The sequence below is a fragment of the Blautia massiliensis (ex Durand et al. 2017) genome, assembly GCF_051861785.1.
Taxonomy (GTDB): Bacteria; Bacillota; Clostridia; order Lachnospirales; family Lachnospiraceae; genus Blautia_A; species Blautia_A luti_A.
Window position 1 is genome coordinate 2,499,041 of the sequence record NZ_CP146725.1, and the last position, 115,343, is coordinate 2,614,383.

The window sequence follows — 115,343 nt, forward strand, 5'->3', positions numbered from 1 at the left end:
AATTTAAAAAACTTGCAGCAGAGTATGGCTTGAAATAAACGATCATTACAAAGCAGTTGAATAAAAGATCCCCGGTACAGTCTGTTCATGCAGCCCTGTATCGGGGATCTTTTGCAAGAGGGAATAAGCAAATGAAACGTAGCCGGGAGTGAATAGACTCCCGACTGTGTTTCATTAAAAGGATGTTCCATATTTATTTGGCTTTTTTCTTTTCTTTATTTGGCATTTCTCCGTAATAAGCTTTCAGATAGATATCTTTCAGCTCGGATACAAGCGGATATCTCGGGTTGGCACCGGTACACTGGTCATTGAAGGCCTGCTCGGACATCTCATCCAGAGTTTCCAGGAAATACTTCTCATCTACGCCGTAATCACGGATCGTCGGCAGGATCTCGATAGTTCTCATAAGCTCATCCAGTTTAGCAAGAAGCTTTTCGAATACTTCTGCATCGTTCTTGCCTGTAAGGCCTACAGAACGTCCGATCTCAGCGTAGCGTGCAAGTGTCTTCGGATACTGATACTGTGGGAAAGTACCCATCTTAGTCGGAACCTCAGCACTGTTGTAACGCATAACATCCAGAAGAACAACTGCGTTTGCGATACCGTGTGGCAGGTGGTGGAAAGCACCGAGCTTGTGAGCGAGAGAGTGGTTAACGCCGAGGAATGCATTGGCGAATGCAAGACCTGCCATGCAGGAAGCGTTAGCCATATGATCTCTGGCCTCTACGTCATTGCCATCTTTATATGCACGCGGCAGATACTCAAATACAAGCTTGATCGCTTTCAGTGCAAGACCATCGGTGTAATCGGAAGCCATCATGGAAACATAAGCCTCAATGGCATGTGTCATAACATCGATACCGGAAGCACGGGTAAGTCCCTTCGGTGCGCTCATCATGTTATTGGTATCTACGATCGCCATATCCGGGAGAAGCTCGTAATCGGCCAGTGGCCATTTAACGCCGGTATCCTGATCTGTGATGATGGCGAAAGGAGTAACCTCGGAGCCTGTACCGGAAGAGGTCGGGATCGCTACGAAGTAAGCTTTTTTACCCATCTTCGGGAAGGTATAAACTCTCTTACGGATATCCATGAAGTCCATGGACATATCGGAGAAGTCAGCGTCCGGATTCTCATAAAGCATCCACATAACCTTGCCGGCATCCATTGCGGAACCGCCGCCAAGAGCGATGATGCAGTCTGGCTCAAAGGCTGTCATAGCCTTGGCACCGGCTTTGGCGGAAGCGAGAGACGGGTCAGGAGCTACATCAGAGAAGCATGTATGAACGATGCCCATCTGATCCAGTTTATCTTCGATCGGTTTGGTGTAGCCATTCTTGTAGAGGAAGGAGTCTGTTACGATGAAGCAGCGTTTCTTACCCATAACAGTACCGAGCTCATCAAGAGCAACCGGCATACAGCCCTTCTTAAAGTAAACTTTTTCCGGTGTTCTCATCCAGAGCATATTCTCTCTCCTTTCAGCAACAGTCTTGGTATTGAGAAGGTGTTTGACACCAACGTTCTCGGATACGGAGTTACCGCCCCAGGAACCGCAGCCAAGAGTAAGGGATGGAGCAAGCTTGAAGTTATAAAGGTCACCGATACCACCCTGGGAAGAAGGTGTATTGATAAGGATACGGCAGGTTTTCATAGCTGCTTCGAATTTATCCATCTTCTCTGTTTCATTTACGTTGATGTAGAGGGAAGAGGTATGACCATAGCCGCCGTCTGCAACGAGCTGCGCAGCCTTTGCAACCGCATCGTCAAAATTCTTGGCCTTGTACATGGCAAGTACAGGGGAAAGCTTCTCGTGTGCGAATTCCTCGCTGATATCAACGGACTCAACCTCGCCGATCAGGATCTTGGTCTCAGCCGGTACAGTAACGCCTGCCATCTCAGCGATAGTAGCAGCCTTCTGTCCTACGATCTTGGCATTCAGTGCGCCGTTGATAAGGATGGTCTTTCTGACCTTCTCGATCTCGTCTTTTTTAAGGAAGTAGCATCCTCTGTAAAGGAACTCTTCCTTCACTTCTTTATAAATGCTCTCCAGAACAGTTACGGACTGCTCGGAAGCACAGATCATACCATTGTCAAAGGTCTTGGAGTGGATGATGGAGTTAACTGCAAGACGGATATCTGCGCTGTCATCAATAATGGCAGGTGTATTTCCGGGTCCTACACCAACAGCCGGTTTACCGGAGGAGTAAGCTGCTTTGACCATTCCGGGACCACCGGTGGCAAGGATGATATCTGCGTTCTGCATTACCATGTTGGTAAGGTCAAGGCTTGGGATATCGATCCATCCGATGATTCCTTCCGGCGCACCTGCGGCAACAGCTGCTTCCAGAATAACTTTTGCAGCTTCAATAGTGGATTTCTTAGCACGCGGATGCGGGCTGATGATGATCGCATTACGGGTTTTCAGGGAAATAAGAGATTTATAGATTGCTGTGGAGGTCGGGTTGGTTGTAGGGATAACTGCAGCGATCAGTCCTACAGGTTCCAGGATCTTCTTGAGTCCGTATGCCTTGTCTTCTTCTACAACACCACATGTCTGCGTGTTCTTATATGCATTGTAAACATACTCTGCTGCGTAATGGTTCTTGATAACCTTGTCTTCCATGATACCCATGCCTGTTTCCTCAACAGCCATTTTGGCAAGTGGGATACGCATCTTGTCAGCAGCAGTAGCAGCTGCCTTAAAGATCTTGTCGACCTGCTCCTGTGTGTAGGTAGCAAAGATCTTCTGTGCCTCTTTCATTGCAGCCATTTTCGCGGTCAGGGCTTCTGGAGTGTCGATGATGGTAGGGATAGTTTCTTTCTTTGCCATGTGGAATCCTCCTGTTTTCATATGATAATGGTCTGTGGTCCTGCGGGCTTATCCTTTTTTCGCCGGCAGGTGCTGCAGAGTTTTTGTAAGTCCCCGTGCTGCGTTTCGTTGTTGATTCAATCTGATTGAACTTTCTGTTTCGATACTGATATAGTATCAAAATTCTGAAAAAAACGCAAATTCTGAATTTTACCGCTATGTGCAAAATGACGAACAGAAAATTAGGGGAAAATACTGTAAATTTTACTTTGCAGAACGCTGAATTATTGGAAAAATCTTAAAAAAATTTTTGAAATTCAGCACTGTGCACAAAAAACATGTTAAAAAATTGTCAGCGCTGACAAAAAACATGCACACATATGAAGGGTGGGCAAAAGATAAAACGCAACATGTGGTTAAAACATTAACGTTAAACTTTTGTCAAACGATCATGTACACATTATAATTTAACGGATTTCAGACGTCAATAGAGAATTCGATAAAAAATTCACAAAAATATTGTGGCAAAGTAAAGCGTGATAACATAAGAAACCAAAAAACTTGAAATTATTTAAATTTTCAGAATAATTAGGCGGAAATTATCGTGATTTTTTTCAGAAATGCAGAAAAACTGCCATACAGGAAATGCTTCCCATATGGCAGTTTATATAAATATAGGTCAGGCGGATAAAAGCATCCGCATTCACTATGCGGCTTTGCGCCGAATTACTGTAAAAGGTTTCTGCTCAACAGTAAATGATAGCCAGGTTCGATCAGCTCTTGCGGAATGCGGCACGTTTTCTGTCTCTGGAGTCCAGAATACGCTTACGGATACGAAGGCTTGTCGGTGTTACCTCAAGAAGCTCATCCTGGTCGATGAACTCAATGGCCTGCTCAAGACTTAAGATCTTTGGCGGAACAAGCTTCAGTGCATCGTCAGCGGAAGAGGAACGGGTATTGGTAAGGTGCTTGGTCTTGCAGACATTCAGTTCGATATCCTCGGCCTTTCCGTTCTGTCCGATGACCATACCGCCGTACACCTTCTCGCCTGGTCCGACAAAGAGAGTACCACGCTCCTGAGCAGAGAAAAGACCGTAGGTAACAGTTTCGCCTGACTCGAATGCGATGAGGGAACCCTGTTTACGGTACGGGAAGTCTCCCTTGTATGGTGCATATCCGTCAAACATGGTATTCAGGATACCGGTACCCTTGGTGGAGGTAAGGAATTCATTACGGAATCCGATCAGTCCACGGGAAGGGATGGAGAATTCGAGACGTACACTTCCGTCGCTTGCTGTGCTCATACCCTGAAGTTCTCCCTTACGCTCGCTGAGCTTCTGGATGATAGTACCGGAAAATTCCTCCGGAACGTCAACGTATGCGATCTCGATCGGCTCAAGCTTACGTCCGCGATCATCTGTGTGATAAAGTACCTCCGGTTTGCTGACTGCAAACTCATAGCCTTCACGGCGCATATTTTCGATAAGAACGGAGAGATGAAGCTCACCACGTCCGGAAACCTTGAAGCACTCGGTTGTGTCTGTGTCTTCCACACGAAGGCTGACATCGGTGTTCAGCTCACGGTAGAGACGGTCACGAAGGTGACGGGAAGTAATGTATTTACCTTCCTGTCCTGCAAGAGGACTGTCATTTACGAGGAAGTTCATGGAGAGTGTCGGCTCGGAGATCTTCTGGAACGGGATCGCTTCCGGATTGTCTCCTGCGCAGAGAGTATCACCGATGTGGATATCCGCAATACCTGAGATCGCAACGATAGCACCGATGGTAGCACTTTTAACCTCAACCTTGCTCAGACCATCAAACTCATACAGCTTGCTGATCTTCACACGCTCACGTTTGTCAGGGTCATGATGGTTCAGAAGCATCAGATCCTGGTTTACGGAAATAGTTCCGCGTTCGACCTTACCAATACCGATACGTCCCACGTACTCGTTGTAGTCAATGGTGCTGATAAGAACCTGTGTATCTCCGTCCGGATCTCCCTCCGGAGCAGGGATCGCATCAAGGATAGTCTCAAAAAGAGGAGCCATATTCTCAGGCTTATCATCGAGGTTACGAACTGCGTAGCCGGCCTTTGCGGAGGCATACAGGAACGGGCAGTCCAGCTGTTCGTCAGATGCGTCCAGATCCATGAGAAGCTCCAGAACCTCGTCGACAACCTCCTCCGGACGTGCTTCCGGACGGTCGATCTTATTGATGCAGACAATAACATGCAGGTTCAGTTCGAGAGCTTTACGAAGTACAAATTTAGTCTGAGGCATGGCACCCTCGAAGGCGTCCACAAGAAGAATAACGCCGTCTACCATCTTCAGCACACGCTCTACCTCGCCGCCGAAGTCCGCATGACCTGGAGTATCGATGATATTGATTTTTACATCCTTATAATGAACTGCGGTGTTTTTGGAGAGAATCGTAATGCCGCGCTCACGCTCAATATCGTTGGAGTCCATGACACGTTCCTGGACTTCCTGGTTCTCACGGAAAACACCGCTCTGTTTCAAAAGCTCGTCAACAAGTGTTGTTTTACCGTGATCGACATGGGCGATAATGGCCACGTTACGAACATCTTCACGCTTGGTCTTCATATAATCCAAATCCTTTCTTTCCATATATAAGTAATCTTTTTTGTTAAAAATGATGTCCAAATTTATAGTCTATCACATTTTTGTGAGATTACAAGACATAAAAAAATATTTTTGGTTTTTCATTTTTCAGGCATATTATACCGTAAATACACATAGATTGATATAGACGAAATACACGAAGAGGAAGGAGAGCTACTTATTATGGCAGATAAAATTATTGAAAACAATCAGGTATCCGTTATGGGACGGATCGCTACGGGGTTTACTTTCAGCCATCAGGTCTTTGGAGAAGGATTTTACATGATGGATATCCTGGTAAAACGTCTCAGCGATTCGGAGGACAGGATCCCGGTGATGGTGTCTGAGCGGCTGATCGATATCACACAGGATTATGTGGGAGAATATATCGAGATCCACGGACAGTTCCGATCCTATAACCGTCATGAAGAAAAGAGAAACCGGCTTGTGCTTTCAGTCTTTGCCCGGGAAGTGAAGTTTGTGGGGGAGGAAGAAGAAACTGTGCCGGTCAATCAGATCTTTCTGGACGGATATATCTGTAAACCGCCTGTATACAGAAAAACACCGTTGGGAAGAGAGATCGCAGATCTTCTGATGGCAGTCAATCGACCTTACGGAAAATCCGATTACATACCATGTATATGCTGGGGAAGAAATGCCAGATATGCTTCTGCTTTTGAAGTAGGCGGGCATGTACTGATCTGGGGCAGGATCCAGAGCAGGGAGTACATGAAACGGATTAGTGAAAACGAAACAGAAAAAAGGATTGCCTATGAAGTTTCGGTGAGTAAATTGGAATATGTTGAGTAACATTGGATATATTTTGGAATAGTGGTGAGAACATTAAGGTAACACTTGCATTTCCATCCAATCTGCGGTAATATTAAAAAAATCAGAAAAATGGGGAATTACCGGTTTCACTAACAGTAAGAGGAAAAATCATGGAAAGAGAAATAACAGAGGTTTATTGCGGGAACGGGAAAGGAAAGACAACTCTGGCTGTAGGCCGGGGGCTGCGCTTTGCTATACAGGGAAAAAGTGTGATCATCATACAGTTTCTCAAGGGCAGGGAACGCAGAGAACTGGATTTCCTTGAGGAACTGGATAATTTTGATTTCAAGATTTTCCGTTTCGAAAAAATGGACACCTGCTATAATGACCTGAGTGAGCAGGAAAAGGCAGAAGAGAGAACCAATATTCTCAATGGCCTTAATTTCGCACGGAAGGTAATTGCTACCAGAGAGTGTGATTTTCTGCTGCTGGATGAGATCCTCGGGCTTATGGATAAAGGAATCGCTCCAGTTGAGACGATCATCGATATGCTTAAGCAGAAGGATGAAAGTATGCATATAATTATGACCGGATGCTGGCTTCCGGATGCTTTGAAGCCCTATGTGGATAGTATTACCACGATAACAACAGAGCTGACTGACCAGGAACGGGAATAAGCAATATTTCACAGAAGAAAGAAGGAGGAAGACAAATGGCAATTTTTAAAGGAACAGGCGTTGCAATTGTAACACCTATGCATGAAGACGGTAAGGTGAATTTTGAGAAACTTGAGGAGATCCTTGAGGATCAGATCGCGAACAGCACAGACGCCATCGTTATTTGTGGAACAACAGGAGAATCTTCTACTCTGACACACGGAGAGCATCTTCAGACAATTAAGTTTACAATTGATAAAGTTAACAAACGTGTGCCTGTTATCGCAGGAACAGGTTCCAATTGTACAGAGACAGCAATCATGATGTCCAAGGAAGCAGCTTCCTATGGCGCAGACGCTCTTCTTATTGTAACACCTTACTATAACAAGGCTACACAGAAGGGTCTTATCGCTCATTACACAGCAATTGCCAATGCAGTTCCGGAAACTCCGCTCATCATGTACAACGTACCGAGCCGTACAGGCTGCAACATCCAGCCGGCTACAGCAGCTTACCTTGCAAAGAATGTAAAGAACATTGTCGGAATCAAGGAAGCAACAGGAGATCTTTCCCAGATCGCCAAGATGATGTCTCTGGCAGACGGACAGCTTGAGCTTTATTCCGGAAATGATGATCAGGTACTTCCGATTCTTTCTCTTGGCGGACTTGGAGTTATTTCCGTACTTTCCAACGTTGCACCGAAGTTTACACATGACATGGTCATGAAATATTTCGACGGCGACACCAAGGGAGCAACAGAGGATCAGCTGAAAGCTCTTCCGCTGATCAATGCGCTGTTCAGCGAAGTAAACCCGATTCCTGTTAAGACAGCTATGAACCTTATGGGAATGAACGTAGGGCCGCTTCGTATGCCGCTCTGCGAGATGGAAGAGGACACAAAGGCAGCTCTTGCAAAAGAGATCGAGAAATTCGGCCTTAAGCTTGCTAAATGATCTGACTGTAAGCGAAAGGTAAAGGAGAATATACTATGGTAAAAATCATCATGCACGGCTGCAACGGACATATGGGCCAGGTCATCAGCGACATTGTGGAGAAAGATCCGGATGCTGAGATCGTAGCAGGTATTGATATTGCAGATCAGGGAAAAAACAGCTATCCGGTATTCACCGATATTGACGCATGTCAGGTAGAGGCAGATGCGATCATTGATTTTTCTTCCGCAAAGGCAACAGACAAGCTTCTTGAGTACAGCGCGGCACGCCAGATCCCGGTTGTGCTGTGCAGTACCGGTTTAAGCCAGGAGCAGCTTGCAAAAGTTGAAGAAACATCCCGAAAGGTAGCAGTGCTGAAATCCGCAAACATGTCTCTTGGTATCAACACACTTCTGAAGCTGGTTCAGGACGCAGCCAGGGTTCTTGCAGCTGCAGGCTTTGATATGGAGATCGTAGAGAAGCATCACCGCCTGAAATTAGACGCACCAAGCGGTACTGCACTTGCGCTGGCAGACAGCATTAATGAAGCTATGGATAACCAGTATCATTATGTATATGACCGCAGCCAGAAACGTGAAAAACGCGATGATAAGGAGATTGGTATCTCCGCAGTTCGCGGCGGAACTATCGTAGGTGAGCATGAGATAATTTTTGCAGGTCAGGACGAAGTGATCGAGTTCAAGCATACTGCATATTCCAAGGCTATTTTTGGAAAAGGTGCTGTAGAAGCAGCCAAATTCCTTGCCGGCAAACCGGCAGGACGTTATGATATGAGTGACGTGATCGGCTGATTCTGACAGATTGAGCCGCAACAGAATAAAATTACAGGTAATACAGACGGGGTTCGTGTAAGATCGGACCCCGTTTTTTTGATGAAATTGCGGTTTTTGAAATTTTTCCCAGAATAGGATAGCGGAAAAAGTGCCATATTAGGAATACAGAATTTTTCAGAAAAAGGAGAAGATAATATGAAAAAATGGAAGGCGATTCTTTTTGGTACTTTGCTTACCCTGTCTCTGTGTACATTTACAGCCTGCGGCACAGAGGTAAACAATGCGGATGAAACAGTGGATGAAAAAGATAAAAACACGAAGGATAAGGAAAAAGATACAAACACAAATACTGCCGCAGAAGATGAAACTATGGAAGAAAAAGCAGACAATGACGGTGTGAAGGACAATGAAGAGAGCATTAAGGATTCCGGCACGGATAACAATGAGATGTCCGATGGAAATATTACCGTGACGCCTGCAGGAAATGGAAATGACGGGACAGCAGCACCCGGAGCTGCGGATGCTGACAGAAACGAAAATGACGGAACTGTATCCGGTGAGCTGGGTGACAGTGTAAAGGACCTTGGCGACGGTGTAGGTAATGCAGTGGATGATATCGGAAACGCAGTGGGAAATGCGGTAGAAGGAAGATAACAGATATTTTACCACAGCATTGCATAAAACTGTTTCAGATGCTATTATCAGTGCATGGGAAGAAAACGGAGGACAGGATTATGAAATTCAGACCATGCATTGATATACATAACGGAAAGGTAAAACAGATCGTAGGAGGAAGCCTGAAGGATCAGGGGGATCAGGCGGCAGAAAATTTTGTGTCAGAGCAGGATGCGGTATTCTATGCAGAGCTTTATAAGAAGGCAGGATTAAAGGGCGGTCATGTGATCCTTCTGAACGGAAAGGATTCCCCGAACTATGAAGCAACGAAAGCCCAGGCACTTCAGGCTCTGGGAAAATATCCCGGAGGGCTTCAGATCGGAGGCGGCATCTGCCCGGAGAATGCGGCAGAATATCTGGAGGCTGGCGCCAGCCACGTGATCGTAACCTCCTATGTGTTTAAAAACGGAGTGATCTCCTGGGAAAATCTGGAGAAGATCCGTGATGCCACAGGGAAAGAACATCTTGTACTTGACCTGAGCTGCCGCAAAAAAGATGGCAAATATTATATTGTCACAGACCGATGGCAGAAATTTACAGAAGAGATCGTGACACCGGAGCTGATGGAAAGGCTTGGAAGCTTCTGCGACGAATTTCTGGTCCATGCAGTGGATGTGGAAGGAAAGGCCCGAGGTGTGGAAACAGAGCTTGCAAAGCTTCTGGGACAGTATACAGCCCATCCGGTGACCTATGCAGGCGGTGTGGGTTCTATGGCAGATATTGAAAAGCTTCGAAAAGCAGGTCAGGGCAGACTGGATGTGACGGTTGGCAGTGCTTTGGATATTTTTGGCGGAAGTATACCCTTTGAAGCTCTGGCTAAAATGAAATAGTATATACAAATAGTGAAGCAGATGCTTTTGTCCCATCAATCTTCTGGCACTGGTATGCAGACATATATTTGTAATGAATTAATTAGATGAAATGCTCTAATAGTTGCGCATTCACGACAAAAAAAACATTTTGAAGGAATATATCGAATAAATTTGGAAAAAATTTATGAAATTTTTGAAAAGTGATGTTAAAATTCAATTTAATATGTTATAATAGCAACATAAAACAGCAAAGGGGATGGAAGTCATGAAATTTATTATTAGTGGAAAGAATATAGCAGTAACCGAAGGACTTAAAACAGCTGTTGAGGACAAGCTTGGTAAACTTGAAAGGTATTTCACTCCTGAAACTGAGATTTCAGTAACCTTAAGCGTTGAGAAGGATCGCCAGAAGATCGAGGTAACGATCCCTGTGAAAGGTAACATTATCCGTTCCGAGCAGGTGAGCAATGATATGTATGTATCCATCGATCTGGTTGAAGAGGTAATTGAGCGTCAGCTTCGTAAATACAAGAACAAGATCGTTGACAAGCAGCAGGAATCCACAAACTTCCAGAAGGCATACCTTGATAAGGATTATGAAGAGGATGAGGAAGTTAAGATCATCCGTACCAAGAAATTCGGGATCAAACCAATGTATCCGGAAGATGCATGCGTACAGATGGAGCTTCTCGGACATAATTTCTTTGTATTCTTTAATGCTGAGACAGAGCAGGTTAATGTAGTTTATAAACGTAAAGGAAATACTTACGGACTGATCGAACCAGAGTTCTGATAGGGAATTTTATTATCACAACTGAATATTGAATGGAAGGCTCCGGGAACCTGTGTGAGAAATCGGCAGGTTTCCGGAGCCTTTTATGTCACAGCAAAATCAGGCTTCTTTTCTGTTGCAAGCAATAGGGGAGAATTATATAATGAAGACACATGCGAGGAGGAAGGTAAATGAAGAAAAAAGTTCTGGCACTTTTTTTAAGTGCCGCGCTTTGTGTGACGTTGCTTCCGGCAACCGGTATGGCTGCAGAGTTTGGCAGCGGTGATGCAGAAATCACAGAAAATGCTGCGGACAGCCAGGAGATGTTTTCCGCAGAGGAAACTACAGAGCCTGTGGGAGAGACTGAGCAGCCTGCAGAAGACAGTGAGGATATTTCTGAGGAAATGGCGGATAACTCTTCCGATGCAACCATGGAAGATGTGGAAAATGCGGAAAATGCGGAGAACAGCGAGGATGATCCGGAAGTATTATTGACAGAACTGATACCTGAAGCAGCCGGAGACAGTATGGAAGAAGAAAACGCAGAAGCTATGTCAGCGTCAGCTCCGGAGCTGACAGTGCCACCGATAACGGATCCGGAACCGACAGTGCCACCGACAGCGGATCCGGAACCGACAGTGACACCAACACCGGTGCCAAAAATAGACGTAAAATGGACCGGAGAAAAATGGGTAAGCCGCAGTTCTGTAAATGTGACACTTAAAGTTGATGCAAACGGAGTCTGCTACTACAAAGCTGTAGCGAGAAAAAAGGACGGAACATCTGATGTTCCGAGGGTCGATACGGGAAACTCTCGTGTGGCGGTTACTGCAGACAGAAGCTTTGTGATATATCTTAAGAATCTGGATACAGAGAAAGAATTTGATCTGTATCTTAAGGTATTGGGTTCAGACGGAAGAACCAGCAACCTGAAAAAATTAAAGTTGAATTACAGGGGAGCCCGCCCGAAATATGATGTGACGCCGACACCAGCCTATACACCTTATATACCGGATGTTAAAGATAGTTTTGTAAGAGGTTTGGATTCTCCGCTGAAATTTACTCCGAATAAATATTATAATTTTACCGTGACCGGTGCGGGAACTACAAATTCAAATCCCGGGCCCGGAGATGTGAAGTGGGTGCCGGTTTACTGGAGTACTTCACCAAATCCAACCGATAACAGGAAGAATACTACCTGGCGGATCGGATCTGCCAAAGGAATAAACAAAGCCGCAACTTATAACATGTATATCTTTTTCCAGAAGTATGTTTATCAGAAATCTGAATGGAAAAAGACTGATGAAGTACAGTCAGCCGTATACCAGTTCCGGTCCGCGGCCTTAACAACTGTAAAGCTCACCACGCCCGGGTTATCCGGTACTTCCAACAGCCCTGCCGGCATCGTCTTCAAATGGAAAAAAGCTGCAAATGCTTCCGGCTATAAGATCTATCGAAGGACCGGAAACAGCAGCAAGTGGGTCAATATCGCTACCGTAAGCGGAAGCAATACGCTGGTCTACACAGACGGATCAGTAAAAGCAGGAACCATGTATACTTATACAGTCCGCGCATACAAGGGCTCTGCTTTAAGTGCTTATAACAAAAACGGCAGCCGGATCGTCCGCCTGACAGCTCCGGTGCAGTACAAACCGTCCAGCAAGGCTTCCGGGAAGCTGACTGTCCGCTGGAAAAAAGCAGCTGGCGCTTCCGGCTATCAGATCCAGTATGCGGCATCAAGGTCCATGAGAGGATCCAGGACAGTGTCCGCCAGTGCACTGACCCGAACACTTTCCGGTTTGAAAAAGGGAAGCACTTATTATGTTCGTATCCGTGCATACAAAAAAGTGAGCGGAAAGACATATTACAGTACCTGGAGCAGTGTAAAAAATGCAAAAGTAAGAAAATAAGATCTGTAATATCCCGCGGGATCCTCGAAAACAGGATCCTATGCGGGATATTTTCTGTTGTTCCTGACATGATTTGTTAAATAATTGTTCATTGTTTTTATAACAGGAAAGTGGTAGAATATATACCATATGTGATCCAGTATAACGGATATCAACAGAGAACTGGAATGATCCAAAATTGGACAAATCAGAGACAGCAGTCTTATTCGAATAAAATGATTGGAGCAGAAACATGAATGTTTTTTCAAAAGTATTTGGAACCCGCAGCCAGCGTGAGGTAAAACGTATCATGCCGCTGGTTGAAAAAACCGAAAGCTATCAGTCTCAGATGCAGCAGCTTACGGATGAGCAGTTACGAGACAAGACAAGAGAATATAAGAAACGTCTTGCAGAAGGTGCAACACTGGATGATCTTCTTCCGGAGGCATTTGCCACCGTACGTGAGGCAGCCAAGCGTGTACTTGGAATGGAGCATTACCGTGTACAGATCATCGGTGGTATCATCCTTCACCAGGGCCGTATCGCCGAGATGAAAACAGGTGAAGGTAAAACTCTTGTTTCCACACTTCCTGCATATCTGAATGCCCTTGAGGGAAAAGGTGTCCACATCGTAACCGTCAACGACTACCTGGCAAAACGAGATGCCGAGTGGATGGGTAAGGTTCACGAGTTCCTTGGCCTGACTGTAGGCGTGGTACTTAACGACATGAAGCCGGAAGAACGTCGTGCGGCATACGGATGTGACATCACATACGTAACAAACAACGAACTTGGATTTGATTATCTTCGTGACAATATGGTCATCTATAAAGAACAGCTTGTTCAGAGAGATCTTCACTACTGTATCATCGATGAGATCGACTCTGTCCTGATCGATGAGGCACGTACACCTCTGATCATTTCCGGACAGAGCGGCAAGTCCACCAAGCTTTATGAGGTGTGCGATATCCTTGCACAGCAGCTGGAGCGTGGTGAGGCCAGCCATGAGATGACCAAGATGGCAGCCATCATGGGTGAGGAGGTTATCGAGACCGGTGACTTCGTTGTAAATGAGAAAGATAAGATCGTCAACCTTACCGAGCAGGGTATCAAGAAGGTTGAGAAATTCTTTAATATCGAGAACCTGGCAGATCCGGAAAACCTGGAGATCCAGCACAACATCATCCTTGCACTTCGTGCACATAATCTGATGCACAAGGATCAGGATTATGTTGTAAAAGATGACGAGATCCTGATCGTTGATGAGTTTACCGGACGTATCATGCCGGGCCGTCGTTACTCCGATGGTCTTCATCAGGCGATCGAGGCGAAAGAGCATGTGAAGGTTAAGAGAGAGAGCAAGACTCTTGCAACCATTACCTTCCAGAACTTTTTCAACAAATATGATAAAAAAGGCGGTATGACAGGTACAGCCCTTACCGAGGAAAAAGAGTTCCGTGATATCTACGGCATGGACGTTGTAGAGATCCCGACCAACCGTGTAGTACAGCGTAAAGACCTTGATGATGCTGTTTACATGACAAAGAAAGAGAAATTCAACGCCGTTGTAGAGGCAGTTAAGGAAGCTCACGCAAAACATCAGCCGGTACTGGTTGGTACGATCACCATCGAGACTTCTGAGCTTCTCAGCAGAATGCTGAAGAGAGAGGGAATCCCCCACAATGTATTGAATGCCAAGTTCCATGAGCTTGAGGCTGAGATCGTAGCTCAGGCAGGACAGGCAGATGCCGTTACCATCGCGACCAACATGGCAGGCCGTGGTACCGATATCAAGCTTGACGATGTGGCAAGAGAGGCCGGCGGCCTGAAGATCATCGGTACCGAGCGTCATGAGTCAAGACGTATCGATAACCAGCTCCGTGGACGTTCCGGACGACAGGGAGATCCGGGTGAATCCCGTTTCTACATTTCTCTTGAGGATGACCTGATGCGTCTGTTCGGTTCCGAGAGACTGATGAAGGTGTTCACATCCCTTGGTGTTGAGGAGAATGAGCAGATCGAGCACAAGATGCTTTCCAATGCCATCGAGAAAGCCCAGGAGAAGATCGAGTTCAACAACTTCGGTATCCGTAAAAACCTTCTCGACTATGACCAGGTTAACAATGAGCAGAGAGAGATCATCTATGAGGAGCGCCGCCAGGTACTTGACGGTGAGAATATGCGTGATGCCATCTACAAGATGATCACAGATATCGTAGACAGCATGACAGACATGTGCTTTTCCGATGACATGGATTCTTCTGAGTGGGATCTTAATGAGTTCAACACTGCGATCACTCCGATCATCCCGATCCACCCGCTGACCGCAGAGAAGGTAAAAGGCCATAAGAAAGATGAGATCAAGCATATTGTGAAGGAAGAGGCTGTGAAGCTTTATGAAGCGAAGGAGGCTGAGTTCCCGGAACCGGAGCAGCTTCGTGAGCTTGAGCGGGTTGTCCTTCTGAAATGCATCGACAGCAAATGGATGGATCACATCGATGATATGGAAATGCTCCGCCAGGGTATCGGTCTGATGGCATACGGCCAGAGAGATCCGGTTGTTGAGTACAAGATGAACGCATTCGAGATGTTTAACAGCATGATCAGCTCCATTCAGGAAGACACTGTACGTATGCTGTATCATGTTCATGTGGAGCAGAAGATCGAGCGTGAGCAGGTTGCTAAGGTAACCAGCACAAACAAAGATGACAGCGCAGGCCCGAAGAAACCGGTTCAGCGAAAAGAAGATAAAGTATACCCGAATGATCCGTGCCCATGCGGAAGCGGCAAGAAATACAAACAGTGCTGCGGACGTAAGGCTGCCAGGATCTGAGAAGGAAGATAAAAATAGTCTCACCCGGATGATGCGGTGGGGCTATTTTTTCTGGGATTTCTGTTACACAGGAACAGAGTACAGCGAATATTAAATAACCGTCATATAGACTTGTCTGATTTTTCATATGCTGCGTTGTCGTCAATCGCCGTAGCCACCGATACGCTTCATTCTCTCACCCTGCATATGAGAAAGTCATCCTGCGTCAATATAACAGATACTTAATTTTCGCTGTAAGAGAAGGGGTATGATAATATGGCAATTATAAAAACTGCAATTCTTCAGACACATGTATATACGGATAAATTTCGCAATATCACCCAGGCAGCAGAACTTCTTGCCAGCCCGGAGCTTCAGGGGATCGATCTGGCAGTCCTGCCCGAAATGTTCTGCTGCCCCTACGAGAACAAATACTTTCCGGAATATGCGGAACCAGAGAGGGGAGATACCTGGGAAAAATGTTCCCGACTGGCAGCGGAATACGGAATTTATCTCGTAGCCGGAAGTATGCCGGAGAGAGATGAAGCCGGCAATATTTATAACACTTCTTATGTCTTTGACAGAAATGGTCATCAGAGCGGTAAGCACCGGAAGATGCATCTTTTTGACATTGATGTAAAAGGCGGCCAGTATTTTAAAGAATCCGATACCCTGACACCAGGAGACCAGGTGACGGTTTTTGATACAGAATTTGGAAAGATGGGCCTTTGCATCTGTTACGATTTCCGCTTCCCGGAGCTTGCCAGGCTGATGGTGGACGAAGGCGCCCAGGTAATCATCGTGCCGGCTGCTTTTAACATGACAACAGGGCCCCTCCACTGGGAGCTGATGTTCCGCCAGAGAGCCGTAGACAATCAGGTGTACACCATCGGAGCTGCACCCGCCAGAGACCTGAACGCCGGATATCAGTCCTGGGGCCATTCCATTGCCGCAGATCCCTGGGGAAAAGTCCTCATGGAGATGGAAGAGAAGCCGGATGTGAAGGTTGTGAAACTGGATCTGGATGAGGTAAAAAAAGTCCGGGAGCAGCTGCCGCTTCTGAAGCACAGGAGAGGGGATATTTACGCCCTGACCACGTTTTCGTTGTAATTTCCATGCCCATATGGTATTGTATAAGACAGGCAGGAAATCCTGTATCAATATATAGAAAGAAGGTGAAGCTGTGGTTGAGTTAGATCAGTTCAAGAGTATTCTTGCAACATACACAGAGCCATTAGTGGAAGTGAGGGATTCACTTTGACCTCGCTAACAAAGAGCAGAAGGTCGAAGAATTAGAGCGCGAGATGGAGGCGCCTGATTTCTGGGATAATGCGGAAGCATCCCAGATGAAGATGAAACAGTTAAAGAGTCTCAAGGACGATATTGAGACATACCATAATCTGGAAACGCAGATGGAAGATATGGAAACCATGATCGAGATGGGATATGAGGAGAATGATCCTGAGATCGTCCCTGAGATCCAGGAAATGCTGGACGAGTTCCAGGCAAGCTTTGACAGCATCCGTGTGAAGACACTTCTTTCCGGAGAGTACGACGAAGAGAATGCCATCATCAAGCTGAACGCAGGAGCCGGCGGTACAGAAGCCTGCGACTGGTGCGGAATGCTTTACCGTATGTACAGCAGATGGGCGGAGAAGAAAGGCTTTGCGCTGGAAGTTCTGGATTACCTTGACGGTGATGAGGCCGGTGTGAAATCTGTAACCTTCCAGGTAAACGGAGAGAACGCCTACGGTTATCTGAAATCCGAGAAGGGTGTTCATCGTCTTGTACGTATTTCTCCGTTTAATGCAGCAGGAAAGAGACAGACCTCTTTTGTATCCTGCGATGTTATGCCGGATATCAAGAAGGATCTGGATGTTGAGATCAATGATGACGATATCCGTATCGATACCTACCGAAGCAGTGGTGCCGGTGGACAGCATATCAACAAGACATCCTCTGCGATCCGTATCACCCATTTTCCAACGGGAATCGTGGTACAGTGCCAGAATGAACGTTCTCAGCACATGAACAAGGACAAGGCTATGCAGATGCTGAAGGCCAAGCTGTATCTGCTGAAACAGCAGGAAGCCGAGGAGAAGCTTTCCGGCATTCGAGGCGAAGTGACCGATATCGGCTGGGGAAACCAGATCCGTTCCTATGTCTTGCAGCCATACACCATGGTAAAAGACCATAGAACCAATGAAGAAACCGGTAATGTTGACGCAGTTCTGGACGGTGGTATTGACATTTTTATCAATGCATACCTGAAATGGATCGCACTGGCGAAAAAGAAAGAATAACATTACTGTCACGGAACCCCATAAAGACAGAGAAATGGACTCCGCAGGCAAAAAAGCGCTTGTGGAGTTTCTTTTATTATGATAATATATCTCTTGTACAAAAACAGTTGTCTTTATGAAACGGACAGGAGGCTGCTGGCAACAATGTGAACAGCAGTCAGAGAGGTTGCTATGCAGAAACAGGTTGAAAAGAAAAAATACTATGTAGTAAGAGAACGGGCAGTGCCGGAGGTACTTCTCAAGGTGGTTGAGGCCAAGAGACTGCTGGAATCCAACCGGGTGGCTACTGTTCAGGAAGCTGCTGAAAGGACCGGGATCAGCCGCAGTTCTTTTTACAAATATAAGGACGATATTTTTCCTTTCCACGAGGAGACCAAGGGAAAGACCATCACCTTTATCATTCAGATGGACGATGAGCCGGGGCTTTTATCAATGGTGCTGCAGACGATTGCCCGTTTTCACGGTAATATCCTGACCATACATCAGAGTATTCCCATTAACGGGGTCGCAACACTGACGTTGAGCGTTGACATCCTTCCGGGAGAAGGCGACGCAGAGGCTATGGTGGAGGATATTGAGCAGAGAGACGGCATACACTATTTGAAAATTTTAGGCAGGGAGTAAGCATATGATAAACATAGCAGTATTAGGCTACGGTACAGTAGGAAGCGGAGTTGTTGAAGTCATCAACACCAATCATGAGAGCATTAACAAGAGAGCCGGAGATGAGATTAACATCAAGTACGTTCTTGATTTAAGAGATTTTCCGGGAGATCCGGTTGAGAAAATTCTGGTTCATGATTATGAAGTGATCGTAAACGATCCGGAAGTAGATATTGTTGTTGAGGTTATGGGCGGGATAGAGCCGGCTTATACCTTTGTAAAAAGAGCGCTTCAGGCAGGAAAGAGCGTAAGCACATCCAATAAGGCTCTGGTAGCCAAGCATGGTTCCGAGCTCATGGAGATCGCAAAAGAAAAAAATATCAATTTCCTTTTTGAGGCAAGCTGCGGCGGCGGTATCCCGATCATCCGTGCACTGAATTCTTCACTGACAGCAGATGAGATCGATGAGATCACAGGAATCCTTAACGGAACCACCAACTACATGCTTTACAAGATGAGCACAGAGAACTGTGATTTTGATACGGTTCTGAAGGAAGCTCAGGCAAAGGGCTATGCAGAGGCAGATCCGACTGCAGACGTAGGAGGTGCTGACGCATGCCGTAAGATCGCCATCCTTTCTTCACTTGCATACGGAAAATTCCTGAATTACGAGGATATTTATACAGAAGGAATCACAAAGATCACACCGGCAGATATGGAATATGCAAAAGAGCTTGGCATGACTATCAAGCTTCTTGCCACAAGCCGTAGGATCGGAGATTCTTTCTATGCAATGGTAGCGCCGTTCCTGGTAGGCCAGAGTAGCCCGCTTTACAGTGTAAATGATGTGTTTAATGCAGTATTTGTGCACGGAAATGTTCTTGGAGATGCCATGTTCTACGGAAGCGGAGCAGGTAAGCTTCCGACTGCAAGTGCAGTAGTTGCAGATGTTGTGGATGAAGCAAAGCATCTCCACAGAAATATCATGACAAACTGGAGTAGCTATGCCCTGAAGCTTATGGATATGGATGAAGTTGAGGGACGTTTCTTCGTACGTGTGTCTGATACTACTATGGATGAAGTGGAAAAAGCTTTTGGTGATGTACAGACCATCGAGCCGGATGACCTTCCGGACGAATTCGGATTTATCACACCGGTGATGAAGCAGGCTGAATATTATGAGAAGATCAGCAAGCTCACCGGAAAAGTACTGGCAATGATCCGTGTAAAGGATTGATGCCGAAGGGAAGAAAAGAACATGTTGATTGTAAAAAAATTCGGCGGTACTTCTGTGGCAAACAAAGAGCGTATCTTTAATGTTGCCAGAAGATGTATCGAAGATTACAAAAAAGGAAACGACGTGGTGATCGTGCTTTCTGCAATGGGTAAGTATACCGATGAGCTGATCACCATGGCAAAGGATATCAATGACAAACCTCCGAAACGTGAGATGGATATGCTTTTTACCATCGGAGAGCAGATGTCAGTGGCACTGATGTCCATGGCTATGGACAGTCTGGGAGTACCGGCTGTTTCTCTGAACGCCTTTCAGGTAGCTATGCACACAACAAGTGCACATGGCAGCGCACGCCTGAAAAAGATCGATGCGGCACGTATCCGCAGAGAGCTGGATAACCGCAGGATCGTTGTGGTCACAGGCTTCCAGGGCATTGATAAATATAATGACTATACCACACTTGGACGTGGCGGTTCTGATACCACAGCCGTAGCTCTTGCGGCAGCGCTTCATGCAGATGCCTGTGAGATCTATACCGATGTGGACGGTGTTTATACCGCTGACCCGCGTAAGGTTCCGAATGCCCGCAAGCTCAAGGAGATCACTTACGATGAGATGCTGGATCTGGCAACTCTGGGTGCGGGAGTGCTTCATAACCGTTCTGTGGAGATGGCAAAGAAATACGGCGTGCCGCTGGTGGTACGTTCCAGTCTCAACAACAGCGAAGGAACTGTGGTAAAGGAGGAAGTAACAGTGGAGAGAATGCTGATCAGCGGTGTTGCTCTGGATACAGATGCAGTACGTATTGCTGTGATCGGACTTAAAGATTCACCAGGAGTGGCATTTAAGCTTTTTGATACCCTGGCTAAGAAAAATATCAATGTGGATATGATCCTTCAGTCTATCGGCCGTGCCGGAACCAAGGACATTTCCTTTACTGTTGATAAAAATGATCTGGACGATGCAATGGGTGTTCTGGAAGCTAACCAGGCACGCATCGTCTATTCTGAGCTTCATGCGGAGAAAAACATTGCCAAGCTTTCTATTGTAGGAGCAGGTATGATGAGCAATCCGGGTGTTGCTGCAAAAATGTTCGAGAGCCTTTACAATGAGGGTGTGAACATCAATATGATCGCAACATCTGAGATCCGTGTGACGGTTCTCATTAACGAGAAAGATGGCGTACGTGCCATGAATGCGGTACATGATGCGTTTAATCTTGCAGACTAAACAGATGTGAAATATGAGAATATGATATATCTGAAGTAAAAAATGACGGGGCGGAGGCTTGGATGAGTCTCCGCCTTCTATAACGAAGGGATACAGAATTATGAGAAAAAATCTGAAGGGCTGTAAGAAGCTGGCAGGGGAAACTCTGGCCGGTAATTTTACTGTTCCTGTGATCGGGAGCATTGCAGTTGCGGCGATGAGCGCAGTTTCAAGCTATATTTCCACAGCACTTTTTCCGGGAGATTCCCTGTATGCGATCATTGGAGGAGAGGTATTCAGCTTTGTCCTTTCTCTGGTGATCTGTATTTTTTCCGCAGGACTTTACCGGATCTATCTGAATATTTCCAGAAGGGAATCCTACTCTTTCGGAGATCTTCTGTACTTTTTCAGCCATCAGCCGGATCATGTGATCGTGGCATCCTTTGTGCTGGCATTGATCAATCTGGTGACATCACTTCCACTGGCGTGGTTTTCTTTTACAAGCAATATGGGAAATACAACGGAGGAGCAGATGAACTGGGCAGTAACTTACATGCTGCTCACACTTCTCGGGTTCGCGCTGAACCTGCTGGCAGCTATGCCGTTCACCATGAGCTATTACATCCTGTCCGATAATTCGGACATAAAAGGAGTGCAGGCACTGAAAGCCAGCGCAAAGCTTATGAAGGGACATTACTGGGAATATATGAAAATGCTCTTAAGTTTTGTTCCGTGGATCATTTTTTCCATATTTACATTGTATCTGGCACTGATCTGGCTGGTGCCTTATATAGAAACCTGTATGGCAGTTTTCTATCGGAATATTTCCGGAGAGTTTGATGAACCTCCGGTGGATTCTTATCCTCCGGTAACTCCGATCCCGCAGTTCCACGATGAAACAGAAGCCTGATCGCCTTCCGGGAGGATGCTTGAAACGCAGGTACTTTCCCTTTCAGGGGGACCATTTTGGCATGGGCAGGTACGAGGGGGAAAGCACTCAAAGTTGCGAAGCCCGCTTTTCCCCCTCGAGCTCCCCCTTTCCGGGCACGCAGCTATTGTAGGCTGTAGAAATATGTGAAGATATTGGAGGGGCGATGGATTCTACTACGTTGGCTGTGGAAGGTTGAGCCGATTTATGCTGACGTAAATATATTGGCGAAGCCTGTTCCTGAATAACAGCGATACACCACAATCCAGAGAACAGGCCCGCTACGCAGGCCACTTTCCCATTCAGCCAGAAGCAATAAACAGTGCAGAAGCAATAAACAGCGCCGAAGCAATAAACAGTGCCGAAGCAATAATCGGCTCAGCCTGCTACTGCCAGTGCAGCAGAATACATGGCAGAATCAATAATCGGCTCAGTCTGTCACTGCCGATACAGCAGAATACAGGACTGAGCCGATACACTTACACATTCCACAACGCATCACAGCGGCGTGGCCAGGAGGGGAAGAGCGCGAGAAGGGGAGACGGCCTTCGCAACTATGAGTGCTTCCCCTTCTCGCAAATTACCCACTTTCAAAAAGTGAAAACTATAATCCAAAAAAATCAAACCATCCAATTTTCTCTCACTTCAAAAAGTGAAAACTACAATCCCCAAAAATCAAACTACCCAATTTATCTCACTTCAAAAAGTGAAAACTATAATCTAAAAAATCAAACCACACAATTTCCCCTCACTTAAAAAAGTGAAAACCATAATCCAAAAAGCAAACCACATAATTATAGATTCAAAGGAAGTCGTCCCACAACCTCCTTTGTCAACCCACCTATGAGAATACCTGCCAGGACACCTGCCACCAGCAGTGCCGGTGCATAAACCATCAAACTCGTATTGCTCACCACGATCATGGCAACGATCAGTTGCCCGATATTATGTGTGACACCACCGGCCACACTGATACCGATCAGACTGAAGCCGGAATGTTTTTTCAAAAGCTCCATCACAGTCAGGCTAAGCGCAGCGCCAGCCAGACTATACAAAATACTGAACAGATTTCCAAACATAAATCCGATCACCAGGATTCTGACAACGGACACGAGAGCCGCTTCTTTTACAGAATATCGGTCCAGTATAAAAAGCACCGCCAGATTTGCAAGCCCGAGCTTGATACCCGGAATCCCTGTAAATACAGGGACCAGAGACTCCACATATCCAAAAATGATTGCTACTGCGGCAAATAATCCGAGATAAGTTGTTTTTCGTTTCATAAATAAATCCTTTCATTTGTTGCAGGAATAGCACAGACAGAATACCATCTGTCAGAGAAAAATCTACGGAAAACACGCATTACGCATATTCTCCGGAAATTTTATGTCACCGCATCAATTTTAGGCGAACTCTCCGAATCCGAATCCTCTGCAGTATTTTCTCCTTCTATCACAACCTTATTAGGAAGGCAGATGATGGAACCGCCGTGCTCGTCCACAGCTTTCTGTTTCATACAGTAATGATCCGGGCAGGTTGCTTCGATCATTGTAACTTTTCCATCTTTGATCTCGCAGACATTGGTGTCTCCGATGTGGATGATCTGGTCCTGGGAAAGCGAATAGGTTCCGAATTCTTTTCCGTCAACGGTAATACGGATCGTATTATGGGAACGTTTCCCCGCAATCTGAAAACCAAGCCAGAGAACCCCCGCCAGAATCAGGATCCCGGCAATAAAAATCAATTCTTTTTTCTTCAAAACAAATCTCCATTTCTGTTACAGATTCAGAAAAAATCATATCATAATCGAAATTAAAAGGCAAACATAAGTTAATGATATCTAACCATAATTCATACAGCTGTTCCCAACGGAAAGGGAGGAGTGGCGAAAAAATTCATATTGGAAAAAGTTATAAACTACTAACAAAAGTGTAGACAAGAAAAAAAACAGGTGATATAATACCTAGCTGTAAGTTAGTATTATCTAATTTTATAAAAAAGATTAATCGAAACTAATTTATGTATATGGATAAAAACTATATACTTTATCCAAAAGACAGTTATACGCAGACTGAAGGAATAGATCGAGAGCATCTGACGCAGCAATATATGTTCGCACAGCTGAGCCTGATGCAGCAATTTACAGAATTGTTAAAAATGCAATGGAGAAAAGAGATGAAAAATCAGAATTTTTATATGAGAGTGATCTCTTTACTGTTGGTGATCCTGGCTGTACTTTTTTATAACAGCAGCATGAAAGCCCAGGCAAATGAAAAAGAGATCGCGGCTCTGACAGATAAGGTAGATACACTTCAGGAGCAGCAGAATGAACTTCTCAGTGCACTGGAGACGAGTTATGTAAATCGTATGCAGAATCAGGCAGCATCTGCAGGATCAGGCAGCAGTGATGCAGATACAGCAGGCGATGACAAAACAGCAGACACTTCAGACGGCAATGTATCCGATGCAGACGCAGAGAACACAGCAACCGCAGATTCCGATAATGTATATAAAGATGGAACCTATACAGGAGAAGCCGAGGGATACGGCGGGACCATTCAGGTGGAGGTGACACTTACCGGTGATGAGATCACATCCATCAACGTAGTCAGCGCCCCAGGTGAGGACAGTGCATATCTTTCACAGGCAGAGAGTGTGATCAATTCCATCCTGAGTGCTCAGAGTACAGATGTGGATACCGTATCCGGAGCAACGTTCAGCGCCACAGGAATCCTGAACGCAGTGGATGCGGCACTTGGAAAGGCGGAAAACTCATGAAAAAAAGACAGCGGGAGGTAAGGCTGATGCGTGCGGGAATACAGCTGGCATTTTTTATTGCCGCCCCGTCTCTGTTTTCTACAGCCTTTGCAGGTATCAAATCGACCTTTCTTGCCATTGCGGCCGGTCAGCCGGTGGAGTGGAATTCCTTTCTGACTGTAACGGCAGTGCTTCTGATCTTTACCTGCTTTTTCGGAAGACATTTCTGCGGATATGCGTGTGCATTCGGATCTTTCGGAGATGCCGTATATGAAGGCTTTTCCTGGATCCGGATGAAATGCTTTCACAAAAAAAAGAAACCTGCTCTTTCCGAAAAAATGGTTCACGGGCTTCAGAAAGTCAAATATATCGTACTGGCACTGATCCTGCTTTCCTGCCTTACAGGTGTATACGGAAAGCTTACGGGAACCAGCCCGTGGGATGTTTTTTCCATGCTCACGGCAGGACGGCTCCCGAACAGCAAATATCTGGTGGGAATTGTGCTCCTGGTGCTGATCCTTGTGGGAATGTGTACACAGGAAAGGTTTTTCTGCCAGTTTCTCTGTCCCATGGGAGCGGTTTTTGCATTAATGCCAATCCTTCCGGGTGCACTGTTTCGGAGAAACCGTGAGAAATGTCCGCCGAAATGTGGTCTCTGTAAAAAAAGATGTCCGGCTCATCTGGATATCGACGGCGACACAGGCAGATCCGGCGAATGTCTTTGCTGCCACGCATGTGCCGCAGCATGCCCGAGAAAAAATATTCACATTGGAACAATTGAGGAAAAATGATCTATGAGATATCAGGCTCTGAAAAAGAAAACTTTTCTGGCAGCAGCTACATTTACAGGAATTGCGGTGTTATTTCCTGTGCTGTGCATGGCTGCTTCGGAAAATGATGTACAGACATATACCGATACAGATTTTGCAATGGATACTGTGGTATCAGAAACACTCTATACCACAGGTGACGATATAAACAGTAAGCTGACAGCTGTTCTGACAGATGTGGAGACGAACCTTCTTTCCTGGACCAATGAGAAGTCCCAGATCTATAAGGTGAATGCAGACAGCGGAAAAGATACGGAGATTTCCGACGAGCTTTCCGGATACCTGAAACGTCTTCTGAAGATCGCAGAGGATTCTGACGGAGCCTTTGACCCAACCATCGGGAAGCTGATCCGCCTGTGGGATATTGGAGGGAAAAACCAGAAAATTCCGGAAGAAGCAGAAATTAAGAATGTTCTGAAGGATTCCGGATATCAGAAAATTTTTCTTGACGGAAATACGGTCCACATGGAAGAGGGCTGTTCTCTGGATCTTGGAGCAGCGGGAAAGGGTATTGGCTGTGACCGGATCCTTAAAGAACTGGAAACAAAGAAGGATGTAACAGCAGCACTTATGAATCTGGGAGGAAGCAGTGTCATGACCTACGGAAGCAAGCCGGATGGTTCTTCCTGGAATGTGGCAGTGACAGATCCCAGAGCTGAAAATGAGGATGACTATCTTGGTGTGGTTGCCTTAAATGGTACAGAATTTCTTTCCACATCCGGAGATTATGAGAAATATTTTATCGAAAATGGTGTAAGGTATCACCACATTATGGACCCGTCTACCGGCTGTCCGGCAGAAAGCGGAGTGACCGGGGTAACGGTAGTCTGTGACTCAGGTCTGGAGGCAGATGCGCTTTCCACAGCATGTTTTGTGCTGGGGGTGGAAAAAGGGACACAGCTGTTGAAAGCTTACGGTGCAGACGGACTTTTTGTGGATGAAGACCATCATGTGTATCTCACTGAGGGGATGAAGGAGCGGTTCAGCCTGCTTGCGGATTCCTACAGTGTGGAGGATATTGCAGAGTGAAGCTGATCTCCCGGCGATCCGGTTTATGACTGTTTGGCAGAGGGGAATGCTCATATCCGCAGTACTTGCGATAGTAAACCTGAAAAGGTTTCTATAAATATATCATATTTTTAGGAGGAATAAGCAATGCAGAAGTGGAATCTATTGAAAAAAACAGCTCCATGCATTTTAAGTCTTGCAGTGGCAGCAACAACCTTTCCGACCGCTGTAATGGCATCTGATCTTGATGCAGCCGTGGTTTCCGAGGCAGAGGCAGGAGATACGGAGGATTTTGGCACAGAGGAAACGGCAGAGGATACTGAAGCTGTAGCAGAAGAAGCTACAGAGGATGCTGCAGACGAGACAGAGGATATCCAGCAGGAAGATACAGAAGCTGTCGGGACTCTGGATGAGACAGCAGAGGAAGCAGACTCGTTTTCTACAGGGGAAGAGGATTTCACAGAAGGCGATGAAGTGGCGGAAGCATTTTCCGATTCTGACCAGCTGACAGGCGAGTATCAGTACGTATATGCAGGACTTACCTGGGGTGAGTACTGGGCAGCAGAAGGCGTGTATGCAGCTGGAGATACAAGCTCTTCAGAAGAGAAGGATTCACATAGTGAGTTTGATACAGGAGCTTTTGATACAGTAACAAGAGCGACTGTAAATCATGGACTCCACAGAGGAAGCTATCAGACAGAAGCTACGATCATTGCTGAAGACGGAACCAGATTCGACGTATCCCACTGGGAGGATAAAGGAAGCACACTTTATCTTACAGACGGTTCCAAGGTAAAATGGAACAGAGGCAGTATAACAACAGAAGATGGAAAAACCTATACGATGGATCATTATGAGATATATGGTCTGAAATATGTTCCGGTAGCAGTTAAGACCGCAGATTTTGCAGATTTCTGCAAAAAGTATAATGTCGTACAGGATGGAGCTGTGCTCTCCGGAGGATACAGTGAAAACAATCTCCAGTATTATAAAGGCCTTGTGGCAGACGTAAATGCACAGACAAATGGTCTGAAATATGCGGAGAAAAATGGTGACGGCTTTACATTTACAGCAAGAAAATCAGACGGAACAGCTTCCGGTATCAAGGATCAGGCGTTAAAAACAGCAACAGGGATCGAGCCGAGTGTAAAAGCCGCAAGCGGAAGCTACGGCGAATTCCTCCGTGTGGATCTCAATGGAAATTATGGCGATCTTGGTGCAAATATGCAGGCTGTACGCTGGGATTATTATGGAGATGATTCCACATATACAAAATGCCTCGCTTCTTATGGAACCAAGTTTGCCGCAGATAACTGGATGCATAAAGCAATGGGAATCCAGCTTGGACTTACAAAATCTGCACGCTGCAAGCTTCCGGGAGGAACAGACGGAACAGGATACTGGAAACTGACAGTGTATGCTCTCGGATATAATGACTATACCTACAGCTTCCAGGCAACTGCAGAGAATATCGTAAATCCTACAATGGAGCCAACTGATTTTACAAGTCTTAAAAAGGAAGTGGAAGCTGCAAAGGCTCTGGCAGAGAAGGATTACACAATTGCAACCTGGAAATCCTTTGCCGGTGAGCTTCAGGAAGCAGAAGACATTCTTGCAAAAACAGATGCAAGTCAGGCTGAGGTAAATGAAGCACTTGAACATCTTCAGGGAGCAGAGAAAGAGCTTCAGAAGGTAACAGTTACACTTGATAAGACAGCAGCAGCTGTATATACAGGAAAAACAACGACTCTTAAGGCAACAACAAATGACAGCGATGCAGCAGTAACATTTAAGTCCGGCAACACAAAGGTTGCAACAGTAAGCAGCAAGGGTGTTGTGAAAGGCGTAAAAGCCGGAACAGCAGTTATCACAGCAAAGGTCGGAAATGCCACAGCAACCTGCAAGGTAACAGTAAAAGCTTCTACAATTAAATTCGCAAAGGCTTCCGTAACGATCTACAAAGGAAAAACAGCAACTGTAAAAGCAACTGCAACACCATCTGCAGCTGTAAAATACACAAGCAGCAACACAAAGGTTGCAACCGTAAACAGTAAAACAGGTGTTGTAAAAGGAATTAAAGCAGGAACCGTTACGATTACAGCAAAGGCAGGAGCCCTGAAGACAACCTGCAAAGTAGTTGTCAAGAATCCTGCATTCAGTCTTGTAAAATCTTCTGCAACGATCAAAAAAGGTAAAACAACAACCATCAGATCCAAAGCAGCACCTGCAGGCAAGGTTACATATACAAGCAGCAATAAAAAAGTTGCAGCTGTAAACAGCAAGGGTGTTGTAAAGGGAATCAAAAAAGGTAAAGCAACGATCACAGTGAAATGCAACGGAATTACAAAGAAATTTGTGGTAACAGTTAAATAATTTCGCTGTTGAACCGAATGCGAGCACAGATATCCGGGAGCCTCTGCCGCAGACATAGAGCAATGTCTGCGGCAGAGGTCTGCTGATTTCTGAAGAGCAATGTCTGACAGAGGCCGCAAGAAAAGAGGAGAGAGTAAGGAAGCATGGAAAAAGATCTGAAAGATAAAAAGCAGGAGGAAAAAAATACTCCGAAGATACCCTGGACCAAGCTGGTCCCTGTAGCTGCTGTGATTGCGGCGCTTGTGTTTTCAGGCATAAAGGCGAAGGACTCTGATGGAGAGACAGAAGCAGTCGGGCAGGCAGAGACGACCGTAATGTCCGCTTCAGAGCTGGAAAAATATTTCGGGTATGAAAAAGAAAATACTGTTTCTGACAGCACAGCTGAGCAAAACAGTACAACAAAAAAGAAAAGCTTATCTAAAAAAAGTTCAAAAAAAACAGCAGCGAAAAAAAGCTCCGGTACAAGAAAGGTTTCCGAATCTGCAAAAAGCAATGCCGGCGCCGCAGGACAGGGAACCACGCAGACACCGGTAGCAAGCGTTCCGGCAAATGGATATAAGGACGGTACGTATGAAGGAAGTGGAACCGGATTTGGCGGGACGATCCGCGTGAGAGTAACAATCAGCGGTGGAAAGATTGCAGCTATAGATATTCTGGAGGCATCTGGAGAAACCGCGTCGTATTTTGCGTCAGCTCAGGGTGTGATCAGCAGGATGATCGCCGGAAATACACCGAATGTAGATGCAGTAAGTGGAGCAACCTATTCCTCCAACGGAATCATCCAGGCAGTTCAGAATGCCCTCTCCCAGGCAGCGGCAGATGGAAACAGCCAGCAGGTCACCCCTATACCTGCGGCAACTGCTTTACCAACTCCGACATCAGCTCCGTCACCTACAAAAAAACCATCTCCTACAAAGGAACCGGAAGATCCGGACAGTCCCAAAAAATATCTGGATGGTAAATATACAGCTTCGGCAAAGGGCTTCAATGGAGACGTGAAAGTAATTGTGACCATCAAGGATGGAGTGATCAAAGCTCTGAAACAGGAAAATACGGACACAAAGCAGTTTTTTGAAAAAGCATGGAGCGTGCTGGAAGAACAGATCATCGGTACAGATTCTGTGGATGATATTGATGCAGTCAGCGGAGCAACCTATTCCTCCAATGGGATTCTGGATGCTGTAAAAAAAGCCCTCAAAGAAGCGGTTAATCCGGAGTATGGAAAGAAACCCACACCAACTCCTACAAAGAAACCGATACCAAAACCAACAGCCACACCGAAACCTACGGCAACGCCGAAACCAACAGCCACACCGAAGCCAACAGAGACGCCGGCAGCAACCCCGACGCCGGTTCCTGAAAAACCCAATGTAACTCCAACACCAGGGACAGATATGCCGGATGCAACACCGGAGCCAACGGAAGCACCGGAACCGGTGGGAAGGTACAGAGATGGAACGTATATAGGCTCGGCTTTTGGATATGGAGGAAAAACATATCTGACAATTACGATCTCAGGAGGCCAGATCGTATCCATTGAGCAGACAAATCAGGATACACCGGAATTTTTTGATCCTGCATGGAGCACGATCTATTCTCAGATCATGGCAAACCAGTCGGCGGATGGGATCGATACTGTCAGCGGAGCCACATATTCCTCCGAAGGGATCCTGGACGCTGCACAAAAGGCCCTTGCCCAGGCAAAGAATTAACCGGGTGAACGTTGGAACAGCTATAAACATCTGAATCTAAGCCAATAATAAGAGGTGAAAGAAACCTCTGGACTTCTTGATTTTTTTGAAGTTCAGAGGTTTTTTGCCAGGTTTCTGAAATTGCTTCTATAAATCGATAAAAAAATAACAGGAATGTATACAGAATAATAGGAAAAATATCAGAAAATATAAGCAGTTTAAATAATTTAAAATGCAAATTAGCGGGGATTAATCTGAGAAATACAATAAAAATTTTATTGCACAGGGCAATGTTTTATGTTATGTTTGAATGTGTGTAATTAAAGTTGTTATTAAAATGACAAACAACGCTGAAAGGAGAACAAATATGAGCAGTAAAATTACGATCATCGGGGCAGGAAGTGTAGGAGCAACTATCGCTTATACCTTATCACAGAGGAGTATTGCATCAGAGATCGTTCTGATCGATATTAACAAAGATAAGGCTGAAGGTGAGGTTATGGATATTGAGCAGGGAACCAGTTTCCGTGAGCCGATCTCCATCGTGGCAGGAGATTACCCGGATGCTGCAGATTCTGACATTGTGATCATCACTTCCGGTATTGCCAGAAAACCGGGACAGACTCGCATCGAGCTGACACAGACCAACGTCAACATTATGAAGAGTATTACTCCGGAGATCGTAAAGGTGGCTCCCAAAGCGCTTTATATTATCGTAAGTAATCCATGTGATATTATGACTTATGCATTTGCAAAGCTTTCCGGACTGCCGGAAAATCAGATCCTTGGTTCCGGAACCGCCCTGGATACGGCCCGTCTCCGCTGCAGACTTTCTCAGCACTACGGTGTATCTGAGAAAAACATCCACGCCTATGTATTCGGAGAGCATGGAGATACTTCCTTTGTACCGTGGTCCAGAGCCTTTGTTGCAGGTGCGACCCTTGATGAGTTTGACAAGATCGTTCATGAGGATCAGAAAGATCTGCAGCCACTTGACAGAGAAGAGGTTCTGGAGTATGTTCATACTTCAGGATCAACTGTGATCGCCAAGAAGGGTGCTACATTTTATGCGGTAGCCGTATCTGTTTGCAGACTTTGCTCGCTTCTTCTTGCAGCATCTGATACAATAGTCAGTGTATCAACCATGCTTCACGGAGAGTACGGTGTTGAAGACGTATGTCTTAGCACCATGGCTTCTATCGGACCGGAAGGTGTAAAACGTATCGTTCGTGTTCCGCTGACCGAGGAGGAGACAGAGAAGCTTCATGCAAGCGCCAATGCTCTGAAGGACGTGATCGCACAGATTGATCTTTGATAAATGTCAGAAGCTGTGTAAAGAGGAAAAAGCAGCCTCAGGCAAATTTGAAACAACGGGAGAAAGATAAAAATGGATATTATTCAGGTAATTACCAGAGAATTGAACGTTGAGAAATGGCAGGTCGAGGCAGCGGTTAAGCTGATCGATGAAGGCTGCACCATTCCTTTTATTTCCAGATACCGTAAGGAAGCAACCGGTACACTGAACGACGAACAGCTTCGTAATCTTAATGAGAGACTTACCTATTTAAGAAATCTTGAGGATAAAAAGGCCCAGGTTCTGGGCAGCATCGAGGAGCAGGGCAAGCTGACTCCGGAGCTGAAGAAACAGATCGAGGCAGCGCAGACACTCGTTGTGGTAGAGGATCTTTACCGTCCGTACCGCCCGAAGCGCCGTACACGTGCCATCATCGCCAGGGAAAAAGGTCTGGGACCTCTGGCTGACATCATCCTTCTCCAGATGACGAAGAAACCTCTTGAAGAAGAGGCAAAAGCATTTCTTTCTGAGGAAAAAGAAGTCAAAACTGTGGAAGAGGCCATCAGCGGTGCCAGAGATATCATTGCAGAACATATTTCTGATGAAGCAGATTATCGTATCAGTATCCGTAAGAGAACAATGGATAAGGGAACTATATGTTCCACCGCAAGAGATGAGAAGGAGCAGTCTGTATACGAGATGTATTATGACTTTGAGGAGCCGGTGAAAAAGCTTGCAGGTCATCGTGTCCTTGCTCTGAACCGTGGTGAGAAAGAGAAATTCCTTACTGTGAAGATCCTTGCACCTGAGGAAGAGATCATCCGTTATCTTGAAAAACAGGTGATCGTCCGCGATAATCCATACACTGTACCTGTTCTGAAAGAAGCCATTGAGGACAGCTATAAACGTCTCATCGGACCGGCTATTGAGCGTGAGATCCGAAGCGCCCTTACAGAGGCAGCAGAGGACGGTGCCATCCATGTCTTTGGCAAAAATCTGGAGCAGCTTCTCATGCAGCCTCCAATTGCAGGACAGGTAGTTCTTGGCTGGGACCCTGCCTTCCGTACCGGATGCAAGCTGGCAGTGGCAGATCCTACCGGAAAGGTTCTGGATACCACAGTTATTTATCCCACAGCACCAACCAATGAGACCAAGATCCGTGCCGCAAAGGAAACCCTGAAAAAGCTTATCAGCAAATATCATGTGACACTGATCTCTGTAGGAAACGGAACGGCATCCAGAGAATCCGAGCAGATCATCGTGGAGCTTCTTAAGGAAATCCCTGAAAAGGTCCAGTATGTTATCACCAACGAGGCAGGTGCTTCTGTATATTCCGCAAGCAAGCTTGCTACGGAAGAATTCCCGAATTTCGATGTTGGACAGAGAAGCGCCGCATCCATCGCAAGACGTGTACAGGATCCGCTTGCAGAGCTTGTAAAGATCGATCCGAAATCCATCGGTGTCGGTCAGTATCAGCATGATATGAACCAGAAAAAGCTGGGAGAAGCCCTTAACGGCGTTGTGGAAGATTGTGTAAACAAGGTCGGAGTGGATCTGAATACTGCATCTGCATCCCTTCTGGAGTATATTTCCGGAATCAGCAGGGTCATCGCAAAGAATATTGTAGCCTACCGTGAGGAAAACGGCCGTTTCCAGACAAGAAGAGAGCTTCTTAAGGTTGCCAAGCTTGGTCCGAAAGCCTTTGAGCAGTGTGCAGGTTTCACACGGATCACAGGAGGCAAAAATCCTCTGGACGCAACCAGTGTCCATCCGGAAAGCTATGACGCAGCAAAAAAACTCCTGGAAAAGCTGGGCTACACACCGGAAGATGTGGCAGAGCGTAAGCTTACCGGTATTTCCGGACAGATCCGCGATTACGGAAAACTGGCAAAGGAGCTGGAGATCGGAGAGCCAACCTTACGTGATATCGTAAAGGAACTGGAAAAACCTGCCAGAGATCCACGTGACGAGATGCCGAAACCGATCCTCCGTACCGATGTCCTGGATATGAAGGATCTGAAAGAGGGCATGGTTCTTAAGGGAACTGTCCGTAATGTCATTGACTTCGGTGCTTTTGTGGATATCGGTGTGCATCAGGATGGCCTGGTACATATTTCCGAGATGAGCGAGAAATTCATCAAACATCCGCTGGAAGCAGTCAGTGTGGGAGATATCGTGGATGTCCGTGTTCTTGGTGTTGATATGAAGAAAAAACGGATCAGCCTTTCCATGAAGGGAATCAGTAAATAAAGAGAAAACAGCTATAACATAAATACAGCAGTGGTTTATACCCTATACCTTATAGAAACGGAGAAATCAGGTTTACAGGGAAAAACCACTGCTGTATTATTATATCAGAAATAAGCTTTGAAGCGCATAGATCGATCCGCATATGTATATCGAATGATCGATCAGACAGGGGGGGATTATATTTGGATAGTACTGTACAGACCGTGCAGGAGGTCGGAAATCAGGTAAGCCAGTACAGGCAGATGTTTGAAAATTATCTGCCGGATATCACGAAATTCGGAATCAAGGTTGTTCTGGCTATTGTTGCTTTCTGGGTAGGAAGCACGGTAATTAAATGGATCGTAAAGTTTGTGAGGAAATCACTGACAAAATCCAGGCTGGATACAGGAGTGGCACAGTTTATGTCCTCACTGGTCAAGATCGTACTTTACATACTCCTGATCTTTAACATATCCACAAGCTTTGGAGTAAAGGAATCATCTCTGGCAGCACTTCTCGGAACTGCAGGTGTTACTATGGGTCTTGCCCTCCAGGGCGGACTTGCCAACCTGGCAGGAGGTATGATGCTTCTTCTGTTCAAGCCTTTCCAGGTAGGAGATTACATCATCGTTAACGGACAGGACGGAAGCGAGGGAACGGTAGCCAAGGTCGAGATCTGTTATACAACGCTGTTATCCATTGATAACAAGCACATCGTGATCCCGAACGGTACTCTTTCCAATGCGACCATCACCAACGTAACAGCAAGGGATCAGCGAAGGCTGGAGATCAAAGTGGGAATCTCTTACAATGCAGATATCCAGAAGGCCAAGGATATCCTGGAAGATATCCTCACCGAAGATCCGGATACAAGAGAAGACGAAGAGATGGTGGTATTTGTAGATGAGCTGGCAGAAAGCTCTGTGATCATGGGCTTTCGTGTCTGGGTAGCTACCGACCGCTACTGGGCAGCCAGATGGAGATTGAACCAGAGGATCAAGGAAGATTTTGATTATTATGGAATTGAGATTCCTTATAATCAGCTGGATGTGCATATCCATAAATAATGTGCGTAAAGGAAGAAAGCTAAAGCCCTTTCACATGGCAGAGAATATGAAAATTATTGACAAACCAGTGCCGGGGTGCAATAATACCCCACAGAGATAGTATTTGGACTCAAAACTATACTCTGGCTGAAATCACTGGAATCTTATATAAAAACAGCCAGCCGGAACCCGGGATCGGGAACGGACGGATAAATGAAAATTATAAAAGATACGAGCCTGTATCGATGATAACGAAGGCGTTACAACAGTTATGGGAATTTTGAGCAACTGTTGAAGAGCATGCTTTTCGTGTATAAAAAACAGGACTCAATATACAGGGAATCAATCAGAAGCGTTTCAGGGTCGAAGTGTACCCCGAGACGCTTTTTTATTAAATACGGAAGCGGATGCTTTTATCCACTTGAAAGTTATTCCCTGCAGGAAAGGACTTATATAAGATGACAATAGAGATGTTAAAAGGAAAGATCCACAGAGCAACCGTTGTCCAGGCGGAACTGGATTATGTAGGAAGTATCACTGTGGATGAGGAACTGCTGGAAGCTGCCGGGATACTGGAATATGAGAAGGTTCAGATCGTAGATGTGAACAACGGCAGCCGTTTCGAGACATACACCATTTGCGGAGAACGCGGAAGCGGTATGATCTGCCTGAACGGAGCAGCAGCAAGATGTGTGAGCACCGGTGACAAGATCATCATCATGGCTTACGCACAGTACGAGCAGGAAGAAGCCCGTACTCACAAGCCTGCAGTTGTATTTGTAGATGAAGAGAACAGGATCAGCAGAGTGACCAATTATGAGAAACACGGACTGCTGAAGGATATGGACTGACGCAGATCAGAAATACAATAAGACGAAGGTGAATTCAGAAAAGAGGCTATCTCGAATCTATTAAGAAAACCGGTCCGGAACCGGAAAAGAGGAGAGCACAATGCAGGTAACAAAAACAGTAGAAGAAACAAGAAAACAGATCAAAGCGTGGAAAAAAGAAGGGAAAACAGTAGGTCTTGTGCCAACCATGGGATTTCTCCATGAGGGACACGCAAGCCTGATCAAAAAATGCAGAGAGCAGAATGATATCGTAGTGGTATCCGATTTCGTCAATCCTACACAGTTCGGTCCTACCGAAGACCTGGAAGCCTACCCGAGAGACTTTGAGCGTGACAGCAAACTCTGCGAAAGCCTGGGAGCAGACCTGATCTTCTGCCCGGAGCCTTCCGAGATGTATCATGATCCCCACGCATTTGTAAGTATAGATACTCTGTCAGAGACACTTTGCGGAAAAACACGTCCGATCCATTTCAAAGGTGTGTGTACCGTTGTGACCAAGCTGTTCCATATTGTGGCACCGGACAGAGCATATTTCGGACAGAAAGACGCACAGCAGCTGGCCATCATCCGCAAGATGGTGCGTGATCTGAACTTCGATATTGAGATCGTAGGCTGTCCGATCATCCGTGAGGAGGACGGACTTGCAAAATCCTCCAGAAATACATACTTAAGCCCTGAAGAGAGAAAAGCAGCTCTTTGCCTGTCAAAGGCAGTAAAAGCCGGACAGGAAGCCATTCACGCAGGAATCCCGGCAGAAGAGCTTCTCGGAAAAATGCGGGCAGTGATCGAAGCAGAGCCTCTGGCAAAGATTGATTATGTATCCATGGTAGATGCACTTACCATGCAGCCGGTGGAAAAAGCTGACCGCAGCGTTCTTGTAGCAATGGCTGTTTACATCGGAAAGACAAGACTGATCGACAACTTCAGCTACGAGGTGTAATGTATGGGGAAAATTTTAAAGAAAATCGGAATTATCAGCAGCCTTGCATCCAGATATATCGGGATCATTATCATCGCTTTTTCCTGCCTGGCTTTTTTCTGGCGTGACGGATTTTCCTGGATGACGAACTATACGTCTGTATTTCTGGGAGTGATCATGTTTGGTATGGGTCTGACCATAAAACTGGATGACTTCCGGGCAATTTTTTCCAGACCCAAAGAAGTGGTGATCGGTGCAGTGGCTCAGTATACCATTATGCCGGTGATCGCCTGGCTTCTGTGTAAAGTGATGAACCTTCCGGCAGATCTGGCACTGGGAGTGATCCTGGTGGGATGCTGTCCGGGCGGAACAGCCAGCAATGTGATCACCTATATCGCAGGAGGTGATGTGGCGCTTTCTGTGGGAATGACTATAGTTTCCACACTGGCAGCACCGTTGATGACACCGTTTCTTGTATATGTTCTGGCAGGAGCCTGGGTGGAAGTATCCTTCTGGGCTATGGTGATCTCTGTGGTAAAGGTAATTCTGATCCCGGTTCTCCTGGGAGTTTTTCTTCGGAGCCTTGCGGGAGAGCATGTGGATAAGGTATCCGATGTTATGCCGTTGGTGTCGGTTGTAGCTATTGTTATGATCATCGGAGGAATTGTGGCTGTAAATGCAGAGAAGATCGTAAGCTGTGGAGTTCTGGTGCTTGGAGTAGTGGCGATCCACAATTTCTGTGGTATGATGCTGGGATTTCTGGCTGCAAAAATCTTTCATGTGGAGTATTCCAGAACAACAGCCATAGCTATAGAGGTAGGCATGCAGAACAGTGGCCTTGCTGTCTCACTGGCAGCAGCTAATTTTGCAGCCAATCCGCTTGCAACCCTTCCGGGCGCGATCTTCAGTGTATGGCACAATATTGCGGGCTCCATTTTTGCGGGGATCCGCCGTGCAGGTGCAGAAAACCTTGCAGAGCTTGACCGGATCAGGGAAATCGACTGCTGTAATTGCGAAAAGCAATAAGTAGTGAATGCGAATCGCGGATATCCTCCTGACGGGGAACAGCAAAGCTGTGGAAGAATGTCTGTAAAGAAAGATCCGGGGGAGTTTGAGAGATAAAATGGCAGATTATGTCGAAAGAAAAAGTCATAAAATGCAGAATTGTGGTTTACAAATTTTAGCCGGTATACTATAATAATCACATGGACGAACAAACGTCCCCAACATATGAAAACAGGGGGGCCCGCTGAAGCGAGCTGAGAGTAGACTGTAAATGTCTTGACCCATAACCTGATTTGGATAATGCCAACGTAGGGACATATGCACGAAGGATTCTTAAAGACACAGAAGATCAGAGAGTACAGAAGATTTTCATTAAGTACGTAAGATTAAGAGCCGGTTGCCGTGATGCGTGTGCGTTGCAGCAGCCGGTTTTTTGTTGTATAAACACAAAGAACTTACAGAAGGATACCCTATAACTATCTGGCGGGAACATAGCTTGTACAGCAGACAGAACTTCCGACAGCAGTGACAGATTTTCCAGATTTGGATACGAAATGAAAGGAGATTTTTTCACATGAGAAATTACAGTACACAGATGGAGGCAGCCCGTAAAGGCATCATTACACCTGAGCTTGAGATCGTAGCTAAGAAGGAACGCATGACAACAGAGGAGCTGCTTCCGCTGGTAGCCTCCGGTAAGGTGGCGATCTGTGCAAATAAAAATCACAAATGTATCGATCCGGAGGGCGTAGGCTCCATGCTCCGCACCAAGATCAATGTAAATCTTGGTGTATCCAGAGACTGCAAGGATTATGACGTGGAAATGCAGAAGGTTATGGAAGCTGTAAACATGGGCGCTCATGCCATCATGGATCTTTCTTCCCACGGAAATACCATTCCGTTCCGACGCAAGCTGACATCCGAGTGTCCAGCCATGATCGGAACCGTTCCGGTTTATGACTCCGTTATCCACTATCAGAGAGATCTTGATACACTGACAGCCAAAGATTTTATCGATGTAGTAAGACTCCATGCACAGGATGGTGTTGACTTCGTAACTCTTCACTGCGGAATCACAAGAAAGACCATCGACCAGATCCGTAACCACAAGAGAAAAATGAATATCGTTTCCAGAGGAGGATCTCTTGTATTTGCATGGATGTGCATGACCGGTGAGGAGAATCCGTTCTATGAATATTACGATGAGATCCTGGATATCTGCCGCGAGTATGATGTGACCATCTCTCTTGGTGATGCCTGCCGTCCGGGATGCCTGGCTGATGCAACAGATGTATGTCAGATCGAGGAACTTGTACGTCTTGGCGAGCTGACCAAACGTGCATGGGAAAAAGACGTCCAGGTTATGGTAGAGGGACCGGGACATGTGCCGCTTGATCAGGTAGAGGCAAACATGAAAGTACAGCAGTCCATCTGCCAGGGTGCACCGTTCTATGTATTAGGACCTATCGTAACTGACGTTGCACCGGGATATGACCACATTACATCCGCGATCGGCGGTGCAGTAGCAGCTATGTCCGGAGCAGCATTCCTCTGCTATGTAACACCGGCAGAGCACCTTGCCCTTCCGAACCTTGAGGACGTAAAACAGGGAATCATGGCATCCAAGATCGCAGCTCATGCAGCAGACATTGCCAAGGGTGTCCGCGGTGCCCGTGAGATCGATGACAAGATGGCTGATGCCAGAAGAAAGCTTGACTGGGAGGCACAGTGGGAATGCGCCATGGATCCGGAAACCGCAAAACGTATCTGGAACGAGCGCAAACCGGAGCATGAGGATACCTGCTCCATGTGTGGTAAATTCTGCGCAGTACGAAGCATGAACAAGGCACTTGCAGGAGAGCATATCGATATTCTGTAAAAAAACGGAATGCAGATAAGCATGCAGCACAGTATACCTGTTTTTGGGATATCCAGCAGCCATCCGGAGTGTTGACTGGATATATCATTTCGCTACAGTATAATATAGAAGAAACTGGAATGTCAGAGCCGTCCATGTTTGTGGTAAAATATCACAACAGGGCGGCTCTTTTTTCATGCAAAATGTCGTCCACATGACGAAAAAGGTACATATTACATATGCAAAGTGCTCAATAATCCATGCAGAAGGATTGGATAATCCATGTATTTTTTGTGTCCAAATTGTTAAAATAGCATCATCAAATAACGGAGAACGTCAAAAATAAAGGAGGACGAAACATGAAAAGAAAGATGCTCAGCGTTCTGCTCTGTGCAGCGATGATGGGAACAACACTGGCAGGTGCAACAAGCGTACTTGCAGCTGATGACAAAGATTCAGACAGCAAATGGGAGTACAAAGAGGCTACTCTTACATTCCTGATCGATTCTGATACAGCATCTGCCGGATATCAGGCAGTATTTGATCTCTGCGAGAAAGAGACAGGTATCCACATTGAGACAGAGCTTCGTTCCGGCGGTGGAGACGGTGATAATCAGGTTAAGACAAGACTTGCATCCGGTGAGATGACAGATCTCTGCGGATATAACTCAGGCGCTAAATTAAATGAACTTGATCCGGAGAACAATTTTATTGATATCTCCGGTGAAGAGTGGGCAAGCCGTCTGGATGATACGTTTAAATCTGCAGTAAGTGCCGGATCGGATACTGCAGTGTATGGTGTACCGCTTACAGCTACGAACCTTGGATGTATTCTTTACAACAAAGATCTTTATGAGAAATATGATCTCGAGGTTCCGGACACATGGGAAGATTTCCTTAAAAACTGTGATACACTGAAAGATGCTGGTGAGACAGCAGTGATCGGATCTCTTGGAGATTCCTGGACCATTCAGGTTCCATACCTTGGAGATCACTACAATGTACTTGCAGCAGAACCGGATTTCTCGGAAAAGTTCCAGGCAGGAGAGGCTAAATATGCTACAACAGAGGCTGGTCTTAAGAGCTTCCAGAAAATCGCTGACCTTCAGCCATACTTCAATGATGACTACACAGCAACTACATACGCAGATGCATGCGATAAGCTTGTAAACGGCGAGGGTGCTCACTGGTTCATCCTTTCCCAGGCACTTTCCAGCATCTATGAGCTCTACGGAGACGATGTAAACAAGATCGGTGTTATGGGTGTTCCGGGAGATGATGCTGACAACCACGGCCTTACAGTTTGGGAGCCGTCTGCAATTTACGGAAACGCTAACAGTGACAAAAAAGATGATATCTTAAGATTCATGGAGTTCTACACATCTGATGAGGCACTTGATGCATTTACATCTGTACAGAAACCGGATGGTCCATATGCTATTAAGGGATATGAGCTTCCGGACGACGCATATGATGGTGTTAAAGAGGCTCAGGAGAAATACTTCGACGCAGGCAAAACAAGCGTTGCGATGGAGTTCCAGACATCTGTAAAGGGAACAAACTGCGAGTATATCTGCTCTGAGGTTGCAACCGGACAGTCTACAGCAGAAGAAGCTGCAAAGGCTTACGATGAGGACTGCAAGAAACAGGCTACACAGCTCGGACTTGACTGGAAATAAATGAATGTGTGTCGGCCGCCTGTGTTGCAGGCGGCCGATTTTACGGAACTGCATTTACAAAAAGCTGCCAGATATCTGGAAAAACGGAAAGGAAATAGAGCATGAACAAAAAGAAAATATATAGTTTATGGTTCCTCGTTCCGGCAGTTGCGATCTTTGTGATCTTTTTCATCATTCCGATGGTGACATCACTGTTTTTTAGCTTAACTGTATGGGACTTGAAATCATTTACATTCTGTGGCTTTGATAACTATAAAACGTTCTTCAGTGAGAGATCCTTAAGTATATCTGTAAGAAATACCCTGATCTACGCATTTCTTACAAGTGGACTGAAGGTGATCATTGCATTTTTCATTGCATTGTTCCTGACAAGTAAGATCAAAACAAAAGATTTCTTAAGATCTCTTGTATTTTTCCCGAATCTTGTCAGTGCAGTAGCCATCGGTATTATTTTTAAGGCACTGATGCATCCGAGCAAGGGTCTGTTCAATACACTTCTTGCAACCATTGGAATTTCCGGACCGAACTGGCTTGGAGATACAAGCCTGGCACTGTTTTCCGTAATTGCGGTTGATGTATGGAAGGGTGTCAGCATTTCCACAGTAATCTTTATTGCAGGTATCACATCTATTGATTCCAGCTATTATGAAGCTGCTTCTATTGATGGTGCAACCCGCTGGCAGACGATCCGAAACATCGTAATGCCACTGGTCCGCTCTTCAACAAATACTATTATCACACTTTCCCTGATCGGCGGGCTTCGCTGCTTTGATCTGATCTGGGCTATGACAAAGGGTGGTCCTGGATTTGCAACTGACGTACTTGCATCGGTTGTTTACAAGCAGTACGCAGCAGGCTTCTTCGGTCTGTCTACAGCAGGAAACGTTATCATGTTTGTGGTGATTGCGATCATCGCATTCCCACTTCAGAAGTTCCTTAACAGCAGGGAGGTGTACAACTAAAATGAAAAAACAGAAAAGACTTACCTTATTAGGAGACATCCTTGGATGTGTTTTCGGTATTCTCATTTTTGCAGTACCGTTTCTCTTCATGCTGATCAATGCACTGAAGGACAGAAAAGAAGCAAACCTTCTGAGACTTTCCCTTCCGACGGAGTGGATGTGGAGCAACTTCAAAGAAGTATTTTCCGCAAACAATTATCAGATCATCACAGCATTTAAGAACAGTATCATCCTCACGATAGGCTCACTGATCGTGTTGATTATTGTAGGATCCATGGCAGGCTATGTTCTTCAGAGAAGATCTGACAGACCTGTAAAGATCGTGGATACACTTGTTATGACAGGCCTTATGATCCCGCCCGCAATTCTTCCTACAATCTGGATCATGCAGGGGCTTCATATTTACAAAACCATGTTTGGTATGATCATGGTTGAGACAGCACTTCAGATTCCATTTACCATCATGCTTTACAAGGGATTTATGAATACGATCCCGGTAGAGCTTGAAGAGGCCGGATATATTGACGGTTGTACGAGAAACAATCTGTTTGTAAAGATTATTTTCCCTCTTTTGAAACCGGTTACCTCCACAATCATTATTCTGAATGCGGTAACGATCTTCAATGACTTTACAAACCCGCTGTATTTCCTTCCCGGAAATGACAACGTAACAGTTCAGCTTACTCTTTACAACTTCATGGGAAGATATTCCAGTTCCTACAATCTGCTGTTTGCAGATGTATTGCTTATCACCATTCCGATGCTGATCCTCTTCCTGTTCTTCAACAAGAAGATCGTAGATGGTATGGTAGCCGGAGCTGTCAAAGGATGATGCAAAAAAGGTTACCAAATATGCAAGATCAGTTTTGTATGGTAAGATTTAAGATGTCGTGCAACTGGGAAAAACAGATACTCTGCTGTACAGGTGGGGTATCTGTTTATTGCTATATACAGATGAAATGAGAGGTGTTCTTATGAAATTCCGTACAAAACTGATCTTAGGTTTTTCTGTTGTGATATTTTTTATATCAACAATTTTGGGGATAGTCTGCTATGACTATAATTTTAGAAGGCTGTCAGAAAAAGCAGCGCAAAGTCTGAAATTTTATTCCAGGCAGACTGCGTCTAATGTTGATTTTACCATAGATTCCATGAAGCATGTGACAGACTACATCCTGTCGGACCAGGATATGCTCAATGCGATGAAAACGCTTCCGAAGTATTATCAAAAAAGCAGTTTTAGCGTCGGCAGGACAATAGTGCACAATGACCTTCTGGATACGTTAAATTCAGGACTCGCTATGTATTATATCAACAGAAATTTTTACAGAGTGATTATTTTTAACGAGTTCGGAGATGTGGCATCCAGTACCAATACAGGTTCCAAGATCACGAATAAGACCAGAAATACAACCAGCATTGACTGGCTGGATTCTGCAGCGAGAAGACATGGAAAACCAATCCTGGTAGCACCGCATATGGATGGCTGGGGAATTCGGGAAAGTAAAGAAGTTTTTTCCCTGGCCAGAAAAGTTCAGGGCGGAGATTTCGGATATATTGAAGTACAGTATGCTACGGATAAGCTGAAGGATATATTTGAGGTTCCGGATTCCGACATTAAAGTTGTGGCGTTTCTTCCGGGGGGGGGGAAAAGTATTGTATCAGTCTGAAGAACTGACCAGCGATCTGGTAAGCTACATGAAGAAGTATCCGGAAGTAACAAAAATGGATTCCATTACCGTTTCTTCAGACACGAGCATGTGGGCATCGGCATCAGAAGTGTCCGATAATTACGGGATCCGGGTGGTTGCACTGGAAAAAAAGACGGAGATCGTTGCGGGCATGAAGGAAGCGGTGATGATCGCACTGGGAATGGCTGTCGGCTGTTTTGTGATCTCCATGGGAGTGGTGATCTTTATTGCAAGCAGGCTTTCCAAGCCCCTTACTGCACTGAAGGATCAGATGGAAAATACCGGGCTCGAGAATCTGGATGCAGAGCTTGCAGTTCCGGATACAGATGATGAAGTGCAGGCGGTAGGAATCGCATACCAGAACCTGATGCGTCGACTGAACGAATCCATTGTAAAGGAAAAACGAATGTCTCTTCTGCAGCTGCAGGCTCAGTTTGATACCCTGCAGGCTCAGGTTAATCCGCATTTTCTCTATAATGTACTGAATGTGATATCAAGCAGAGGCATTATGGACGGTGATGAGGAAATCTGTGAGATATGCGGCTGTCTGGCAGCCATGCTCCGATATTCCACAAACACAAAGGAGAGATACGCAACGGTAAAAAAAGAACTGGAGTATCTTGAGCGTTATATTTTTCTTCTGAAATCCAGGTATGAGCATCGCCTGGAAGTGGAAATAAACTGTGAGGAATCCGTAAAACAGGAGCAGCTTCCCAAGATTGTACTGCAGCAGCTGGTGGAGAACAGCATACAGCATGGATATAATAACAGCAAAAATATCATGAAAATTTATGTACGTGGCTGGCGAGATGAAACCGGCTGGTACTTTGAAGTACGGGATAACGGACAGGGTGCCACAGATGAAGTACGTGAAAAGTTAAACCAAAAAATGAAAAAAATCCGGAAAAAGATCATGTCCAGAGGAAGCAGCATAGAGATGGAAATCGGAGGTATGGGACTGGCAAATACCTATGCCAGAATGTTCCTTCTGTACAATGGAAGAGCAGTATTCCGGATACGAAACCTTGAAGAAGGATTAAGCGTCATCATAGGAGTATCGGAAAAGGAGGTCGAAGCCGATGTATCAGGTGATGGTCGTTGATGATGAGCCGATGGCAGCCAGTCTGATCGTCAATATTATAAAACAGAAATACAACAAGTTTGAGATTATGGGAACTGCCTATGACGGTGAAGAAGCACTGGAGCTGATGAAGGAAAAAGGAGAACCGGATATTTTGATCACAGATATCCAGATGCCGGTAATGAACGGACTGAAGCTTGTGGAAGAAACAAAAAAGCAGTATCCAAATGTGATCAGTGTGATCGTCAGTGGATATCAGGAATTTGAGTATGCAAAGCAGGCAATTGCTTTTGGGGTGTGTGATTATATCCTGAAACCGATCGTGCCTTCGGAATTTTCCAAACTGATCAGCAGGATAGAGGAAAAGCTGAAACAGAAATATTATAAAGAACAAAATACACTGATACACAAGATGGTAAATGAAATTCCTGTGGATGAAAAAACACTTCGGAGATATTTTCAGTCGGAATGTTATTACGGGGCCATTGTAAGACTGAACGGACTTCCCAGCCGTTACGGGGAACGGGGAAAAAAGGAAGTCTTTTCAGACATCAATGAGATGATGATCGCATATGGACGCGACACTCAGGAGACACTGTATCTCTGTCCGGGAGAACTGGTCAGTGATGAGGATTATGAACAGATGATCTGGAGACGTATTGGAAAAGAACAGCCGGAAGCGGCATATGTGACGTCTGTGATCCGGAGGAGATCAGTTCCGGCAGCACAGATTGGAGAAATGATGCGAGAGCTTTACCGGAAGCTGAATTCTTCTATTATCCTGGGGAAAAATCAGACATTGCTCCTGGAGGAAACCGTATCGCAGGTTCAAGATGGAAGACCGGGAAAGGATTACGAATATCTGGAAGAGCTGGAATATCTGGCTGGCAAACAGAAGTACGACCGGCTTCAGAAGGAAGTAGAATCACTGATCAGCAGATGGGTGCAGGAGGAACATCCTCAGCTGTGGATCGAAGGACGTGTGAGGCAGATTGGTTATCTGCTTCAGCGTTATGATGCAGGAAACCGGGATTACCGGGAGTCAGAATTCCTTATGGATGATATTTTTTCCACTGCAGAAAATGTGGAACAGCTTTGCAACGGGATTTCCGATATCTTTTTTAAGGATATCAAGGAAGATCCGGCAGTCACACAGAAAACAGATACCGAAGAATATTTTGAGAGTGTGAAAGAATACATCCGAAAACACATGGCGGAACAGCTGTCTCTGCACAGTGTTAGCAAAGCAGTGGGAGTTTCCCAGACATATTTAAGCAGACTTTTCAGAAGGTATGAGGATGCATCTTTTAATACGTATCTGACAGCACTCCGCATGGAGAAGGCAAAGCTTCTTCTTCAGCGTGAAGAGAAGATGTATGTGAAAGATGTTGCGGAAAAGGTAGGATACAAAGATCAGTTTTATTTCAGTCGCATTTTTTATTCCTATACAGGAGTGCGGCCGTCAGAATATGTTGAGAAATAAAAAAGCTGGGATGATATAACAAAAATAATATAAAACCAAAATGGAGGGTTAAGGTATGCTGTATCATAATGGGGAAAAACTTACAAAAGAGAAATTTCAGAATCCGGGCAGCGAGTACAGGGCAGCACCGTTCTGGGCCTGGAACTGCCGCATGACAAAAGCAGAGATCGACAACACTCTGGATGCTCTGAAGGTAATGGGAATGGGCGGCGGACATATCCACTGTCGCACAGGAATGGATAATTCTTACATGGGTGAAGAGTTTCTGGATCTGGTAAAATATTCCTGGAAAAAAAGCCTGGAAAAAAATATGCTGACTTGGCTGTATGATGAAGACCGCTGGCCATCCGGAGCAGGCGGCGGACTGGTAACAAGAGACCACAAATACAGGATCCGTTTTCTGCTTTTCACTCCGGAGTGCCAGGATGGAAAAGAGATTGAAAACAGCGAACTTCGTTCTTCCGGACAGGCGATCCGAAGCAATGAGCGTACTTTCCTTGGAAGATATCAGGTACGGCTGGAGAATGGTTACCTTGCAGAGTATGAAAAGATCGATGAGAATGCACCGCTGAAGGAGGGATTTCAGGAATGGTTTGCCTATCTTGAGGTGTCCGGTGATAATCCGTGGTTTAACAATGAGGCGTATCTGAACACACTGGATAAAGAGGCAGTGGAACGTTTTATCCAGGTAACCCACGAGAAGTATTATGAAAATCTGGGAGAGGAGTTTGGGAAAACCATTCCTGCTATCTTTACAGATGAGCCGCAGTTTTCCCATAAACAGTGCCTGGATTTTGCGGATGAGCGGATGGATGTGACCATTCCATATACCGATGATCTGGAAGAAACTTTTCGTGATGCATATGGACATAGCCTTCTTAAGCATCTTCCGGAACTGTTCTGGGAACTTCAGGGAGATGCAGTTTCCAGAATCCGTTATGAGTATCATGACCACATTGCGGAGCGTTTTGCAGAGGCTTTTGCGGATACTGTGGGAGGCTGGTGTAAGGAACATGGCATTGCCCTGACCGGACATATGATGGAGGAGCCGACTCTGGAAACACAGACAGCGGCTCTTGGAGAAGCCATGCGTTCCTATCGTTCCTTTGAGATTCCGGGAATTGATATGCTCTGTGACAGAAGAGAATTTTCTACCGCAAAGCAGGCAGAAAGTGCTGTGCACCAGTTTGGAAGAGAGGGAATGACAAGTGAGCTTTATGGTGTTACAAACTGGGATTTTGATTTCCGGGGCCATAAGCTTCAGGGGGACTGGCAGGCAGCTCTTGGAGTAACGGTCCGTGTGCCACATCTGACCTGGACTTCCATGGCAGGCGAGGCAAAACGTGATTATCCGGCTTCTATCAGCTACCAGTCACCGTGGTATAAAGAATATCCTCTTGTGGAGGACTATTTTGCAAGAGTCAATACCGCTCTCACAAGAGGCGTGCCGCATGTAAAGCTGGCAGTGATCCATCCGGTAGAGTCTTACTGGCTTTTCTGGGGACCGAAGGAGCAGACAGCACCGATCCGTGAGGAAATGGATGAAAACTTTATCCATATGATCGAATGGCTGCTTTATGGTACCGTTGATTTTGATTTTATTTCAGAATCTCTGCTTCCGGATCTGAATCAGGGACAGGAAGAGAAAAAACTTCTGAAGGTGGGAGTAATGAAATATGATACAGTTCTCGTACCGAACTGCCTGACACTTCGAAGCTCTACTTTGGAGATTCTTGAGAAATTTAAGGAAAGAGGCGGCCGGGTGATCTTTGCAGGACAGCTTCCGAAATATGCAGATGCCTATCCGTCAGATAGAGGTGCAAAGCTGGCAGAGAAGTGTGAGATTGTGGCATTCAGCAAGTACCGTCTGCTGGAAGCTGTGAAAGAGGCAAGAGATATCGAGGTACTTGAGGATGACGGTAAACCAGCTACAAACCTGATCTACCAGATGAGAGAAGAGGGAGAAAACCGCTGGCTGTTTCTGTGCCATGTAAACCGTACAGAGAAGATCTCAGATGCTTGTATCGTGATCAATGAACTGCAGGAGCGTAAGAAAAATCAGGATCTTCCAAGAAAAGAAAAACTCCGCATCCGTATCCGCGGATCCTGGAAGGTGACGGTATATGATGCCATGACAGGTGAAATTTATCCGGTGAAAGCAGAATACCATAAAGGGGACACTGCTCTGGAACGAAGCATGTTTGACCACGACAGTCTTCTTCTCTGGCTGGAGCCGGCTGGTACAGCATCCATGGTATCAGAAGAATTGCTTTCTGAAACAGATAATGCTGAGAATACTGAGAGTGGTTCTGCCAGTGAGGAGAAGAAATGTAGCTGCCAGCTGGATATTTCCGATCAGGTGGAGATTGTCCGCAGTGAGCCGAATGTAAGTATTCTGGATCTGGCTGAATATGCGTTTGACGGTGGGGAGTGGCAGCCGGAGGAAGAGATTCTCCGCATTGACAATCTGTTCCGTGAGAAACTGGGATATCCGCTTCGCATGGAGGCTTTTGCACAGCCGTGGACCAATGACAGAGAGGAAGGCTTTGAACATACTTTGTCCCTGCGATTCCATATTCATACAGAGGTTCTGTTGGAAGGGATTTTCCTTGCTATGGAAAATGACGAGAAAACCAGAATATTCCTGGATGAGAAAGCAGTGGAAAACCGTACAGAGGGATGGTATACAGATCACTGTATCCGCAAAGTGCCGCTTCCGAAGATGGAATCCGGAGAGCATGAACTGGTTGTGGAGATCCCTTACAATTCCAAAGTGAATATCGAAGCGATGTTCCTGCTGGGAGAGTTTTCCGTGAAAGCTGTGGGAAGAGACCAGGTGCTGGATGCGGTGAGCCACAAGGCAGCCTTCAGTGACCTTACCGTTCAGGGTTATCCGTTCTATGGTGGAAATGTGACATATAAAATTCCATTTATCAGCAAAGGCGGAGAAGTAAATGTACGGGCAAATCTGTTCCGCGCACCGGTTATGAAGGCTTCTGTGGATGGAAAAGAAGCGGGGTATATTGCATTTTCTCCCTATGAGGTATCTCTTGGTGAACTGCCGTCAGGAGAGCATCTCCTGGAGCTGACTGTATTTGGAAACAGGGTGAATACATTTGGAACCTTACATAACTGTGATCAGAAAGAAGACTGGTATGGACCAAATGCATGGAGGACAACCGGCGACCTCTGGTCCTATGAGTATCAGATAAAACCGTCAGGCCTTCTGAAGGCGCCGGTTCTTGTAGAGAAAAATTAAGCCTTGTAATTATAAAAAGAGCGCGTTATAATGAACTCATAAAAAAGAAAATTTCTTCGGGGCAGGGTGTGATTCCCTACCGGCGGTATAGTCCGCGACCCGCTTTGGCGGCTGATCTGGTGAAATTCCGGAACCGACAGTAAAGTCTGGATGAGAGAAGAACGCGCAGTATTTAAAGAACGTGCTCAGTGCCCCGGGAAGAAGCTCCCGGGGCTTTTTATGTGAAAAAATTTTTTCGCATAAAGATTTCTTGTGGAAATTTTCTTTGAATATTTCTGAAGAAGGAGAGAGAGTTATGAGCGAACAGATATTACAGAGAGGAAATGCCGTGGAAAGAAGCAGAACAAGAACCATCGCGCAGGTAGCCATGCTTGGTGCTGTGGCAGGAGTATTAATGAATCTTGAGTTTCCGATCCCGTTTCTTGCACCGTCTTTTTATCAGCTTGATTTTTCCGAGGTACCGGTTATGGTAGGAACCTTCGCTATGGGACCTGTGGCAGGTATCCTGATCGAGCTTGTGAAGATTCTCGTACATCTTGTGACTAAGGGAACCATGACTGCCGGTGTTGGTGATGTTGCCAATTTCCTGTTTGGATGTGCCTATGTGGTACCGGCCGGCCTGATCTACCGTTTCCGTCACAAAAAGAGCAGAGTACATGCAGTTGCAGGTATGGCAGCAGGAACAGTCCTGACAGCAATCCTTGCATGCTTTGTCAATGCCTTTGTGCTGCTTCCGGCTTACGGTAAGGCGTTTGGAATGCCGATCGAGACCTTTATCCAGATGGGAAGCGCAGTACACGGCTCCGTAAACGGCCTGCTTACCTTTGCACTGCTGATCATTGCTCCGTTTAATATCTTTAAATATGCACTGACATCTCTGATCGTATTTGTAATTTATAAGAAGATCCGTGTTGTACTGAAGGGTGACTGATCATAAGCAGCTGACGGAGGATGAAGAAAAGATCAGAAATTGGTGGTTTCAGATAAATATCTGAGAATGTGAGAAATGCCATGTAATATATTGCCGATGGGCAGTAAATTACATGGCATTTTTTATGTTATAGGAAATTACTCCGTAATGTTCCTATAACATAAAAAAGCCCTCCGGGCAGGATCGCACTGCGACGGAGAGGAATAATGTCGCTGAAGCGACCCGTCGCAGGCGGAGAATCCTGCAAGCAGGATTCTTTCTTGTGTCAGGCGTTTTGTTCTGCAGCTTTCATGACTCCAAGCTCACGTCTGGCAAAAACAACGGCCAGCACAAATGCAGAGGTATCTGCAATTGGTCCTGCGTACATGACGCCATCGATTCCGAAGAAGACCGGGAAGATGACGATCAGCGGCAGCAGGAAGAGCATCTGCCTTGTGAGAGACATGATCACACCAAGCCTGGCTTTTCCAATGGAGGTAAAAAAGCCGGCGGACATGGGCTGGATTCCGTTGGCAAAGGTCATCAGCATGAAGATGCGGAGATATTTTTCTGCAAAATGAAAGTACAGGTCGCTGCCGTTTCCGAAGATGCCTACGATCTGATGCGGGAAGAACTGGAAGCAGATAAAAAATATGGTTGCGATCACAGTACATAAGGTTACGGAATAGCGGTATGTCTGGCGTACACGGCTGTATTTTTCGGCACCGTAGTTAAATCCCAAGATGGGCTGGGAGCCCTGGGAGATTCCGATGCAGATGGCCATAAATACCTGATTGACTTTGGAAATGATCCCTGCACAGGCGATTGGAATATCACTCCCGTAGGCGGAGAGTGCTCCGTAATGGCGAAGTGTATTGTTCATGACGATCTGCACTGCAGCAATGGCAACCTGATTGATACAGGATGCCATTCCCAGAGAAAAAATGGCAGACAGATTGCGTGCCTCAGGAATCAGCATGGAGTGGTCCAGGTACATTTTCCGGAGTCTGGAAAAATAAAAGATGATCAGAAGTCCGGATACGATCTGGCCGATCACGGTTGCCCAGGCTGCACCTTTGATGCCCCAGCCGAATCCAAAGATGAAAAGCGGGTCCAGGATGGTGTTGATGGCGGCACCGGCCAGGATGCAGGTCATGGAATAGGTAGGACTCCTGTCTGCTCGGATCAGGTGGTTGCCGCCTGTGCTTAAAACATAAAAGGGAAGTCCAATGGCGGTGATCCCCATGTAATCAATGGCATAGGGCATGACGTCCGGTGTTCCGCCGAAAAAATGAAGCAGTGGCTTCAGGAACAGAAGGACGATGACAGAGAGTATCGTACCGGAGATTATCAGCGAGGAGAGTCCGGTTCCTGCAATGGAGCTGGCTTTTTTTTCGTTTCCTGCGCCCATTTCCAGGTTGTAATTGGAGGCGCTGCCGATTCCCAGGAGCAATGCAGCAGCAGTAGAGATAATGGTTACGGGAAATGCGATGTTTGTGGCGGCGTTTCCAAGCATTCCTACGCCCTGTCCGATAAAGATCTGGTCAACGATATTGTACAGAGCGCTGACCAGCATGCTGATGATGGCGGGAATGGCGAATTTGGTGATCAGGCTGCCTACAGGGGCGGTTCCCAGAGGGTTTTCGGCCTGGGCAGCATTGGTCTGGTTTTTCAATGTTTTTTCCTTCTTTCTTGTCTACAGTAGCTGTTTGGTGATGTGATAAGTGGATTTTTAATTTTATAGCAGGATATTTATTATAGCACTATTGTGAAGTGAGTGTAAGTATAAAAAATTGACCTTTGGTTTTGGATGGGATAAAATGTTTTTAGAAAAAATTTTCGGGAAGGAGCTTTTCAGATGGGTAAGATCAACAGTGTGAAAAAACTTACAGATAATAAGTTCGTGAATCTTTATGGGGTGGATGCGACCAGTGTACATGATACGCCGGTTTCTTATTTTGTGGCCTCCAGGGCGAAGTGTGTGGAGGATTTGAAGCTTTCTACAGGGGAGAATCATCCGGATGGGGTGATCATTTACAGTGTTTATGGAGAGAAGCGGGATAAGGTTGTGCTGATCCGTCAGTATCGGTATACGATCGGCGGGTATATTTATGAGTTTCCGGCGGGGCTTGTGGAGCCTGGGGAGGATTTCCATGAGGGTGCTGTGCGGGAGATGTTTGAGGAGACCGGGTTGAAGCTGGAGCCGATCAAGGTTGCGGAGGCTTTTGAGAAGCCTTATTTTACGACGATTGGGATGACGGATGAATCCTGTGCTACGGTTTATGGGTATGCCAGTGGTGAGGTTAGTAAGGCTGCTCAGGAGGATAGTGAGGAGATCGAGATTGTGATCGCGGACCGGGATGAGGTCAGGAGGATACTGAAGGAGGAGAGGGTTGCGATCATGTGTGCTTATATGCTGATGCATTTTCTTGAGGATGAGGAGGTGTTTGGATTTCTTGGGGAGATTTAAACGGAGGTAGTTATATGGCGGAAGGGGACGCCAGTGAGGGGCTTCTTTCCAGGCTGGGGCTTCGTCGGGGGCTGGCTTCTAAGGTGCCGGAATTCTGCTAAAAGCGCTTCAAAAAATCTCGAACTCGCGTCTGAAGCCGCTCAAACAGCGAGATTTTTTGAAGCAACGCAGATTTCCGCCACCTAAGAATCAGCTCCCCTCCTGCAGAGTCAGCCTGGAAAGAAGCCCCTCACTGGCTGTGCATTGGCCGTGAGACGTGTTAAATCTCGTGGGGAGTGTTGGTAGTGCGGTTGCGGATTCCCCATTTTGATCAGAGCTCTGTGAGTTTTCCCAGGTCTTTGTTGTATTTGCAGTATTTGCCGTTTTCGGAGATAAATGGCTGGTAGGTGTCGGTACGGTTGTCTTTGACGTAGACGATTCCGGTGGCGATCATTTCTACCAGGGAGAAGCGTTTGCTTAAGCTGGAGATCCAGCGGTAGGTCTTTTCGTTGCCGGAGTCTGCCATGAGGAGGTTGTAGCCGCCTGGGCAGGCTTTCAGGGTGAAGTAGATTTTCTGGGACCGGATGGAGGTGTTGAAGACCTGGCCGGTGATGTAGGTGGAGAAGTTGGTTTCTACAAATTGGCGGAAGGTGTAGAAATCGTAGATCACGCCGGTGGTCTCATCTTTGATCTTGTCGCCGCGTTCGATGCGGGCTTTCAGGAGCTTGAGGACTTCGATGGTCCAGTTGATGAAGGAGATGCTGCTGTAGGTCATGCTTTCCTGAAGCTTGTCGATCAGCTGTTTTGACAGGATGTTGGATTTTGATGCTTCATTAAAAAGTTCTTCGTTCATAAGGTTCCCTCCAGTGTTGGATTTTTATATGGTTTTCGCTCTTTTTTTGTATCTTTTATTATAAGCCTGAATTGTATATAAAGCAATAAAAAACGTGTAAAATACAATGATAATTCGTGCAATATGATATTTGATTAACGAATATATATGAGGAATATTAGGATTTTTATAGGACTTATCTTCTTTTTTACGACAAACTATTGACAGATTTGAGTGATTTAAGAGATAATTTTGTTATAAAAACTGCAACGGTCGGGAGTGTGCTGGATCGGATTCCAGAAATGGGTCTGTGATTGGCTGTCAGGCAGAGAAATGAGGAATTGATAAATGGAGAATAACGGAGAGATTAAAGTTAAGAGCTTACAGAAAGCATTGGAGATTCTGAACTGTTTTACTGTGAAACAGCCCCTAGGTGTAACAGAGATTAGTGAGAAACTTGGCCTGTATAAGAGTAATGTTCATAATATTCTGGTTACGTTTACTACAATGGAGTATCTGGTTCAGGATCCGGAATCAGGGAAATTTCGGCTGGGACCGGAGGTTATGACGCTGAGTCACGCGTTTCGGGAGAATCTCGATATTACCAGGATTGCTGTGCCGGTTATGCGTGAAATAGCGAATGAAGTGCAGGAACTGGTTTATCTGGCTGTGCCCAAGGGTGAGGATATGTTGTATCTGGAGGCTGTTTCACCGGAGAATCAGAGGCTTGTGACGAAGTCAGTAGCCGGTGAGTGTTCGAAGATGTACTGTACAGGTGTAGGAAAAGCTGTTTTGGCGACTATGTCCGAGGAGGATAGGAAGAAGCATATTCCGGAGAAGTTAGAGGCTTTTACAGAATATACGATTATAGACCAGAAGGAACTGGATGAGGAAATCGAGAAGGTTCAGGAGCGTGGATATGCGGTGGACGATATGGAAGTTATGTTTGGCGTGAAATGTGTAGGTGTGGCTCTTCTTAATCACGAGGGAGAAGCGGAGGGGGCTTTAAGTATCAGTGCTCCGTCCTTGAGGATGAATGAGGAAAATATTCGGAGATATGCAGGAATTCTGAAATCCAGTGCTCAAAAAATACAAAAGCTTTTGTAGAATATGTGAAAAACACACAAAAAATTAAAAAGAGAAATATTTTTATTGAAAAAATATACTAACAGTGATATAGTTAAATTACAAAAATAAAGAACACAGTTCTTTAATAAAGAACAGAAGACGAGCCCGGCATTCAGGCCGGGTTAAAAAATAAAAAATATAGAGAACTGTGTTCTGCAATAGAGAACGAACGTGAGCTAAAGGAGGATTTTCAGATGGCAAACAAACCTTATGTAGTAGTGGAATGGAACGACACAGAAACAAATGCAAAAGGATGGATGTGTGCATATAATTTTGTAGGACATTATTGTGGTGGTGGCACAAGAATGCATCCGACAGTAACTAAGGAAGAAGTTATCCGTCTGGCAACAACGATGGGATATAAATATAAAGCCTGTGAATCAATGACAACCGGTGGATGTAAAGCAGGTATTGCCTATGATTATAAGGCTCCGGATGCTGAGGATGTTCTTCGCAGATTCCTTACAGCAACTGCTCCTTATATTAAAGCAGGTGTTTCTATCGGCGGTGATCTTGGAGTTGATTATTCTGTAGTTCTTCGCATTCTTGATGATCTGGGAATCGGAATTCCGCAGACAAAAGCTATGAAAGAAGATCCAGATATCCATCAGGGTATTGTGAACCATGACAGGGCAGAAAAAGAGCTTACATATGACGGATTCAAGATGTATGACATGATTACCGGTTATGGTGTTGCGGCTGCGGCTGATGAAGCATGGAAACTTAAAGGTGAAAAAGAAGGTGCATCTGTTGTTATACAGGGATTCGGATGTGTTGGTGCCAGCTGCGTAAATTCTTTGAATAAGATGGGATATAAAGTTGTTGGTATCGCAGATGTAAACGGACTTGTTTACTGCAAGGAAGGTCTTGATATTCCGAAGCTGGTGGCAACCAGACTTCCGAAGGGCGAATTAAATAAAGAAGCTTTTGAAGATAATTATCAGGTACTTCCAAACTCTGAGTGGCTCAGCCAGGAATGTGATATTCTCATTCCTGCAGCTCTGGAAGATGTTATCAATAAAGATAACGCAGATAAGATCAAAGCATCTCTTATCGTAGAGGCAGCGAATATTCCGACAACACCGGAAGCAGATGAGATCCTTCGTAAGAAAGGTATCGATGTAGCAGTAGATTTCATCTCCAACCTTGGAGGAATCCGTATTTATGAAGCAGTTATCTTCCGTGTCGTAAAGATTGAGAACATGAGCGATGAGGACGCTGCAGCAGCAATCGTAAAGGATACCGAAGATCTGATCCGCAAACAGACAAAAGTAGTATTTGAGGAATCTACTAAGACCGGTGAATTTACAAGAGATGTAGCAAGAAGACTGTTTACTCCTGACAAATCTGATACACCGGATATGTAATGGATGAATAACTGATAAAGTACCAACATTGAGAACCGATTAAGGGGATGCCCCGTGATGGGCATCCTTTTTTAAAGAAATACAGGGTCAGGGGGATTGTATGAATTCAAAATTAAGAAAGTATCTCACCATTATTGCATTGGGTCTGGCAGGAGGCTCTATTTATTTTTTACCATATGTAAAGTATGTATTTTATGATGCACAGATCTCAACTATGGGAATTACAAATACACAGTCAGGGCTTATGCTGACAATGTATACGATCGGAAATATGATCCTGTATATTCCTGGAGGCATCATTGCGGATAAGGTATCGCCAAAGAAAGCGCTAGTGGTTTCACTCCTCAGTACAACAGCACTGGCATATATCTATGCGTTTTCCATGAATTTTGCAGTGGCCATGGTGATCTGGCTGGGGTTATCTTTCAGTACCGCATTTGTATTCTGGTCTTCTCTGATGAAAGCGATCCGCATTATCGGAACAGAAGAAGAACAGGGATTCATGTACGGATTATATTATGCATGCAATGGAATTACAGGCGCCCTGACCAATACACTAGCATTAAATATTTATAAAACAGCAGGTGATAATGTATCATCCGGTTTTGTCCGGGCTGTAATAAGCGGCGGAAGTGTTGCGGCAGTTGCAGCTATCCTTCTTATCTTCCTCATGAAGGATGATAAAAAAGAGGCTGTCGCAGTAGATGACGGAGAACCGAAATTCCAACTCTCAGATCTGGGAAAACTCTTAAAGATGCCAGTTGTATGGGTGGTTGCTTTTACGATTTTCTGTGGGTATGGATATTATACAAGTACTTCTTATTTCAATCCGTTTCTTACAGAAGTGATCGGTGTATCTCCGGAGAGCTCCGGCCTGATTTCCATTATCAGAAATTATCTTCTGCTCTTGCTTGCACCGGTAGGTGGAATTCTTGCAGATAAAGTGTTCAAATCAACCTGTAAATGGCTGATGACAGCATTTATCATTCTGGCAGCACTGTTTGGTATTGTAATGATCTTGCCATCAGATATCAGTCCAATGGCAGCAAGCCTTTACACGCTAATCCCAGGTGCGTTTGCAATGATGATGTACGGTGTTGTGTTTTCCACAGTCAGTGAGGCTGGAATCCCGAGAATGATGACAGGAACTACGATAGGAATTGCTTCGATCATCGGTTATCTTCCGGATTCTATTTATTCCGTTATCTTTGGAAAATGGATGGATAAGCATGGAGCAGCAGGATATAACTATATTTTTACATTCCTGATGATAACTGGTGTTATCGGTGCCGTACTGGCTTTCACTATTTACCGTCTGGGAAAGAAAAACAGAGAACAGGCTATATAGAGAGGGTTCGATTATGGGAAAAGAAAATAAAGAAAAATTATATATCAATCCAAAGAGATGCAAGGGCTGCGGATACTGTATCAATGCATGTCCCCAGGGTGCACTCAGTGTATCAGATTTTGTAAACGAAAAAGGATACAATACAGTTCAGGTAGATGAAGCAAAATGTGTGGCATGTGGTATGTGTTACCGAGTATGTCCGGATTATGTATTCGAATTAAGATGAAGGAGGTCAGTTATGGCTAAGGTATTGTTAAAAGGAAATGAAGCACTGGCCGAAGCTGCACTGGCAGCAGGATGCCGTTTTTACAGTGGATATCCGATCACCCCGCAGACAGAGATCCTGGAGTATTTATCCTGGAGAATGGAAGATGTGGGCGGAACTTTTATTCAGGCTGAATCTGAGCTTGCAGGTGTCAACATGGTTCTTGGTGCAGCCGCAGCCGGTGCACGTGCGCTGACAACTTCATCAGGTCCTGGATTTTCCCTGAAACAGGAAGGAATTTCTTACCTTGTAGCAGCAGACCTTCCGGCAGTTATCGTAGATGTAATGAGAATCGGAACAGGTCTTGGCGATATCGCACAGGGCCAGGGAGATTACTGGCAGCTTACCAGAGGAGGAGGTCACGGCGATTACCACACACTGGTTCTTGCACCGGCATCTGTGCAGGAAAATGCGGATATGATGGCAGAAGCTTTTGACCTTGCTGAGAAATACCGTCATCCCGTACTGATCGCTTCTGACGCTGCGATCGGACAGATGATCGAGGCAGTGGAGATTCCGAAATTTATCGAGCACGATATCAATAAATATGACTGGACCATCAAGGGCTGCAAGAAAGGCGACGAGCAGAGAAAAATCCAGAATGTTTATTATACACATCCGGATTATGAGACATATCTTTCTGATAAATATGCTGAAATGGAACAGACAGAACAGAGATACGAATGTATTCAGGTTGAGGATGCAGAAGTTGTTCTGGTAGCATATGGAATCAGCTCCAGAGTTTGCAGAGAGGCAGTGGAGATCGCAAGAGAAGAAGGCTTCAGGATGGGACTGATCCGTCCGATCACACTGTGGCCGTTCCCTGTAAAAGCTTTTGAACAGGCAAAGGAAGCAAAGGCATTTCTTACCGTAGAGATGAATATCCTCGGACAGATGGTAGATGATGTAAAACTTGCAACAGGCGGAAGATATCCGGTAGATCATTATGGATCGATCTTTGAAATTCCGGAATCTGAAGGAATCATTGCAAAAGCAAAAGAAATGTTAAAAAAGGGGGAAGCATAACATGAGATTAGTAGCTCCTGAAACAATTACATTTACGCAGAGCGGGTTCTGTCCGGGCTGTGGACATGGACTGGCTGTCCGTCTGATCGCAGAAGTTATGGAAGAGATGGGGTTAAGCGAAAAACTTCTGGCAATCGTTGATGTTGCCTGTGGTTCTTTGAATATTGATTCCTGGAGATTTGATACTATTATGGCAGCGCATGGACGTCCCATTGCAACTGCTGTCGGTGTAAAAAAAGTCCGTCCGGAAAATCCGGTTATGGCATATATCGGCGATGGTGCAGCCTATTCTATAGGAATGGCTGAGACCATGCATACTGCAATCCGAAATGACAATGTGGTGACTGTCGTTATCAATAACAGCCTTTACGGTATGACAGGCGGACAGTGTGCACCGACTTCTCTGCCAGGACAGATCACAACATCCACTCCGCGAGGAAAAGATCCGAAAAAAGCCGGAATGCCATTCCGTGTGGAAGAAGCCTTTACAGGATTTGATATTGCATACCTCGCAAGAGGCTCCATGGCAGATGCCAAAGGAATGATGCAGTCCAAGAAATATATCAGAAAAGCTTTTGAAAAGCACATGAAAGGAGAAGGCTTCTGCCTTGTAGAACTTCTTTCTCCATGTCCGACAAACCTGAATATGACTCCGGTGAAGAGTGTGGAACGTATTAAAAACGAGATGATCAAATACTTCCCGCTGGGAGAATTCAAGGATAAAAAAGAGGAGGCATAGATTATGGGAAAAGAAATTATTTGCGCGGGATTCGGTGGACAGGGTGTCCTGACTGCCGGTATGCTTCTGATAAACGCAGGAATGGAACAGGATAAGAACGTATTGTTTTATCCCTCCTATGGCTCCGAGATGCGTGGCGGTACCGCAAACTGTACCGTAAAGGTCAGTGAAAAGCTGATCGCCAGCCCGATCTCTAAGCATCCGGACATCCTTTTTACCATGAATGCGCCAGCCATTGATAAATTTGAAGAGAGATTAAAACCAGGCGGACTCCTTCTGGTAAATTCCTCCATTGTTCCGGAAGGGCGTAAATACAGAGAAGATATTAAAGTTATAAAAATTCCTGCAACCGATATTGCTGCAGAAGTAAAAAATCCGAAGGGTGCAAACCTTGTCATGCTTGGAGCACTGGCTGCCAATAGCGACCTGTTCTCTGTAGAATATATGGAATCTGCCATCGTTTCTTTCTTTGAGAAAAAAGGAAAAGGCAAATATAATGAAAAAAATATAGCCTGCTATCGAAGGGGAGTAGCCGGTAAATAGGATCAGGAGGTGACTGATATATGAATCTTACCAAGCTGTTAAAACCAAAGTCAGTTGCTGTTATCGGTGCAAGTGAAAAAGAAGGTTTTGGCGGAGATGTATGCCGGAATACTCTCAGCTATGTGGAAGATATGAGCAGAGTATACTTTGTACATCCGAAAAGAGAAAGCGTATTTGGAGTTCCCTGCTATAAGAGCATTTCTGATATACCGGATACCATTGATATGATGGTAATCTGTACTTCACAGAAAACAGTCATCCCGCTTCTGAAAGAAGGAGCAGCCAAGGGTGTTGGCGGGGCCGTTGTTTTTGCCAGCGGATATGGCGAGATCGGAACAGACGAAGGCCGTAAAAATGAGGCGGAACTGATCGCAGCAGCAAAAGAACTGGACATTGCAGTCATGGGACCAAATTGTGCCGGATTTGTAAATTACATTGATAATGTGCAGGCTTTTGCATTTATCTCTGCAAAGAGAGACAGGAAGGGAAGCGTCGGTGTTGTTTCACAGAGTGGTCAGTTATGCCTTTCCATGATGGATGCTCCTGGAATGCGTTTTTCCTACAGCATTTCAGCCGGAAACGGAAAAATCGTTCAGATGGAAGATTATATGGAATTTCTCGTAGAAGATGAAGATACAAAAGTTGTCAGTGTTTATATCGAGGGTGTAAAAAATGCAGCAAAATTTGCAGATGTTCTGAAAAAAGCAGCTGCGAAAAAGAAACCTGTTGTGATCCTTAAAGCAGGAAGAAGTGCTAAAGGCGGAGCAATCGCAGCTTCCCACACAGGAAGTCTTTCCGGGTCCGATGCATCTTTTGATGCAGTGCTGAAAAAATTCGGAGCGATTCGTGTAGACGATCTGGAAGAGCTGATCGCTACTTCACTGATGCTGGCTACTTTGGATCATTATCCGAAAAAGGCAGTTTTCGCATCTATGAATCTTTCCGGAGGCGAGACAGGGATCTGTGCGGATGTAGGAAGCCTTAACGGAATCGAATATCCAGATTTTGCACCGGAAACCCTTGCAAAACTGAAAGAGCAGCTTCCGTCCTATGCATCTCCGAATAATCCGCTTGATATGACGGCCAGTCTTTCCTATGATGCAGATCTGTACGCAGGCGCACTGAGTACAGTGATGGATGATCCAAATATTGAGATGGTATTGATCGGCTATACTCTGCTTCTTGAAGTAGCAGACCCTGCGATTCACTATATGTATCAGGGAATTGAAAAAGTTGTACGGGAAAAAGGTGAGAACTGCAAACCGATTGCCATGATACCGTTTGCGGAAAACACCAGAAACCCGGAATACCAGGAAAAACTCTTCAAGATCGGAGTGCCGATTCTTCCGCCTCCTGTATATGCATTTAAGATCCTTCGTCATCTGGCGGATTTTATTTCCTATACTTCCGAAGGAAAAACACTGGAACTTTCTGCCGGAGCACCTGCTGGTAAGGATACCTTCGCATTGTCTGAGCATGACAGCAAGATGGAGCTTGCAGATTTTGGCGTAGATATTCCAAAAGAAGTCATTGCAAAAACGGTGGAAGAGGCAGCTGCATTTGCAGAAAGTGCTAACTGCCCGCTGGCTATGAAAGTAGAATCCGCAGACATCCTGCATAAGAGTGATGTTGGTGGTGTAAAACTCAACATCTGTGGAAAAGAAGCCGCGATAAAAGCTTATGAGGAGATCATGAGTAATGTAACCGGTGCGAGACCGGATGCGAAGATCAACGGAATCCTCATGGTTCCCATGCTGAAACCTGGCGTGGAAATGATCATCGGAGTAAACAACGATCCACAGTTTGGCCCTATGATCATGGTAGGAATGGGCGGTGTGTTTGTAGAGGTATTTAAAGATGTGGCTTTATATCCGGCGCCACTGTGTGAAGCGGAAGCTCTGGATATGCTGAAATCACTGAAATCCTACAAACTCCTTAACGGCTACAGAGGAAACGCAAAATGCGATATTCCGGCATTGTGCAAAACCATCGCAGGAATCAGCAGATATGCCAGCGCAAACAAAGATACTCTGAAAGAACTGGATATCAATCCACTGTTTGTATATCCGGAAGGTGAGGGCGTAGGCGTTGCCGATGCACTGATCGTAAAACATGTAAAATAATTATGCAACAGGAAGAGGGGCATTCACAGTCAATGCCCTTCTTCACTCTGGATATGTATCAGAAGAAGCTATCGAGAGACAACCTGGATAATGAGGTAGAATTGGAAAGGTGAAGCCTATGATAGAATTTACAAATGTTTCGAAATCCTATAAAGATAAACTGATCCTGCGGGATATCAATATGACATTTTCTTCCGGGGAATTTGTTGCCATCATTGGTTCCAGCGGATGCGGAAAAACAACTCTTCTGAAAATGATCAACAAGCTTCTCCCCATGGATCGGGGAGATATTATTATTGATGGAAAATCCATCCGTGAGATCCCGGACATTAAATTAAGAAGAGAAATCGGATATGTGGTACAGGAAGGCGGACTGTTTCCGCATTTTACAGTAAAAGAGAATCTTGAAATTGTTCCTCAGCTTGAGGGAATGGAGCCGGAAAAACGGGAACGGCGAATCAATGAACTCCTGGATATGGTAAATCTTGATCCCAAGATGTACAGCAACAGCTATCCATGCCAGCTTTCCGGCGGACAGCGTCAGAGAGTGGGAGTTGCCAGAGCATTTGCCACAGATTCTGATCTGATCCTGATGGACGAGCCTTTTTCGGCATTGGATCCACTTACAAGAGAAGAACTGCAGGATGAAATCGTCAAGCTGCAGAAAGAATATGAAAAAACAATCGTATTTGTTACCCATGATATGGATGAGGCTATCAAGTGTGCAGATAAGATCTGCTTTATACAGAACGGGACTGTAATACAGTTTGATAAAACAGAAGAGATTCTGAGGCATCCGGCCAATGATTATGTGGAAAAATTTGTAGGAAAGAACCGTCTGTGGGGAAATCCGAAATATATACATGCATCTGACATTATGTGCAAAGAACCATACATACTCTCCAGAGACAGAACTGTGATACAGGCACTCCAGGTGATGAGGCAGAATGCCATCAACAGTATTTTGATCACAGAAGGAAAAAACAGAGAATTTCAGGGAATTGTGTGGCTTGAAGATTTAAGCAAACTTGATGTACAGCATATGTCTGCAAGCATTGGGGATATGATCTCATCGGATTATATATCGGTTTTTGAGGAAAGCTCTCTCCAGGAAATCATTGATGAGATTGATTATTATAAATCCGGTATTATTCCGGTTCTGAATGAACGCCGGGAACTGAGAGGTGTACTGACGAAAAGTATCCTTCTTTCAACACTCAGTAAACGTTATAAAAAAGAACAGGAGGGGTGACGTGTGAACACTTTTCTTGAAGTTTTTATGCGGAGAAGAGAAGAACTGATACAGCTTCTTCTGGAACATATCCAGATGACTTCGGCAGCAGTGCTGATTTCCATATGTATCGGTATTCCTCTTGGAATTTTTGTAACAAAGAATAAAAAAATCTCTTCGGTTGTGATAGGTATTGCGAATATCATGCAGTCTATTCCGAGTATCGGCCTTCTTGCTTTTCTGGTTCCGGTAGTGGGAATCGGACAGAAACCGGCGATCATAATGGTCATCATTTATGCCCTGCTCCCTATTATAAAGAATACATATATCGGAATTACCGGCATACAGCAGTCGGCCATTGAGTCAGCCAGCAGTATCGGCCTGACGAAATGGAGGATTTTGTACAAAATACAGATTCCTATCGCAATGCCCTATATTATGGCCGGTGTGCGTATTTCTGCAGTAACAGCTGTTGGAACCGTTACCATTGCTGCTTTTGCAGGTGCGGGAGGCCTGGGATGGCTGATTAATCTGGGTTTAAATGCCAATGATGCAGATCTGGTACTTCTGGGAGCACTGCCAGCCTGTTTTCTGGCTCTGGCAGTAGATTTTGTTCTCGGAAAAGTAGAAAATGCACTGACACCGGAAGGGTTGAAACCGGTAGATCAGATTACAAACCGTACAAAAGCAGAACGGAAAAAGCGCACAGCCATAGCAGTCTGTCTTCTTGTTTTGATCCTGGTAGTTCCATGTTTTGCTTCTGTATACAGTGTATTTCAGAGGAGAGAGGATAAGATCGTCGTTGGCAGCGAGAATTTTACAGAAGCCCTGATACTGGGAAATATTTACAGTCAGCTGATTCAGGATCAGACAGATATCAAGGTTGAAGAAAAGTTTAATCTTAATGGTACCATGATCACCATGTCTGCCATGGAACGGGGAGATATTGATACATTTACCGATTATACAGGTGTGCTGATCTCAAACGTCCTGAAAGAAGAGATGTATTCAGACTCCAAAGAAGTTTATGATAGGGTAAGATCGGGGATGGAAGAAAAATATGATATGCAGGTATCCAATTCTCTAGGCTTCAGCAATACCTACGTATTTGCAGTTACTTCGGAAACAATGGCACAGCATCACCTGACAAAGGTTTCTGAACTTTTGGAACAGGCAGATAGCCTGAAGCTGGGCTGCACGACAGCATTTACCCAGCGTGAGGATCTTTTGCCAAAGCTGAAAAAAGAATTTCAGGTGTCTTTTAAAGAAGTGAACGGTCTGGAAGGAAATATCCGTTACCAGGCGCTCATATCCGGAAAAGTAGATGTGACAGATGCTTTTGAGACCGATGCAGTGTTGAAAAAGATGAACCTTGTAAAATTGGAAGATGATATCGAGTTTTTTCCACCTTATCAGGCTGTGTCTGTTACCAGAAATAAAACCTTGGAAAAATATCCACAGCTGCAGGAAGTTATGGATAAGATGGAAGGAACAATCACTACAGAAGAAATGATGGACATGAATTATAAAGTAGATGTAGAGGGAAAAACTCCGAAAGAAACAGCTGTGGAATTTTTAAAAGAAAAAGGAATGATAGAGTGAAATTTTAAAGCGGTCTGAAATCAGGCCGCTTTTTTAGTGATTTTTTGTGAAAATCTCACCTTGACATAAAGCCTTCCTCCGGGTGTATCATAGTGCTGTGTTAAAGGATGGTGATATAAGTAACTAAATATATTGCAAAAAGATATTAAATGTGTTTAAATATACTTATGGAGGTATATTATGGACACATCAAATATCACAAATTATAAACCAAAAGATTTTGCTGAATTATTAGGTGTTTCTGTAAAAACGCTTCAGAGATGGGACAGAGAGGGAATCTTAAAAGCAAACCGAACTCCAACAGACAGGCGTTATTACACATATGACCAGTATCTTCAATTTAAAGGTATAAATATAGAACCTGATAAACGAAAAGTTGTTATTTATGCAAGAGTATCTACCAAAAACCAAAGGGATGATCTTCAAAATCAGACAGCATTTCTGCGTCAGTTTTGTAATGCCAGAGGAATGATCGTAGACCAGTGCATGGAAGACTATGGAAGCGGACTTAATTATAACCGCAGGAAATGGAATGGATTACTGGACGAAGTCATGGAGCAGAAGGTCAAAACCATAGTGATCACGCATAAAGACAGATTTATCCGTTTTGGATACGACTGGTTTGAAAGATTCTGCATGAAATTCCACACAACGATACTGGTGGTGAACAATGAAGAACTGTCACCACAGGAAGAACTTGTACAGGATATTATTTCCATCCTTCATGTATTTTCCTGTAGATTATATGGACTTCGTAAGTATAAAAAACAGATAGAAAAGGATGAGGAGATTGCTGAAGAGCTTCAGGACAGAGATCAATCCTACAGAAGAGCAGAAGATCAAAATACATAAGACAATCGGCACATGCAGATATATTTATAATTTCTACCTGTTTCATAATAAAGAACGTTATGATGCCGGTGAAAGATTTATGAGCGGCAAGTCGTTCAGTGTATGGCTGAACAAAGAATACCTTCCAGGGCATCCGGAATATTTCTGGATCAGAGAAGTCAGTTCCAAATCGGTAAAGAATGCAATCGAAAATGCCTGTACCGCTTTTTCAAGATTTTTTCATCATCAGAGTAGTTTCCCGAGATATAAGAAAAAAGGAAGATCTGATGTAAAAATGTATTTTGTAAAGAATAATTTCAAAGACTGTCTCTGTGAACGTCACAGGATCAAGATCCCAACACTTGGCTGGGTAAGGCTGAAAGAAAAAGGTTACATTCCGGCCTCTAAGGATGGATATGTGATCCGAAGCGGGGCAGTTTCCATGAAAGCAGGCAGATATTATGTGTCTGCACTTGTCGATATACCTGCTCCGGAAGCAGACGGAAATTTCACTGATGGGATCGGAATTGATCTGGGGCTGAAAGACTTTGCAGTTGTGTCAAATGGAACTGTATACAGAAATATCAATAAAACAGCACGGATCAGAAAACTTGAGAAACAATTAAGACGGGCACAGCGAAAGCTTTCCCGTAAATATGAGAATTTAAAGAAAGGAGAGACCACTCAAAGAGCAAATATATGCAAACAAAAGCTTAAAGTACAGAAACTTCATCATCGGATAGAAAATATCCGTACAGATCATATCAACAAGGTAATATCTGAGATAGTGAAAACTAAGCCGTCTCATATAACGATCGAGGATCTGAACATATCCGGGATGATGAAGAACCGGCATCTCTCAAAAGCAGTTGCGTCCCAGAAATTCTATGAATTCCGGACAAAATTGAAAACAAAATGTGCTGAATATGGAATCGAACTGAGGGTAGTTGACCGATGGTATCCATCTTCCAGGATCTGCCACTGCTGCAGCTGTATTAAAAAAGATCTGAAACTTTCAGACAGGATCTACAGATGCACATGTGGATATATTGAGGACAGAGATCTCAATGCAGCACGGAATCTGAGAGATGCAGAGACTTACGAAGTTGCATGATCCCGCAAACGTAAGTATGTACCGAAGGCTATTTCGGGAATTAACGACTGTGGAGTGTACTTAGGATCTGTGAGTAGAGATAACTCCGGTTACTCAAAAGCATACACAAAGAAACAGTAAGCGGTATTCGTGAGAATCCGCATTATCTCGATGTGAGTATGTTTAATCACATTTTGAGTGGCAGGTAGACTATTATGTTTGAGACATTACAGGAGAAGACGGAAGAGAAAGCAATGGTACAGTTTCTTGAACGCTTTACAGATTATCCATTTCTGGTAAAGTTCAAGAATTCCGAGCATCACATCGGAGAGGGTGAACCTACATTTACGGTGAATTTTAAGAAAGCGATTCCTCTGGCGGATCTGATGAAGAGCACATCCCTTGCACTGGGTGAGGCGTATATGCGTGGGGATCTGGATATCGAGGGAAATCTTTATGAAGCGCTGGATCATTTTCTGGGTCAGATGGGGAAATTTTCTACCAATGAATCTGCTCTGAAAAAGATCATGTTCAGTTCAACATCCAAGAAGAACCAGGAAAAGGAAGTGACCAGCCATTATGATATTGGAAATGACTTTTATAAACTTTGGCTGGATGAGACTATGAGTTATTCCTGTGGGTATTTTATCCATGAGGATGATACGTTGTATCAGGCACAGGTAAATAAAGTTGATTATATTCTCAAAAAATTACATCTGGAAGAGGGTATGAGTCTTCTGGATATCGGCTGTGGCTGGGGCTTTCTGCTGATCGAGGCAGCTAAGAAATATAAGGTTCATGGTACCGGTATCACCTTAAGTCATGAACAGTATGCAGAATTTCAGAGACGGATCAAGGATCAGGGTCTGGAAGATTATCTTACGGTAGAGCTGATGGATTACCGTGATCTGCCGAAGAAGGAGTATCAGTTTGACCGTGTTGTCAGTGTCGGTATGCTGGAGCATGTTGGACGTGATAATTATCAGCTGTTCCTTGACTGTGTGGAAAAGGTTCTGAAGCCGGGCGGACTGTTCCTGCTTCACTTTATCAGTGCCCTGAAGGAGCATCCGGGTGATCCGTGGGTCAAGAAATATATTTTCCCGGGCGGAACTGTTCCGAGCTTACGTGAGATCCTGAACCATATGGCAGAGGACAATTTCCATACCCTGGATATCGAAAATCTCCGTCTGCATTACAATAAGACATTGCTTCACTGGGAAAAGAATTTCCGGGACAATATTGAAAAAGAAAAGACTATGTTTGATGAAGAGTTCCTGCGTATGTGGGATCTGTACCTGTCAGCATGTGCGGCAACCTTCCACAACGGAATTATCGATCTTCACCAGATCCTTATGACAAAAGGTGTGAATAATGATCTGCCGATGACTCGCTGGTATTGATAAAAGCCTTTACAAACTTGCCGGAAAGGAATATCATACTTTTATAAAACTATTTATAAAAGCAGATAAGAGGTTTCATATGGCAGGAAAAGCAGAGAAAAAGAGTAATACCAGATCTAGGATCATCAGCTACGTAATGAATCATCAGAATACGTCAAAGATAGAGATCTCCAGGAACCTGAATATAAGCATGCCTACCGTGCTTTCCAATGTTAATGAACTGCTGGACAGAGGCGTACTTGTGGAAACGGGAGAATATGCTTCCACAGGAGGCAGAAAGGCAAAGAGCATAGGGATCAATCCTTCTTACCGATATGCTCTGGGAATCCGGATCACAGCAAATCATGTGGGTATGACGTTGGTGAATATGAGGGCCGAAATTGAGAAGATGGATCGCGTCAGAATGAAATTTTCTCCGGATGCCTCGTACTGTGTGGAGCTGTCTGCACTGGTAAAAGGATTTTTGGAAGATATGGAAGCTCCGGATAAGCTTCTTGGGATCGGGATATCCATTCCAGGGATCATCAGCCGGGAGCAGCACATGGTTATAAAATCCCATGCGCTTCAGATCGAGAATTACAGTCTCAGCTTTCTGGAGCAGTCTTTTTCCTGTCCGGTTTATTTTGAAAATGATGCCAATGCCGCTATGATGGCAGAGGATATCCATCAGTATCAGAATGCGATCTATCTTTCACTGAATAATACACTGGGAGGTGCTTTCTGCATTGACGGAAAGCTGTTTACGGGACAAAATCAGAAAGCCGGAGAATTCGGACATATGATCCTTGTACCGGGCGGGCGCAAATGCTACTGTGGAAAAAAGGGTTGTGCGGATGCGTATTGTGCGTCCAGCACACTGACAGCCGGTGAATATGAATCTCTGGAATTGTTTATGGAAGCGCTCGCCAGTGGAAAGAGCGAGGCGAAGAAAAAATGGGAGGAATATCTGGACAATCTGGCTGTGCTGATCTCCAATCTCCGCATGGCCTATGATATGGATATTATCCTTGGTGGAGAAGTCGGTGGATATCTTTCAGATTATATGCTGCCCCTTGGGGAAAAAGTGCTGAAATATAACGGCTTTGACCGTGATACCAGATATCTGAAAAATTGTACGTACCGGAAAGAGGCCTCTGCTGTGGGCGCAGCGAAATATTTTTTCAATCGGATCGAGTAAGTGCCCTGTACGCTTGTGAACAGCGATAGGCAGAGGGGAACTTCTGAGCCTGACATGTAAATTTATAATAGGATAAGCCAACAGAAACGAAGCCTGTGGATTCAGCATATGAGTACAGAAAGGATGATCGAAGTTTCTGAGGGTTTGCCAAATTAGTTGAGGGTCAGTCGTGAGAGGCTGGCCCTTTTATAGTGCCTGTTTTTGAGGGGTGGCCCTCAAAAACTTTGATTATCCAGCTAATTTTGTAAGTATTTCACAATTGAAATGTAAACGTTTTCCTATAAGATATAACCATAGAATTCTTCCGGAGGAATTTTAAATATGGCAAATGTAGATATTAAATTTATCGCGAAAAAAAGCGGGTGTTCGATTGCTACAGTTTCCCGTGTTATCAACCGTTCCAAACCTGTCAGCGAAAAGCTGCAGAAAAGAGTGGTAGATACCATCAGAAAGTACAATTATAATCCCAGCGTCCACGCACAGTATCTGGCTGGTAAAAAGTCAAAGCTGTTCGGCTTTATAATGACAAACTACATCAATCAGTATCAGCTTCTTTTGTTTCGGTATCTGAATGAGTTTGCATGTAAGATGGGATATGGCTGTATTATCCGTTATTGCAATTCTGGATTTGAGGAAAAACTGGAAGCATTAAGAGAACTGGAGATCAGAGGGATCGAAGTCTGCTTTAGCCTTTTTCTGCTTTCGCGGGAAGAGGAAGCGTATATAAAAGAACATTTTAGGATTAAAGTCTGTCATATGCAGTCACCGGAAATGCGCTTGAACATCATGGAAAAAAATGAAAGCTCTGTCTATGAGGCCGTATGCTATCTTGCCCAGCTTGGCCACAGAAGGATAGGGGGTATCTTTTGCATTGACGAAATGGATGACAGTTTCCTTATTGCAAGGAAACGGGGATTTTTAAGAGCTGTAAAGCAGATGCAGCTGGATCAGGAAGAATCCCTGATCGGTCAGATCCATGGAGACTATGAAAAAAGCAGTCTGATTTCTGTGATAGAGAAGATATTTGTACCTCAGAAGCTGCCAACGGCATTGTTTTGTTTTAGCGATGAAGTTGCGATAGAGGTAATGTCCTGGATCATGAAGCATGGTTACAGAGTTCCGGAGGACGTATCTGTAGTTTCGTTTGACGGTATTCCGTTTGCGGAACGCATAACGCCCTCACTGTCTACGATCAGTCAGCCGATAGAATATCAGGCAAAAAGTATCATAAACGGCATGCTGTATCTACAGGATGGAGTCGAGAGACTATGTGATGAAAAGGAAAATGAATATCTGCTGCAGATCCGTGACAGTGTGGGGATTCCTGGTCATTATGAAAAATAGGAGGAAAAATATGAAAGCGAAAAAATTAATTGCCGCTGGTATTGCGGCATCAATGTCACTGCTGACTCTTGCAGGATGCGGAACAGCCGGAAATACTGGCAATTCCGGAGGAGACACTGCCAAAGAAGATACCGTCAAGGAAGATACAGCCAAAAAAGAAGAAGATACAGCCAAAAAAGATACAGACGAAGAAGATACAGGCTCTGTATATTTCCTGAATTTTAAATCTGAGCTTTCCGCTGAATGGGAAGAAGTAGCAGGAAGCTTTACAAAAGAAACCGGAATCAATATGAAAGTAGTTACGGCAGGAAGCGGAACCTATGAGCAGACATTAAAATCCGAGCTTTCCAAAAAAGAAATGCCGACACTTTTCAATGTTAACGGACCGATCGGCTATCAGACCTGGAAAGATTACTGTGCTGATCTGAAGGATTCCCAGATTTATGAATGGCTGACTGACAAAGATATGGCGATCACAGACGGAGATGGCGTATATGCTATACCGTATGCGGTAGAAGGATATGGAATCATCTACAATGATGCAATTATGAAGAAGTATTTTGCACTTCCGGATAAAGCAGTTGATATTTCAGATACAAAAGAGATCAAAAATTTCGACACACTTAAAACTGTAGTAGAGGATATGACAAAGCATAAAGATGATCTTGGGATCCAGGGAGTTTTCGGATCTACTTCATTTGCTCCTGGAGAAGACTGGCGCTGGCAGACACATCTTATGAATCTTCCGATCTACTATGAGTATAAAGATGATGACGTAGATAATCTGGATGAGATCAAATTTACATACAATAAGAACTTCAAAAATATTTTTGATCTTTATCTGAACAATTCATGTACAGAGCCAACTATGGTCGGTGCTAAAAATGTTGAGGAATCCATGGCAGAATTTGCAATGGGCGATGTGGCTATGATCCAGAATGGAAACTGGGGCTGGGCAATGATCTATGACCTGGATGGAAACGTAGTCAAAGAGGATGATATTAAGTTCCTTCCGATCTACACAGGAGTAGAGGGAGAAGAAAAACAGGGACTCTGTGTTGGAACAGAAAACTATATCTGTGTAAACAGCAAGGCTAATGAAGCTGACCAGAAAGCTTCTCTGAAGTTCCTTGAGTGGCTGTTCAACAGTGAAAGCGGAAAAGCATACTGTAATGGAATCCTTGGAATGATTCCTCCGTTTACCACATTTGGAGAGGATGAAAGACCGGATAACCCGCTTGTACAGGATATGCTGACTTATATGAACGATGATTCTTTATACACGGTCAACTGGGATTTTGCAACATTCCCGAGCCAGGAATTTAAAAATCAGCTTGGAAGCTATCTCCTTGAGTATGCACAGGGAAGTATGGAATGGGATGATGTAGTGAAGAAGACAATCGACTGCTGGGCATCGGAGAAAGCTCTGATCGCACAATAGTAGAAGAGCATGGGCAGAGACAGAAATGTTTCTGCCCTGTGTAATAAAAGAGAGGTTTGTAAAAGATGGAAAAAGCTTTTAAAAAGAGATTTGTGATATTGGTACTGCCAACACTGATCGCATTTACAGTTGCATTTATTATTCCATTTATACTGGGAATTTATCTTTCATTTACTAAATTTACGACTGTGGCAGATGCACAGTGGGTTGGACTGAGCAATTATATAGTTGCATTCCAGGATAAGGATTTCCTGGCTTCTCTCTGGTTTACCGTTAAATTTGTACTTGTAAATCTTGTGACTATCAATCTGATCGCTTTTGCGCTGGCCTATGTGCTGTCGAGAAAGCTCCATGGAACAAATATTTTTCGAACAGTTATATTTATGCCAAATCTCCTGGGCGGAATCGTACTTGGTTATATCTGGCAGCTGATCATCAATGGTGTTCTTGCCTTTTTCAAAACAACGCTTACTGTGAAGGCATCATACGGATTTTGGGGAATGGTGATCGCCATGAACTGGCAGATGATCGGATATATGATGGTTATTTACATTGCGGCTATCCAGAATATTTCAGAGGATGTAAAGGAAGCAGCTCTTATCGATGGAGTAAACCGGAGACAGATGGTTACAAAGATCATCCTGCCTCTGATCATGCCTGCAATTACGATCTGTCTGTTTATGACAACGACAAATGCATTTAAAATGTTCGACTTAAACCTTGCTCTGACAGCAGGACTTCCGGGAAAATCAACTTCGCTGGTTGCACTGGACATCTATAATTCATTCTACAACAGGATGGGATATGAGGGAATAGGACAGGCAAAAGCGGTGCTGTTCTTGCTGATCGTAGCTGCAATCTCAGTAACGCAGCTTGTTGTCACACGGCGTAAGGAGGTTGAAAGCTGATGAAAAACAAGAAAAGCGAAATAGCAATGATCGTAATTCTTACAGTGATCTCGGTTTTATTTATTGCCCCGATCATTATTGTATTTATGAATTCCTTTAAGAGCAAGCTGTATATCAACAGTACACCGTTTGCACTTCCTAATGCTGACTCCTTTGTAAAAATGGCGAATTATGGAGAGGGTCTGATCAAGACTGGTTTTATACAGGCATTTTTTATTACTTTATTTATAACTGTAGCATCTGTGGTCCTTATTGTTCTGCTGACTTCGATGACAGCATGGTATCTGGTACGTGTAAAAAGTCATTTTACAAAGGTACTGTATTATCTGTTCGCTTTTGCAATGATCGTACCGTTCCAGATGGTTATGTTTACTCTTGTTAAAGTGTCAAATATGTTTAATCTGGACAATCTGATCGGCATTGTGTTTATCTATGTAGGATTTGGCGCCGGCTTGTCAGTGTTTATGTTTACAGGTTTTATCAAATCAATCCCGGTTTCTTTGGAAGAAGCGGCAATGATCGATGGTTGTTCTATTATGAAAATCTACTTTAATGTCGTGCTTCCTGTGATACGTCCTACTGTCATGACAGTTGCGATCCTGAATGCCATGTGGATCTGGAACGACTATCTGCTTCCATATCTTGTAATTGGCTCTGAATACAAAACGATCTCTGTGGCAATCCAGTATCTTAGAGGAGGATATGGCTCTATCGATCTGGGACTTATGATGGCTATGCTGGTGCTGGCGATCATACCAATCGTTATTTTCTATATGGTCTGCCAGAAATGGATCATACAGGGAGTAATTGCCGGAGCAGTAAAGGGATAAGGAGACTAGCATGAAAAAAGTATTATACGAGGAATTACTTCCGGAAGAATGTGTACAGAGGATAAAGGAGATGCCGGTTGCCTATCTGCCACTTGGCACACTGGAATGGCATGGTCCGCACATGCCTCTTGGAGCTGACGGGATCCAGTCAAAAGAACTGTTTGTCCGGGTGGCAGAAAAAGTCGGTGGCGTAGTGCTTCCGATGCTGTTCATGGGACCTGACCGTTTCTTTGATGATCGGGGAACTGTATTTTATGGAATGGATATCAATACAGAGGGCGCACTGAATACCTATTGTGCCCAGCAGATGAAGGGCAGTGCTTACTGGATGGAAAAAGAACTGTTTCAGGATCTGCTGCGTAGTATTTTTGCACAGCTTTCCAGAGCAGGAGTCCGCATCGTTGTGGGACATGGACACGGTCCGTCAACAAATGCATTTCAGGAAATGAAGAAAGAGGCAGAAGAAAAATACGGACTGTGCATTATGACAGCATGGACCTATGCGGATGATGAGAGACTGAAATATCAGAATGATCATGCCGGAGCAAATGAGACATCTATCGTAATGGCTGTTCGGCCGGAACTGGTCGACTTTGGACAGGTAAAAGAAGATGAGAGTAATCTGATCGGTATCGCAGGACGTCATCCGGTCAGAGAATCATCGGAAGCATTCGGAAATGAAATTCTGGAATATACAATGAAAACATTGATCTCAGGTATTGAAAAGGAGTACAAAACAATAAAAGAAAGATAGATACGGATTGTTTTGGACTGTCTTATAAAGAAATATCTCTACTGGAAAAGTAACAGATGATCGAAGTTCCTGAGGGTTTGTCGAATTAGTTGAGGGTCAGTTGTGAGAGGCTGGCCCTTTTATATTGCCTGTTTAAGAGGGGCTGGAATAATTCCAGGCCCTCTTAAATGATTAGTCAAAAGGATTAAGGATTACATGAAATGAATCAACGACTGAAACTGCATTCGGAAAATATTTTTTCACATAAGAAATATATAGATTATACATATCAGAAATAAGATATTCCATTCACCGATAATTATGAAATATGCATAAAAATAAAGCTGCAAACTTGTTCAATAAGTAGAATCAAAGAAAATTGTCTTGACAGATCAGGAGAAAAGAACAATAATATAATTACTTTAATAAAATGATTAATAAAAGATAATATATAATATAAAGAAATTAAAGGAGGAGAATAAGATGCTTCAGCAGGTAATGACAAATCCCGGAGAGATTATTTTCAGAGAGGTTCCGGTTCCGGAAGTGGGAGATGACCAGGTGCTGGTTAAGATCATGAACATTGGTATCTGCGGATCTGATATCCACGTATATCACGGTAAGCATCCTTTTACAAAATATCCGGTAACACAGGGCCATGAAGTATCCGGTGAGATCACGGGACTTGGAAAGAATGTGACAGGATTTAAGGTAGGACAGAAGGTAACCATCGAGCCTCAGGTATACTGCGGACATTGCTATCCATGCCGCCATGGAAAGTATAATCTCTGCGAGGAACTGAAGGTTATGGGCTTCCAGACAACAGGAACTGCTTCTGAATTCTTTGCAGTAGATGCATCTAAGGTAACACCGATTCCGGAGGAGATGTCTTATGAGGAAGGTGCAATGATCGAGCCGCTGGCAGTTGCAGTCCATGCCGTGAAGCAGATGGGCGATGTAAAAGGGATGAACATCACAGTGATCGGTGCAGGTCCCATCGGAAATCTTGTTGCGCAGACAGCCAAAGGAATGGGGGCAGCCAGGGTTATGATCACGGATGTCAGTGACCTTCGTCTTGCAAAAGCAAAAGAGTGCGGCATTGATATCTGTGTAAACACAAAGGAGAAAAATTTCGGAGAGGCACTGGTAGAGGCGTTTGGTCCGGATAAGGCAGATGTGATCTATGACTGTGCCGGAAATAACATCACCATGGGACAGGCCATCCAGTATGCGAGAAAAGGCAGCGTGATCGTACTGGTAGCGGTATTTGCGGATATGGCAACCGTTGACCTTGCTGTTGCCAATGACCACGAGCTGGATATCAAGAGTACTATGATGTACCGTCATGATGATTATGTAGATGCCATTGATCTTGTAAATGCGGGAAAGGTTCATTTAAAGCCGCTGATCTCAAAGACATTTAAGTTCACAGATTATCTGAAGGCTTATCAGTATATTGATGAGAATCGTGAGACAACCATGAAGGTTATCATCAATGTGCAGGAGAAATAATTTCTGAAGATTATAAGTGCTATAAGAAAAACTCCCGGATGTTTGGCTGTATGGACATTCTGAAAGCTTCGTATTCTGGAGCGTTTTCCATTTTAAGTTCCTGTAGAGTTTGAAAAAATATGTTTTATGGGGTTTTTATGTTTTGATGATGTGGTATAATTTGTATATACCGGTGGGAGTGATCAATCGTTTGTTTTTGGATGGACGGTCGGATGAAGTGCAGTGTGTGATGACGGATGTAAAATGGCGTCAGAAGCTGTATGATGAGTATGAACTGTAACAAGTGATATGAGTATGCCGAGGAGAAAATAGCATGGAGAATATTTTTCACAGAGTAAGTATCCGTAAATATGAAGATAAACCCGTAGAGAAGGAAAAAATCCTTCAGATCCTGAAAGCAGGTATGCAGGCGCCAAGCGCATGTAATCAGCAGCCGTGGGAATTTTATGTTGTGACAGATAAGGAGAAGATCCTGGAGCTTTCCAAAGCCACTCCCTATTCCGGATGTGCAGCAGGTGCACCGGTTGTGATCGTTCCGGTATATCGGAAAGAGGGACTGCCTGTTCAGGACATGGCACAGATCGATATGTCTATCGCACAGGAGAATATCTGGCTGGAAACGGATGCACTGGGACTTGGCGGCGTGTGGATCGGAATTGCACCGCTTAAGGATCGTATGGCGTTGGTCCATGATATTCTGAAGCTTCCGGAGAATGTGGAGGTATTTTCTCTTTTTGCCCTGGGGTACCCGGCAGAGAGCAGAAAGCAGCAGGATCGTTTTGATAAGAGCAGGATCCACTTTGTAGAATAAAAAAAGCCTTCTTTGAGGAAGATAACATCCGGAAACAGAAGAAGTCTGAATGTAGTGAAAAATACCAATAAATCCTCTGAAAATTTGTGCAGAACGCATTTTGCATGACCGGGATTTTTACGATAAAATGTAAGTATAAGAACTGAAAAACTGAATTAAAATGAAAGAGGTGAAGGGTATGAAGGAATATGAGATCATTATTGAAACCATTAATCCCTGCGGCGGCGATCGTCATTCTCAGCAGGAGATCATTGAAGCAAATATCGAGAGCCCGGAAGCTTTCGTAAAAGAAAAAGGAAGATTTCCGATCATTGATAAGATCGAGAATCCCGATGGCGGAGTTGTGATCGTAACCGGTGACGGAAAAGGATACATGGTAAGATATACATTTTCTGAATAATGGATAATGCGGCGTATGTGACGGAAAACGGATCGTAAAGCAGAGCTGAGATCAGATCGGGCTTCGTTACATACGCCGTGTTTTGGCTTTTACCTAAAAAATGCATAAAAAAACATATGCAAATTTATAAAATATATATAAATTATTTGTTGAATTTTTATAAAAAAAGGAGTAAAACATTAGATAAATAAAAAAGAGAAATGCATGGAACAGGACAGATCATAAGAAGCAGACCGGATCACAGAGAGCCGTAGCTGGTGAGAAGCGGCAGAAGGTATTTTGTGATATCACCTGGGAGCATCCCGCTGAATAGAAAGGTTAAGTAAGCAGGGACGTAGTCTTCACGTTACAGAAGAGGCTGTTTGAAGAGACAGCATTAAGTGGTTGTATTTAGTGATAAATATGAGAATACAAAGTGGTACCACGGAACATTCCGCCTTTGTTATCCGAAAGGATAGCAGGGGCTTTTTTAATATATAAAAATACAAAGGAAAGAGAGTTGATATTATGAACGGAATAACAATGATGATCATAGCCATTGTAGTTCTCGGAGGCGCATATCTTCTGTATGGCCGTTATCTCCAGAACAAATGGGGCATTGATCCGAAAGCAAAAACTCCGGCATACGAAATGGAGGACGGAGTTGATTATGTACCGGCTGATACAAATGTAGTATTTGGACATCAGTTTGCATCCATAGCAGGTGCAGGTCCCATCAACGGACCGATCCAGGCCGCAATTTTCGGTTGGCTGCCGGTTCTGTTATGGATCCTCATCGGTGGTGTATTTTTCGGAGCTGTGCAGGATTTTGCATCCATGTATGCATCCGTAAAGAATAAAGGACGTACTATCGGATATATCATCGAAGCGTATATCGGAAAGCTTGGAAAAAAATTATTTCTTTTATTCTGCTGGCTGTTCTGTATTCTGGTCGTTGCCGCATTTGCAGATGTTGTAGCAGGAACCTTTAACGGATTTGTCGCAAATGATGCAGGAACAGTTACAAAGGTAGCGGCAAACGGAGCTGTTGCAACCACTTCCATGTTATTTATATTTGAGGCTGTTGCACTTGGATTTTTCCTTAAATATACAAAATTCAACAAATGGGTCAACACTGCAGTCGCAATTTTACTGCTGGTAGCAGCAATTGTGCTGGGACTTAATTTCCCCATGTATGTAAGTCTTGGAACCTGGCATATCATCATTTTTGTATACATCCTGATCGCCAGTGTCGCTCCTGTATGGGCGCTGCTTCAGCCACGTGATTATCTGAACAGCTATCTGCTCATTTTCATGATCGTCGGTGCGGTTATCGGTGTATTTGTTGCCAATCCTTCCTGTAACCTGAAGGCATTTACAAGCTTTAACGTAGACGGACAGTATATGTTCCCGATCCTGTTTGTAACCATTGCCTGCGGTGCTGTTTCCGGCTTCCATTCACTGGTATCTTCCGGTACTGCATCCAAGCAGATCAAAAATGAGAAAAACATGCTTCCTGTTTCCTTTGGAGCAATGCTGATGGAAAGTATGCTTGCCATCATCGCACTGATCGCAGTTGCATCCTTTGCAGACGGTGAAGCAGCAGCACAGGGACTTACAACACAGCCGCAGATTTTTGCAGGTGCTATCGCAAACTTCCTTTCTGTAGTTGGCCTTCCGCATTCCCTGGTATTTACCCTGATCAACCTTGCTGTATCCGCATTTGCACTGACCTCTCTTGATTCTGTAGCCAGAGTCGGACGTCTGTCATTCCAGGAATTTTTCCTTGATTCTGATACAGATGAGGAAAACATGAGCCCGTTCCTGAAGGTAGTAACAAATAAATATTTCGCAACAGTCATTACACTGGTACTTGCCTACATGCTTACAAAGGTCGGCTATGCTGAAATCTGGCCGCTGTTCGGCTCCGCAAACCAGCTGTTATCTGTACTCGCTCTTGTAGCCTGTGCAGTATTCTTAAAGAAAACAAAACGTCAGGGCTGCATGCTCTGGATCCCGATGGTATTCATGATGGCAGTTACCTTCACAGCACTTGGCATGACCATCACAAAGCTTTCAAAGGCACTGGTAACAACAGGGCTGGATCTTGGAAATACCTTACAGCTTGTATTTGCAGTATTACTGCTGATCCTTGGTGTACTGGTAGCGATCCAGGGCGTGAAGAAGCTGCTTGAGAAAACAGATGATAAAAAAGCAACGGCATAATATTTTTATATCAGATAAAAGGGGCTGTCGGTAAATAACGTTTTGTAGAGCTGACAGTACCAAACAAAAATATCCTGACAGTTACAGAGCTTTCTGGCGCTGCAACCTGCTCTGGAACTATCTATTTCCCGACAGCCCCTTTGCTATTCATAAACTGAGAAGCAGATTGCAAAAATCCGCCTGACCTAAAGCCGGCAAGTTACTAACAAGAGTATGAAGATTTTCCTGACTATCAAGGCTGCATAAAAAATCCCGGACCTTTTATATTAAACAGAAGAGAGGAGATTCCCGCAAGTAGTTCCAGGTGGGCAGACGGATCATCCAGAGGAAGTCCGAAATCCTCCTGCATTTTACGAATCCGATAAAGAATTGTGTTGCGATGTGTGTAAAGCGCATCGCATGTTTTTTTTAAGGAGTGGCAGCTGACAAGATACCAGTAAAGTGTTTCACAGTACTGGGTTTTCTTTTCCTGATCATAAGCAAAAATACGATAAAGGGACGGAGAAATCAGTTCTTTATGAGCGGCAGTGCTTTTTAACATAAGAGCTGTTCTCATCTGAGAAACTGTAGATATACAGCTCTCGTGGTAACGCTCATCAAGCATAAGAGCCAGTGCATTGCGGGCAGTACTGTAGAGAGAAGGTAGGTCAAAAAGTCTGTGTATGGAATCTGAAATAATGATTTTTAAATGAAATTCTTCTGCAAGTGAAGAGAACAGATCCAGTTTCTGATCTTTTTGCAGAAACAGAAAAATATCGTCTTTATAGATAAAAGCGTGAGAAAGAGGAAAACGGGTACGGAGCTCTTCTTTTAAATGTCGTTTGCCAAGATATCGGCTGTGGTAAGCTGTGAGGTTGATCAGTGCAAAAGCGGAAGGGTGAAAATCTGAAAGGTATGTATTGGCGCTCTGGAGCTGAAAATATGCTTCAGATGAAAAACCGCCATCCAGAAGGTTTATAAGAATGTCTTCAGCGGTTTCGAACATCTTGTTCTGACGACTGGCTTGTATAAACATCTGCTTTGCTAGGATCATTTCTATAATATTCCATGTTTTCTGTGAAATTTCAGGAAGATTTTCATTAATATCCACACAGATAAGGTATCCGAGGCATACTCCGGCACTGTTCAAGGGTGCAAAACGTCGCAGATAAGCACTGTCTTCCAGCCTGATGTAGTCGGGCACTCCGGAGCGGAGAGCAGGACTCTGGCTGATAATCGCGCTGGCTTCATAAGTAATCTGTCCACACTGCACGGCATTCTGAAAAAGTAAATCGGAAAAATGTGTCGGCATGTGATGAGCAGTAACATGGAAGGTGTCGTCCAATATCAGGAGAGGACAGTCCAGTACTGCCCCAATATCAATGGCCAGCTGTCGTAAGTCATCCTGCAAGAAAAAATCTGTTATAAGTGTATCTAAGTTGCCAAATTCCAGTTGCAGTTCGTTCATAATATGCACTCCTTTTTCCTGTGCTGTCAGCACAAATCCTTTTCTGTTATTGTAGCGGTGGTTTATTGTTTTTTCAAGTAAGAAGAGTAGAATATAAGGCGTAAAAACGAAGAAAGAAAAAAGAACCTGATTCGAAAAGCAGTATTCGGGTACGGTTGTTGCCGGACAACAGGATTTAACATATATGAAACATAATTAAATACATGAAAGGAAATGGAGGAATTATTATGGTATCCAGTATTTTTGGTGAAAACATGTTCGAAGATTAAATTTGATGAAAACCGATGTTCGCGAAGATGAAAAAGGCTATGAGCTAGATGTTGATCTTCCCGGATTCAAAAAAGATGAGATCAGTCTTGAAGTTAAAGACGGATAGCTGACTATCAGTGCTCAGAAAGGTCTTGATAAGGATGAGGAAGATAAAAAAGGTCGTGTTCTTCGTCAGGAACGTTATACAGGTGTCTGCTCACGTAGCTTTTATGTTGGAAATGTGAAACCGGAGGATGTAAAAGCAAAATATGAATCAGGTGTTCTTTCCATTGCACTTCCGAAAGAAACTCCGAAAAAACTTCCTTCCAGTAGTACAGTTACTATTGAATGACCAGGCAGTATAAGAGCCTGCTAGCTGTGACTATTCAAACATCCGGCAGGCTTTTTAATAAAGTTGATAAAGATGTGTGAGAAACGAGGAGATGTTCATTATGAAAAAATATGTATGTGAAGTATGTGGCTATGTATATGATCCATCTGTTGGCGATTCGGATAACGGAGTTGCGCCGGGAACAGCGTTTGAAGATCTGCCAGATGACTGGGTATGTCCGCTCTGTGGAGTAGGAAAGGATGAATTTGTTCCGGAAGAGTAAATGCTTATAACAGTACAACAAGGAGAAGATTATTATGATGAAAAGATTGAGAGCAATGCGGGAGCCTCTTAAATATGTACAGGGTAGAGATGCGCTGTTACAGTTTAAGAAAGAAATGGGTTATATGGGAAAAAGATGGCTGTTTATCTGTTCACGAAGTGGATATAAAGCAAGTCATGAAAAAATCGAAGTAAGCTTTGGTTCATCAGATGATTATCGGAGATATGAGATATTTGGAGGAATTTCCAGCCACAGTGAGATCAATAAAATGAAGAAAATTGTAACTGAAGAGCATATAGATGCAGTTGTTGGCGTAGGCGGAGGAAGTGCAGTTGATACGGCGAAAGCAACCGCTTATTATACTGGCAGACATGTTATTATCATACCAACGGTTGCAGCAACCGATGCACCGTGTACCGGACTGTCCGTTATTTACAATGATGATCACAGTTTTGATAAATATCTATTTTATCCGACAAATCCGGATGCGGTTATGGTGGATACCAAGATCATTGCTAATGCACCAGTTAAATTCCTTGTTGCAGGAATGGGAGATGCACTTGGAACATATTTTGAAGGACGTGCATCCCTGCGTACAGAATCTGCAAGCCTGGAAGGGACAGGTATCACGCGTGCAGGAATGGCACTTGCAAAGTTATGCTATGAGACTCTTCGCCAGTATGGCAGACAAGCACTGGAGGCATGCAGGGTGCATGCGGTAACACCGGCATTGGAATCAATTGTGGAAGCAAATGTATATCTGTCAGGTGTAGGAGCAGATAATGTAAACTGTGCAGCTCCTCATTCTTTTTATAATGGAGTGACAGCACTTGGAATCAAGCATGCAGATCATGGCTGTTGTGTTGCATTTGGAACACTGGTTCAGCTTGTGCTGGAAGGGGCATCAAAAGAAGAGTTTGAAGAAGTGCAGAATTTCTGTCTGGAAGTAGGACTTCCGGTAACGCTTGAGGAGCTTGGTGTAACAACAGAGGATCAGGTAAAAATGATCGCTCAGAAGGCATGTGTACCAGGCGAAACCATTCATAATCTTGCAGGTGATGTACAGCCTATTGAGCTGTATGATGCGATTCTGCAGACGGATGCAATAGGTAAGCTGATACTTGGAAAATAATTTTCAGGTCAGAAAAAGTTAATGCTATTTCTGTAAGTACTGGGATGTGTTGGTATTATGTTTTCTGCGAGGGAAAAAAGAATAAACAGCAGGCGCAGGATGATTTATGCTCCTTTGCGCCTGCATTCATTGGGAGTCATTCAGAATTGCTTTTTAACAAATGTAGCAAGAATTCCACATCTGAGAACATCTGCTGGCAATTGAGCAGGAAGCCCCCCCACTTGAAAATCTATAAGATCTAAGTGATGGAAGTATGTCACAGGAAAGCTTTGCATATAATAAAAAAATGTATCAATGGAAATGAAAGCCTTATGCCAGACCAGAAAATAGAGAATCTTCTTAATCTCGCCATGAATGCCCTGCCGCAGGAACGGGCGAAATCAGAAAATCTGAATGTGGGATATGATCCTACCACCAGGCTGTGGGATGTGATCGTGAAGTACAGTGGCCCGGAAAGCGGACTTGGTGGTGAGCGGATCCAGGTGGTCCCGCTGCTTGGTGGTTATGCAGTAGTGACACTGCCGGAATCGGAAATTGCTGCATACTCAGTCAGAGAGCAGATCGAGTTTATAGAAAAGCCCAAGAGACTCTACTTTGAGACCTTTGAAGAGCGGGAGGCAAGCTGCATTTTACCAGTGCAGAATGGAGCCGATGGCTTAACCGGCGAAGGTATTTTGGTGGGCATTGTGGATTCCGGAGTGGACTATTTCCATCCGGATTTCAGAAATGAGGATGGCAGTACCCGGATCCTGCGACTGTGGGATCAGAGTGTAGCTGGAAATCCACCGGAAAACTATGTATCAGGAACTGAATATACGAAAGAAGAAATTGATGAGGCGCTTGCACTCGGGGAAACCGAAGGCAGGCGCCTTGTTCCGTCTGGGGATTTCAGCGGACATGGAACAGCAGTTCTTGGAATAGCAGCAGGAAATGGGAGAGCATCGGAGGGAGTGAATCGAGGCGTTGCGTATAGAAGTGATCTTCTGGTGGTAAAGATGGGAAATCCACGGGAAAATTCATTTCCGCGGACAACGGAGCTGATGGAGGGTATTGATTACCTGATACGGCAGGCAGTGAAGATGAGAAAACCGATCGTTATAAACGTCAGCTTTGGGAATAATTATGGTTCTCACAGAGGGGATTCTCTTCTGGAAAACTATATTGATACAGTTGCGGCCATGGGGCGGACTGTGATCGTTACAGGAACCGGAAATAACGGTAGCCAGCCCTGGCATGCAGGAGGAATCTTGCAGCAGGGGAAAACAGAAGAGATCCAGCTGGCGGTGGGAGCTTTTGAGCCCACATTAAATGTACAGTTATGGAAGGATTATGAAGATGAGATGGAAATTTATCTGGAAAGTCCGTCCGGAGAACGGATCGGTCCATTATATGAAAGGCTGGGGCCACAGCGGCATCTGCTGGAAAATACAGAGCTTTTGATCTATTATGGAAAACCCGGTCCCTATCAGCTGTCCCAGGAAATCTACATAGATTTCATTCCTGAGGGTAATTATGTGGACAGTGGTGTCTGGAAAGTTCTTTTAAGTGGAAAACGTGTGCGCTCCGGACAGTATTTCCTCTGGCTGCCGGGTGGAAATGTACTGAACCGCGGAACCGGGTTTTATTCTCCGCGGGCTGTGGGAACTTTGACGATTCCTTCCACTGCCGGAAAAGTTATTTCTGTTGGAGCTTATGATTCCAGACAGAATGCCTACGCAGATTTTTCCGGAAGGGGAAGTCAGTTCCTGCCGATCCGGAAGCCTGACCTCGCAGCTCCCGGTGTATCCATCTCCGCCCCGGTTCCCGGCGGAGGCTACGCCACTGTCACCGGAACCTCCTTTGCGGCACCCTTTGTCAGCGGAAGCGCAGCTCTGCTTATGGAATGGGGGATCGTGAAAGGAAATGATCCGTTTCTTTATGGGGAAAAGGTGAAGGCGTATCTGAGGAAAGGCGCACAGAGTGTGGGCGGATATGAGGAATATCCGAATGTGGAGGTGGGATGGGGACGGTTGTGTCTGGCAGAGAGTATCCCATACGGCATATCCTGAACATATAGAAACGGACAGGATTTTCAGATACGAGCCTTATGATCCTGACATTGATATGAAGATGCATTCAGTTACTGTCAGAGATGCTAGTGCAAATGGCGAAGCATTCACGCATAATGTAGATAAACAAAAACACAAATATAAAAAGAAGGAGGATTGGGTATGGGATTATTTGATAAGAAGATCTGTGATATCTGCGGAGAGAAAATAGGTTTATTAGGCAACAGAAAACTGGATGACGGAAATCTGTGTAAGGATTGTGCAAAAAAATTGTCACCATGGTTTGAAGACCGGCGGCACAGTACGGTAGAGGATATAAAACGTCAACTGGAATATCGTGAAAAAAACAAAAAGGCCGTAATGGATTTTTGTATAACACGTCAGATCAATACCAGAAATTACAATGTTTTTATTGATGACAATAAGGGGAATTTTACTGTTGCACGAAAGCTGGATGTCAATGAAAATCCGGATATAGTTCCTTTATCCACTGTTGCGCAGTGCAGAGTTGATGTAGAGCGACAGCAGAACGAGGAAACATATACAACAAAGGATGGAGAAACCGTAAGCTATCAGCCACCGGTATATAAATATGAATTTGATTATACTATGCGTATTAAGGTAAAAAATCCATGGTTTGATGATATGGATTTTCTTTTCATGATCCGCTTGGAGAACATATCTGCTGGTATCTGTATTATATCCCGATGATCCTGATCCCGGTCCTTGGACTGGCAGCAGCGATGTTTCTAGGGGCAAAGGATGGAGAGAAAACAGTCAGAAAAATTATTGCCTTGCTTGCTTTTGCGGTGGTTTTGATCATCAGTGTTTTTACAAATGATCTGCATCAGCTGGTGTTTCGGTTTTCCGGGCGGCCGCCGCTTTCAGATAGAGATTACAGCTATGGTATTCTTTTTATAGTGATCCAGGGATGGATCATATTTTGCCTGATATGGATGGAAATCATGCTGATCAGAAAAAGCAGGATTCCGGGAAGAAAGCAATTTTGGCTGCCGGTTATTCCGGGAATATTGCTTCTGGGATGGAATATCGGGAATTTACTCCGTCTGTCTCTGATCAAAACAATTGCTGGAGATACGACAGCGGTATGCTGCCTTTTGATGGCGGCAATTTACCAGGGATGTATATTATGTGGCCTGATACAGACGAACAATCGATATTTTGAATTATTCCAGACCTCCGGAGGACTGGATGCAGAGATTACGGATGATTCCTTTCAGCGTTATTATCATTCCGGTGATTTTCCTGAGCTGTCACCGGAACTGCGTAAAATTGTAATAAACAGATCAGCTGTACAGGAACAGGGAATCCGGATCAACCATATTCCTATAAGAGGAGGACATTTGTTCTGGTCAGAAGATATTTCGTTGCTTCTGGATCAGTATCAGGATATCCGGGAACAGCAGGAGGAGCTGACTGCCAGAAATCGTCTGCTGCAGAAAACCTATCAGAAAGAAGCTGAGCGGAGAAAAACAGAAGAACAGAACCGACTGCTGAACATAATACAGAATCAGACAGCCGGGCAGCTGGAATTGCTGTCACAGCTGATGGATGAGCTGGAAAGAACGGAGTCAAGGGAACACTATGACCGGATCCTGGGAAAAATCGTGGTTGTTGGTACATATTTAAAAAGAAGAAAAAATCTGGTATTGACACAATATGCATCAGACGGAAATCTGCTTACAATGGAGGATCTCAGACAGAGTCTTGCGGAATCCTGTGACAGCTTAAAATTATGTAAGATCCGGGCAGCTTATTATGTCGAAAATGGTGAAGTGCAGCTGAATGCAGATGATATACTAAAATGCTATGATACCTTTGAATGGCTTGTGGAACGATTGTTTGATACAATGCAGTCTGTTTTTTACCGTGTGTCGCAGATCGATGATGCTTTGCGGATCTCGGTTCATATTGTAGCAGAAGCAGATCTTCGGGGATTAATGTCAGAAAGACCGGAATTAAATGTGCAGCAGGAAGATGAAAACGAATGGTTTATCGGATGTATCGTATTCAGAAAGAGAGGCGGAAGATGACTGATTTTGCGGAATGCAGTATGGCAATGCAGGATTTTCTGATGATCCTTCTTGAAATCTGCCTGATTCTGGAATTGATCCTTCTGTTGGTCAGGATAACCTGTTTTTACGGGAAAAAGAAAATTATAACAGCAGTGACTGTTTTTGCAGTTTCTTTTATGCTTATGGGGTTCCTGATGAATGATCACAGATATTGCCAGGGGGAAAGCGCATATCAGCTAATACTCCGGATGTGTCCGGTCAGTGTTTTGATGGCAGCGATGGTGGTATTGTTGCTTTATCTTTGCTGGGCAATCTGGAGAGAGAGACGCAGATATCATCATTCTCTGTCTTACTGGTCTGTGAATGAAGCTGTTGATGATGTTCCCTGTGGGGTGTGTTTTTCGGATCCTCTTGGAAGGATCGTTTTATGCAACACCAAGATGCATGAACGGAGCAGGATAATGACAGGCTCCTATCTGCAGGATTATGAGGCATTGCGGAAAGTAATAAATGGAGGATCCGAAGCAGAGGGACTTCGCAGATTAAACAGTGACAGTAATGTATTTTATTTTCCGGATGATTCCGTCTGGATGTTTCAGGAATATCGTCTGCAAGAGCCGGATTGTGCAGGATATCTGCAGACAGTGGCAGTTAATGTATCAGAAATTTATTACAATGGTGAAAAGATCAGAGCAAATAATGGCAGGAACTTGGGAAAGGTGCAGTGAAAAAGCTGGAGAAAATTATTGCGGGGGGATATATCCGGAATATCCAGATAGACAGAGAAGGAAATTATATTATGATCACTGCACCGAACAGACGCGTAAATGAGAAGATCTATATTACAGTTACCTGCCCCAGCTGCGGTGCAAAGAATCAGGTAATAAAAGGTCGTCTGAGCACCTGTGAATATTGCGGACAGCGTCTTACCCCATGACAAAAGACACTTTTCGGATCTGCCCTGTTAAAGATAAAATCCTTGTGCAATATGCTCAATGCATAAAAAGGATATTTTATAAACAAAATTATATAAGTTGCATATAACTAACGCATGCAGCATAACAGAAGTTGTACAAATATCCGTACACCCATAGATGATTGGGATGAAATCATAGAATAAATTTATAAAAATAGCTAATAAAACTGGATAATATGTTCAAATTATGGTACATTTATTGTAGCAGTCAGAGGAAATACTGCGGCCTTTTTTTGGACCGGGTTTTTCGAAGGGCTGAACAAATAACAAAGAACTTATTTATTTGGTTTTATTGTTTCTTTCCTGGGAGTGCAGAGAAGGAGGGAACGGATAAGAGCAGATAATCATAAGGATATAATCTTTATAAGGAAGGTGAGCAATTGGAAAACTATACTAAGTACAAGCTGAAAAGCAGTGATGAGCTTGCATCAGTGCTGAACGGCAGGGACAATCTGTTTGTAATCGCCTGTAACAAGTGTTTCAAGGAATTTGAGACCGTTGACGAACCGGATTGCGAGGAATTCCTGAAATTTGCTGCGGAGCAGGGAAAAACCGTCACAGGCAGTGCGAAATTCGATTTTCTGTGCAACAAGATGCACACAGAAAGAAAATTACAGGATCTGCTGCCGGAAGGTACAGAGAATGTAGTTGTGATCTCCTGTGGTCTTGGTATCCAGACTGTTGCAGATCTGACCGGTAAGCCGGTGATCGCAGCAAGTAATACCCTTAACTACAGAGGCCATCACGGCATGGCACTTACCAAAAAGAGCTGTGATGCATGTGCACAGTGCTATCTGAACATTACCGGAGGCGTCTGTCCTATCGTCGACTGTTCCAAGAGTCTTGTGAACGGACAGTGCGGCGGAGCAAAGAACGGGAAATGTGAAGTGGATCCTAACAAGGACTGCGCATGGGAGAAGATCTACCAGAAACTGGCAAAACAGGGTCGTCTGGAAGAGTTCCTGAACCAGCCGGTACAGGTACGTGATTACTCCAAGGTTAACTTTAAGGTGATCAATGATTACGTGAAGTCTATCAGAGAGGACAGACTGAACGGATACTATGGTGGCGTTCATCCGTCAGAGCATAAGGAATTCAGCGAGCATATCGATCTGAAGAAATTCCCGGATCCGAAGACGGTTGTGATCTCCATGTCCCAGCATCTTGGTGCACCTGCCAATCCGATCGTGGAAGTAGGCGACACAGTAAAGGTTGGACAGAAGATCGGAGAAGCTGCCGGATTTATCAGCGCACCGGTACATTCCAGTGTAAGCGGAACCGTAGTTGCTGTTGAGCCACGTATGCATGGTACAAGAGGCAGTGAGGTGATGGCAGTTGTCATCGAATCCGACGGAAAAAATACTCTGCACGAATCCGTACAGCCACATAAAGCCCTGGACGAACTTACACCGGATGAGATCATTGAGATCGTAAAAGATGCCGGAATCGTTGGTATGGGTGGTGCAGGCTTCCCGACCTGTGTTAAACTGAAACCAGCCAAACCAGTTGATACTATTCTCCTCAATGGATGCGAATGCGAGCCATATTTAACAGCAGACCACAAGGTTCTCCTTGAGTTTGCAGATGACATTATTTTTGGCCTGAAAGCGATCCTGAAGACAACAGGTGCCGAGAAAGGTATCATTGTCATTGAGGATAACAAGCAGGATGCCATCGAATTAATGCAGGAAAAAGTTGCCGATATCGGAAATATGGAAGTTTTTGTTGCAAGAACCAAATACCCGCAGGGTGCTGAGAAAACTCTCATCAAGCGCGTTATGGGAAGAAAGGTTCCGAGCGGCGGTCTCCCGGCAGATGTTGGCGTTATCGTAGATAATATCAGTACCGTAAAAGCAATCTCCGATGCAATCCAGAAGGGTATGCCTCTGATCGAGCGTGTTACAACAATAACAGGCGAGAAGATCAAGAATCCTGGCAACTTTATCATCAAGATCGGTACCAGCGTAAAAGAGCTGATCGATTACTGCGGCGGATTTACAGATGACGATGTTCTGGTCAAGATGGGCGGACCTATGATGGGATTCCCTCTGAACACTCTGGATGTACCTATGATGAAGGGCTCCAACGGTATCATCGCCATTGATACAGACGAGACCAAAGAGCAGCCATGTATCAAGTGCGGACGCTGCGTGGATGTATGTCCGATGGAACTTTCTCCTCTGTATTTCGTAAAATATGCGAAAGAAGAGAACTGGCAGGGCATGAAGGACATGAATGTCATGGACTGTGTTGAGTGCAGATGCTGTCAGTATATCTGTTCTTCCAAGATTCCGATCATTAACAGTATCAAAGCCGGAAAAAATGCAGTAAGGGGGATGAAGTGATATGTTGATTACCCAGTTAAAAGCAAAAGAAACTATCGTATCACTGGCAGCCGGAAAGAAAGTTTTTATCATCAACTGCCATGGATGCAAGGAAGTTCGTTTTCCGGAAAAAGAAGCTGTTGAACTTCAGAAGGAGCTTTCCGCTGAAGGAAATGTGACAGGGATCATGACAACGGATTATATCTGTAATCCGGAAAATATGCAGTTACGTCTTCAGAAACATATGGATAAGATCAGGGAAGCGGATCTGGTCCTGGTATTCTCCTGTGGCGTTGGTGTACAGACCATCGCAGAATATCTGGAAGACAAAATGGTATGCGCAGCCTGCGATACATACCCGGTACCTGGTTTCCAGGGTGTAACACCGTTAGAATATAAATGTGACCAGTGTGGTGAGTGTTATCTGAACCTTACCGGCGGGATCTGCCCGATCACAGCATGCTCCAAGAGTCTTGTCAACGGCCAGTGCGGCGGTTCCAAGAATGGTAAATGCGAAGTGGACAGTGATATGGAGTGTGGATGGGAGCGCATCTACAGACGTCTGAAAGAGATCGGACGCCTTGACGTACTGAAATGCCCGACACAGATCCACAATTTTGCTACAGATGATGAAGTGAAATAACAGGTTAATCCTAAATTTTTAATGATTGGAGCAAATATAATATGAAAATGAAAGAATTATTCGATCGTGGTGAATTTGCAGTTTCAGCAGAAGTAGGACCGCCGAAAGGAATCCATGTAGATGAGCTGGTAGAAGAAGCCAAAACATACCTTACAGGTGTTCATGCAGTTAACGTAACAGATAACCAGTCTTCTGTTATGCGTCTTGGATCTCTTGCAATGTGTAAGGTTCTTAAAGATGCAGGCATGAATCCCATTTTCCAGCTTGCATGCCGTGACAGAAACCGTATCGCTCTGGAGTCTGATCTTCTCAGCGCAGCTATGTTTGGTATTGACAATATTCTCTGTCTTACCGGTGATCATACTAAAATGGGCGATCATCCTCAGGCAAAACCGGTATTCGACCTTGATTCCGTATCTCTTCTTCACACAGTGAAGCTTCTGGAGTCTGGCGTAGATCTTGGTGGAAACCAGCTTGTTGGAGAGCCTCCGAAATTCTCCAAGGGTGCTGTTGTTTCTCCATGCAGTGATTCTGTTGATGCACAGCTTGCGAAGATGGAGAGAAAGGTTGCAGCAGGCGCTGACTATTTCCAGACACAGGCTGTATTCGAGCCGGAGAAATTTATCAAATTTATGGAAAAAGCAAAACAGTTCGGAAAACCTGTACAGGTTGGAATTATTATTCCGAAGTCCGCTGGAATGGCGAAATTCATGAATAACAATGTTGCCGGCATTCATGTTCCGGATGAGATGATCGAGGAGCTGAAGGCAGACAAAGAAAAGACAAAAGCTGGAATTACCGGTGTTGAGATCGCTGCACGTATTATCAAAGAGTGCAAGCCATACTGCCAGGGTGTTCATATCATGGCACTTGGCTGGGAGTCCAAGATTCCGGATCTGCTGAAATTAGCTGAAATCTAAAATTAAAATTACACGGGCCGTCTGAACCATGAATGCAGGAATCTGCGTTTGTGGAGGATGGCTCGTTTTTTGCTTACTATGAAAATAGTATTGTTTTAAACAGAAATAAACGATATAATTTTATTATTGGGAAGTGAACGGGAGGTACCGGGATGGAAAAGATTATCCCTTTGGAAATCTGTGCGGATATTAAGATCTATGATTATAAGAAAAAAGTAAAATATGATGAGAAATAGGCTAAGGGTAAATGAATTTATTTATCCTTAGCCTAAATTATTAGCTTTGTTGATAATAATTATGCCGGTAAAGATGATCGTCTACCTGCTGCGCCAGGTGGTCCATTTCCTTTTGTGCATCAGCACCCATGGCAACATTATAAAACGCATAGGAAAACTGCTTACTGAAGAAAGGATATGCGGGGGTCTGCGGTCTGGTAAAAGAGGTATTCCGTAATTGGGAAAATAAAATATTGCTGTTGCCGGAACCGGCCTGAAAGCTGTCCATTACGTCATAAATCTCTTTTAAAACGGGAATACCCGTTAACTGACTGATCTTCAACTGGTTCTGCAGACTGAAAACATAACGGATAAATTCACAACATTCTTTGGGATATTGTGTCTGTCTGGACATGCATAATCCCCAGCTTCCATGGGGCGAAGCTGCTTTTATACCATGGGGAAGAGGAATTATGCCGATATTGCTATTTCTTTTCCGCGATTGAAAATAAGCACTGGGCAGGGAAAGGCTCATGGCAAAGTGTTCAGGGAAATGAGCACTGAGATTTTCCACATGGGTATAATGATATTTATGAAATAATTCGCCCAGCCAATTCATGGCAGCGACGGAGGCTGGAGAGTTAATATATCCAGAGGTTGCCGTCAGCGTATCGTTAAAAAAACTGCCATTGTTTTGCACGATAAATGGCAATCCTGCATAGCTGTTCCATTCTCCGGATTTTGGAGAAAGACCACGTCCGGAGTCCATAAGCAAAGGATAGGGAAAAGAGGTTTTGGCCTGTATTGTATGGCAGACATTCAGAAACTCATCCCAGCTCCAGGCATCTTCCGCAGAAGTCGGAATGCGGATACCAAGGGAATGGAACAACTCCTTGTTATACAGAATACATAAAGTGGATTCCGTATAACCCAGATGATATAGCTTTCCCTGATAGGTTCCCTGTGTCACAATGGGAGACAGAAAAGAGGATAGGAAAGACGAATCCATATATCCATCAAACGGCAGCAGAGAATTCATATATGCCCAATAGGGGACATCAGGACCGTCCAGAGACAGAATATCCGGGGCATTTCCACTAGTAAAGCTCTGCAATAGCGAGTCACGCAGAGGAACCTTATCGTTGGTGAGAAAAGTCGGTGTTACGGAAAATTCGGAAGAGGTCAGATTAAATTGTTCGATCAGAGAGACCCAAAAATGTTTCTCATTATCTTCCATAGGACATAAATAAATTGATAGGTTTATTTTATCTTTGGAGCGGTCTGTTACAAAAGTGCCTTTTCCTTGCTGACGTATAATATATCCTTCAGATTCCAGACATTTCAGGGCTTGTGTAACAGTGCTTTTACTTACATTTAAAGTACGCATTAATTCATTGTCGGAAGGGATGAGATCGCCGGGACGATAATATCCGCTTTCGATTTTCTGGACAAATTCATTTTTTATAAGCATGTATTTTGGTGTTCTGGTGTTCATAAAATCCCTCGCATTTTGAAAAAGTGATTGACAATATATTTTTGCTATGCTAATATCATAGCATAAGTTATTCGAACAAACAAGAACAAATAAAAAAACTCTCTGCAAAAGCGGAGAGTTAAAAAATAAAACTGGTTAGTCGAACAACCGAACAACCAAAAGGAGGAGAAGATGAAAAAAACATTTTCAAAAGAGATATTGTTTGACAGAACACCGCGGGTCTTTAAGCGGGATGCAACGGAAGTCCGTTTTTTGCTGGGCGGAATCGGAACAGGTAATTTCTCTGTAAATTCAAGAGGAAAGTTCCTTGACTGGGAAATCTTTAACTGGCCTTCGAAAAATACGAAATTTCCCCTTTCCTTTTTTGCAATCCGTACGGAAAACAAAGAACTGGAAAGACCTATATCGAAAATTCTGGAATCGAGAATGGTTCCGCCATATACCAGCTCGCACGGATACCTTCAGGCTGAATTAGTAAATCTGCCAAGAATGGAAGATTCGGAACTGATTTGTGAATATCCTTTTGCAAGAGTGAATTTCAAAGATTCCGAATTGCCCGTAAAAGTGTCAATGGAAGCATATACACCGTTTATTCCTTTAAATACAGATGATTCCAGTATTCCCTGTGCAATTATCCGATACACGGTGAAAAATATTGCAGACTGTCCGACCAAAGTAAGCCTGGTAGGCACACTTCCCAATGCATCTGGTTTTGAAGGATATGATGTTATTGAGAACCTGAAGCTGGCCGACAGCGTAAAAAATGAATATCGGGAATTTGATGATGTGAAGGGATTGTATTATTCACCCGAACATTTGAAAGAGGATCATCTACGGTATGGAAACATGGCGATTCTGACCAGTGGATCCAAAGTAACCTATAAAACACAATGGTTTGACGGCGAATGGGTGGATGGAATACAGGATTTCTGGGATGACTTTACCAGTGATGGACGATTGGAAAAAGAGACCGTATCTGACAGTGTGGGGTGTGAATTTGCACAATTTCATAATTTCAGTTTCCTGAAAAGAAGAGAAAAGATCGGATCCATCGGAGCCTGGGAAGAACTTCAGCCAGGAGAAGAAAGAACTTTTGAATTTGTCATTACATGGTATTTTCCTAACAGAGTAAAGGCATGGATTGAATTTGATGAGGACTACGAGAAATTCCAGCGCGGTGAATACGGAACAGTGAGAAATTACTATGCAACAAAATTTACAGATGCATGGGATGTAGCAAAATATGTATACCATAATAAGGAACGACTGGAATCCGACAGCAGAAAATTTGCCGATGCTATGTTCCATAAGACTACATTACCTTATTATGTGGTGGATGCTCTGACTGCAAACATTACGAATCTTCGAAGTAATTTATGTTTCCGGCTGGAAGATGGAACCTTTGCCGGATTTGAAGGGATACGAGACTATATAGGCTGCGGTTACGGTAGTGTGCCTCATGTATGGAATTATGCACAGACGGTTGCATTTCTGTTCCCGGATCTTGAAAAAACAATGCGTAATGTAGAATTTTTGAGAGAAACAGATGAGACAGGATGTATGTCTACACGAATGTTTTCCGTATTTGATCAGGAACGGTATGCAATGGTTCCGGCCTGTGATGGAGAACTTGGAAGTGTTGTTCGTGTCTACCGGGATTTCAAGAATCTCGGGGATGTGGAATTTTTAAAGACCATTTGGCCCAAAGTAGTGTTGGCAATGGAATATGCCCTGAAACAATGGGATCTGGATGGAGACGATGTACTGGATGGTCAGCAGAATACAACCTATGATATTGAATTCTACGGGCCGAATCCTATGACGGACAGTATCTTCCTGGCAGCACTGAAATGCTGTGAAGAAATGGCTGAGATCGTAGGGGATGAAGAACATCATCAGTTATACGCAGATGCTTACGCAAAAGGAGCTGCAAGAGCCGATGAACTGATGTTTGACGGGGAATATTATATTCAGGTACAGAAGGAGATTGATAAATATAAATATCAATTCGGAAAAGGCTGCCTGTCAGATCAGCTTCTCGGACAGTTTCTGGCATATATGGCCGGAATCGGGGAAATTTTACCGAAAGAGCATGTAAAATCTGCGATGGAATCCGTATTCAAGTATAATTACAAAACGGATTTTTATCATACGGACAGTGTGCACAGAGCATATGCAATCAATGAAGAGCATGGAATGGTAGTAGCTACCTGGCCGAAAGGCGGCAGGCCTAAATTCCCGTTATCCTATGCCGGAGAGGTGTGGACAGGAGTAGAGTATGAAGTAGCCGTTAATCTGATTTATTCAGGTTGTGTAGAAGAGGGTCTGACGGTGGTAAAGTCAATTCGGGATCGTTATGACGGATACAAGAGGAATCCGTTCAGCGAGATCGAGTCCGGTCATCATTATTGCAGGGCAATGGCAAGCTGGGGAGTGCTGAATGCATTATTGGGACTGCAAAGTGATATGTATCGCGGAACCTTGTCATTCCATCCTGCAATAGAAGGTGAAATGTCCAGCTTCTTCATTTGTGGAAAAGCATGGGGTATCTACAGTCAGAAGGAAGAGAATGGGAAAATGTGCAAACATATTGACATCCTATATGGGACGTTAGATGATATTCATCTACAAGAATAAGGGGGGTACAATTATGATGAAAAGTATTTGGAGGAAAATGATGGCACTGACTTGTGCGGCCGCTACGCTGTTTACAATGGCAGGATGCGGAAATGCAGAAGGGACTGAAGGCGGTGCAGAGACGATGGAAAGCTCTACGACCGCAGATGAGTCCGGACAGATTACGATCGAGTTTGCAGAGCATGTTGCTGATATTCAGGCACAGGAGCCGCATCTGCAGAAGATTATCACCGCCTTTGAAGAAAGCCATCCGGGGATTAAAATTGATATTACGGGCAAAGAAGTGTCCGAGCATAAGACACAGATGACTTTACTGGCAGGAGAAAATAAGCTTCCGGATGTATTTTGGCTGGAGCAGGCAACCGCAAAGGAGTTTGCACAGAATGGGTATTTATATGATCTGACGGATGCATTGGATCAGTATGGTATCAATGACAGCCTTCTTCCCGGACTGGTGCATGCATGTACCGTTGATGGCAAAGATATGGGAATGCCCAGTGAAGTTATGATGGTAGGATTTTATTATAACAAAGATCTCTTCCAGCAGGCAGGAATCGAAAAAGCGCCTGTTACCTATGAAGAGTTCCTGGATGTGGTAGATAAGCTCAATGCAGCCGGAATCACACCGCTGACCGTGGGGGCGCAGGATAATTACAGTATCTGGGCATTTGAGACAATGCTGGCAAGATATGGATTCTTTGAAAAGCTTGACGGCCTGAGGGACGGAAGCATTTCCTGGAATAACGAAGATTTTATTCACTATTTTGAAAAAGTAGAAGAAATGCGTGAAAAGGGAACTTTCACAAAGGACATTTCCAATATGGGATATTTTGAAGCAAAAGAGCAGTTCCTGGGTGGAAATGCAGCAATGTTCAATTCCGGAGCATGGGATATCGGTGAATTTGAGAAAAGTGATATGGCTTCTAAAATCGGATTCTTCTGGGGACCTACCTTTTCCGACAGCCAGTATGAGCAGCAGATCGGAATCAAGGCATCCGGCGGTGTTTATGTAGTATCTTCAAAGGCAGCAGAAGATCCTGCGTTGTTAGATGCAATTATGCAGTTCTGGCAGTTCTATTACGGCGAAGAGGGAACCAGGATCATTGCTGAGGATACTGCGACATTACCGTGCTCTACATATAATGGACAGATTGATGAGAGCCAGCATCCTGTACTTTCCACGATGATCACGGCATTAAATGATGATTGGAAAGCAGTAACGGAGCCGTTTAATTCACTTTCATCCAATGTGGCATATGGATATTTTGATGCTACCTTCGGTGTTATGACCGGCGTTTACACACCGGAAGAAGCAGCTGATTATGTAGAAAATTTACAAAGTGCTGAAAGATAAAATCAAAGGAACGGTATGAAATTAAGTAATACCGTTCTTCTCTATAAAATGGAAAGGGAGAAAGCTATGTATTGGTTGAGTACAAAGAAAGCAAAAATCATTATGCTGCTTCCGACTCTTATGATTTATGCAGTATTTATTATTATTCCTGTGTTTATCGCAATTTATTATAGCTTTACGGACTACAGTGGTCTTGGAAAAGCATCCTTTGTGGGAATAAAAAACTATATTGCTATGTTCCATGATAAGCTATTTCTGATCGCATTGAAAAATACATTTTTGGTATTGTTGTTCAGTGTGATATTCCTGATCATTGGATCTTTTATGGCAGCATTATTGATGAACAAGAATTTTCATGGAAACGCATTTTTTAAAATGGTGATTTTTGCTCCCTACGTCATAGCACCTATTATCATAGGAATTATCTGGGGATATATCCTGAATCCTAATTATGGGCTGGTAAATAGTGTATTGCGTAAAATAGGACTGGATATGCTTGCGATTGAATGGATCGGTGGAACTAAATGGTCTCCATTGTCGTTGGCAATGGTATTCACATGGCAGGTACTGGGTTTCCATGGAACTATTTTTTTATCCGGAATCAAAGCAATACCGGGAGATATTTACGAAGCTTGTGATATGGATGGAGCCAATTTGTTACAACGCTTGTTTTATGTGACAATTCCTATGCTGAAAGAGACTTTTATTATTAATATTGTTCTGGCGGTAACAGGCGTATTTAAAATATATGAACTGGTATATCAGATGACAGGCGGAGGACCTGCTCATGAGTCGGAGCTGCTTACCTCATATATGTATTTTACAGTATTTACATCCAGAAGGTATGGATATGGAATGGCAATTGCGGTTGCAATTCTGTTGCTTTCAATTCTGGGCTCGTTTTCCTATATTAAGATCACAACGAGGAAGCAAAGGAGTTAAATATGAGAAACAAGAGAATATCGATAAAAAAAGTCATTTTTTACATATGTCTGCTGGGATTGATTATTCTTTTGGTCATGCCCATACTGTGGGCTATGTTGCTTTCATTAAAGACAAATAATGAGATTGTCAACAGCCCACTTTCTTTGCCGCAGACAATAAGATTTGAGAATTATCAGCGTGCGATTGATACTATTGATTTTTCCAGAATGTATTTTAACACGATTTTACTGGTAGTAGTATCTACTTTTTTCAGTATTTTATTTACTTTTATGAGTTCGTTCGCAATTTCCAGAATGGTTTTTCGAAACCACAAGACATCAGAAACATTGTATCTTTTCCTGCTGATCGGGATTGGCATCCCTATTTATGTACTGCTGTTTCCGGTATATCGGATTGATTCACTGATGGGAATCCTTGGAACACGGTTGGGACTGATCTTACCGTATGTTGCAGTGAATATCTCGTTCAATACCTTACTGTTTACCGGGTTTTTGAGAGATATCCCCGGAGAATTGGAAGAAGCAGCAATTATCGACGGCTGCAATCTATTTAACCTATGTACCAAAGTGGTGATTCCGGTTATGAAACCCACGTTCGTGACGATCATTATTTTTAATGCAGTTTATATTTACAATGAGTTCCCGTTTGCATCAACCTTTATTCAGAATAATGTCTTAAACACCGTGTCGTTAATGACATCTATGTTTAAAGGACAATATTCCATGGATTACAGTGGGATCATTGCAGCGAGTCTGATGATCATACTTCCTGAATTAGTATTTTATGTCATTTTGCAGAAGTATATTATAAGTGGTATGACTGCAGGAGCAGTGAAAGGATAAGAAAATGAGAGAAATCGTAAGACCATCCCTACATTTTACACCACAGAAAGGCTGGATCAATGACCCTAATGGATTAGTGTTTTTTAAAGGACAATATCATATATTTTATCAGTATAATCCGTACCATGATAGCTGGGACAGTATGCACTGGGGGCATGCGGTAAGCCGGGACCTGATACACTGGGACGAATTGGAACCGGCACTGGTCCCCGATATGCCCTATGATAACGATAAAAACGGTGGATGCTTTTCCGGATCGGTTGTTGTACAGGATAATCAGCTATTTTTATTCTATACAGGAAGAACGGAAGATGAAACCGGTATTTTTGAGACGCAAAATCTTGCGGTGTCAAAGGATGGGAGACATTTCGTAAAGATAGAAGAAAACCCGTTGATAAATGAAGTCCCGGAAAAGGGAGGAAGAGATTTTCGAGATCCCAAGGTGTTTTTCGCGCAAGGAAAATGGAGAATGATCTGCGGAGGATCCACCGGAAGAATTGAACATCCAGAGAGCCGCGGAAGAATTTATCTTTTCTCTTCTACCGATCTGTATCATTGGACGTATAGCGGAATTTTGTACGAAGCAGAGCCTGGTGAGGGCAGAATGTTTGAATGTCCGGATGCCTTCTGCCTTGACGATGTCTGGTTTTTGACAGCTTCGCCGATGTATGAAAAAGACAGTGCAACGACGCTATATCTGTCCGGACAGGTGGATTTTGACAAATGTGAATTCCATAAAAAGATAAGCGGAACCTTGGATCTTGGAACTCATTATTATGCAGCACAGACATATCCGGTATTGAATGGGGAAATTCGGTCTGTTGCCTGGCTGGGAGGCTGGTTGTGGATGCCCTGGATCCGGGATTTCGGTCCCAAGGAAGGGTATCGTGGAATACTGGATGTATCACGAGTATGGTATTTAGATGATAACAGGCGTTTGTGTGCAAAAGTGGCTGATAAAGTGAAAGATGAGATGAAGCTCTTCCGCAGAACATTGGAAAAACATTGGACCGGTGAAAACATACCACCGCAAAGTCAGCCAGTAATGGTGGAATTGAAGGGAAAGCTGCCGGGAGATGGAGAGTTATTGTGCATTGATCTATATGATACAGATAGACATACCGTGACAATATGCTTTGATTATTCAAAGAAAGAAATGACCGTGAATTATAACCGGGCAGACACAGCTTCCAGATATGGTATACGAACTGTTTCCTGTGAAATGATGGAAAAAGAAACAGATATTGATATCCTCATAGACGGAAATACATTTACATTATTGTGGGAGCATGGTCTGTATCGTTATACAGGAAAATTATACCCACAAGGAAATATAGGCGTAGATATAAAATATAGGGCAAAACGGCATTATGATATTACCTCTCTGGGAGAGATATTGATTGATTTTACCGGGAAAAAAGAGAGTGAAAGACAAACATTGTCTTATACACAAAATCCGGGAGGTGCACCTGCTAATGTTGTGGTCGCGGCACAACGGCTGGGTGCCCAAACAGCATTTATCGGAAAAGTAGGAGAAGATTTCCTGGGTGATTTCTTAAAGGAAACACTGGATAAATGCGGTGTATCAACCGAAGGATTAATAAGTGATGCTGACTATTTTACAACACTTGCTTTTGTTAAACTGGCAGATAACGGAGAACGAAATTTTGCGTTTGCCAGAAAACCCGGAGCAGATATCAGACTGAAGGCTGAGGAAGTACGGAAAGATATAATCTGCCAAAGCCGTATTTTTCATGTAGGATCTTTGTCGTTAACAGATGAACTATCCAGAAATGCAGAGTTTATTGCATTAAAAGCTGCGAAAAATAATGGAATAATTATTTCTTATGATCCGAATTACAGAGCCAGTTTGTGGGATTCACAGGAAGAAGCCTGTAAATGGATGAGAAGTATTTTAGAATATGCAGATATCGTTAAAGTATCAGAAGAAGAGATTGAGCTCTTAACAGGTTATACGGATGTTCGGAAAGCAGCAGAGAGCATAACAGAGTATGGTGCAAAAATAGTACTCATTACTTTAGGCGAAAAAGGATCGTTTGTATATCTGCAGGATCAGCAGGAAGCATATGTTTCAGGTTATTCCAGCAAAGTTGTGGATACCACCGGTGCCGGAGATTCTTTTATGGGAGGCTTTTTATATAAGATTTGTGAATCCGGTAAGCGTATAGAAGAATATTCTTTACAGGAAATGATAGAATGTGTCCGCTTTGGAAATGCGATGGCTTCCCTATGTGTTGAGAGAGAAGGAGCAATACCTGCGATGCCTGTAATGGAAGAAGTGATTAAGAGGATCAATAGCTAACATAATCCGATCGATTGACAGCAAGAAGGAGCAACTCTGCAGTACCGGGAGTTGCTCCTTTTTGATATAATGATGTCGGGGTCAAAAGCCCCTGGCTTTGATGAAAAAGTCAGCTGAAGGCAGGAGGAAAATCATATGGAAACAAACTATGCAAAAAGTGCATACAGAACCTTTTTATTCTGGGGAGTATGTTCTTCTCTTGGGGTTACCATATCCACCCTTGTGGATGCTACTCTGGTAGGAAATTTTATAGGCAGTACCGGCCTGGCTGTGGCGAACATTGCAACACCGGTATTTCTGCTTTATTTACTTATGGGAATCACCTTAGGCGGCGGTGCAGGCGTCTTAATTGGGAAAAAACTCGGCGAAGCAGATCTGAAAGGTGTAAATCGGGTTTTCGGCTCCGTATTAAGTGTAGGACTGATAACAGGTGTGCTTTTCGCAGCTGTATCTCTCGTATTTCGCAGCGCATTATGCAGTCTGCTTGGTGCCACACCGGAGCTTTTGCCACAGGCACTGCAGTATCTGAACGTGGTGTTTGCCTTTGCCCCGATCTATGTGTTATATAATATTCTCTCTATTGCAGTGCGGACAGACGGCGCGCCAAAGCTGGCTGCCATTTCTTCAGCTGGGGTTATTGTCACAAATTTAAGCCTGGATCTGCTGTTTATGAAAGTGCTGACGTGACAGAAACCGTATCGCACTGGAGTCTGATCTTTTAAGTGCTGCGATGCTTGGTATTGAGAACATCCTCTGTCTGACAGGTGACCATACGAAGATGGGCGATCATCCGCAGGCAAAACCGGTATTCGATCTTGATTCCGTATCTCTTCTTCATACAGTACAGCTTCTCGAGTCCGGTGTAGATCTTGGAGGAAACCAGCTGGTTGGTGAGCCACCGAAATTCTCCAAGGGTGCCGTTGTATCTCCATGCAGCGATTCCGTTGACGCTCAGCTTGCAAAGATGGAAAGAAAGGTTGCCGCAGGTGCAGACTACTTCCAGACACAGGCTGTATTTGAGCCGGAGAAATTCATCAAATTTATGGAAAAAGCAAAACAGTTCGGAAAACCTGTACAGGTTGGTATCATCATTCCGAAATCTGCCGGAATGGCTAAGTTCATGAACAACAACGTAGCCGGCATCCATGTTCCGGATGAGATGATCGAGGAGCTGAAAGCAGACAAAGAGAAAACAAAAGCCGGTATCACAGGTGTTGAGATCGCTGCACGTATCATCAAAGAGTGCAAGCCATACTGTCAGGGTGTACATATCATGGCACTTGGATGGGAGTCCAAGATCCCGGCACTTCTGGAGCAGGCTGAGATCTGATCAGAATGATTGATTTATAAAAAATAACCAGAAAAGCTGTCCGGAACCGGATGCAGGAGATGCACACCGACCGGGCAGCTTTTGTGTGGGAAAAAGCTTCTTTATACGGAAAAACTCTTCGGGAAGCCTGCGTGATCCACAGCGGAAGAATTCTAGCTTAAGAGGTAAAGAGACGATGGAAAGTATTATTATCGGGATCGCCGGAGGGTCAGGCTCCGGCAAATCTACATTTACAAACAGACTGAAGAAGCATTTCGGAGACGATGTGGTGGTGATCTATCATGATAATTACTACCGCAGACAGGACGGAATTCCTTTTGAAGAACGTGTGAAGGTGAATTACGATCACCCGGATTCACTGGAAACCGATCTTCTGGTCGAGCATCTCAAAGAACTCAAGGAGGGCAAAACCATCCAATGTCCGGTATACGATTACAGTCAGCACAACCGCTCCGATAAAGTGCTGAAGATCGAACCAAGACCGGTCATTCTGGTAGAGGGAATCCTGCTTCTTGCAGATCCCCGTATCCGAGATCTTCTGGATATCAAGGTTTATGTGGAAGCAGATGCAGATGAGAGGATCTTAAGACGGATCTCCAGAGATGTGGAGGAACGTGGACGGGATTTAAACGGAATCATCGATCAGTATCTTACCACAGTAAAACCGATGCATTATCTGTATGTGGAGCCTACACGGGCGAAAGCGGATATTGTGATCAACAGCGGTAAGAATAATGTGGCCTTTGATCTGTTTGTGTCAAAGATCGGGCAGCTGCTGAAAGAACTGAAAAAATAATAAGTAAAATAAAAAAAGCATGTCATACCTTAGGACAGAGCGGATCAAGTTATATCCGTCTGGCTGTGTATGACATGCTTTTTTGAGCGGTTCAGGTGAAGTTGCCTGTATTCACACGCTCTGTATAAATTTTTCCACATAATATAAAGCTGCACCAATGGCAGGTGTATACTGCCCGTGGGTACCGACCAGAATCTGGCTTTTGTCCAGGGTGAATGGTGCGCCTGTGTTGATGTGTTCTAACAGATAATTAATATCTTCTTCTGTAAAATAAGGTGCCAGATATCCGCTGATGATGATCGGTGCATCGATGATCAGGTTCAGGTTTTTCATGGCAAAGGCCAGATGGTTCAGGTAATCTTCCCAGTGCTCAGTAAGCCGGGGAGATTTTTTCTGGGGCGGTTTCCTGTATAAAGTCAGCACATCCGAAAAGTAGCTGGACGAGCTGACCCAGGAGGATCTGAAGGAATTTGCCCGTTTCGGTAATGCAGTGGCCAGTCTCTGCGTGGAGAAGAAAGGTGCGATCCCGGCAATGCCGGAGCTTGCGCAGGTGGAACGCAGAATTGCAGAGTGATCGTATTCATAAAACTGTAGCAGAGTTGAATTTAAATTGCGAAGTGATTGTGTTCATGAGTGTGAAACAGAGTACAATACAGATATTCGTTTTGTGTTGCATACAGTCTGTCAGATATAAGATGATCAAAGATCATCGTGTATCCGGCGGGCTGTTTTATGTATTAGACAGAATTTGGAGTTGAGGGAAAATTTCTTGCATGAAATGGATAATGAGACTACAATGAGATGCAGATGTGCTATAGAAGATCGGGATCAGCAGTAGATGAGGTGATTCCTGAAGAATAAAAACGGGAAATGGATTTCGGATATCTGTTTCTTGGTATGATGGAGAATTATGAAAATACATTACAGAGTCAAAAAGAATACAATAGAAATCATCCGCTGTTACGGTACCGATAACCGGATCGTGATCCCGGCAGAAATTCAGGGGTTTCCGGTAGTCAGTGCGGCGCCGTATGCATTTTCCGCACATAAGGATGGTGAGGAAGAAGTGGAAGTCTGGGAGAATGAAGATGCATTTTCATTCGGAGAAGAGAGGCTTCTTGCCGGAGAGGAAGTGCAGGAGATCGTTTTCCCGGATACACTGAAGGAAATCGGAAGATATATTTTTTATGGGTGCAAAAAACTGGAACGGCTGGAATTTTCGGATACGCTGATGCAGGTGGGAACCGGGGCGTTTACAGGCTGCAGCGGGCTGAAGGAGCTTGTGATCCATCAGAAAAAGGGAATCAAATCCTGTGCAAAGGAAATCCTTGGGGAACTGTGGCAGAAGATCGATGTGGATTTTCTGTATGAAAACGGCGAGGCAGGTGGAAAACGTGCGCATATGGTTTTTCCGGAGCATTACGATGAGGCGGTGGAGAACACGCCTGCGAGAATTTTGTTTACGGAGTATCATGGCTCAGGAACCAATTACCGGCAATGCTTCTATAATAAAGAACTGGATTTCGCAGAGTATGACAGCCTGTTTGATATGGCAGTGGTAATGGATAAGCTGGAGGTTCTGGTGGATATGAGCTTCGGACGACTTTGTTATCCGTGGCAGCTGAGCGAAAAGGCGAAGAAGCAGTATGAGGATTATATCCGGGGAAATCTTAAGGATATCGGGGAATTTCTGGTGGAAAGCGGAAGCTTAAATGGTCTGGAGCTGCTTTCCCGGGAAAAACTCTGGAACAGAGAGGGCCTGGAACACAGTATTGATGTGGCGTCCGGGAAGAAGGATATGGAGATTTCCGCATTTCTGATGAATGAACGCAGCCGGATGCTGAAGGAAGAGCAGAAGGCTGCCGGGGAAACAGAAAATGATGGGCGGCCAGCGAGACGGAGGAAGAAATTTCAGCTGTAAGTTGGAAGAGCCGGATGACAAATTGAGGAGATCTTGCGTAGAATGGTATACGAACATTTGCTTTATACAGAAAAATTAAGTTTATAAAGTGTCTGAGAGAATATGAGAAAAATAAGCTACAAGTGAATTATGAGATTATGTGTAAACAATAATGGTAAATTAATGAAAAAAGAACTGCAACAGCAGATCAGAGGAGGTGGAAATCCTGAATGGCATAGAAACAACTGAAAACAATAAAAATAACTTCCTGCCCGGTCAGGGATCCAATCCCCAGGAGGCAGCCCAGCGTCTCCAGGATATCGGCAGCAGCATCCTCCGGGCGGCAAGAGACGAGCTGTATCTTGGCATGCGTTTTCTGGATGTGGCGCTGAGCAGCTTTATTTATCAGATGGATGGTTCGGTCAGTCCGTTTGGAACAGACGGGGCTGTAATGTACTTCCATCCGGCACAGCTTGGCGGGCTTTATAAAGAAAACAGAATTCTTGTGAATCGAGGATATCTCCATATGGTATTTCACTGCATTTTCCGGCACTTTGGGAAGCCGGGAACAGAGAAGCGTCTGTGGAATTTAAGCTGCGATATTGCGGTGGAGCATATGATCGACGGGATTTATCACCGCTCAGTCCGATATTCCAGAAGTCTTCTCCGGAGGGAAACCTACCGTCTTCTGGAAAAGGAAAAGAAGACGCTGAATGCAGAGAGAATCTACAAGATTCTGAAAGAAGAATTTCTGAAGGAAAAAGAACTGGCACAGCTTGAAAAAGAGTTCTACGTGGACGACCATAAATACTGGGCAAACCAGCAGCCTGACCGGAAACCCAATCCCCTGATGAGTAAAAAATGGGGAGATATCAGCGAAGGAACCGAGACAGATCTGGAGACCTTTTCCAGGGAGGCAGGAGCGCAGGACGGAGATTTTCTGGACCAGCTGAAAATAGAGAACCGGGAACGATATGATTATCGGGAATTTCTGCGGAAGTTTGCAGTATTTCGGGAAGAACTGACTGTAGATCCGGACAGCTTTGATTATAATTTTTATACCTACGGGCTTTCCCTTTACGGGAATATGCCGCTGATCGAACCACTGGAAACCAGAGAAGTGAAAAAAGTTTCGGAATTTGTCATTGTGATCGATACCTCCATGTCCTGTTCAGGAGAACTGGTACAGAGATTTCTGGAGGAAACCTATGGGATCTTAAGCGACAGCGGGAATTTTTTCCAGAAGGTAAATATACACATTATCCAGTGTGATGAGAAGGTGCATTCGGATGTAAAGATCACCGGTGCAGAGGAATTGCAGGAGTATATGAACAGCCTGGAACTTTACGGTGATGGAGGTACAGATTTCCGTCCGGCATTTGCCTATGTGGAAGAACTGATGGAAAAGAGGGAATTCGAAAATCTGAAAGGTCTGGTGTATTTTACAGACGGATACGGGATTTTTCCGGCAAAGATGCCGCCATACCGGACAGCATTTGTATTTATGGAGCAGGAGCCTGAGGATGTGGATATCCCGGCCTGGGCCATGAAGCTGGTGATCACGGAGGAAGAATTACAAGGAGAAGAAATACCATGAACATAAAACGAGCAAAGCAGGAGATCAGAGATTCCATAGAAGCATATCTTTCAAAGGACGAATTCGGTGAGTACCGGATCCCGGCGATCCGACAGAGACCGATCCTTCTTATGGGCCCTCCGGGAATCGGAAAGACACAGATTATGGAACAGATAGCAGGGGAATGCGGGATTGCTCTTGTTTCCTATACCATTACCCACCACACCAGGCAGAGTGCTGTGGGACTTCCTTTTATTGTAAAAAAGAATTATGGTGAGGAAGAATTTTCTGTCACGGAATATACCATGAGTGAGATCATTTCGTCCGTTTACGACAAAATGGAAAAAACAGGTCTGAAAGAAGGCATCCTGTTCATTGATGAGATCAACTGCGTATCTGAAACACTGGCGCCGATGATGCTGCAGTTCCTTCAGGGAAAAACCTTCGGAAACCAGAAGGTGCCGGAAGGCTGGGTGATCGTCACAGCAGGCAACCCGCCAGAATATAACAAATCCGTCCGGGAATTCGATGTGGTCACTCTGGACCGTATCAAGAAGATCGATGTGGAGGCAGACTTTGATGTATGGAAGGAATACGCCTATCAGCAGGGAATTCATCCGGCGGTGATCTCCTATCTGGAGCTTCGCAGAAAAAATTTCTACAGGGTGGAGAATACCGTAGACGGAAAGATCTTTGCCACAGCCAGAGGCTGGGAGGATCTTTCCCGTCTGATCCAGGTTTATGAGATCCTTGGAAAAACCGTAGACCGTGAGGTGGTCAGTCAGTACATTCAGCACAGGATGATCGCGAAGGATTTTGCAGGCTATCTGGCTCTTTGTTATAAGTACAGAACGGACTATAAAGTGGAGGACATCCTGAAAGGAAAGTGGGATTCCATTACTCTGGGCAAGATCCGCGCGGCCTCCCTGGATGAGCATCTGAGCGTTGTAAGCCTTCTCAACGGAAAGCTCAGCGAGCTTTTTACAGAATGCTGTCTTACCGATGCCTATCTCACGAAACTGTATGATTATATGGTGTACTTCAGAGAAGATCAGGACAGCCTTACAGCAAAAAATCTCCTGGAAAAAGCAGAGGCGGATCTTGAAAAGGATAAAAAGAGTGAGCTTCTTACAAAACAGCAGGAGCGTATACAGAAACGTGTTGTGTCATTTTTTGAAAATGCGTCCGGATTGGAAGCAACCGGATCAGATAAAACCGGATCCGACTCAGGCCCGGCAGGAGGCAGAAGTGCTGCAGCAGAATCGGAAGTTCCATCGTCAAACCGGAACTATGAGTTTGTGAAAGTCCTTTTTGAATCCGAAACCGAAGCCTACGAAAACCGAACCAACGAAATATCCTTTACTCTTCAGAACGTCTTCGACTTTATGGAAGCTGCCTTTGGGGACAGTCAGGAAATGGTGGCATTTATCACAGAACTGAATGCCAACTATTATAGTCTCTGGTTCATTCGGGAGAACGGTTCTGACCAGTATTACAGGCATAATAAAGGTCTTCTTTTTGACGACCGCCAGAAAATGCTTCTGGGCCAGATGGAGGAAGTAGAAAACATTCTCAATAATGGAATAAAATAATATGTCTTACCAATTTATTATTTACTATTGATTAAATTGGGGAATTATCGTATAATATTTACTATAAAAGTCCAGAAAATAGAGAGGGCAAATAGTCAAAATGCACAGACTGGCTGAAGGGCTGCAGAGCGATCATCTGGTGCAGAACTGTATGATGACTGAGAATGGTAAATATCCACTTGTCTATATTCCGGGATTTTTATGTAAAGGAAGGCAACACAATAATAAAGGAAGGCGGCCGAAACGGACGACATGTTTACAAAGATTACAGAAGAACGAGCATTTGACGGAATATTAGCGCAGATCATAGAAAATATCCGGTTGGGAGAGCTGAAGCCGGGGGACACTTTACCTGCGGAACGTGTTATGGCAGAATCACTGGGAGTTTCCAGACCTGCTGTCCGTGAAGTCCTGCGGGCACTGGAGCTGATGGGAATTGTCACAACGGTCCGCGGCGGAGCCAACTATATTACCGAGAATATGGATCAGTGGCTTTCTGCACCACTGGCCCTTCTTTTTCAGCTGAATAACAGCCATGTACAGCAGGTACAGGAACTTCGTTCTGCGCTGGAGCAGGAGGCTGCGCTTCTTGCAGCCGGGAATTGTACGGAGAAGGATGCATTAGATCTGCGTTCCATCCTGGCACAGCTGGAGAGCTCAGAGGACGAGAAAGCCCGTGCAGGTCTTGATAAGAAGCTTCATACGAAGATTGGCAGGATCGCAGGGAATCCTATGATCTATAATGTTCTGGATGCGGCAGCGCAGCTGACAGAGGAGATCATTTCCGGTACCCGAGCTTATATTATGCAGAAACATAATTCCGCTCTTGAGGTGGATGACCAGCACAGAAGACTGGTGGGAGCCATTATTTCCGGAGACCGGAACCAGGCGGAGAAGCTGATGCGCGAACATATGGAAACCATTGAGAAATATATAATGGAGATCGCACAGCAGCAGGGTGAGAACAGCCTTGTATTTCATCGCTGATCCACCTGACAAAAATTAAATAAAATTTCAGTAAAAATCCCGTTAATTTGGTAAGACCACTATTGATTTTGGTAAGACCGAGTGCTATAATAGGAACTGTATTGGTAATACTAAAAAGTTTGATATTATGGCAGCATCCTGAAGGCTTCATGACGAGACAGCATAAGTTGAGACAGCATGAGGCAGGACAGCGTAAGACGAGACAGCGTAAGACGAGACAGCACAGGATGAAGGTTACTGTATCCCTGCAGTATTATATAAAGTATGCAGCAGGCCACAGCGTGGGCGGTAACCTGCCGGAAATATCAGGAGAAAGGACTTGCGATTATGGGATATGTAAAATGGAGTTATGACACACTGAACCATTTCTGCGGAGATGTTTTTAAAGCGTTTGGCTTTTCTGAGGAAGAAGGAAGCATCATTAAAGATGTTCTTCTGACTGCTGATCTGTATGGGATCGAGAGCCACGGAATGCAGAGGATGGTTCGTTACCATAAAGGAATCGAGAAGGGGACTATTCATCCCCAGGCGAAACCGGAAATTGTTTTTGAAACACCGATTTCTGCCGTGGTAGACGGACATAACGGAATGGGCCAGCTGATCAGTCATTTTGCCATGGAAAAGGCAATTGAGAAGGCAAAGACAACTGGTGTGGGAATCGTAAGTGTACGAAATTCCAACCATTTCGGTATTGCAGGATATTATGCGAACATGGCCTGCCATGAAGGCCTTCTTGGAATGGCATGTACCAACTCCGAGGCGATCATGGTACCGACTTTTGGAAGAAAGGCTATGCTGGGCTCCAACCCGATCGCAGTCGCTATGCCTGCAGACCCGTATCCGTTTTTCTTTGACTGTTCCACAACAGTTGTAACCAGAGGTAAACTGGAAATGTATAATAAGATGGGCAAGCCTCTTCCGAATGGCTGGGCACTTGACAAAAACGGTCATGCCAGCAATAATGCACCGGATGTACTTGCAAACATCGTAGCCAAGAAGGGCGGTGGAATCATGCCTCTTGGTGGAAACGAGGAAGTCAGCGGAAGCCATAAGGGATATGGCTATGGAATGCTCTGTGAGCTGTTCAGCTCTATTCTTTCCATGGGCGTTACCTCCGACAAATGCTGTACATTCCCGGATAAGACCGGTATCTGCCATGGATTTATGGCGATCAACCCGGCGGCATTCGGAGATCCGGATGCGATCCGCAAGCATTTTTCAGAATATCTTGAGGCACTTCGGGAGAGTCCGAAGGCAGACGGTCAGGACAGGATCTATACACACGGCGAGAAAGAGGTAGCTGCTGAAAAAGACAGAAAAGAGAATGGCATTCCGGTCAACGACAATACCATGGTAGAGCTTGCTAATCTCTGCAGTTATCTGAAGCTTGATTTTGGCGCTTATTTTGAAGGCTATGAGCTTCCGAAGGACAGTAGATTCTTTAATGGTAATTATTAATTCAGGTAATCCTTTTGAAATGAAATATATCATAATTATCCAAGGAGGAAAAGAAAATGGATTATGCAAAAGAGTCATTAAGACTGCACGGAGATTGGAAAGGTAAGATCGAGGTTGTTACAAGAGTGCCGGTTGAGAATAAAGACGACCTTTCTCTTGCATATACACCAGGTGTAGCTCAGCCTTGCCTTGAGATCCAGAAAGATATCAATAAATCCTACGAGCTTACAAGAAGATGGAATATGTGTCTTGTTGTAACAGACGGTTCCGCAGTTCTTGGTCTTGGTGACATCGGACCGGAAGCCGGTATGCCTGTAATGGAAGGTAAATGTGTACTTTTCAAAGCATTCGGCGATGTAGACGCATTCCCGCTTTGCATTAAGAGCCATGATGTAGATGAGATCGTAAATACAATTTACATGATCTCCGGATCCTTCGGTGGTGTTAACCTTGAGGATATCTCCGCTCCGAGATGCTTTGAGATCGAGAAAAAACTGAAAGAGAAATGTGATATTCCGATCTTCCACGATGATCAGCACGGAACTGCAGTTATCACACTTGCAGGTCTGACAAACGCTCTGAAGGTTGTCGGAAAGAAGAAAGAGGATGTTCGTATCGTTATGAACGGTGCAGGTGCAGCTGCTATCTCTATCTGCAGACTTCTTCTGAAAGCAGGCTTCAAGGATGTTACACTCTGCGATAGAAAGGGTGCCATCTATGAGGGACGTACAGAAGGAATGAACCCGGTTAAGGAAGAGATGAGCAAGCTCACAAACCTTCAGAAGAAACAGGGATCTCTTGCAGAGATGCTGGTTGGCGCGGATGTATTTATCGGTGTTTCCGCTCCTGGAGCAGTTACAATAGATATGGTTAAGACCATGAACAAAGATGCCATCATCTTCGCATGCGCAAACCCGATACCGGAGATCTTCCCGGATGACGCAAAAGCAGGCGGAGCAAAGGTTATCTCCACAGGAAGAAGTGACTTCCCGAACCAGATCAACAACGTTCTTGCATTCCCTGGAATCTTCCGTGGTGCATTTGATGTAAGAGCAAGTGATATCAACGATGAGATGAAGATCGCAGCTTCCAAGGCTCTTGCAGATCTGATCACAGATGAGGAGCTTTCTCCGGAGTATATCATTCCGAAGGCATTCGACAAGAGAGTCGGACCGGCTGTCGCAAAAGCAGTAGCGGAGGCAGCAAAAGCAACAGGCGTAGCACGTATCTGATCTTAAGCGCCTGACACGAACCAAAACAGCCCTTCATTAAGAAGAATATATCAGACACCCGTACTCTGTAACCCGATACGGGTGTCTTTTTGTTTCCCGGCAGGTGGTATTACCCTTTGACAAATGTCCTCGCAGTGAGTACAATAGCAAAAGAATATGATAGGAGGTTAAGCACAGCATGAAACCATGGGAAGCTAATATACGAAAAGTAGTGCCGTATACTCCTGGCGAGCAGCCAAATGAGAGAGGCATGATCAAACTGAATACAAACGAGAATCCATATTCACCGGCCCCGGGTGTGGAGAAGGCGCTGAAAGCCCTTGATGCTGATACCCTGAGACTTTATCCGGATCCGACAGCAGGAGACCTGATACACAGTATTGCCGCGTTCTACGGCCTGAAGGATGAGCAGGTATTTACAGGCGTTGGTTCCGATGACGTACTGGCTATGTGTTTTCTCACATTTTTTAATTCAGAGAAACCGATCCTGTTCCCGGATATCACCTATTCTTTCTATGATGTATGGGCAGATCTTTTAAGGATCCCATATGAGCGCCCGGCATTAGATGAGGAGTTCCATATCCGTAAGGAAGATTATTTCCGTGAAAACGGCGGAATCGTATTCCCTAACCCAAATGCACCGACCGGCGTGGAAATGCCTCTTTCCGAGATCGAGGAGATCGTGGCAAAGAATCCGGAGAGTATCGTGATCGTAGATGAGGCGTACGTGGATTTCGGAGCAGCATCCGCACTGCCGCTGATCGAAAAATATGATAATCTGCTTGTTGTGCAGACCTTCTCCAAGTCCAGATCCCTGGCAGGAATGCGTATCGGATATGCCTTCGGAAATCCGGAGCTGATCAAATATCTCAATGATGTGAAATATTCCTTTAACTCCTATACCATGGATCGTACTACCATCGCGGCTGGTGTGGCATCTATGGAGGATAAGGCATATTTTGAGGAATGCTGCCATAAGATCATTACAACAAGAGAGTGGACAAAGGCAGAGCTCAGGAAGCTTGGATTTTCCTTCCAGGATTCCAGATCCAACTTTATCTTTGCCACACATGAGAGCTGTCCGGCCAAAGAGCTTTTCACAGCACTGAGGGAGAAACATATCTATGTAAGATATTTCCCGAAGGACAGGATCGACAATCATCTCCGTATCACCATCGGTACCGATGAGGAGATGAAAAAGCTGGTAGAATTCCTGACGGAATATCTGCAGAAATAACAGTTAAGGAGGTATTATGGAAGTACTGGTACAATGGTTTTCACACCACCTTGCACAGTTTATCTCTCCCGAGGGAGCTGTGTTCATCATTTCTATGATCCCGATACTGGAGCTTCGAGGCGGCCTTCTGGCAGCCTCTCTGCTGAAGATATCGGCTGCGAAGGCACTGCCGATCTGTATCGTGGGAAATATTGTTCCGATTCCGTTTATCCTGCTTTTTATCCGGCAGATCTTTAAATGGATGAAAAAAACAAAGACGTTCAGAGGTCTGATCACAAAGCTGGAAAACAGAGCTATGGGAAAGAGTGACCAGATCAAGAGATATGAATTTCTTGGACTTTTGCTGTTTGTGGGAATCCCTCTTCCGGGCACAGGAGCCTGGACAGGTGCACTGATCGCCTCTCTTCTTGAGGTGGATATCAAAAAATCCTCCATTGCGATCCTGGGCGGACTTTTTATGGCAAGTGCCATTATGTATATTGTTTCTTATGGAATTGTAGGAAATGTAGTGCATTGATCGATCGCAGAGAAGGAATGTCTTTTTGATCGAAATCGGATTGAAAATAAAGAAATCCCTTACCGGATCTGTAAAATGATATGTGTTCTGTATTCCGGAAACATATCAGAGATCGGTAAGGGATTTTTTATGTGTTTTTACATATCAGGCAGAGTTATACCGAGAAGATCCTTACATAAGTCTGCGCTTCAGCATGTCCGTGTTTAAAGCGTATTTCAGAGCTGTATCCCTGGTGATACGGCCTTTTTTATATAATTCCAGAAGGCTCTGATCCATAGAACGCATCTGCTCCTGACCGGATGTGGAGATCACGCCTTCGATCTGATGTACTTTATTGTCGCGGATCATATTGCGGATGGCAGGAGTCAGGCGCATGATCTCGAAAACAGGAATGTTGCGTCCGTCCACATCCGGGATCAGCTGCTGGG

97 protein-coding genes, 1 pseudogene and 1 riboswitch (2 of these 99 running past the window's edge) are annotated in these 115,343 nt (G+C 44.4%); of the genes and pseudogenes, 87 read left to right on the plus strand and 11 right to left on the minus strand.

What is annotated here, in order from left to right:
- Nucleotides 1–38, plus strand: the final stretch of a protein-coding gene (locus V9W66_RS11860) for a pyridoxal phosphate-dependent aminotransferase (RefSeq protein ID WP_144095378.1). It extends 1,153 nt beyond the left edge of the window; 38 of the gene's 1,191 nt are visible here — the last part of the coding sequence; the start codon falls outside the window, past its left edge; the stop codon is at nucleotides 36–38.
- Nucleotides 39–193: 155 nt separating this feature from the next.
- On the opposite strand, the gene adhE is transcribed toward V9W66_RS11860, so the two are convergent.
- Nucleotides 194–2,830, minus strand: coding sequence for a bifunctional acetaldehyde-CoA/alcohol dehydrogenase (adhE, locus tag V9W66_RS11865; RefSeq protein ID WP_144095380.1), 2,637 nt, complete (start codon nucleotides 2,828–2,830; stop codon nucleotides 194–196).
- A gap of 752 nt (nucleotides 2,831–3,582) precedes the next feature.
- Entirely contained in the window at nucleotides 3,583–5,415 is a 1,833-nt protein-coding gene (gene typA, locus V9W66_RS11870; RefSeq protein ID WP_144095382.1) for a translational GTPase TypA, read from the minus strand.
- Between the two features lie 201 nt (nucleotides 5,416–5,616).
- Between typA and V9W66_RS11875 the strand changes: the two genes are divergently transcribed.
- From V9W66_RS11875 to V9W66_RS11945, 15 genes are all read left to right on the plus strand, one after another.
- Nucleotides 5,617–6,243 (plus strand): single-stranded DNA-binding protein, encoded by a 627-nt coding sequence (locus V9W66_RS11875; RefSeq protein ID WP_015526248.1) that lies wholly within the window; start codon nucleotides 5,617–5,619, stop codon nucleotides 6,241–6,243.
- A gap of 131 nt (nucleotides 6,244–6,374) precedes the next feature.
- The gene (locus V9W66_RS11880; protein ID WP_144095384.1) at nucleotides 6,375–6,881 is read left to right on the plus strand and encodes a cob(I)yrinic acid a,c-diamide adenosyltransferase; all 507 of its coding nucleotides are present in this window, start codon (nucleotides 6,375–6,377) and stop codon (nucleotides 6,879–6,881) included.
- A gap of 35 nt (nucleotides 6,882–6,916) precedes the next feature.
- Complete coding sequence (dapA, locus tag V9W66_RS11885) at nucleotides 6,917–7,813, plus strand: 4-hydroxy-tetrahydrodipicolinate synthase (protein WP_015526246.1); 897 nt, start codon at nucleotides 6,917–6,919, stop codon at nucleotides 7,811–7,813.
- Nucleotides 7,814–7,848: 35 nt separating this feature from the next.
- Entirely contained in the window at nucleotides 7,849–8,604 is a 756-nt protein-coding gene (dapB, locus tag V9W66_RS11890) for a 4-hydroxy-tetrahydrodipicolinate reductase (RefSeq protein ID WP_118512675.1), read from the plus strand.
- 177 nt (nucleotides 8,605–8,781) lie between these two features.
- The gene (locus tag V9W66_RS11895; protein ID WP_144095386.1) at nucleotides 8,782–9,240 is read left to right on the plus strand and encodes a hypothetical protein; all 459 of its coding nucleotides are present in this window, start codon (nucleotides 8,782–8,784) and stop codon (nucleotides 9,238–9,240) included.
- Nucleotides 9,241–9,320: 80 nt separating this feature from the next.
- Nucleotides 9,321–10,091 carry a phosphoribosylformimino-5-aminoimidazole carboxamide ribotide isomerase gene (gene hisA, locus V9W66_RS11900; RefSeq protein WP_144095388.1) on the plus strand — a complete coding sequence of 257 codons (771 nt, stop codon included), beginning with the start codon at nucleotides 9,321–9,323 and terminating at the stop codon, nucleotides 10,089–10,091.
- A 247-nt stretch (nucleotides 10,092–10,338) separates the two neighbouring features.
- Entirely contained in the window at nucleotides 10,339–10,866 is a 528-nt protein-coding gene (gene hpf / locus V9W66_RS11905) for a ribosome hibernation-promoting factor, HPF/YfiA family (RefSeq protein WP_015526242.1), read from the plus strand.
- 170 nt (nucleotides 10,867–11,036) lie between these two features.
- Entirely contained in the window at nucleotides 11,037–12,755 is a 1,719-nt protein-coding gene (locus V9W66_RS11910) for a fibronectin type III domain-containing protein (RefSeq protein ID WP_144095390.1), read from the plus strand.
- Nucleotides 12,756–12,987: 232 nt separating this feature from the next.
- Nucleotides 12,988–15,567: a preprotein translocase subunit SecA gene (gene secA / locus V9W66_RS11915; RefSeq protein ID WP_144095391.1), complete on the plus strand. Its 2,580-nt coding sequence runs from the start codon at nucleotides 12,988–12,990 to the stop codon at nucleotides 15,565–15,567.
- A gap of 255 nt (nucleotides 15,568–15,822) precedes the next feature.
- A complete protein-coding gene (locus V9W66_RS11920) occupies nucleotides 15,823–16,656 on the plus strand; it encodes a carbon-nitrogen hydrolase family protein (RefSeq protein ID WP_144095393.1) in 834 nt (277 codons plus the stop codon).
- 73 nt (nucleotides 16,657–16,729) lie between these two features.
- Nucleotides 16,730–17,849 (plus strand): peptide chain release factor 2 gene (prfB, locus tag V9W66_RS11925; protein WP_144095395.1). Its coding sequence is split into 2 segments (ribosomal slippage): nucleotides 16,730–16,804 and nucleotides 16,806–17,849, totalling 1,119 coding nucleotides; the frame shifts between segments, so codons are not numbered across the junction.
- Between the two features lie 171 nt (nucleotides 17,850–18,020).
- Nucleotides 18,021–18,473 carry an ACT domain-containing protein gene (locus tag V9W66_RS11930; RefSeq protein WP_118168718.1) on the plus strand — a complete coding sequence of 151 codons (453 nt, stop codon included), beginning with the start codon at nucleotides 18,021–18,023 and terminating at the stop codon, nucleotides 18,471–18,473.
- 4 nt (nucleotides 18,474–18,477) lie between these two features.
- Entirely contained in the window at nucleotides 18,478–19,689 is a 1,212-nt protein-coding gene (locus V9W66_RS11935) for a homoserine dehydrogenase (protein ID WP_144095397.1), read from the plus strand.
- Nucleotides 19,690–19,710: 21 nt separating this feature from the next.
- On the plus strand, nucleotides 19,711–20,919 hold the full coding sequence (locus tag V9W66_RS11940) for an aspartate kinase (RefSeq protein WP_144095399.1): 1,209 nt from the start codon (nucleotides 19,711–19,713) through the stop codon (nucleotides 20,917–20,919).
- 100 nt (nucleotides 20,920–21,019) lie between these two features.
- Nucleotides 21,020–21,808 carry a DUF975 family protein gene (locus V9W66_RS11945; protein ID WP_144095401.1) on the plus strand — a complete coding sequence of 263 codons (789 nt, stop codon included), beginning with the start codon at nucleotides 21,020–21,022 and terminating at the stop codon, nucleotides 21,806–21,808.
- An 812-nt stretch (nucleotides 21,809–22,620) separates the two neighbouring features.
- On the opposite strand, the gene V9W66_RS11950 is transcribed toward V9W66_RS11945, so the two are convergent.
- Nucleotides 22,621–23,109: a Gx transporter family protein gene (locus V9W66_RS11950; protein WP_144095404.1), complete on the minus strand. Its 489-nt coding sequence runs from the start codon at nucleotides 23,107–23,109 to the stop codon at nucleotides 22,621–22,623.
- A gap of 101 nt (nucleotides 23,110–23,210) precedes the next feature.
- Nucleotides 23,211–23,585, minus strand: a complete 375-nt coding sequence (locus V9W66_RS11955) for a NusG domain II-containing protein (protein ID WP_021652703.1) — start codon at nucleotides 23,583–23,585, stop codon at nucleotides 23,211–23,213.
- A 416-nt stretch (nucleotides 23,586–24,001) separates the two neighbouring features.
- On the opposite strand from V9W66_RS11955, the gene V9W66_RS11960 reads away from it, so the two are divergent.
- The 20 genes from V9W66_RS11960 (at nucleotide 24,002) to V9W66_RS12055 (ending at nucleotide 50,773) form a co-directional block, all read left to right on the plus strand.
- The gene (locus tag V9W66_RS11960) at nucleotides 24,002–24,604 is read left to right on the plus strand and encodes an FMN-binding protein (protein WP_144095406.1); all 603 of its coding nucleotides are present in this window, start codon (nucleotides 24,002–24,004) and stop codon (nucleotides 24,602–24,604) included.
- Nucleotides 24,601–25,374: a 4Fe-4S binding protein gene (locus tag V9W66_RS11965; RefSeq protein ID WP_144095408.1), complete on the plus strand. Its 774-nt coding sequence runs from the start codon at nucleotides 24,601–24,603 to the stop codon at nucleotides 25,372–25,374. The genes V9W66_RS11960 and V9W66_RS11965 overlap by 4 nt, the downstream gene beginning before the upstream one ends.
- A gap of 3 nt (nucleotides 25,375–25,377) precedes the next feature.
- Nucleotides 25,378–26,442, plus strand: a complete 1,065-nt coding sequence (locus tag V9W66_RS11970) for an FAD:protein FMN transferase (RefSeq protein ID WP_144095410.1) — start codon at nucleotides 25,378–25,380, stop codon at nucleotides 26,440–26,442.
- 126 nt (nucleotides 26,443–26,568) lie between these two features.
- Complete coding sequence (locus tag V9W66_RS11975; protein WP_186290110.1) at nucleotides 26,569–28,794, plus strand: penicillin-binding Tp47 domain C-containing protein; 2,226 nt, start codon at nucleotides 26,569–26,571, stop codon at nucleotides 28,792–28,794.
- Between the two features lie 143 nt (nucleotides 28,795–28,937).
- A complete protein-coding gene (locus V9W66_RS11980; protein ID WP_144095412.1) occupies nucleotides 28,938–30,506 on the plus strand; it encodes an FMN-binding protein in 1,569 nt (522 codons plus the stop codon).
- Between the two features lie 346 nt (nucleotides 30,507–30,852).
- Nucleotides 30,853–31,800 carry an L-lactate dehydrogenase gene (locus V9W66_RS11985; protein ID WP_144095413.1) on the plus strand — a complete coding sequence of 316 codons (948 nt, stop codon included), beginning with the start codon at nucleotides 30,853–30,855 and terminating at the stop codon, nucleotides 31,798–31,800.
- Nucleotides 31,801–31,872: 72 nt separating this feature from the next.
- Nucleotides 31,873–34,029 (plus strand): Tex family protein, encoded by a 2,157-nt coding sequence (locus V9W66_RS11990; protein ID WP_144095415.1) that lies wholly within the window; start codon nucleotides 31,873–31,875, stop codon nucleotides 34,027–34,029.
- A gap of 182 nt (nucleotides 34,030–34,211) precedes the next feature.
- The gene (locus tag V9W66_RS11995; RefSeq protein ID WP_330575422.1) at nucleotides 34,212–35,075 is read left to right on the plus strand and encodes a mechanosensitive ion channel family protein; all 864 of its coding nucleotides are present in this window, start codon (nucleotides 34,212–34,214) and stop codon (nucleotides 35,073–35,075) included.
- Between the two features lie 437 nt (nucleotides 35,076–35,512).
- Nucleotides 35,513–35,905: an aspartate 1-decarboxylase gene (gene panD, locus V9W66_RS12000; RefSeq protein WP_144095417.1), complete on the plus strand. Its 393-nt coding sequence runs from the start codon at nucleotides 35,513–35,515 to the stop codon at nucleotides 35,903–35,905.
- A 100-nt stretch (nucleotides 35,906–36,005) separates the two neighbouring features.
- Complete coding sequence (panC, locus tag V9W66_RS12005; protein WP_022426185.1) at nucleotides 36,006–36,845, plus strand: pantoate--beta-alanine ligase; 840 nt, start codon at nucleotides 36,006–36,008, stop codon at nucleotides 36,843–36,845.
- Between the two features lie 3 nt (nucleotides 36,846–36,848).
- Nucleotides 36,849–37,850 carry a bile acid:sodium symporter family protein gene (locus V9W66_RS12010; protein ID WP_144095419.1) on the plus strand — a complete coding sequence of 334 codons (1,002 nt, stop codon included), beginning with the start codon at nucleotides 36,849–36,851 and terminating at the stop codon, nucleotides 37,848–37,850.
- Nucleotides 37,851–38,403: 553 nt separating this feature from the next.
- On the plus strand, nucleotides 38,404–39,708 hold the full coding sequence (gene thiC, locus V9W66_RS12015; RefSeq protein ID WP_059086703.1) for a phosphomethylpyrimidine synthase ThiC: 1,305 nt from the start codon (nucleotides 38,404–38,406) through the stop codon (nucleotides 39,706–39,708).
- 338 nt (nucleotides 39,709–40,046) lie between these two features.
- Nucleotides 40,047–41,366 (plus strand): ABC transporter substrate-binding protein, encoded by a 1,320-nt coding sequence (locus tag V9W66_RS12020; protein WP_144095421.1) that lies wholly within the window; start codon nucleotides 40,047–40,049, stop codon nucleotides 41,364–41,366.
- 101 nt (nucleotides 41,367–41,467) lie between these two features.
- Nucleotides 41,468–42,328, plus strand: coding sequence for a carbohydrate ABC transporter permease (locus V9W66_RS12025; protein WP_144095424.1), 861 nt, complete (start codon nucleotides 41,468–41,470; stop codon nucleotides 42,326–42,328).
- 1 nt (nucleotide 42,329) lies between these two features.
- Complete coding sequence (locus V9W66_RS12030; protein ID WP_144095426.1) at nucleotides 42,330–43,160, plus strand: carbohydrate ABC transporter permease; 831 nt, start codon at nucleotides 42,330–42,332, stop codon at nucleotides 43,158–43,160.
- A gap of 142 nt (nucleotides 43,161–43,302) precedes the next feature.
- Nucleotides 43,303–43,998, plus strand: a complete 696-nt coding sequence (locus V9W66_RS12035) for a hypothetical protein (RefSeq protein WP_439362781.1) — start codon at nucleotides 43,303–43,305, stop codon at nucleotides 43,996–43,998.
- A complete protein-coding gene (locus tag V9W66_RS12040) occupies nucleotides 43,985–45,121 on the plus strand; it encodes a sensor histidine kinase (RefSeq protein ID WP_144100384.1) in 1,137 nt (378 codons plus the stop codon). Before V9W66_RS12035 ends, V9W66_RS12040 begins: the two co-directional genes overlap by 14 nt.
- Nucleotides 45,099–46,583 carry a response regulator transcription factor gene (locus tag V9W66_RS12045; RefSeq protein ID WP_144095430.1) on the plus strand — a complete coding sequence of 495 codons (1,485 nt, stop codon included), beginning with the start codon at nucleotides 45,099–45,101 and terminating at the stop codon, nucleotides 46,581–46,583. The genes V9W66_RS12040 and V9W66_RS12045 overlap by 23 nt, the downstream gene beginning before the upstream one ends.
- Before the next feature lie 55 nt (nucleotides 46,584–46,638).
- Nucleotides 46,639–49,842 carry a glycosyl hydrolase gene (locus V9W66_RS12050; RefSeq protein ID WP_144095432.1) on the plus strand — a complete coding sequence of 1,068 codons (3,204 nt, stop codon included), beginning with the start codon at nucleotides 46,639–46,641 and terminating at the stop codon, nucleotides 49,840–49,842.
- A 48-nt stretch (nucleotides 49,843–49,890) separates the two neighbouring features.
- A riboswitch (FMN riboswitch) is annotated at nucleotides 49,891–50,008 on the plus strand.
- Nucleotides 50,009–50,137: 129 nt separating this feature from the next.
- Nucleotides 50,138–50,773 carry an ECF transporter S component gene (locus V9W66_RS12055; protein ID WP_144095434.1) on the plus strand — a complete coding sequence of 212 codons (636 nt, stop codon included), beginning with the start codon at nucleotides 50,138–50,140 and terminating at the stop codon, nucleotides 50,771–50,773.
- Between the two features lie 265 nt (nucleotides 50,774–51,038).
- Here V9W66_RS12055 and V9W66_RS12060 read toward each other — a convergent pair whose 3' ends face one another.
- On the minus strand, nucleotides 51,039–52,427 hold the full coding sequence (locus tag V9W66_RS12060; protein WP_243121818.1) for an MATE family efflux transporter: 1,389 nt from the start codon (nucleotides 52,425–52,427) through the stop codon (nucleotides 51,039–51,041).
- A gap of 183 nt (nucleotides 52,428–52,610) precedes the next feature.
- Here V9W66_RS12060 and V9W66_RS12065 point away from each other — a divergent pair, with 183 nt between their 5' ends.
- Nucleotides 52,611–53,222 carry an NUDIX hydrolase gene (locus V9W66_RS12065; protein ID WP_144095436.1) on the plus strand — a complete coding sequence of 204 codons (612 nt, stop codon included), beginning with the start codon at nucleotides 52,611–52,613 and terminating at the stop codon, nucleotides 53,220–53,222.
- Nucleotides 53,223–53,532: 310 nt separating this feature from the next.
- Here V9W66_RS12065 and V9W66_RS12070 read toward each other — a convergent pair whose 3' ends face one another.
- Nucleotides 53,533–54,054 carry a hypothetical protein gene (locus V9W66_RS12070; RefSeq protein ID WP_144095438.1) on the minus strand — a complete coding sequence of 174 codons (522 nt, stop codon included), beginning with the start codon at nucleotides 54,052–54,054 and terminating at the stop codon, nucleotides 53,533–53,535.
- A 327-nt stretch (nucleotides 54,055–54,381) separates the two neighbouring features.
- Here V9W66_RS12070 and V9W66_RS12075 point away from each other — a divergent pair, with 327 nt between their 5' ends.
- The 19 genes from V9W66_RS12075 (at nucleotide 54,382) to V9W66_RS12165 (ending at nucleotide 75,183) form a co-directional block, all read left to right on the plus strand.
- Nucleotides 54,382–55,140: an IclR family transcriptional regulator gene (locus tag V9W66_RS12075; RefSeq protein WP_144095440.1), complete on the plus strand. Its 759-nt coding sequence runs from the start codon at nucleotides 54,382–54,384 to the stop codon at nucleotides 55,138–55,140.
- A gap of 215 nt (nucleotides 55,141–55,355) precedes the next feature.
- Entirely contained in the window at nucleotides 55,356–56,528 is a 1,173-nt protein-coding gene (locus V9W66_RS12080) for a Glu/Leu/Phe/Val family dehydrogenase (RefSeq protein WP_144095442.1), read from the plus strand.
- A 100-nt stretch (nucleotides 56,529–56,628) separates the two neighbouring features.
- Complete coding sequence (locus V9W66_RS12085; RefSeq protein ID WP_144095444.1) at nucleotides 56,629–57,876, plus strand: MFS transporter; 1,248 nt, start codon at nucleotides 56,629–56,631, stop codon at nucleotides 57,874–57,876.
- A gap of 13 nt (nucleotides 57,877–57,889) precedes the next feature.
- Complete coding sequence (locus V9W66_RS12090) at nucleotides 57,890–58,102, plus strand: 4Fe-4S binding protein (protein ID WP_144095446.1); 213 nt, start codon at nucleotides 57,890–57,892, stop codon at nucleotides 58,100–58,102.
- Nucleotides 58,103–58,114: 12 nt separating this feature from the next.
- Complete coding sequence (gene vorB / locus V9W66_RS12095) at nucleotides 58,115–59,167, plus strand: 3-methyl-2-oxobutanoate dehydrogenase subunit VorB (protein ID WP_144095448.1); 1,053 nt, start codon at nucleotides 58,115–58,117, stop codon at nucleotides 59,165–59,167.
- A gap of 1 nt (nucleotide 59,168) precedes the next feature.
- Nucleotides 59,169–59,906: a thiamine pyrophosphate-dependent enzyme gene (locus V9W66_RS12100; protein WP_144095450.1), complete on the plus strand. Its 738-nt coding sequence runs from the start codon at nucleotides 59,169–59,171 to the stop codon at nucleotides 59,904–59,906.
- Between the two features lie 3 nt (nucleotides 59,907–59,909).
- Nucleotides 59,910–60,449: a 2-oxoacid:acceptor oxidoreductase family protein gene (locus V9W66_RS12105; protein WP_144095452.1), complete on the plus strand. Its 540-nt coding sequence runs from the start codon at nucleotides 59,910–59,912 to the stop codon at nucleotides 60,447–60,449.
- Between the two features lie 20 nt (nucleotides 60,450–60,469).
- A complete protein-coding gene (locus V9W66_RS12110) occupies nucleotides 60,470–62,572 on the plus strand; it encodes an acetate--CoA ligase family protein (RefSeq protein WP_144095454.1) in 2,103 nt (700 codons plus the stop codon).
- Nucleotides 62,573–62,690: 118 nt separating this feature from the next.
- The gene (locus V9W66_RS12115; protein WP_144095456.1) at nucleotides 62,691–63,824 is read left to right on the plus strand and encodes an ABC transporter ATP-binding protein; all 1,134 of its coding nucleotides are present in this window, start codon (nucleotides 62,691–62,693) and stop codon (nucleotides 63,822–63,824) included.
- Nucleotides 63,825–63,827: 3 nt separating this feature from the next.
- Complete coding sequence (locus V9W66_RS12120; RefSeq protein ID WP_207705797.1) at nucleotides 63,828–65,405, plus strand: ABC transporter permease/substrate-binding protein; 1,578 nt, start codon at nucleotides 63,828–63,830, stop codon at nucleotides 65,403–65,405.
- A gap of 195 nt (nucleotides 65,406–65,600) precedes the next feature.
- On the plus strand, nucleotides 65,601–66,257 hold the full coding sequence (locus tag V9W66_RS12125; protein ID WP_439362996.1) for an IS607 family transposase: 657 nt from the start codon (nucleotides 65,601–65,603) through the stop codon (nucleotides 66,255–66,257).
- Nucleotides 66,187–67,350, plus strand: coding sequence for an RNA-guided endonuclease InsQ/TnpB family protein (locus tag V9W66_RS12130; protein ID WP_439362782.1), 1,164 nt, complete (start codon nucleotides 66,187–66,189; stop codon nucleotides 67,348–67,350). Before V9W66_RS12125 ends, V9W66_RS12130 begins: the two co-directional genes overlap by 71 nt.
- 194 nt (nucleotides 67,351–67,544) lie before the next feature.
- Complete coding sequence (locus V9W66_RS12135) at nucleotides 67,545–68,729, plus strand: SAM-dependent methyltransferase (protein ID WP_144100581.1); 1,185 nt, start codon at nucleotides 67,545–67,547, stop codon at nucleotides 68,727–68,729.
- Between the two features lie 79 nt (nucleotides 68,730–68,808).
- Nucleotides 68,809–69,906 carry an ROK family transcriptional regulator gene (locus V9W66_RS12140; RefSeq protein WP_144100583.1) on the plus strand — a complete coding sequence of 366 codons (1,098 nt, stop codon included), beginning with the start codon at nucleotides 68,809–68,811 and terminating at the stop codon, nucleotides 69,904–69,906.
- Nucleotides 69,907–70,227: 321 nt separating this feature from the next.
- Nucleotides 70,228–71,250 (plus strand): LacI family DNA-binding transcriptional regulator, encoded by a 1,023-nt coding sequence (locus tag V9W66_RS12145; RefSeq protein WP_144094056.1) that lies wholly within the window; start codon nucleotides 70,228–70,230, stop codon nucleotides 71,248–71,250.
- 10 nt (nucleotides 71,251–71,260) lie between these two features.
- Complete coding sequence (locus V9W66_RS12150; protein WP_144100584.1) at nucleotides 71,261–72,691, plus strand: ABC transporter substrate-binding protein; 1,431 nt, start codon at nucleotides 71,261–71,263, stop codon at nucleotides 72,689–72,691.
- A gap of 65 nt (nucleotides 72,692–72,756) precedes the next feature.
- Nucleotides 72,757–73,599, plus strand: a complete 843-nt coding sequence (locus V9W66_RS12155; RefSeq protein ID WP_144094106.1) for a carbohydrate ABC transporter permease — start codon at nucleotides 72,757–72,759, stop codon at nucleotides 73,597–73,599.
- Nucleotides 73,599–74,429 carry a carbohydrate ABC transporter permease gene (locus V9W66_RS12160; protein ID WP_144094105.1) on the plus strand — a complete coding sequence of 277 codons (831 nt, stop codon included), beginning with the start codon at nucleotides 73,599–73,601 and terminating at the stop codon, nucleotides 74,427–74,429. Before V9W66_RS12155 ends, V9W66_RS12160 begins: the two co-directional genes overlap by 1 nt.
- Before the next feature lie 10 nt (nucleotides 74,430–74,439).
- Complete coding sequence (locus tag V9W66_RS12165; RefSeq protein ID WP_144094104.1) at nucleotides 74,440–75,183, plus strand: creatininase family protein; 744 nt, start codon at nucleotides 74,440–74,442, stop codon at nucleotides 75,181–75,183.
- A 171-nt stretch (nucleotides 75,184–75,354) separates the two neighbouring features.
- Here the strand turns inward: V9W66_RS12165 and V9W66_RS12170 are convergent, their stop codons facing one another.
- Entirely contained in the window at nucleotides 75,355–75,471 is a 117-nt protein-coding gene (locus tag V9W66_RS12170) for a transposase (protein ID WP_144100586.1), read from the minus strand.
- A gap of 174 nt (nucleotides 75,472–75,645) precedes the next feature.
- Here V9W66_RS12170 and V9W66_RS12175 point away from each other — a divergent pair, with 174 nt between their 5' ends.
- The 4 genes from V9W66_RS12175 to V9W66_RS12190 all read left to right on the plus strand — a co-directional run bounded on the left by V9W66_RS12175 (nucleotide 75,646) and on the right by V9W66_RS12190 (nucleotide 80,090).
- Complete coding sequence (locus V9W66_RS12175; protein ID WP_144100589.1) at nucleotides 75,646–76,674, plus strand: zinc-dependent alcohol dehydrogenase; 1,029 nt, start codon at nucleotides 75,646–75,648, stop codon at nucleotides 76,672–76,674.
- 313 nt (nucleotides 76,675–76,987) lie between these two features.
- Nucleotides 76,988–77,485 (plus strand): nitroreductase family protein, encoded by a 498-nt coding sequence (locus tag V9W66_RS12180; protein WP_114001788.1) that lies wholly within the window; start codon nucleotides 76,988–76,990, stop codon nucleotides 77,483–77,485.
- A gap of 178 nt (nucleotides 77,486–77,663) precedes the next feature.
- Nucleotides 77,664–77,885, plus strand: coding sequence for a hypothetical protein (locus tag V9W66_RS12185; RefSeq protein WP_059086708.1), 222 nt, complete (start codon nucleotides 77,664–77,666; stop codon nucleotides 77,883–77,885).
- Between the two features lie 507 nt (nucleotides 77,886–78,392).
- The gene (locus V9W66_RS12190; protein ID WP_021652743.1) at nucleotides 78,393–80,090 is read left to right on the plus strand and encodes a carbon starvation CstA family protein; all 1,698 of its coding nucleotides are present in this window, start codon (nucleotides 78,393–78,395) and stop codon (nucleotides 80,088–80,090) included.
- A 232-nt stretch (nucleotides 80,091–80,322) separates the two neighbouring features.
- On the opposite strand, the gene V9W66_RS12195 is transcribed toward V9W66_RS12190, so the two are convergent.
- Nucleotides 80,323–81,537 carry a PucR family transcriptional regulator gene (locus tag V9W66_RS12195; protein ID WP_144093692.1) on the minus strand — a complete coding sequence of 405 codons (1,215 nt, stop codon included), beginning with the start codon at nucleotides 81,535–81,537 and terminating at the stop codon, nucleotides 80,323–80,325.
- A 250-nt stretch (nucleotides 81,538–81,787) separates the two neighbouring features.
- Here V9W66_RS12195 and V9W66_RS12200 point away from each other — a divergent pair.
- The 11 genes and pseudogenes from V9W66_RS12200 to V9W66_RS12250 all read left to right on the plus strand — a co-directional run.
- Nucleotides 81,788–82,138: pseudogene (locus V9W66_RS12200) on the plus strand (Hsp20/alpha crystallin family protein); the annotation flags it as partial.
- Between the two features lie 100 nt (nucleotides 82,139–82,238).
- Complete coding sequence (gene rd, locus V9W66_RS12205; protein ID WP_144093693.1) at nucleotides 82,239–82,400, plus strand: rubredoxin; 162 nt, start codon at nucleotides 82,239–82,241, stop codon at nucleotides 82,398–82,400.
- 37 nt (nucleotides 82,401–82,437) lie between these two features.
- Entirely contained in the window at nucleotides 82,438–83,532 is a 1,095-nt protein-coding gene (locus V9W66_RS12210; RefSeq protein WP_144093756.1) for a glycerol dehydrogenase, read from the plus strand.
- Nucleotides 83,533–83,843: 311 nt separating this feature from the next.
- Nucleotides 83,844–85,580 (plus strand): S8 family peptidase, encoded by a 1,737-nt coding sequence (locus V9W66_RS12215; RefSeq protein WP_144100591.1) that lies wholly within the window; start codon nucleotides 83,844–83,846, stop codon nucleotides 85,578–85,580.
- A gap of 162 nt (nucleotides 85,581–85,742) precedes the next feature.
- Complete coding sequence (locus tag V9W66_RS12220; protein WP_243121643.1) at nucleotides 85,743–86,291, plus strand: DUF4428 domain-containing protein; 549 nt, start codon at nucleotides 85,743–85,745, stop codon at nucleotides 86,289–86,291.
- Complete coding sequence (locus tag V9W66_RS12225) at nucleotides 86,288–87,634, plus strand: histidine kinase N-terminal 7TM domain-containing protein (RefSeq protein WP_144093695.1); 1,347 nt, start codon at nucleotides 86,288–86,290, stop codon at nucleotides 87,632–87,634. Before V9W66_RS12220 ends, V9W66_RS12225 begins: the two co-directional genes overlap by 4 nt.
- Nucleotides 87,631–88,344, plus strand: a complete 714-nt coding sequence (locus V9W66_RS12230; protein WP_243121644.1) for a hypothetical protein — start codon at nucleotides 87,631–87,633, stop codon at nucleotides 88,342–88,344. Before V9W66_RS12225 ends, V9W66_RS12230 begins: the two co-directional genes overlap by 4 nt.
- Complete coding sequence (locus tag V9W66_RS12235; protein ID WP_243121645.1) at nucleotides 88,341–88,553, plus strand: hypothetical protein; 213 nt, start codon at nucleotides 88,341–88,343, stop codon at nucleotides 88,551–88,553. The genes V9W66_RS12230 and V9W66_RS12235 overlap by 4 nt, the downstream gene beginning before the upstream one ends.
- Before the next feature lie 419 nt (nucleotides 88,554–88,972).
- Nucleotides 88,973–90,937: an electron transport complex subunit RsxC gene (gene rsxC, locus V9W66_RS12240; RefSeq protein ID WP_144093696.1), complete on the plus strand. Its 1,965-nt coding sequence runs from the start codon at nucleotides 88,973–88,975 to the stop codon at nucleotides 90,935–90,937.
- A 1-nt stretch (nucleotide 90,938) separates the two neighbouring features.
- Entirely contained in the window at nucleotides 90,939–91,559 is a 621-nt protein-coding gene (locus V9W66_RS12245; RefSeq protein WP_118061863.1) for a methylenetetrahydrofolate reductase C-terminal domain-containing protein, read from the plus strand.
- 41 nt (nucleotides 91,560–91,600) lie between these two features.
- Nucleotides 91,601–92,479 (plus strand): methylenetetrahydrofolate reductase, encoded by an 879-nt coding sequence (locus V9W66_RS12250; RefSeq protein WP_118071790.1) that lies wholly within the window; start codon nucleotides 91,601–91,603, stop codon nucleotides 92,477–92,479.
- 276 nt (nucleotides 92,480–92,755) lie between these two features.
- Here V9W66_RS12250 and V9W66_RS12255 read toward each other — a convergent pair whose 3' ends face one another.
- Nucleotides 92,756–94,297 carry an extracellular solute-binding protein gene (locus V9W66_RS12255; RefSeq protein WP_144093697.1) on the minus strand — a complete coding sequence of 514 codons (1,542 nt, stop codon included), beginning with the start codon at nucleotides 94,295–94,297 and terminating at the stop codon, nucleotides 92,756–92,758.
- Between the two features lie 63 nt (nucleotides 94,298–94,360).
- Between V9W66_RS12255 and V9W66_RS12260 the strand changes: the two genes are divergently transcribed.
- The 8 genes from V9W66_RS12260 to udk all read left to right on the plus strand — a co-directional run bounded on the left by V9W66_RS12260 (nucleotide 94,361) and on the right by udk (nucleotide 104,416).
- On the plus strand, nucleotides 94,361–96,826 hold the full coding sequence (locus V9W66_RS12260) for a GH116 family glycosyl-hydrolase (protein ID WP_118071788.1): 2,466 nt from the start codon (nucleotides 94,361–94,363) through the stop codon (nucleotides 96,824–96,826).
- 13 nt (nucleotides 96,827–96,839) lie between these two features.
- Nucleotides 96,840–98,180 (plus strand): ABC transporter substrate-binding protein, encoded by a 1,341-nt coding sequence (locus tag V9W66_RS12265; RefSeq protein ID WP_118071787.1) that lies wholly within the window; start codon nucleotides 96,840–96,842, stop codon nucleotides 98,178–98,180.
- Nucleotides 98,181–98,195: 15 nt separating this feature from the next.
- A complete protein-coding gene (locus V9W66_RS12270; RefSeq protein WP_244094875.1) occupies nucleotides 98,196–99,122 on the plus strand; it encodes a carbohydrate ABC transporter permease in 927 nt (308 codons plus the stop codon).
- Nucleotides 99,123–99,124: 2 nt separating this feature from the next.
- Nucleotides 99,125–99,967 carry a carbohydrate ABC transporter permease gene (locus V9W66_RS12275; protein WP_118071785.1) on the plus strand — a complete coding sequence of 281 codons (843 nt, stop codon included), beginning with the start codon at nucleotides 99,125–99,127 and terminating at the stop codon, nucleotides 99,965–99,967.
- 4 nt (nucleotides 99,968–99,971) lie between these two features.
- A complete protein-coding gene (locus V9W66_RS12280; RefSeq protein ID WP_118071784.1) occupies nucleotides 99,972–102,290 on the plus strand; it encodes a PfkB family carbohydrate kinase in 2,319 nt (772 codons plus the stop codon).
- 135 nt (nucleotides 102,291–102,425) lie between these two features.
- On the plus strand, nucleotides 102,426–102,977 hold the full coding sequence (locus tag V9W66_RS12285; RefSeq protein ID WP_118071783.1) for an MATE family efflux transporter: 552 nt from the start codon (nucleotides 102,426–102,428) through the stop codon (nucleotides 102,975–102,977).
- Between the two features lie 10 nt (nucleotides 102,978–102,987).
- Complete coding sequence (locus V9W66_RS12290; protein WP_256137233.1) at nucleotides 102,988–103,620, plus strand: methylenetetrahydrofolate reductase; 633 nt, start codon at nucleotides 102,988–102,990, stop codon at nucleotides 103,618–103,620.
- A gap of 175 nt (nucleotides 103,621–103,795) precedes the next feature.
- Nucleotides 103,796–104,416, plus strand: a complete 621-nt coding sequence (udk, locus tag V9W66_RS12295; protein ID WP_021976352.1) for a uridine kinase — start codon at nucleotides 103,796–103,798, stop codon at nucleotides 104,414–104,416.
- Between the two features lie 111 nt (nucleotides 104,417–104,527).
- Here udk and V9W66_RS12300 read toward each other — a convergent pair whose 3' ends face one another.
- Nucleotides 104,528–104,749: a hypothetical protein gene (locus V9W66_RS12300; RefSeq protein WP_144093699.1), complete on the minus strand. Its 222-nt coding sequence runs from the start codon at nucleotides 104,747–104,749 to the stop codon at nucleotides 104,528–104,530.
- Nucleotides 104,750–105,326: 577 nt separating this feature from the next.
- Between V9W66_RS12300 and V9W66_RS12305 the strand changes: the two genes are divergently transcribed.
- The 8 genes from V9W66_RS12305 to V9W66_RS12340 all read left to right on the plus strand — a co-directional run bounded on the left by V9W66_RS12305 (nucleotide 105,327) and on the right by V9W66_RS12340 (nucleotide 114,915).
- Nucleotides 105,327–106,337, plus strand: a complete 1,011-nt coding sequence (locus V9W66_RS12305; protein WP_144093700.1) for a leucine-rich repeat protein — start codon at nucleotides 105,327–105,329, stop codon at nucleotides 106,335–106,337.
- Nucleotides 106,338–106,584: 247 nt separating this feature from the next.
- Nucleotides 106,585–107,913 carry a vWA domain-containing protein gene (locus V9W66_RS12310; RefSeq protein WP_243121651.1) on the plus strand — a complete coding sequence of 443 codons (1,329 nt, stop codon included), beginning with the start codon at nucleotides 106,585–106,587 and terminating at the stop codon, nucleotides 107,911–107,913.
- A complete protein-coding gene (locus V9W66_RS12315) occupies nucleotides 107,910–109,484 on the plus strand; it encodes an AAA family ATPase (protein ID WP_144093701.1) in 1,575 nt (524 codons plus the stop codon). The genes V9W66_RS12310 and V9W66_RS12315 overlap by 4 nt, the downstream gene beginning before the upstream one ends.
- Nucleotides 109,485–109,736: 252 nt before the next feature.
- Nucleotides 109,737–110,471, plus strand: a complete 735-nt coding sequence (locus V9W66_RS12320) for a FadR/GntR family transcriptional regulator (RefSeq protein ID WP_144093702.1) — start codon at nucleotides 109,737–109,739, stop codon at nucleotides 110,469–110,471.
- A 264-nt stretch (nucleotides 110,472–110,735) separates the two neighbouring features.
- A complete protein-coding gene (locus V9W66_RS12325) occupies nucleotides 110,736–111,929 on the plus strand; it encodes an Ldh family oxidoreductase (protein WP_330575299.1) in 1,194 nt (397 codons plus the stop codon).
- A gap of 56 nt (nucleotides 111,930–111,985) precedes the next feature.
- The gene (locus tag V9W66_RS12330; protein ID WP_144093703.1) at nucleotides 111,986–113,161 is read left to right on the plus strand and encodes an NAD(P)-dependent malic enzyme; all 1,176 of its coding nucleotides are present in this window, start codon (nucleotides 111,986–111,988) and stop codon (nucleotides 113,159–113,161) included.
- A gap of 178 nt (nucleotides 113,162–113,339) precedes the next feature.
- On the plus strand, nucleotides 113,340–114,398 hold the full coding sequence (hisC, locus tag V9W66_RS12335; protein WP_144093704.1) for a histidinol-phosphate transaminase: 1,059 nt from the start codon (nucleotides 113,340–113,342) through the stop codon (nucleotides 114,396–114,398).
- Nucleotides 114,399–114,414: 16 nt separating this feature from the next.
- Complete coding sequence (locus V9W66_RS12340; protein WP_144093705.1) at nucleotides 114,415–114,915, plus strand: COG2426 family protein; 501 nt, start codon at nucleotides 114,415–114,417, stop codon at nucleotides 114,913–114,915.
- Nucleotides 114,916–115,086: 171 nt separating this feature from the next.
- Here the strand turns inward: V9W66_RS12340 and V9W66_RS12345 are convergent, their stop codons facing one another.
- Nucleotides 115,087–115,343, minus strand: partial view of a type IV pilus twitching motility protein PilT gene (locus tag V9W66_RS12345; RefSeq protein WP_186290032.1) — the end only. The gene runs 805 nt beyond the window's last position; the window shows 257 of its 1,062 coding nt (coding positions 806–1,062); its start codon lies off the right edge, out of view; the stop codon is at nucleotides 115,087–115,089.

Bases quoted from the DNA above. Each gene is read 5' to 3' on its own strand.
- adhE (WP_144095380.1), bottom strand. From the start codon at position 2,830: ATGGCAAAGAAAGAAACTATCCCTACCATCATCGACACTCCAGAAGCC.
- typA (WP_144095382.1), bottom strand. From the start codon at position 5,415: ATGAAGACCAAGCGTGAAGATGTTCGTAACGTGGCCATTATCGCCCAT.
- V9W66_RS11875 (WP_015526248.1), top strand. From the start codon at position 5,617: ATGGCAGATAAAATTATTGAAAACAATCAGGTATCCGTTATGGGACGG.
- V9W66_RS11880 (WP_144095384.1), top strand. From the start codon at position 6,375: ATGGAAAGAGAAATAACAGAGGTTTATTGCGGGAACGGGAAAGGAAAG.
- dapA (WP_015526246.1), top strand. From the start codon at position 6,917: ATGGCAATTTTTAAAGGAACAGGCGTTGCAATTGTAACACCTATGCAT.
- dapB (WP_118512675.1), top strand. From the start codon at position 7,849: ATGGTAAAAATCATCATGCACGGCTGCAACGGACATATGGGCCAGGTC.
- V9W66_RS11895 (WP_144095386.1), top strand. From the start codon at position 8,782: ATGAAAAAATGGAAGGCGATTCTTTTTGGTACTTTGCTTACCCTGTCT.
- hisA (WP_144095388.1), top strand. From the start codon at position 9,321: ATGAAATTCAGACCATGCATTGATATACATAACGGAAAGGTAAAACAG.
- hpf (WP_015526242.1), top strand. From the start codon at position 10,339: ATGAAATTTATTATTAGTGGAAAGAATATAGCAGTAACCGAAGGACTT.
- V9W66_RS11910 (WP_144095390.1), top strand. From the start codon at position 11,037: ATGAAGAAAAAAGTTCTGGCACTTTTTTTAAGTGCCGCGCTTTGTGTG.
- secA (WP_144095391.1), top strand. From the start codon at position 12,988: ATGAATGTTTTTTCAAAAGTATTTGGAACCCGCAGCCAGCGTGAGGTA.
- V9W66_RS11920 (WP_144095393.1), top strand. From the start codon at position 15,823: ATGGCAATTATAAAAACTGCAATTCTTCAGACACATGTATATACGGAT.
- V9W66_RS11930 (WP_118168718.1), top strand. From the start codon at position 18,021: ATGCAGAAACAGGTTGAAAAGAAAAAATACTATGTAGTAAGAGAACGG.
- V9W66_RS11935 (WP_144095397.1), top strand. From the start codon at position 18,478: ATGATAAACATAGCAGTATTAGGCTACGGTACAGTAGGAAGCGGAGTT.
- V9W66_RS11940 (WP_144095399.1), top strand. From the start codon at position 19,711: ATGTTGATTGTAAAAAAATTCGGCGGTACTTCTGTGGCAAACAAAGAG.
- V9W66_RS11945 (WP_144095401.1), top strand. From the start codon at position 21,020: ATGAGAAAAAATCTGAAGGGCTGTAAGAAGCTGGCAGGGGAAACTCTG.
- V9W66_RS11950 (WP_144095404.1), bottom strand. From the start codon at position 23,109: ATGAAACGAAAAACAACTTATCTCGGATTATTTGCCGCAGTAGCAATC.
- V9W66_RS11960 (WP_144095406.1), top strand. From the start codon at position 24,002: ATGAAAAATCAGAATTTTTATATGAGAGTGATCTCTTTACTGTTGGTG.
- V9W66_RS11965 (WP_144095408.1), top strand. From the start codon at position 24,601: ATGAAAAAAAGACAGCGGGAGGTAAGGCTGATGCGTGCGGGAATACAG.
- V9W66_RS11970 (WP_144095410.1), top strand. From the start codon at position 25,378: ATGAGATATCAGGCTCTGAAAAAGAAAACTTTTCTGGCAGCAGCTACA.
- V9W66_RS11975 (WP_186290110.1), top strand. From the start codon at position 26,569: ATGCAGAAGTGGAATCTATTGAAAAAAACAGCTCCATGCATTTTAAGT.
- V9W66_RS11980 (WP_144095412.1), top strand. From the start codon at position 28,938: ATGGAAAAAGATCTGAAAGATAAAAAGCAGGAGGAAAAAAATACTCCG.
- V9W66_RS11985 (WP_144095413.1), top strand. From the start codon at position 30,853: ATGAGCAGTAAAATTACGATCATCGGGGCAGGAAGTGTAGGAGCAACT.
- V9W66_RS11990 (WP_144095415.1), top strand. From the start codon at position 31,873: ATGGATATTATTCAGGTAATTACCAGAGAATTGAACGTTGAGAAATGG.
- panD (WP_144095417.1), top strand. From the start codon at position 35,513: ATGACAATAGAGATGTTAAAAGGAAAGATCCACAGAGCAACCGTTGTC.
- panC (WP_022426185.1), top strand. From the start codon at position 36,006: ATGCAGGTAACAAAAACAGTAGAAGAAACAAGAAAACAGATCAAAGCG.
- V9W66_RS12010 (WP_144095419.1), top strand. From the start codon at position 36,849: ATGGGGAAAATTTTAAAGAAAATCGGAATTATCAGCAGCCTTGCATCC.
- thiC (WP_059086703.1), top strand. From the start codon at position 38,404: ATGAGAAATTACAGTACACAGATGGAGGCAGCCCGTAAAGGCATCATT.
- V9W66_RS12020 (WP_144095421.1), top strand. From the start codon at position 40,047: ATGAAAAGAAAGATGCTCAGCGTTCTGCTCTGTGCAGCGATGATGGGA.
- V9W66_RS12025 (WP_144095424.1), top strand. From the start codon at position 41,468: ATGAACAAAAAGAAAATATATAGTTTATGGTTCCTCGTTCCGGCAGTT.
- V9W66_RS12030 (WP_144095426.1), top strand. From the start codon at position 42,330: ATGAAAAAACAGAAAAGACTTACCTTATTAGGAGACATCCTTGGATGT.
- V9W66_RS12035 (WP_439362781.1), top strand. From the start codon at position 43,303: ATGAAATTCCGTACAAAACTGATCTTAGGTTTTTCTGTTGTGATATTT.
- V9W66_RS12045 (WP_144095430.1), top strand. From the start codon at position 45,099: ATGTATCAGGTGATGGTCGTTGATGATGAGCCGATGGCAGCCAGTCTG.
- V9W66_RS12050 (WP_144095432.1), top strand. From the start codon at position 46,639: ATGCTGTATCATAATGGGGAAAAACTTACAAAAGAGAAATTTCAGAAT.
- V9W66_RS12055 (WP_144095434.1), top strand. From the start codon at position 50,138: ATGAGCGAACAGATATTACAGAGAGGAAATGCCGTGGAAAGAAGCAGA.
- V9W66_RS12065 (WP_144095436.1), top strand. From the start codon at position 52,611: ATGGGTAAGATCAACAGTGTGAAAAAACTTACAGATAATAAGTTCGTG.
- V9W66_RS12070 (WP_144095438.1), bottom strand. From the start codon at position 54,054: ATGAACGAAGAACTTTTTAATGAAGCATCAAAATCCAACATCCTGTCA.
- V9W66_RS12075 (WP_144095440.1), top strand. From the start codon at position 54,382: ATGGAGAATAACGGAGAGATTAAAGTTAAGAGCTTACAGAAAGCATTG.
- V9W66_RS12080 (WP_144095442.1), top strand. From the start codon at position 55,356: ATGGCAAACAAACCTTATGTAGTAGTGGAATGGAACGACACAGAAACA.
- V9W66_RS12085 (WP_144095444.1), top strand. From the start codon at position 56,629: ATGAATTCAAAATTAAGAAAGTATCTCACCATTATTGCATTGGGTCTG.
- V9W66_RS12090 (WP_144095446.1), top strand. From the start codon at position 57,890: ATGGGAAAAGAAAATAAAGAAAAATTATATATCAATCCAAAGAGATGC.
- vorB (WP_144095448.1), top strand. From the start codon at position 58,115: ATGGCTAAGGTATTGTTAAAAGGAAATGAAGCACTGGCCGAAGCTGCA.
- V9W66_RS12100 (WP_144095450.1), top strand. From the start codon at position 59,169: ATGAGATTAGTAGCTCCTGAAACAATTACATTTACGCAGAGCGGGTTC.
- V9W66_RS12105 (WP_144095452.1), top strand. From the start codon at position 59,910: ATGGGAAAAGAAATTATTTGCGCGGGATTCGGTGGACAGGGTGTCCTG.
- V9W66_RS12110 (WP_144095454.1), top strand. From the start codon at position 60,470: ATGAATCTTACCAAGCTGTTAAAACCAAAGTCAGTTGCTGTTATCGGT.
- V9W66_RS12115 (WP_144095456.1), top strand. From the start codon at position 62,691: ATGATAGAATTTACAAATGTTTCGAAATCCTATAAAGATAAACTGATC.
- V9W66_RS12130 (WP_439362782.1), top strand. From the start codon at position 66,187: ATGAGGAGATTGCTGAAGAGCTTCAGGACAGAGATCAATCCTACAGAA.
- V9W66_RS12135 (WP_144100581.1), top strand. From the start codon at position 67,545: ATGTTTGAGACATTACAGGAGAAGACGGAAGAGAAAGCAATGGTACAG.
- V9W66_RS12140 (WP_144100583.1), top strand. From the start codon at position 68,809: ATGGCAGGAAAAGCAGAGAAAAAGAGTAATACCAGATCTAGGATCATC.
- V9W66_RS12145 (WP_144094056.1), top strand. From the start codon at position 70,228: ATGGCAAATGTAGATATTAAATTTATCGCGAAAAAAAGCGGGTGTTCG.
- V9W66_RS12150 (WP_144100584.1), top strand. From the start codon at position 71,261: ATGAAAGCGAAAAAATTAATTGCCGCTGGTATTGCGGCATCAATGTCA.
- V9W66_RS12155 (WP_144094106.1), top strand. From the start codon at position 72,757: ATGGAAAAAGCTTTTAAAAAGAGATTTGTGATATTGGTACTGCCAACA.
- V9W66_RS12160 (WP_144094105.1), top strand. From the start codon at position 73,599: ATGAAAAACAAGAAAAGCGAAATAGCAATGATCGTAATTCTTACAGTG.
- V9W66_RS12165 (WP_144094104.1), top strand. From the start codon at position 74,440: ATGAAAAAAGTATTATACGAGGAATTACTTCCGGAAGAATGTGTACAG.
- V9W66_RS12170 (WP_144100586.1), bottom strand. From the start codon at position 75,471: ATGGAATATCTTATTTCTGATATGTATAATCTATATATTTCTTATGTG.
- V9W66_RS12175 (WP_144100589.1), top strand. From the start codon at position 75,646: ATGCTTCAGCAGGTAATGACAAATCCCGGAGAGATTATTTTCAGAGAG.
- V9W66_RS12180 (WP_114001788.1), top strand. From the start codon at position 76,988: ATGGAGAATATTTTTCACAGAGTAAGTATCCGTAAATATGAAGATAAA.
- V9W66_RS12185 (WP_059086708.1), top strand. From the start codon at position 77,664: ATGAAGGAATATGAGATCATTATTGAAACCATTAATCCCTGCGGCGGC.
- V9W66_RS12190 (WP_021652743.1), top strand. From the start codon at position 78,393: ATGAACGGAATAACAATGATGATCATAGCCATTGTAGTTCTCGGAGGC.
- V9W66_RS12195 (WP_144093692.1), bottom strand. From the start codon at position 81,537: ATGAACGAACTGCAACTGGAATTTGGCAACTTAGATACACTTATAACA.
- rd (WP_144093693.1), top strand. From the start codon at position 82,239: ATGAAAAAATATGTATGTGAAGTATGTGGCTATGTATATGATCCATCT.
- V9W66_RS12210 (WP_144093756.1), top strand. From the start codon at position 82,438: ATGAAAAGATTGAGAGCAATGCGGGAGCCTCTTAAATATGTACAGGGT.
- V9W66_RS12215 (WP_144100591.1), top strand. From the start codon at position 83,844: ATGCCAGACCAGAAAATAGAGAATCTTCTTAATCTCGCCATGAATGCC.
- V9W66_RS12220 (WP_243121643.1), top strand. From the start codon at position 85,743: ATGGGATTATTTGATAAGAAGATCTGTGATATCTGCGGAGAGAAAATA.
- V9W66_RS12225 (WP_144093695.1), top strand. From the start codon at position 86,288: ATGATCCTGATCCCGGTCCTTGGACTGGCAGCAGCGATGTTTCTAGGG.
- V9W66_RS12230 (WP_243121644.1), top strand. From the start codon at position 87,631: ATGACTGATTTTGCGGAATGCAGTATGGCAATGCAGGATTTTCTGATG.
- V9W66_RS12245 (WP_118061863.1), top strand. From the start codon at position 90,939: ATGTTGATTACCCAGTTAAAAGCAAAAGAAACTATCGTATCACTGGCA.
- V9W66_RS12250 (WP_118071790.1), top strand. From the start codon at position 91,601: ATGAAAATGAAAGAATTATTCGATCGTGGTGAATTTGCAGTTTCAGCA.
- V9W66_RS12260 (WP_118071788.1), top strand. From the start codon at position 94,361: ATGAAAAAAACATTTTCAAAAGAGATATTGTTTGACAGAACACCGCGG.
- V9W66_RS12265 (WP_118071787.1), top strand. From the start codon at position 96,840: ATGATGAAAAGTATTTGGAGGAAAATGATGGCACTGACTTGTGCGGCC.
- V9W66_RS12270 (WP_244094875.1), top strand. From the start codon at position 98,196: ATGAAATTAAGTAATACCGTTCTTCTCTATAAAATGGAAAGGGAGAAA.
- V9W66_RS12275 (WP_118071785.1), top strand. From the start codon at position 99,125: ATGAGAAACAAGAGAATATCGATAAAAAAAGTCATTTTTTACATATGT.
- V9W66_RS12280 (WP_118071784.1), top strand. From the start codon at position 99,972: ATGAGAGAAATCGTAAGACCATCCCTACATTTTACACCACAGAAAGGC.
- V9W66_RS12285 (WP_118071783.1), top strand. From the start codon at position 102,426: ATGGAAACAAACTATGCAAAAAGTGCATACAGAACCTTTTTATTCTGG.
- udk (WP_021976352.1), top strand. From the start codon at position 103,796: ATGGAAAGTATTATTATCGGGATCGCCGGAGGGTCAGGCTCCGGCAAA.
- V9W66_RS12300 (WP_144093699.1), bottom strand. From the start codon at position 104,749: ATGAAAAACCTGAACCTGATCATCGATGCACCGATCATCATCAGCGGA.
- V9W66_RS12305 (WP_144093700.1), top strand. From the start codon at position 105,327: ATGAAAATACATTACAGAGTCAAAAAGAATACAATAGAAATCATCCGC.
- V9W66_RS12315 (WP_144093701.1), top strand. From the start codon at position 107,910: ATGAACATAAAACGAGCAAAGCAGGAGATCAGAGATTCCATAGAAGCA.
- V9W66_RS12320 (WP_144093702.1), top strand. From the start codon at position 109,737: ATGTTTACAAAGATTACAGAAGAACGAGCATTTGACGGAATATTAGCG.
- V9W66_RS12325 (WP_330575299.1), top strand. From the start codon at position 110,736: ATGCAGCAGGCCACAGCGTGGGCGGTAACCTGCCGGAAATATCAGGAG.
- V9W66_RS12330 (WP_144093703.1), top strand. From the start codon at position 111,986: ATGGATTATGCAAAAGAGTCATTAAGACTGCACGGAGATTGGAAAGGT.
- hisC (WP_144093704.1), top strand. From the start codon at position 113,340: ATGAAACCATGGGAAGCTAATATACGAAAAGTAGTGCCGTATACTCCT.
- V9W66_RS12340 (WP_144093705.1), top strand. From the start codon at position 114,415: ATGGAAGTACTGGTACAATGGTTTTCACACCACCTTGCACAGTTTATC.